General features: G+C 66.7%; 100 protein-coding genes and 1 riboswitch (2 of these 101 running past the window's edge). Of the genes, 58 read left to right on the top strand and 42 right to left on the bottom strand.

All coding sequences use genetic code 11. From position 1 onward, the window contains the following. The 6 genes from IB273_RS24535 to IB273_RS24510 all read left to right on the top strand — a co-directional run. Positions 1–818: the 3' portion of an HDOD domain-containing protein gene (locus IB273_RS24535; RefSeq protein ID WP_225610270.1), read on the top strand. It extends 706 nt beyond the left edge of the window; only the last 818 of its 1,524 coding nucleotides appear in the window; its start codon lies off the left edge, out of view; it ends in the stop codon at positions 816–818. 115 nt (positions 819–933) lie between these two features. Continuing rightward, positions 934–1,746, top strand: coding sequence for a thiosulfate sulfurtransferase (gene rhdA, locus IB273_RS24530; RefSeq protein ID WP_192225226.1), 813 nt, complete (start codon positions 934–936; stop codon positions 1,744–1,746). Positions 1,747–1,749: 3 nt separating this feature from the next. Continuing rightward, positions 1,750–2,619 carry an archaetidylserine decarboxylase gene (asd, locus tag IB273_RS24525; RefSeq protein WP_192225225.1) on the top strand — a complete coding sequence of 290 codons (870 nt, stop codon included), beginning with the start codon at positions 1,750–1,752 and terminating at the stop codon, positions 2,617–2,619. 75 nt (positions 2,620–2,694) lie between these two features. Continuing rightward, the gene (locus IB273_RS24520) at positions 2,695–3,672 is read left to right on the top strand and encodes an HPP family protein (RefSeq protein WP_192225224.1); all 978 of its coding nucleotides are present in this window, start codon (positions 2,695–2,697) and stop codon (positions 3,670–3,672) included. Between the two features lie 128 nt (positions 3,673–3,800). Beyond that, positions 3,801–5,621 (top strand): molecular chaperone, encoded by a 1,821-nt coding sequence (locus IB273_RS24515; protein WP_192225223.1) that lies wholly within the window; start codon positions 3,801–3,803, stop codon positions 5,619–5,621. Positions 5,622–5,686: 65 nt separating this feature from the next. After that, positions 5,687–7,759, top strand: a complete 2,073-nt coding sequence (locus IB273_RS24510; protein ID WP_192225222.1) for an EAL domain-containing protein — start codon at positions 5,687–5,689, stop codon at positions 7,757–7,759. Between the two features lie 70 nt (positions 7,760–7,829). Here IB273_RS24510 and serB read toward each other — a convergent pair whose 3' ends face one another. Continuing rightward, entirely contained in the window at positions 7,830–9,041 is a 1,212-nt protein-coding gene (serB, locus tag IB273_RS24505; RefSeq protein WP_138524114.1) for a phosphoserine phosphatase SerB, read from the bottom strand. A 234-nt stretch (positions 9,042–9,275) separates the two neighbouring features. On the opposite strand from serB, the gene IB273_RS24500 reads away from it, so the two are divergent. Beyond that, on the top strand, positions 9,276–10,841 hold the full coding sequence (locus tag IB273_RS24500; RefSeq protein WP_192225221.1) for an AhpA/YtjB family protein: 1,566 nt from the start codon (positions 9,276–9,278) through the stop codon (positions 10,839–10,841). A gap of 50 nt (positions 10,842–10,891) precedes the next feature. Continuing rightward, a complete protein-coding gene (locus tag IB273_RS24495) occupies positions 10,892–11,428 on the top strand; it encodes a metal-dependent hydrolase (protein WP_151188502.1) in 537 nt (178 codons plus the stop codon). A 1-nt stretch (position 11,429) separates the two neighbouring features. Here IB273_RS24495 and IB273_RS24490 read toward each other — a convergent pair whose 3' ends face one another. The 11 genes from IB273_RS24490 to IB273_RS24440 all read right to left on the bottom strand — a co-directional run bounded on the left by IB273_RS24490 (position 11,430) and on the right by IB273_RS24440 (position 23,846). Continuing rightward, positions 11,430–12,668, bottom strand: a complete 1,239-nt coding sequence (locus IB273_RS24490; protein ID WP_192225220.1) for a calcineurin — start codon at positions 12,666–12,668, stop codon at positions 11,430–11,432. Continuing rightward, complete coding sequence (locus tag IB273_RS24485) at positions 12,668–14,224, bottom strand: glycosyltransferase family 39 protein (protein ID WP_192225399.1); 1,557 nt, start codon at positions 14,222–14,224, stop codon at positions 12,668–12,670. Before IB273_RS24485 ends, IB273_RS24490 begins: the two co-directional genes overlap by 1 nt. Before the next feature lie 245 nt (positions 14,225–14,469). Further along, entirely contained in the window at positions 14,470–15,192 is a 723-nt protein-coding gene (locus IB273_RS24480; protein WP_081515787.1) for a membrane integrity-associated transporter subunit PqiC, read from the bottom strand. Between the two features lie 151 nt (positions 15,193–15,343). Continuing rightward, on the bottom strand, positions 15,344–17,608 hold the full coding sequence (gene parC, locus IB273_RS24475) for a DNA topoisomerase IV subunit A (protein ID WP_081515511.1): 2,265 nt from the start codon (positions 17,606–17,608) through the stop codon (positions 15,344–15,346). Positions 17,609–17,615: 7 nt separating this feature from the next. After that, positions 17,616–18,140, bottom strand: coding sequence for a TIGR02281 family clan AA aspartic protease (locus IB273_RS24470; RefSeq protein ID WP_081515510.1), 525 nt, complete (start codon positions 18,138–18,140; stop codon positions 17,616–17,618). Beyond that, the gene (locus tag IB273_RS24465) at positions 18,137–19,189 is read right to left on the bottom strand and encodes an esterase-like activity of phytase family protein (RefSeq protein ID WP_192225219.1); all 1,053 of its coding nucleotides are present in this window, start codon (positions 19,187–19,189) and stop codon (positions 18,137–18,139) included. Before IB273_RS24465 ends, IB273_RS24470 begins: the two co-directional genes overlap by 4 nt. Next, positions 19,189–21,084, bottom strand: coding sequence for a DNA topoisomerase IV subunit B (gene parE / locus IB273_RS24460; protein ID WP_081515508.1), 1,896 nt, complete (start codon positions 21,082–21,084; stop codon positions 19,189–19,191). The genes IB273_RS24465 and parE overlap by 1 nt, the downstream gene beginning before the upstream one ends. Positions 21,085–21,095: 11 nt before the next feature. Continuing rightward, positions 21,096–21,725, bottom strand: coding sequence for a YqiA/YcfP family alpha/beta fold hydrolase (locus IB273_RS24455; RefSeq protein ID WP_192225218.1), 630 nt, complete (start codon positions 21,723–21,725; stop codon positions 21,096–21,098). 75 nt (positions 21,726–21,800) lie between these two features. Next, positions 21,801–22,610 (bottom strand): 3',5'-cyclic-AMP phosphodiesterase, encoded by an 810-nt coding sequence (gene cpdA, locus IB273_RS24450; RefSeq protein WP_151188506.1) that lies wholly within the window; start codon positions 22,608–22,610, stop codon positions 21,801–21,803. 169 nt (positions 22,611–22,779) lie between these two features. Beyond that, positions 22,780–23,238, bottom strand: a complete 459-nt coding sequence (locus IB273_RS24445) for a DUF1249 domain-containing protein (RefSeq protein ID WP_045216166.1) — start codon at positions 23,236–23,238, stop codon at positions 22,780–22,782. Next, a complete protein-coding gene (locus IB273_RS24440) occupies positions 23,229–23,846 on the bottom strand; it encodes an NUDIX domain-containing protein (RefSeq protein WP_017520423.1) in 618 nt (205 codons plus the stop codon). Before IB273_RS24440 ends, IB273_RS24445 begins: the two co-directional genes overlap by 10 nt. A gap of 228 nt (positions 23,847–24,074) precedes the next feature. On the opposite strand from IB273_RS24440, the gene IB273_RS24435 reads away from it, so the two are divergent. Beyond that, a complete protein-coding gene (locus tag IB273_RS24435) occupies positions 24,075–24,827 on the top strand; it encodes an RsiV family protein (RefSeq protein ID WP_151188507.1) in 753 nt (250 codons plus the stop codon). A 155-nt stretch (positions 24,828–24,982) separates the two neighbouring features. Here IB273_RS24435 and cytX read toward each other — a convergent pair whose 3' ends face one another. Both cytX and thiC read right to left on the bottom strand, forming a co-directional pair. Then, positions 24,983–26,269, bottom strand: a complete 1,287-nt coding sequence (gene cytX, locus IB273_RS24430; RefSeq protein ID WP_192225217.1) for a putative hydroxymethylpyrimidine transporter CytX — start codon at positions 26,267–26,269, stop codon at positions 24,983–24,985. Positions 26,270–26,357: 88 nt separating this feature from the next. Beyond that, on the bottom strand, positions 26,358–28,238 hold the full coding sequence (gene thiC, locus IB273_RS24425) for a phosphomethylpyrimidine synthase ThiC (protein WP_081515502.1): 1,881 nt from the start codon (positions 28,236–28,238) through the stop codon (positions 26,358–26,360). A gap of 113 nt (positions 28,239–28,351) precedes the next feature. After that, a riboswitch (TPP riboswitch) is annotated at positions 28,352–28,459 on the bottom strand. Positions 28,460–28,631: 172 nt separating this feature from the next. On the opposite strand from thiC, the gene IB273_RS24420 reads away from it, so the two are divergent. Continuing rightward, entirely contained in the window at positions 28,632–30,086 is a 1,455-nt protein-coding gene (locus IB273_RS24420) for a TolC family outer membrane protein (RefSeq protein WP_192225216.1), read from the top strand. A 97-nt stretch (positions 30,087–30,183) separates the two neighbouring features. Here the strand turns inward: IB273_RS24420 and IB273_RS24415 are convergent, their stop codons facing one another. Beyond that, positions 30,184–30,978: a class II aldolase/adducin family protein gene (locus IB273_RS24415; protein ID WP_081515500.1), complete on the bottom strand. Its 795-nt coding sequence runs from the start codon at positions 30,976–30,978 to the stop codon at positions 30,184–30,186. A 65-nt stretch (positions 30,979–31,043) separates the two neighbouring features. Beyond that, positions 31,044–32,117: an ABC transporter substrate-binding protein gene (locus tag IB273_RS24410; RefSeq protein ID WP_151188510.1), complete on the bottom strand. Its 1,074-nt coding sequence runs from the start codon at positions 32,115–32,117 to the stop codon at positions 31,044–31,046. 349 nt (positions 32,118–32,466) lie between these two features. On the opposite strand from IB273_RS24410, the gene IB273_RS24405 reads away from it, so the two are divergent. The 4 genes from IB273_RS24405 (at position 32,467) to IB273_RS24390 (ending at position 36,018) form a co-directional block, all read left to right on the top strand. Beyond that, positions 32,467–32,817, top strand: a complete 351-nt coding sequence (locus IB273_RS24405) for a cupin domain-containing protein (protein ID WP_081515498.1) — start codon at positions 32,467–32,469, stop codon at positions 32,815–32,817. A gap of 83 nt (positions 32,818–32,900) precedes the next feature. Then, positions 32,901–34,850 (top strand): FAD-dependent oxidoreductase, encoded by a 1,950-nt coding sequence (locus IB273_RS24400; RefSeq protein ID WP_192225215.1) that lies wholly within the window; start codon positions 32,901–32,903, stop codon positions 34,848–34,850. Between the two features lie 67 nt (positions 34,851–34,917). Further along, positions 34,918–35,370, top strand: a complete 453-nt coding sequence (locus IB273_RS24395; RefSeq protein WP_225610269.1) for a DUF6896 domain-containing protein — start codon at positions 34,918–34,920, stop codon at positions 35,368–35,370. A gap of 54 nt (positions 35,371–35,424) precedes the next feature. After that, the gene (locus tag IB273_RS24390; protein ID WP_192225214.1) at positions 35,425–36,018 is read left to right on the top strand and encodes a helix-turn-helix domain-containing protein; all 594 of its coding nucleotides are present in this window, start codon (positions 35,425–35,427) and stop codon (positions 36,016–36,018) included. Here the strand turns inward: IB273_RS24390 and waaA are convergent. Together waaA and IB273_RS24380 are read right to left on the bottom strand one after the other, a co-directional pair. Continuing rightward, positions 35,999–37,279 (bottom strand): lipid IV(A) 3-deoxy-D-manno-octulosonic acid transferase, encoded by a 1,281-nt coding sequence (gene waaA / locus IB273_RS24385; RefSeq protein ID WP_192225398.1) that lies wholly within the window; start codon positions 37,277–37,279, stop codon positions 35,999–36,001. The two genes, IB273_RS24390 and waaA, sit on opposite strands and share 20 nt — an antisense overlap. Positions 37,280–37,429: 150 nt before the next feature. Further along, the gene (locus tag IB273_RS24380) at positions 37,430–38,314 is read right to left on the bottom strand and encodes a LysR family transcriptional regulator (RefSeq protein ID WP_081515494.1); all 885 of its coding nucleotides are present in this window, start codon (positions 38,312–38,314) and stop codon (positions 37,430–37,432) included. A gap of 135 nt (positions 38,315–38,449) precedes the next feature. Here IB273_RS24380 and IB273_RS24375 point away from each other — a divergent pair, with 135 nt between their 5' ends. From IB273_RS24375 to IB273_RS24360, 4 genes are all read left to right on the top strand, one after another. Continuing rightward, entirely contained in the window at positions 38,450–38,782 is a 333-nt protein-coding gene (locus tag IB273_RS24375) for a DMT family transporter (protein ID WP_151188513.1), read from the top strand. A 78-nt stretch (positions 38,783–38,860) separates the two neighbouring features. Beyond that, positions 38,861–40,036 (top strand): NAD(P)/FAD-dependent oxidoreductase, encoded by a 1,176-nt coding sequence (locus IB273_RS24370; RefSeq protein ID WP_081515492.1) that lies wholly within the window; start codon positions 38,861–38,863, stop codon positions 40,034–40,036. Next, positions 40,033–40,836, top strand: a complete 804-nt coding sequence (locus tag IB273_RS24365) for an aldo/keto reductase (RefSeq protein ID WP_192225213.1) — start codon at positions 40,033–40,035, stop codon at positions 40,834–40,836. The genes IB273_RS24370 and IB273_RS24365 overlap by 4 nt, the downstream gene beginning before the upstream one ends. Positions 40,837–41,177: 341 nt before the next feature. Next, positions 41,178–42,089: a metal ABC transporter ATPase gene (locus IB273_RS24360; protein WP_081515490.1), complete on the top strand. Its 912-nt coding sequence runs from the start codon at positions 41,178–41,180 to the stop codon at positions 42,087–42,089. Between the two features lie 279 nt (positions 42,090–42,368). Here the strand turns inward: IB273_RS24360 and IB273_RS24355 are convergent, their stop codons facing one another. From IB273_RS24355 to msbA, 6 genes are all read right to left on the bottom strand, one after another. Then, complete coding sequence (locus tag IB273_RS24355) at positions 42,369–43,574, bottom strand: acyl-CoA dehydrogenase family protein (RefSeq protein WP_081515489.1); 1,206 nt, start codon at positions 43,572–43,574, stop codon at positions 42,369–42,371. A 10-nt stretch (positions 43,575–43,584) separates the two neighbouring features. After that, a complete protein-coding gene (locus tag IB273_RS24350) occupies positions 43,585–44,868 on the bottom strand; it encodes an acyl-CoA dehydrogenase family protein (protein ID WP_192225212.1) in 1,284 nt (427 codons plus the stop codon). Positions 44,869–45,066: 198 nt separating this feature from the next. Further along, positions 45,067–46,491, bottom strand: a complete 1,425-nt coding sequence (hldE, locus tag IB273_RS24345) for a bifunctional D-glycero-beta-D-manno-heptose-7-phosphate kinase/D-glycero-beta-D-manno-heptose 1-phosphate adenylyltransferase HldE (protein WP_081515487.1) — start codon at positions 46,489–46,491, stop codon at positions 45,067–45,069. An 87-nt stretch (positions 46,492–46,578) separates the two neighbouring features. Continuing rightward, positions 46,579–47,991, bottom strand: coding sequence for a PIG-L deacetylase family protein (locus IB273_RS24340; RefSeq protein ID WP_192225211.1), 1,413 nt, complete (start codon positions 47,989–47,991; stop codon positions 46,579–46,581). Between the two features lie 38 nt (positions 47,992–48,029). Then, positions 48,030–48,926 carry a GNAT family N-acetyltransferase gene (locus IB273_RS24335; RefSeq protein WP_192225210.1) on the bottom strand — a complete coding sequence of 299 codons (897 nt, stop codon included), beginning with the start codon at positions 48,924–48,926 and terminating at the stop codon, positions 48,030–48,032. A gap of 22 nt (positions 48,927–48,948) precedes the next feature. Further along, complete coding sequence (gene msbA / locus IB273_RS24330) at positions 48,949–50,781, bottom strand: lipid A export permease/ATP-binding protein MsbA (protein ID WP_081515484.1); 1,833 nt, start codon at positions 50,779–50,781, stop codon at positions 48,949–48,951. Positions 50,782–50,881: 100 nt separating this feature from the next. Between msbA and IB273_RS24325 the strand changes: the two genes are divergently transcribed. After that, on the top strand, positions 50,882–51,532 hold the full coding sequence (locus IB273_RS24325; RefSeq protein ID WP_192225209.1) for a lipopolysaccharide kinase InaA family protein: 651 nt from the start codon (positions 50,882–50,884) through the stop codon (positions 51,530–51,532). Here IB273_RS24325 and IB273_RS24320 read toward each other — a convergent pair. From IB273_RS24320 to glnE, 15 genes are all read right to left on the bottom strand, one after another. Continuing rightward, complete coding sequence (locus tag IB273_RS24320; protein WP_225610268.1) at positions 51,516–52,736, bottom strand: O-antigen ligase family protein; 1,221 nt, start codon at positions 52,734–52,736, stop codon at positions 51,516–51,518. The two genes, IB273_RS24325 and IB273_RS24320, sit on opposite strands and share 17 nt — an antisense overlap. Before the next feature lie 11 nt (positions 52,737–52,747). Next, positions 52,748–53,614: a glycosyltransferase family 2 protein gene (locus tag IB273_RS24315; protein WP_151189752.1), complete on the bottom strand. Its 867-nt coding sequence runs from the start codon at positions 53,612–53,614 to the stop codon at positions 52,748–52,750. Between the two features lie 35 nt (positions 53,615–53,649). After that, positions 53,650–54,606 carry a glycosyltransferase gene (locus IB273_RS24310; protein WP_192225208.1) on the bottom strand — a complete coding sequence of 319 codons (957 nt, stop codon included), beginning with the start codon at positions 54,604–54,606 and terminating at the stop codon, positions 53,650–53,652. 142 nt (positions 54,607–54,748) lie between these two features. Continuing rightward, positions 54,749–54,997, bottom strand: a complete 249-nt coding sequence (locus tag IB273_RS24305; RefSeq protein ID WP_081515479.1) for a hypothetical protein — start codon at positions 54,995–54,997, stop codon at positions 54,749–54,751. Between the two features lie 33 nt (positions 54,998–55,030). Continuing rightward, positions 55,031–55,927, bottom strand: a complete 897-nt coding sequence (locus IB273_RS24300) for a lipopolysaccharide core biosynthesis protein (protein WP_192225207.1) — start codon at positions 55,925–55,927, stop codon at positions 55,031–55,033. Positions 55,928–56,012: 85 nt separating this feature from the next. Further along, the gene (locus tag IB273_RS24295) at positions 56,013–57,146 is read right to left on the bottom strand and encodes a glycosyltransferase (protein WP_192225206.1); all 1,134 of its coding nucleotides are present in this window, start codon (positions 57,144–57,146) and stop codon (positions 56,013–56,015) included. Beyond that, a complete protein-coding gene (locus IB273_RS24290) occupies positions 57,130–58,887 on the bottom strand; it encodes a carbamoyltransferase (RefSeq protein ID WP_138213989.1) in 1,758 nt (585 codons plus the stop codon). The genes IB273_RS24295 and IB273_RS24290 overlap by 17 nt, the downstream gene beginning before the upstream one ends. A gap of 5 nt (positions 58,888–58,892) precedes the next feature. Beyond that, positions 58,893–60,380: a lipopolysaccharide kinase InaA family protein gene (locus tag IB273_RS24285; RefSeq protein ID WP_192225205.1), complete on the bottom strand. Its 1,488-nt coding sequence runs from the start codon at positions 60,378–60,380 to the stop codon at positions 58,893–58,895. Beyond that, complete coding sequence (locus IB273_RS24280) at positions 60,377–61,132, bottom strand: lipopolysaccharide kinase InaA family protein (RefSeq protein WP_192225204.1); 756 nt, start codon at positions 61,130–61,132, stop codon at positions 60,377–60,379. Before IB273_RS24280 ends, IB273_RS24285 begins: the two co-directional genes overlap by 4 nt. Further along, positions 61,129–61,863 (bottom strand): lipopolysaccharide kinase InaA family protein, encoded by a 735-nt coding sequence (locus IB273_RS24275; RefSeq protein ID WP_081515473.1) that lies wholly within the window; start codon positions 61,861–61,863, stop codon positions 61,129–61,131. The genes IB273_RS24280 and IB273_RS24275 overlap by 4 nt, the downstream gene beginning before the upstream one ends. Further along, positions 61,863–62,669: a lipopolysaccharide core heptose(I) kinase RfaP gene (rfaP, locus tag IB273_RS24270; RefSeq protein ID WP_081515472.1), complete on the bottom strand. Its 807-nt coding sequence runs from the start codon at positions 62,667–62,669 to the stop codon at positions 61,863–61,865. Before rfaP ends, IB273_RS24275 begins: the two co-directional genes overlap by 1 nt. Then, positions 62,666–63,787, bottom strand: coding sequence for a glycosyltransferase family 4 protein (locus tag IB273_RS24265; protein ID WP_081515471.1), 1,122 nt, complete (start codon positions 63,785–63,787; stop codon positions 62,666–62,668). The genes rfaP and IB273_RS24265 overlap by 4 nt, the downstream gene beginning before the upstream one ends. Next, positions 63,784–64,857 (bottom strand): lipopolysaccharide heptosyltransferase I, encoded by a 1,074-nt coding sequence (gene waaC / locus IB273_RS24260; protein ID WP_192225203.1) that lies wholly within the window; start codon positions 64,855–64,857, stop codon positions 63,784–63,786. The genes IB273_RS24265 and waaC overlap by 4 nt, the downstream gene beginning before the upstream one ends. Beyond that, complete coding sequence (gene waaF / locus IB273_RS24255; RefSeq protein WP_081515469.1) at positions 64,854–65,897, bottom strand: lipopolysaccharide heptosyltransferase II; 1,044 nt, start codon at positions 65,895–65,897, stop codon at positions 64,854–64,856. The genes waaC and waaF overlap by 4 nt, the downstream gene beginning before the upstream one ends. Positions 65,898–66,172: 275 nt before the next feature. Then, positions 66,173–69,118 (bottom strand): bifunctional [glutamate--ammonia ligase]-adenylyl-L-tyrosine phosphorylase/[glutamate--ammonia-ligase] adenylyltransferase, encoded by a 2,946-nt coding sequence (glnE, locus tag IB273_RS24250; protein ID WP_151188526.1) that lies wholly within the window; start codon positions 69,116–69,118, stop codon positions 66,173–66,175. A gap of 244 nt (positions 69,119–69,362) precedes the next feature. Here glnE and aceE point away from each other — a divergent pair, with 244 nt between their 5' ends. The 4 genes from aceE to msrA all read left to right on the top strand — a co-directional run bounded on the left by aceE (position 69,363) and on the right by msrA (position 77,403). Then, positions 69,363–72,011, top strand: a complete 2,649-nt coding sequence (gene aceE / locus IB273_RS24245; protein ID WP_081515467.1) for a pyruvate dehydrogenase (acetyl-transferring), homodimeric type — start codon at positions 69,363–69,365, stop codon at positions 72,009–72,011. An 11-nt stretch (positions 72,012–72,022) separates the two neighbouring features. Further along, the gene (gene aceF / locus IB273_RS24240; RefSeq protein WP_192225202.1) at positions 72,023–73,666 is read left to right on the top strand and encodes a dihydrolipoyllysine-residue acetyltransferase; all 1,644 of its coding nucleotides are present in this window, start codon (positions 72,023–72,025) and stop codon (positions 73,664–73,666) included. A gap of 279 nt (positions 73,667–73,945) precedes the next feature. Further along, on the top strand, positions 73,946–76,645 hold the full coding sequence (locus IB273_RS24235; RefSeq protein WP_081515465.1) for a putative bifunctional diguanylate cyclase/phosphodiesterase: 2,700 nt from the start codon (positions 73,946–73,948) through the stop codon (positions 76,643–76,645). Between the two features lie 110 nt (positions 76,646–76,755). After that, positions 76,756–77,403 carry a peptide-methionine (S)-S-oxide reductase MsrA gene (gene msrA / locus IB273_RS24230; RefSeq protein WP_151188528.1) on the top strand — a complete coding sequence of 216 codons (648 nt, stop codon included), beginning with the start codon at positions 76,756–76,758 and terminating at the stop codon, positions 77,401–77,403. Between the two features lie 43 nt (positions 77,404–77,446). On the opposite strand, the gene IB273_RS24225 is transcribed toward msrA, so the two are convergent. Then, positions 77,447–78,283, bottom strand: coding sequence for a 23S rRNA (adenine(2030)-N(6))-methyltransferase RlmJ (locus tag IB273_RS24225; protein ID WP_151188530.1), 837 nt, complete (start codon positions 78,281–78,283; stop codon positions 77,447–77,449). Between the two features lie 178 nt (positions 78,284–78,461). Between IB273_RS24225 and IB273_RS24220 the strand changes: the two genes are divergently transcribed. From IB273_RS24220 to IB273_RS24160, 13 genes are all read left to right on the top strand, one after another. Continuing rightward, a complete protein-coding gene (locus tag IB273_RS24220) occupies positions 78,462–80,264 on the top strand; it encodes an acyl-CoA dehydrogenase (RefSeq protein ID WP_192225201.1) in 1,803 nt (600 codons plus the stop codon). Between the two features lie 165 nt (positions 80,265–80,429). After that, positions 80,430–81,113: a hypothetical protein gene (locus tag IB273_RS24215; protein WP_192225200.1), complete on the top strand. Its 684-nt coding sequence runs from the start codon at positions 80,430–80,432 to the stop codon at positions 81,111–81,113. 100 nt (positions 81,114–81,213) lie between these two features. Further along, positions 81,214–82,956, top strand: a complete 1,743-nt coding sequence (locus tag IB273_RS24210; protein WP_081515459.1) for a potassium/proton antiporter — start codon at positions 81,214–81,216, stop codon at positions 82,954–82,956. Positions 82,957–83,040: 84 nt separating this feature from the next. Continuing rightward, a complete protein-coding gene (mscK, locus tag IB273_RS24205; RefSeq protein ID WP_192225199.1) occupies positions 83,041–86,406 on the top strand; it encodes a mechanosensitive channel MscK in 3,366 nt (1,121 codons plus the stop codon). 58 nt (positions 86,407–86,464) lie between these two features. Continuing rightward, complete coding sequence (gene selO, locus IB273_RS24200) at positions 86,465–87,925, top strand: protein adenylyltransferase SelO (RefSeq protein ID WP_192225198.1); 1,461 nt, start codon at positions 86,465–86,467, stop codon at positions 87,923–87,925. A 122-nt stretch (positions 87,926–88,047) separates the two neighbouring features. After that, complete coding sequence (locus IB273_RS24195) at positions 88,048–89,325, top strand: bifunctional O-acetylhomoserine aminocarboxypropyltransferase/cysteine synthase (RefSeq protein ID WP_151188533.1); 1,278 nt, start codon at positions 88,048–88,050, stop codon at positions 89,323–89,325. Between the two features lie 398 nt (positions 89,326–89,723). Then, positions 89,724–91,643, top strand: a complete 1,920-nt coding sequence (locus tag IB273_RS24190; protein ID WP_151188534.1) for a methyl-accepting chemotaxis protein — start codon at positions 89,724–89,726, stop codon at positions 91,641–91,643. A gap of 387 nt (positions 91,644–92,030) precedes the next feature. Then, on the top strand, positions 92,031–92,351 hold the full coding sequence (locus IB273_RS24185; RefSeq protein WP_192225197.1) for a hypothetical protein: 321 nt from the start codon (positions 92,031–92,033) through the stop codon (positions 92,349–92,351). A gap of 160 nt (positions 92,352–92,511) precedes the next feature. Beyond that, complete coding sequence (locus IB273_RS24180) at positions 92,512–92,790, top strand: BrnT family toxin (protein WP_192225196.1); 279 nt, start codon at positions 92,512–92,514, stop codon at positions 92,788–92,790. Further along, positions 92,768–93,016, top strand: coding sequence for a BrnA antitoxin family protein (locus tag IB273_RS24175; RefSeq protein WP_192225195.1), 249 nt, complete (start codon positions 92,768–92,770; stop codon positions 93,014–93,016). The genes IB273_RS24180 and IB273_RS24175 overlap by 23 nt, the downstream gene beginning before the upstream one ends. Before the next feature lie 74 nt (positions 93,017–93,090). Next, positions 93,091–93,525 carry a thioredoxin TrxC gene (gene trxC, locus IB273_RS24170; RefSeq protein WP_088416110.1) on the top strand — a complete coding sequence of 145 codons (435 nt, stop codon included), beginning with the start codon at positions 93,091–93,093 and terminating at the stop codon, positions 93,523–93,525. A 95-nt stretch (positions 93,526–93,620) separates the two neighbouring features. Next, entirely contained in the window at positions 93,621–94,064 is a 444-nt protein-coding gene (locus IB273_RS24165; protein WP_081515452.1) for a YiiD C-terminal domain-containing protein, read from the top strand. A 77-nt stretch (positions 94,065–94,141) separates the two neighbouring features. Next, positions 94,142–94,951: a universal stress protein gene (locus IB273_RS24160; protein ID WP_192225194.1), complete on the top strand. Its 810-nt coding sequence runs from the start codon at positions 94,142–94,144 to the stop codon at positions 94,949–94,951. A gap of 4 nt (positions 94,952–94,955) precedes the next feature. On the opposite strand, the gene IB273_RS24155 is transcribed toward IB273_RS24160, so the two are convergent. Further along, positions 94,956–95,723, bottom strand: coding sequence for a ParA family protein (locus IB273_RS24155; RefSeq protein ID WP_138523465.1), 768 nt, complete (start codon positions 95,721–95,723; stop codon positions 94,956–94,958). A gap of 322 nt (positions 95,724–96,045) precedes the next feature. Between IB273_RS24155 and IB273_RS24150 the strand changes: the two genes are divergently transcribed. From IB273_RS24150 to IB273_RS24045, 22 genes are read left to right on the top strand one after another with little or no spacing between them, the layout of a single operon-like run. Beyond that, the gene (locus IB273_RS24150; RefSeq protein WP_081515449.1) at positions 96,046–96,762 is read left to right on the top strand and encodes a beta-ketoacyl synthase chain length factor; all 717 of its coding nucleotides are present in this window, start codon (positions 96,046–96,048) and stop codon (positions 96,760–96,762) included. After that, positions 96,738–97,550, top strand: coding sequence for a lysophospholipid acyltransferase family protein (locus tag IB273_RS24145; RefSeq protein WP_192225193.1), 813 nt, complete (start codon positions 96,738–96,740; stop codon positions 97,548–97,550). The genes IB273_RS24150 and IB273_RS24145 overlap by 25 nt, the downstream gene beginning before the upstream one ends. Beyond that, positions 97,525–97,785: a phosphopantetheine-binding protein gene (locus IB273_RS24140; RefSeq protein ID WP_045216036.1), complete on the top strand. Its 261-nt coding sequence runs from the start codon at positions 97,525–97,527 to the stop codon at positions 97,783–97,785. The genes IB273_RS24145 and IB273_RS24140 overlap by 26 nt, the downstream gene beginning before the upstream one ends. Before the next feature lie 11 nt (positions 97,786–97,796). Further along, on the top strand, positions 97,797–98,045 hold the full coding sequence (locus tag IB273_RS24135) for an acyl carrier protein (RefSeq protein ID WP_081515447.1): 249 nt from the start codon (positions 97,797–97,799) through the stop codon (positions 98,043–98,045). Further along, positions 98,042–98,587 (top strand): hypothetical protein, encoded by a 546-nt coding sequence (locus IB273_RS24130; protein WP_081515446.1) that lies wholly within the window; start codon positions 98,042–98,044, stop codon positions 98,585–98,587. The genes IB273_RS24135 and IB273_RS24130 overlap by 4 nt, the downstream gene beginning before the upstream one ends. Further along, on the top strand, positions 98,584–100,275 hold the full coding sequence (locus tag IB273_RS24125) for an AMP-binding protein (RefSeq protein ID WP_192225192.1): 1,692 nt from the start codon (positions 98,584–98,586) through the stop codon (positions 100,273–100,275). The genes IB273_RS24130 and IB273_RS24125 overlap by 4 nt, the downstream gene beginning before the upstream one ends. After that, positions 100,272–101,015 carry a glycosyltransferase family 2 protein gene (locus tag IB273_RS24120; protein ID WP_081515444.1) on the top strand — a complete coding sequence of 248 codons (744 nt, stop codon included), beginning with the start codon at positions 100,272–100,274 and terminating at the stop codon, positions 101,013–101,015. Before IB273_RS24125 ends, IB273_RS24120 begins: the two co-directional genes overlap by 4 nt. A gap of 47 nt (positions 101,016–101,062) precedes the next feature. After that, positions 101,063–101,941 (top strand): glycosyl transferase, encoded by an 879-nt coding sequence (locus tag IB273_RS24115; RefSeq protein ID WP_225610290.1) that lies wholly within the window; start codon positions 101,063–101,065, stop codon positions 101,939–101,941. Next, on the top strand, positions 101,925–103,466 hold the full coding sequence (locus IB273_RS24110) for an HAL/PAL/TAL family ammonia-lyase (protein ID WP_192225190.1): 1,542 nt from the start codon (positions 101,925–101,927) through the stop codon (positions 103,464–103,466). The genes IB273_RS24115 and IB273_RS24110 overlap by 17 nt, the downstream gene beginning before the upstream one ends. Next, entirely contained in the window at positions 103,459–103,896 is a 438-nt protein-coding gene (locus IB273_RS24105) for an acyl-CoA thioesterase (RefSeq protein WP_192225189.1), read from the top strand. Before IB273_RS24110 ends, IB273_RS24105 begins: the two co-directional genes overlap by 8 nt. Further along, a complete protein-coding gene (locus IB273_RS24100) occupies positions 103,890–104,483 on the top strand; it encodes an outer membrane lipoprotein carrier protein LolA (RefSeq protein WP_081515440.1) in 594 nt (197 codons plus the stop codon). Before IB273_RS24105 ends, IB273_RS24100 begins: the two co-directional genes overlap by 7 nt. Continuing rightward, complete coding sequence (locus tag IB273_RS24095) at positions 104,455–106,803, top strand: MMPL family transporter (protein WP_192225188.1); 2,349 nt, start codon at positions 104,455–104,457, stop codon at positions 106,801–106,803. The genes IB273_RS24100 and IB273_RS24095 overlap by 29 nt, the downstream gene beginning before the upstream one ends. Further along, positions 106,797–107,990, top strand: coding sequence for a sodium:proton antiporter (locus IB273_RS24090; RefSeq protein WP_192225187.1), 1,194 nt, complete (start codon positions 106,797–106,799; stop codon positions 107,988–107,990). Before IB273_RS24095 ends, IB273_RS24090 begins: the two co-directional genes overlap by 7 nt. After that, positions 107,977–109,215: an NAD(P)/FAD-dependent oxidoreductase gene (locus tag IB273_RS24085; protein WP_151188545.1), complete on the top strand. Its 1,239-nt coding sequence runs from the start codon at positions 107,977–107,979 to the stop codon at positions 109,213–109,215. The genes IB273_RS24090 and IB273_RS24085 overlap by 14 nt, the downstream gene beginning before the upstream one ends. A 16-nt stretch (positions 109,216–109,231) precedes the next feature. After that, entirely contained in the window at positions 109,232–109,954 is a 723-nt protein-coding gene (locus IB273_RS24080; protein WP_192210579.1) for a class I SAM-dependent methyltransferase, read from the top strand. Positions 109,955–109,956: 2 nt separating this feature from the next. Further along, the gene (locus IB273_RS24075; protein WP_192225186.1) at positions 109,957–110,460 is read left to right on the top strand and encodes a hypothetical protein; all 504 of its coding nucleotides are present in this window, start codon (positions 109,957–109,959) and stop codon (positions 110,458–110,460) included. Then, positions 110,457–111,680 (top strand): beta-ketoacyl-[acyl-carrier-protein] synthase family protein, encoded by a 1,224-nt coding sequence (locus tag IB273_RS24070; protein ID WP_192225185.1) that lies wholly within the window; start codon positions 110,457–110,459, stop codon positions 111,678–111,680. Before IB273_RS24075 ends, IB273_RS24070 begins: the two co-directional genes overlap by 4 nt. Then, positions 111,677–112,174, top strand: a complete 498-nt coding sequence (locus tag IB273_RS24065) for a hotdog family protein (RefSeq protein WP_081515433.1) — start codon at positions 111,677–111,679, stop codon at positions 112,172–112,174. The genes IB273_RS24070 and IB273_RS24065 overlap by 4 nt, the downstream gene beginning before the upstream one ends. Then, complete coding sequence (fabG, locus tag IB273_RS24060) at positions 112,171–112,899, top strand: 3-oxoacyl-ACP reductase FabG (RefSeq protein WP_081515432.1); 729 nt, start codon at positions 112,171–112,173, stop codon at positions 112,897–112,899. Before IB273_RS24065 ends, fabG begins: the two co-directional genes overlap by 4 nt. Further along, a complete protein-coding gene (locus IB273_RS24055; RefSeq protein ID WP_081515431.1) occupies positions 112,899–114,125 on the top strand; it encodes a beta-ketoacyl-ACP synthase in 1,227 nt (408 codons plus the stop codon). The genes fabG and IB273_RS24055 overlap by 1 nt, the downstream gene beginning before the upstream one ends. 47 nt (positions 114,126–114,172) lie before the next feature. Next, the gene (locus IB273_RS24050) at positions 114,173–114,571 is read left to right on the top strand and encodes a hypothetical protein (RefSeq protein ID WP_081515430.1); all 399 of its coding nucleotides are present in this window, start codon (positions 114,173–114,175) and stop codon (positions 114,569–114,571) included. A 27-nt stretch (positions 114,572–114,598) separates the two neighbouring features. Continuing rightward, the gene (locus IB273_RS24045; protein WP_081515429.1) at positions 114,599–115,039 is read left to right on the top strand and encodes an excinuclease; all 441 of its coding nucleotides are present in this window, start codon (positions 114,599–114,601) and stop codon (positions 115,037–115,039) included. Between the two features lie 139 nt (positions 115,040–115,178). Here the strand turns inward: IB273_RS24045 and IB273_RS24040 are convergent, their stop codons facing one another. After that, positions 115,179–115,343 carry the end of a LysR family transcriptional regulator gene (locus IB273_RS24040; protein WP_081515428.1) on the bottom strand. 729 nt of this gene lie beyond the right edge of the window, so only the last 165 of its 894 coding nucleotides appear in the window; the start codon falls outside the window, past its right edge; its stop codon occupies positions 115,179–115,181.

Raw genomic sequence — 115,343 nt, 5'->3', positions numbered from 1 at the left:
AGCGCCTGGACGCCGACCCGGAGCTGCAGCGCTGGCTGACCCGACCGGCCAACACCATTCTCCTCGCCAACAGCATCGCCATGGCCGCGCACCAGTCCTGGGGCGGCGTGCACATGCTGCGCTGGCAGCGCCTGACCAGCCTGTATCTTCAGATGCCGCTGCAAGAGCTGCAGCAGACCGTCCACGGCCTCGCCGCGCAGAGCGCCCGGCGTCACGCCCGGCCCCAGCTCTGGCATCCGGCCGAGGCGCTGCTCTGGCCCTGGGAGGCACGCCGCTGGCTCAACGGCCCGAAAGCCGAAGAGCCGGCCAAGGCGCCGGACACCCTGGCGCAATGGCGACAGCACTGCACCCGCCTGATGCAGACGCCCAGCCCGTTCGGCAACGCCGTGCAACTGCTCGACTGCGCCAGCGACGCGCTACAGGCCTGCGGGCTGCAACGCGGCATGATCCTGCTGGCCGACAAGGGCGGCAGCTGGCTGCAGGCGCGCCGGGACTTCGGCCTGGACGGCGAGATCGGCGACTTCAAGCTGGAAGTCGCCGCCAGCCCGGTACTGCGCAAACTCCTGCAACAACCCGGTCAATTGCGCCTGAGCCCGACCAACATGGCCGAGTTTTCGGCGCTGATTCCCGGCACGCTGAAGGCGCTGATCCCCAGCGAACACCTGCTGCTGCGCTCGCTGGGCAACGGCGCGCGAGTGGTCATGCTGGTCGTCTGCGACCGCCACGGCCAGCCGCTGGCGGACCTGCACGCCCAGGCCTTCGGCCGCACCGTGCAGTGCATCGAGCACGCGGTGAAGCAGATGGCACGGGGCACCTGATCCGCGAAAGGTTTGCGCCCCGCCGCGTCCCCTTTAAACTAACCGCCCTCACGGGGTAGCCCAGGGCGCCTGCTCACGTTGCCTCCCCCCACCGTTCCCGCCGGGAGACCCCGACATGTCCGTCTTCTCCGCCCTGCCCCTGGTGATCGAACCGGCTGACCTCGCCAGCCGCCTCGACGCCCCCGAACTGATCCTGGTCGACCTGACCAGCGCCGCACGCTACGCCCAGGGCCACATCCCCGGCGCCCGCTTCGTGGCTCCGGCTCGCACCCAGCTGGGCGGGCCGGCACCGGGCCTGCTGCCGGCCAAGGCCGACCTGGAAGCACTGTTCGGCGAACTGGGCCACAACCCCGATGCCGTCTACGTGGTGTACGACGACGAAGGCGGCGGCTGGGCCGGCCGCTTCATCTGGCTGCTGGACGTGATCGGCCACCACCACTACCACTACGTCGACGGCGGCCTGCACGCCTGGCTCGCCGACGGCCTGCCGCTCTCCGAGGACGTCCCGGCAGCGGCCGGCGGCCCATTGCCGCTGACCCTGCACGACGAGCCCACGGCCACCCGCGAATACCTGCAGAGCCGCCTGGGCGCCGCCGACCTGGCCGTCTGGGACGCCCGCAATCCCAGCGAGTACAGCGGCCAGAAAGTCCTCGCCGCCAAGGCCGGCCACGTACCCGGCGCCGTCAATTTCGAATGGACCGCCGGCATGGACCCGGCCCGCGCCCTGCGCATCCGTACCGATATGCCGCAGATCCTTGAGGACCTGGGCATCACCAAGGACAAGGAAGTGATCACCCACTGCCAGACCCACCACCGTTCCGGCTTCACCTACCTGGTGGCCAAGGCCCTCGGCTATCCGCGGGTCAAGGGCTATGCCGGTTCCTGGTCGGAATGGGGCAACCATCCCGACACCCCCGTAGAGGTTTAAGGAATGTCGTTCAAAGATCGTCTGTTCATCCTCGCCCAGTACCTGCTGCCGCATCACCTGCTGTCGCGCCTGATCGGCTGCGCCGCGGAGTGCCGCGCGCCCTGGTTCAAGGACCGCCTGATTCCCTGGTTCGCCCGTCGCTACCAGGTGGACATGCGCGAAGCCCAGGTCGAGGACCTGCGTGCCTACGAGCACTTCAACGCTTTCTTCACCCGCGCTCTCAAAGACGGCGCGCGTCCGCTGGACGAAAGCGCAGGCTCCGTGCTTTGCCCCGCTGACGGCGCCATCAGCCAGCTCGGCCCGATCGAGCACGGCCGCGTGTTCCAGGCCAAGGGCCACAGCTACAGCCTGATGGAACTGCTGGGCGGCGACGCCGAGCGCGCCGCGCCCTTTATGGGCGGCGAGTTCGCCACCGTCTACCTGTCGCCCAAGGACTACCACCGCGTGCACATGCCGCTGGCCGGCACCCTGCGCGAGATGGTCTACGTGCCGGGCCGCCTGTTCTCGGTGAACCAACTGACCGCCGAGCAGGTACCGGAACTCTTCGCCCGCAACGAGCGCGTGGTGTGCATCTTCGACACCGAGCGCGGGCCGATGGCCGTGGTTCTGGTCGGGGCGATGATCGTCGCCTCCATCGAGACCGTCTGGGCCGGCCTGGTCACTCCACCCAAGCGCGAGCTGAAGCCCTTCTCCTACGACGAAGCTTCCCGCGCGCCGATCCACCTGGAGAAAGGCGCCGAGCTGGGCCGCTTCAAGCTGGGTTCCACCGCCATCGTGCTGTTCGGTCCGGAGCAGGTCAGCTGGGCGGAAAACCTCGCTGCCAGCACTGCCGTGCGCATGGGCGAGCGCCTGGGTGGCGCGCGCCAGGGCTGACGCCCGCTCCTATAAGGCGGGCGGCCAACGAGTCGCCCGCCAACGCTTTTCGCCTCATCGTGCCAATTCCCTGCCATGAAACGCTTTCTGCACCTGTTCGGCTGGCGGGCAAATGCCACCAGTCATCTGGAAAAATGGCTCTCCGCAATCGGAGCGCTGTGCGGCATCGCCGCCATCTACGCCGTCACCCACTGGGTCCTGCCCGGCGAAGCGGCCATCTGGGTCGTCGCCTCCATGGGCGCCAGCGCCGTGCTGCTGTTCGCCGTGCCCCATGGTGCGCTGTCGCAGCCCTGGGCCGTGCTTGGCGGCCAGGTCCTCTCGGCCATCGTCGGGGTGATCTGCCAGAAACTCTTTCCCGACCAGCCTTTCACCCCCGCCCTGGCCGTGGGCACGGCGATCCTGGTCATGCACTACGCGCGCTGCATCCACCCGCCGGGCGGCGCTACCGCGCTGGCCGCAGTCTCCGGCGGCCCGGCGGTGACCGCGCTGGGCTTCCACTACGTGCTCAGCCCCGTGCTGCTCAACGTGGTGCTGATTCTCCTCGTCGCCATCCTGTTCAACGGGCTGTTCGCCTGGCGCCGCTACCCCGCGCCGCTGGCACGCCTGCCGGACTCGCCCAAGCTGCCGACCGGCCCGTCTCCGGAAGACCTCTACCACGCGCTGCGCAAGATGGATTCCTTCATCGACGTGCAGTTCGACGACCTGCTGAAAATCCTCCAGCTGGCCCAGGAGCACGCCCAGGCGCAGCGCCTGACTCCGGAAGATGTCCTGCTCGGCGCCAGCTACAGCAATGCCCTGAGCGGCGACGCCTGGGCCGTGCGCCAGGTGATCGACGACCATCCGGACAAGCGCGGCCGCCAGGACCAGGTGGTCTACAAGGTGGTGGCCGGCGCCGGCAAGGGCAACACCGGCGTCTGCCGCCGCCAGGACCTGCTCGACTGGGCTGCCCATCCGGTGATCGCCCAGGGCGACGGCTGGGTACGCAGCACGGCGCAGGACTCGGCGAAAAACGCCCTGCAACGGCAGATCAAAGGCGAAACACCGCTGGCGTGACCTGTCCGCGCACCATCCGGGCGATGGGCTGCGGTGGGCGACGGATGCTGCTAGAGTTCGGAAAAAGCCGACAGTTATGACCAACCGGTTCGTACAACGAGCCGGCTTGTGGAGAAACCATTCCCACCATGGACAACAGTCCCCAGCAGTTTCTACGTGTCCCCACCCCGACGCACGAGAGCCTGAGCTTCTGCAACGCCAACACGCGCGAGCTGAAAAACTGGCTGGATCACCTGCCCAAGGCCAACCTCGGCGAAACGGCACGCCAGCTCTACCAGGGGCTGATCGAACTCAACCAGCTCAAGCTGCCGGTCGAGACGCGTCTGCAATTGCTGGAACTGTTCCGCCCGGAAGTGCACTTCGTCTGCCATAACCTGGAACGCCACTTCCTCAACCAGTCCATCGTCCTGGACGAGCGTCCGCGCAAGGTCGCCAACCTCTGCCAGGCCCTGCAGAACCACCTCGCCATCGGCTACAAGCTGATCGTCGTGCGCGAAGCCTCGCGCTTCACCCGCGAACGCGCCCAGGTCATGACCGCCGCCATCCAGCGCGCCATCCGCAGCCTCTGCGGCCCGCTGGTGCGCGCCTCGCAGCTGTACTGCCCGGTGCCGGAGAACCTCTGGCTGGAGCTCCACCAGCTCTACCAGCTGGCCCGCCAGCACGGCCTGCAGAACACCCCGGTACGCGACGCGCTCGCCCGCCAGGCCCAGGGGCTGTCCATCGAACAGTCCTACCTGGTGGCGCTGATGCTCGGTTCGGCGCGCTGCAACCAGATGCGCCAGAACAACATCGCCCGCGTCGCCGAAGTCCTCGAAGGCTGGGCCGCGCAGGTGAAAGTGCAAGCCGCCGATGCGCCCTCCACCCTGTTCGTGGTGGTACCGCAGGTGGATGGCCCGCCGCGCTACCGCACCCTGTTCAAGGAAAGCGACCTCGCCGGCAGCCTGGGCATCGACCCGCAGCCGCTGGTGGACGTGATCCGCGAATACCTGCTGCTGCCGCCGGAAAACCGCGCACAGGCGCGCCTGAAGGTACCCGAGGGCGTCAGCGTCGACCTGCTGCAGCACCTCGCCGCAGCCTGGGGCGACATCGCCGAGCGCACCTTCCACCGCACCCCTGGCCAGGGCCAGCTGACCCTGTGCATTGGCATGAGCGCCCTGCACTACTTCCTCGCCGGCCGCAAGAACTTCAATGACCTGCTGAAAATCCAGGTGCAGGAGCAGATACCGACCTTCAAGGCCGATGTGAAAGACGCCTGGTCCGGCGCCTTCGATGCGCAGAAGGTCAACGACTGGCAGCCCGGCATGCCCCTGGAGGAAATCGAGTACACCGCGCCGCGTCCGGCAGACGACGGCAGCTTGGGGCTTGGCCTGGGAGCGGCAGCGGAAGCTCCGCGCGACGATTACCCGGTGTATACCCTGAGCATCGTCAACCACAGCCCCGGCGGCTACTGCCTGACCTGGCCGAAGGACATACCCAGCCAGTTGCAGGCCGGCGAAGTCCTGGGCATCCAGGACACCCCGGAGCACAGCTGGAGCGTCGCCGTGGTGCGCTGGATCCGTCAGGTCCGTGGCGGCGGCACGCAGATGGGTATCGAGCTGATCGCCCCGCTCGCCCAACCCTGCGGCCTGCAGCTGCTGCGCAAGACCGAGCAGGGCAGCCAGTACCTGCGCGCCCTGCTGCTGCCGGAGATTGCCGCGATCTCTCGCCCGGCCACCGTCATCACCCCGCGCCTGCCCTTCCAGGAAGGCAACCGCGTGCAGCTCAACCTGCATGGGGACGAGCGTCGCGCCACCCTGACGCGCAAGGTCACCGCCACCGCCAGCTTCACCCAGTTCGAATACCAGGCACAGGATGCAACCGGCGCGTCGAGCGATAAGCCCATCACAGCCCCGAACGCTCGTGGCCCCGGCGGGGAGGAAGACTTTGACTCGCTGTGGAAGTCTCTGTAGATTCCGGAGACTTCCCTTTCGTCGCCTTTTTGCTGCCGTCCAGCGCGGTATAAGCAGCCTTCCTAATGGCCAATGAAAAGAAAACCATCCGCCTGCTGATCCTGGAAGACTCGCAGAACGAAGCCGAGCGCCTGGTCAGCCTGTTCCGCAACGCCGGTCGTGCGACCCGCGTCCACCGCATCACCTCCAGTGAAGACCTGACGGACATCCTGCCCCAGGGCTGGGACCTGCTGATCGCAGCTCCGGAAGCCGAGGCCCTGGACCCGAGCGAAGCGCTGAGCGCCATTCGCCGCCAGGCCAAGGACATTCCCTTCATCCAGTTGGTCAGCGGCACTGATTCCGACGCCGTGACCGAAGCCCTGGCCCTCGGCGCGCAGGATGCCCTGCCGCAAGGCGAGGACGAGCGCCTGATCCTGGTGGCCAACCGCGAGCTGGCCAACCTCGAGGAACGCCGTGCCCGCCGCTCCGCCGAAGTCGCCCTGCGCGAAGCGGAGAAGCGTTGCCAGCTGCTGCTGGACAGCTCGGTGGACGCCATCACCTACGTCCATGACGGCATGCACATCTACGCCAACCGCGCCTATGTCGGCCTGTTCGGCTACGAGGACGCCGAGGAACTGGAAGGCATGCCGATGATCGACCTGATCGCCGGCTGCGACCAGGCCAATTTCAAGGACTTCCTCAAGGGCTATCAGACCACCGAGGACAACGCCGACCTCGCCTGCAGCGGTATCCGCAGCGACGGCCAGGCCTTCGCCGCGCGCATGACCTTCTCGCCCGCCACCTACGACGGCGAGCCGTGCATCCAGGTGGTGATCCGCGCCGAGTCCGACAACGCCCAGCTCGAGGAAAAACTCCGCGAAGTCAGCAGCCAGGACCTGGTCACCGGCCTGTACAACCGCGCCCACTTCCTCGACCTGATGGACAGCGCCGTGGAGCGCGCGGTGACCGCCGGCCAGCCGGCCACCTTCGCCTACATGCAGCTCGACCGCGCCCAGGCGCTGCAATTGGACCTGGGCGTCGCCAGCATCGACCTGCTGCTGGCGGACCTGGGCAACCTGTTGCGCGGGCAGTTCCCCGAACCGGCCCAACTGGCGCGCCTGAGCGATGATGTATTCGCCGTGCTGCTGCCCGGCGAAGCCCCGGAGCACTCCGCACCGCGCTTCAACGCGCTGCTGAAGAAAATCGAAGGCCACCTGTTCGACATCCATGGCCGCAGCGCCCAGGTCACCCTGTCCATCGGCACGGCCGGGCTGGACGAGAAGACCACCCGCGCCCAGGAAGTCATCGAACGCGCCCACCGTGGCGCCGACGAGGTCGCGCAGAAGAACGGCAACGGTCTGAAGGTCTTCAACCCGGCCGATGAACTGGCCGCCGCCGCCTACCGTGGCGATATCAGCGCGATCATCCGCCAGGCGCTGGAGCAGAACAGCTTCCGCCTGCTGTTCCAGCCGATCATCAGCCTGCGCGGCGACACCCACGAACACTATGAAGTGCTGCTGCGCCTGCTCAACCCGCAGGGCGAGGAAGTGCCACCAGCTGACTTCCTCAACGCCGCCAAGGCCAGCGGCCTGGCCGAGAAGATCGACCGCTGGGTGCTGCTCAACTCCATCAAGCTGCTCTCCGAGCACCGCGCCAAGGGACACGAGACCAAACTCTTCGTGCACCTCTCCAGCTCCAGCCTGCAGGACCCGGAGCTGCTCCCGTGGCTGAGCGTGGCACTCAAGGCTTCGCGCCTGCCGGCCGACGCCCTGATCATCCAGATCAGCGAACCGGACGCCATCGCCTTCCTGCGCCAGGCCAAGGTGCTGAGCCAGGGCCTGGCCGAGCTGCACTGCCAGATCGCGCTGTGCCAGTTCGGCTGTGCGCTCAACCCGTTCAACACGCTCAAGCACATGAACGTCGACTTCGTGAAGGTCGACGGCTCCTACGTGCAGGACCTGAACGTCCCGGAGAACCAGGAAAACCTGAAGACCCTGATGGCCAGCCTGCACGCCCAGGCCAAGCTGACCATCGTGCCCATGGTGGAAAGCGCCACCGCGCTGGCCACCCTGTGGCAGGCCGGCGCCAACTACATCCAGGGTCGCTACCTGCAGGAGCCGAGCCAGGCGATGGACTACGACTTCGCTTCGGACGAGTGATTCCGACCGGCAGAAACAAGAAAGCCGCCCCAAGGGGCGGCTTTTTCATTCCGACGTCGATCAGCGCAGGTCAGGCGCCTTCGCGGTCACGGAAGCCGAGCAGGTACAGGATGCCATCCAACCCGAGGGTGGAGATCGCCTGCTTGGCCGACTGCTTGACCAGCGGCTTGGCGCGGAACGCCACGCCCAGGCCGGCCAGGCCAAGCATCGGCAGGTCGTTGGCGCCGTCGCCCACGGCAATCGTCTGCTCCAGTTGCAGACCTTCCTTCGCCGCCAGCTCGCGCAGCAGGTCGGCCTTGCGCTGAGCGTCGACGATTGGTTCGATGGCCACGCCGGTCAGCTTGCCGTCGACGATCTGCAGCTCGTTGGCGAATACATAGTCGATGCCCAGCTTCGCCTGCAGCTGCTTGGCGAAGTAGCTGAAGCCACCGGAAAGAATGGCCGTCTTGTAACCCAGGCGCTTGAGTTCGGCGAACAGGGTTTCGGCGCCCTCCGTCAGGCGCAGCGAGGCACCGATCTCTTCCAGCACATCCTCGGAGAGGCCCTGCAGCAGCGCCAGGCGCTCCTTGAAGCTGGCACGGAAGTCCAGCTCGCCGCGCATGGCACGCTCGGTGATCTCGGACACCTGCTCGCCGACACCGGCGGCCTTGGCCAGCTCGTCGATCACTTCGGCCTCGATCAGCGTCGAGTCCATGTCGAACACCGCCAGGCGACGATTGCGGCGGAACACCGAGTCCTGCTGGAAGGCGATGTCGACGTTCAGCTCCTGGGCCACGCTGAGGAACTCGGCGCGCAGGGCAGCCGGATCGGCAGGCTCGCCACGCACGGAGAATTCGATGCAGCCCTTGCCCTCGTCGGCCGGCATATCCAGCGGCATGCGCCCGGACAGGCGATCGATCTGGTCGATGTTCAGGCCGTACTTGGCGGTGATCGAGCTGACCCGCTGCAACTGCTCGGCGGTCACCCGGCGAGTCAGCAGGGTGACGATGTGGCGGGGCTTGCCCTGGCCACCGACCCACTGGCGGTAGTCGTCTTCGGAGACCGGCGTGAAGCGCACCTGCTGGTCGAGCTTGTAGGCCGTGAACAGCACGTCCTTGAGCACCGACGAGGCCCGCTCGTTATCCGGGATTTCCACCAGGATGCCGAAGGACAGGGTGTCGTGGATCACCGCCTGGCCGATATCGAGGATGTTCACGCCACCCTGCGCCAGGACGCCGGTAATGGCCGCGGTGAGGCCGGGGCGGTCTTCCCCGGTGATGTTGATCAGGACGATCTCGCGCAAGGCGCTGTCTCCGCCATGGAAAAAAGGCGGTCATTCTACCTGCTTTCACTGCCTGCGGATGCTCCGCTCGCCCGCCTGCCCACTGATCAGCAGACGGCACCACCGATCGGAATGCACCACAGATCGACGCGCCGCGCCGACTTTCGCCGCCTTGACAGCGCCTGCGGCGCTTTGCCCCCCGGTAGGGCCTCGTTATACTGCCCCGCATCTGCCCTAAAGAAGACCGAGCCCGCTGTGACCCGGCCCACCTCCGTCAAGCCCGACAATTTCTTCCTGCTGCTCTTCCACGCCCTGCGCCAGCGCCGCGTGCCGATTGCCCTGCGCATCGCTGTCCACAGCTTGCTGCTGGTGGCCACGGCCCTGGTGATCTACGCCTGCGTGATGGGCCTGCAGTTCAAGCAGGCCATGCAGCAGCAGGCCGACGCCCTTGGCCAGAGCCTGACCACGCAGACCGCGCAGTCAGCCACCGAGTTGCTGGTGTCCAACGACATCCTCAGCCTCAACGTGCTGCTCAACAACCTGACCAAGAACCCGCTGGTGGCCCACGCGGCCATCTACAGCGTGGACAACCGCATCCTTGCCGAATCCGGCACGCGGCCCAAGCAGGGCCTGCTGGGAGACGCCGAAGGCCTGTACTCCACGCCCATCACCTTCCAGGAAGTGATCGCCGGCCACCTGCGCATCAGCCTCGACATGCACCAGTTCGAGCAGCCGATGACCGTCAGCCTGCAGAGCATGGGGCTGATCAGCCTGATCCTGTTGCTGCTCACCCTGACCTTCGGTCTGCGCCTGGGCCGGCAGATTTCCACACCACTGTTACAACTTCGCGTCTGGCTGCGCGACCCGGACGACAGCGCGCCGGGTGCCGGCCTGCAGAACGAGATCGGCGATCTTGCCCGTCAGCTCCAGGCGCGCCTGGCGCCGGAGAAGCCGCCGGCCCCCGAGCCGGTGGTCAGTGCCCCTGCGCCGCGCCCGAAAGCGCCGGCCAAGGCTGCCAAGCCCGCCGCCAAGGAGCCGTCTCTGGAAGCCGCCGGCACCGCCGAAGAACACGATTTCGACGAGAACATCTTCTCCGACGACGAACTGCTCGCCCCCGCCGCGCGCCGCAAGGCTGACACGGACGAGGACTTCCCCGAGGAAGAGTTCGAGGCGGCGACGGAAGAGGAAGCCGAAGACGAGATCGGCATCGAAGAAGAACCTGAAGCCGAGCCGGAGCCTGTTTCCGCCGGCACCAGCGCCGTGCTGGCCGTGCAACTGGGCGCCCAGGAACAGCTGCGCCGCCTGCCGCGTGCCCGTCTGGTCGACCTGCTGCAGCGCTACCGCGACTGCCTGGAGCAGGCCGCGCGCCTGTACAAGGGCACGCTCTACACCCTCAGCGACGGTGGCAGCCTGATCCTCTTCCACAGCCGCGACCAGGACGAGGAATTCCTCACCAATGCCCTGTGCTGCGGCGAGCTGATGCGCGCCCTGGGCCATGCCCTGCAGATCGAGGTGGCCGACAGCGGCATCACCCTGCAACTGCAACTGGGCCTGGTGCTGGGCGAGGACGTCGCCGACCTGGAACAGTCCGAGCTGCTGCAGGACGCTTCCGCCCAGGATGCCCTGGCCCTGAGCCAGCACAGCCGCAACCTGCTGCTGGTGGAGAAATCCATCGGCGACGATGAAAAAGTCCGCGAGCGCGCACGTATTCGTCCTATCGCCAGTCCGGAAAATGCCTGCTGCGTGGAATGGCTGAAGGAACCTTATCCTTCCATGCTCGAACGCCAGCTGTCGCGCATGCGCGCCCTGCGCACCACCTGACCCCCAATAGAAAGTGAGGGGGCCGCCAGGCCCCTCGTGGAAAGGATTCCATGACCACCCTGATTACCCACCCCCTGCCCGCACTCGCCGTGGGTCTTGCGCTCGGCTCGCGCTTCATCCCGCCGCGCCTGCTGCTGGCCGGCATGCTCGCCGCCTGCCTGCCCGACCTCGATGTGGTCGCCTTCAAGCTGGGCATTGCCTACAACGACGCCTTCGGCCATCGCGGCTTCAGCCATTCCCTGCTGTTCGCGGCGTGCATGGGGGTGCTCGGGGCGCTGTGCTGCCGCCTGCTGGGCAGCGGCCCGCTGAAGGCCGGCCTGTGGGTGGGACTCGCCACCGCGTCGCACAGTGTGCTGGATGCGATGACCGACGGCGGCCTGGGCGTCGCCTGGTTCTGGCCGTGGAGCGATCAGCGCTACTTCCTGCCGCTGCACCCCATCGAAGTCTCGCCCATCGGCCTGTCGCGCTTCCTCAGCCCACGCGGGCTGGAGGTACTGATCTCGGAGGCGCGCTGGGTCTGGCTGCCCTGCCTGGGCGTGGCGCTGGGCGGTATCGGCCTGCGCCACGCCCTGCGGCGCAACGACTGACTCAGCGCTTGCCCAGCTGCACCTGAAGCTGCTCCAGTAACGGCGCCTGCGTGCTCGGCAAAGGCAGCTGCGCGGTGTAGCCCTGGAAGCTGCTGAACCGCGCCTGGTAATCCAGCTCGATGTGGAAGCGGTTGTCCCAACCGGGAGAGTCCTCCGGCATCAGTTGATCGCAATCCTGCAGGGCCTGCGGTGTCGCGCAGGGCTTGTAGGCCTGCGGGTAGACCTGACGCTTCCACAGCACCCAGGGCGACAGCGACAAACCGGCGAGGCTGTTGCGCCGCAGGTCCAGCTCCAGCAGCTGCAGCAGGCCGTTACCGCCCAGGTACTGGTGCTGGTAGTCGACCATCACCATGTCCACGCTGTGCCCCAGGTCGTTGAGCATCCGCGTGTGCGCTGCGCCGTCGGCATGGGCGTTCAGGGTGAGGAAGACCTGATCGTTACGGCGAATCAGCCGGTCCCACAGCAGTGCGCCGCTGGCGTTGTCTTCGCGGGACAGCTCCGCCACGCCTCCGGCGCTGCGCCGCAGGATGCTGTGCGAGGCGAGAATCACCGGCACATGGGGATGCTCGTCGATGACCTTCTGCGCCCACGTCAGGGTGGCCTCGGAGGGGCTCCAGTCCAGCGCCAGCAGCAGGAACGACTGGCCGTAGCGCTGGAACAGGTGCACCTGGCTCAGGCCCTTGGGGTCGCTGCCGACGTAGGTACTCTGCCAGGCGGCGCGCTCGGGGCCGAAGTGATCCGCGAAGCGGTCGAGAAAGGAGCGACGGTCATCCGTGCTGGCCTCTTCGTGTACGTCACGTTCGCCCGTGGCGATGCTATAGGGCACGCCGCGCTCCTCCAGCGTGCGCATGGCGCCGCTGGCGGTCTGCCATTGGGTGGCGACACCGGCGTTTTCCACCACGTCGCCCAGGTGCACCACCAGCGGGACCTGCAGTACCTCGGCGTACTTGGCCAGCCAGAAAGTCTGCGCGAAGAACGCCAGCGCCGGCTGGTACGGCAGGTCGGGGAAGCGCTGTTCGCTGCGGAACAGGTGACGCTTGCGGTGATTGTTCTCCGCGTAGAACTGGGTATCGGGCAACAAGGGCAGCACGAAGCTGCCGCCGCCGGAGGCGATCTCCAGCGCTGGCAAGGGGTGCTGGCGGAAGAACGCCTGGTCCCGCTCGACCACATCCTGGGTATCGGAATCGCCGCAGCCGCCCAGCAACAGGCAGCCGGCAAGCAAAGGTGTCAGTGCTTTCATCACGGCTTGGAGCCCACTCCGGGAAGGCGCAGCAGGCGGAAGGTTTCCTTGTCGAAACTGCCTTCGAACAACAGCTGGGAGGCCGCCGGCAGGGTGGCGGCTACGCGCTCGGCATCGCGCGCCTGGATTATCAGGTAGAACGGGCCGCCCTGTGCCGCCAACTGCTCAGGGCGGTCGAGGAACAGCGGCTTCAGGTCGCGGTCGAGATTGACCATCAGCTTGATCGCCTGCGCGTCCGGCGCCATGCCATAGAGCGCCAGGGGTGCGGGCTGTGCGTCGAGCTGGCGCAGCACCTCGCGGGAAAACGCCTGGCTGTCGTACAGACGGTGCTCCATCGGTTCGAAGACCAGGATGTAGCCGGCCCAAAGCGCGAGCGCGGCACCCAGTGCCAGTGCTGGCGGACGTCGCCAGCGCAGTGCGCCGAATGCCAGCAGCGCGGCGAGCACCACGATGCACGCCGGTACGCGCCATCCCAGCGCGACAAGTTCCTGTGGATAACGCTTCCAGGCCAGCCACAACCCCGCCAGCAACAGGACCGGCAAGGCCAGCCACAGCACTCGCAGCAAGCCGCGCAGCACCTGCGCCAGGCGGCTGCCGGCGACCATGAACGGGTAGCCGGCAATAATGGCGGCCAGCGGCGCCAGCGCGATGATGTAGCGGGCCTTCTTGGCCTGCGGCACCGACAGCCCGACCATGACCACCAGCGCCGCCAGGGCGCAGCCCGCCACCAGGCGGAACGCCGGCTCGTGGCGACGCTGCCAGAGCAGCGCCAGCGCCGGCAGCGCCAACGGGAAGGCCAGTGCGTAGTTGCCCAGGGAACTGCGGAAGTAATACAGCGCATCGCTGGAGCCGGCGGAGCCGTCCAGACGACCGATCACCTGCATCTGCAGGACGTCCTGGACGAAGGCTTCGCCACCCGCCGAGCGCGCCAGGGCAACCAGCGCGAAGACGCAGAGGATCAGCAGCGCCAGCGCGCTCGCCGAGAAGGCGAATAGTGGCTTCCAGCGCCGGTCCAGCAGCAACTGGCTGCACACCATGCCCGCCGGCACCACCAGCCCCAATGGGCCGCGCAACGCGAAACCGGCCAGCAGCAACGGCAGCAGGCGCAGCAGCAGGCCCGGCAGGCCATGGCGCTCGGCATGGAAGGCAACGTAGAAAGCCAGCAGGCCGACGGCAGCCACCATCAGGTCAAGGGACACGGCCCGCGTTTCGCTGACGAAGGTGGCCGTCAGCAGCAGCATCGCCACGCTGACCAGCGCCCAGGAGCGCGAAAACGGAGCCACCAGGCGATACACAATGCCGGTACAGATCGCCCCAGCCAGTGCGGTGGGCAGCCACGCGGTGAATTCGGTGACCCGCCCCAGTGGCAGCGAGAGCAGGTAGGTCAGGAAGGTCGAGGTGGCCGGATAGTCCGGATAGGGCGCGCCGTAGGTGTTCGGGAACCAGCCCGGCCCGTGGCGCAGCATTTCGCGCGCGAACAGCACGAAGCGCGAGTCGAAGCCGACGAAGGCATCGCCCTGCACACCGAGCAGGAACAGCACCAGCGCCGCCAGCATCACGCAAAGCGTCTGACGACTCAGGGCGGATTCCGCCTGAACACCGGAAAGTTGAGGGAGTGACGACACGCGCGAGTCTCTCGCAGGTTCCGCGCGGAAAACGTCCGGGCGCCATTAACCTGCACAAGCGCCCGTAGATACCACAGGGGCCGTCAAGAAGATGTCAAAACCGGCCACGGCAGAAGCAAAACGGCCCGCAAAGCTATGCTCGGCGGGCCGTGAATGCTGCGATCACGAGGATCGACCTAGAAGCGGTAGACCTCGACATCGGTGCGGATCGGTACCACCAGCGGGATCTTCGGACCTTCTTCCTTGGGCTTGGCCGCCTGCTCGGTATTGGCCACTGCCGGCTTGCGCGGCGGCGCGGCCTGCTGCTCGGCAACCGCTGCGGCGACCGGACGCACGTCTCGGGCCAGTTGCACGGACAGCTTGCGCAGCAGGTCGCCCTGCGCGCGCACCTGGTCCTGCACGCTACCCGAGTGCGCCTCTTCCTCGCGGAAGACGCGGCTGTCGCGCAGTTCACCCTTCGGGTCGAGCAGACGCCAGCGCGCCTCCAGCACCGCCGGCTCCTTGGGGCCGGAGTCCAGGCGGCTGATGGTCAGCATGACCTGGACCTGCGGGGTGAAGCCGGGCTTCTCCGGGAACAGCGCCAGGCGGGTGCTGTCCAGCTCGCCCGAGAGCAGGCGCATCAGCTGCTGGCTGACGTTGGTCTCGAGACTGCCGGCCCAGCGGGCTTCGGTAGACAGGTTGAGGATACCGTCGGCCTGACGCTGGACCATGGTCTCGCGCTTCAGGTAATCGGCCAGGGACACCGGACCGAGGAGCACGGCGACACCGTTGTCCCGCTCCGGAACCGGAACGGCACCCGCATCCAGCTGGTACAGCTGGGTCGGTCGATTCACCGTACAACCCGCCAGCCCGAGGAGGCTGACGAGGGAAAGATAGGCCAAGGCGCGCAAAGCGCTCATCTGGATCACCGTCATTCGCCGAATATCGGCGCTACTTCCAACAAAACCAATATTACTTCAGGCAACGCGCCGCGGCGCCGGTTACCCAAAGGGACGTATCATCCCTTAACCGGCGCCTCAGCTCCAGAGGCAGAATGTATCGAGCCGCGTTTCAATCCTGAGACAGCGATTCTACCAGCAAGGCGTCCACTCGCTGGAAACCGCGCGGCAGTTTGTTGCCCCGACGGCCCCTTTCGCCCTTGTAGTGCTCCAGGTCGTCACCCTTGAGCGAGAGCGTCCGCTTGCCGGCCTGCAGCACCAGAGTCGCGCCCGTCGGAAGAACGGCGAGGTCGGTAAGGTACTCCTCGCGGCTGGCCACGCGGTCGCCCGGCACGCTGATGATCTTGTTGCCCTTGCCCTTGGCCAGCTGCGGCAGGTCGGAGACCTTGAACAGCAACAGGCGGCCTTCAGTGGTGACCGCGGCGATCCAGTCCTGTTCCAGGTCATTTACCGGGCGCGGCGCCATGACCTGCGCGCCGTTGGGCAGGCTGAGCAGCGCCTTGCCGGCCTTGTTCTTGGCCTGCATGTCCTCGCCCTTGGCGACGAAGCCGTAGCCAGCATCCGACGCCAGCACGTACAGCGCGCTGTCCTCTGGCAGCAGCACACGGTCGAAGCTGGCACCCGGCGGCGGCGTCAGGCGACCGGTGAGCGGCTCACCCTGGCCACGGGCGGACGGCAGGCTGTGGGCCGCCAGCGAGTAGCTGCGTCCCGTGGAGTCGATGAACACCGCGTACTGGTTCGAGCGGCCCGGCGCGGCCACCTTGAAGCCGTCGCCGGCCTTGTAGGACAGGCCGGTGGCGTCGATGTCGTGGCCCTTGGCGCAACGCACCCAGCCTTTCTCGGACAGCACCACGGTCACCGGCTCGGTCGGCATCAGCTCGGTTTCCGACAGGGCGCGGGCTTCGGCGCGGGCGACAATGGGCGAACGGCGGTTGTCACCGTAGGTCTCGGCGTCGGCCAGCAGTTCGTCGCGCACCAGTTTGCGCAGCTTGGCGTTGGAACCCAGGATCGCCAGCAGCTTGGCGCGCTCCTTGGCCAGCTCGTCCTGCTCGCCGCGGATCTTCATCTCTTCCAGGCGCGCCAGCTGACGCAGGCGAGTGTCGAGGATGTAGTCGGCCTGCAGCTCGGAGAGCTCGAAGCGCTGCATCAGGACCGGCTTGGGCTGGTCCTCGGTACGGATGATGTGGATGACTTCGTCGAGGTTGAGGAAGGCGACCAGCAAGCCTTCCAACAGGTGCAGGCGCTTCTCGACCTTGTCCAGGCGGAACTGCAGGCGGCGGCGCACGGTGTCGGTGCGGTAGGTCAGCCACTCGCTCAGCACCTGGCGCAGGTCCTTGACCTGGGGTTTGCCGTCCAGGCCGATGACGTTCATGTTCACCCGGTACGAGCTTTCCAGGTCGGTGGTGGCGAACAGGTGGGTCATCAGCTCTTCGGCGTCCACGCGATTGGAGCGCGGGATGATGACGATGCGGGTCGGGTTCTCGTGGTCCGACTCGTCGCGCAGGTCGGCCACCATCGGCAGCTTCTTGGCCTGCATCTGCCCTGCGATCTGCTCCAGCACCTTGGCCCCGGAGACCTGGTGCGGCAGCGCGGTAACGACAATATCGCCGTCCTCGACGCGGTATACGGCGCGCATGCGCACCGAGCCACGGCCGGTTTCGTAGATCTTCTGCAGGTCGGCGCGCGGGGTGATGATTTCCGCTTCGGTGGGGAAATCCGGGCCCTGCACGTGTTCCATCAGGTCGACGATGGTCGCTTGCGGCTCATCCAGCAGGCGGATGCAGGCAGCGGCCACTTCGCGCAGGTTGTGCGGCGGAATGTCGGTGGCCATGCCCACGGCGATGCCGGTGGTGCCGTTGAGCAGCAGGTTCGGCAGGCGCGCCGGCAGCACAGCCGGCTCGTCCAGGGTGCCGTCGAAGTTCGGCACCCAGTCCGCGGTGCCCTGGCCCAGCTCGGACAGCAGGGTCTCGGCGTAGCGCGACAGGCGGGCCTCGGTGTAACGCATGGCGGCGAAGGACTTGGGATCGTCCGGCGCACCCCAGTTGCCCTGACCGTCCACCAGCGGGTAGCGGTAGGAGAACGGCTGCGCCATCAGCACCATGGCTTCGTAGCACGCCGAGTCGCCGTGGGGGTGGTATTTACCCAGCACGTCACCGACGGTACGCGCCGACTTCTTGTGCTTGGAGTCGGCGTCCAGGCCCAGTTCGCTCATGGCGTAGACGATACGCCGCTGTACGGGCTTGAGACCGTCGCCGATGTGCGGCAGGGCGCGGTCCATGATCACGTACATGGAGTAGTTCAGGTAAGCCTGTTCGGTGAAGTCGGCCAGTGACCGGCGCTCCACGCCCTCCAGACTCAGATCGAGGGTTTCGCTCATGCGTGCCTCACGGTGTAGATCGCTGGCGCAGCACCAGGGTGCCGTCCTGCTGGGTGAAATCCAGTTGTCTGAGTGCGCTCATGCCGAGCAGCACCTCGTCGCCTTCCATGCCCGGCGCGATCAGCGCCGGCACATCGGTCAGGCGGATGTCGCCAAGCTGCAGGCTGGGCAGGCGCGTGCGCCAGCCCTGACTGCGGCCGTTGGCGGTGTCCAGGGTCACTGGCAGGCCGCGCGGCAGGCCGAGGCGATCGGCCAGGCGCTGCGGCAGGGCCACCTGGGTGGCGCCGGTGTCGAGCATGAAGGTCACCGTCTCGCTGCCGATCCTGCCGTCCACCACATAGTGGCCGGCGCGATTGCCGATCAGACGCACTTCCACGTAGCCGTCGCCGCGGGTCGACTGCGGTTGCGGGTTGGGGTTGTGCTGACGGGTTTCCCAGGCACCGAAATAGCGGGTGGCCAGCAGGATGCCCGCGCCCCAGGCGAGGAACATCATGATCTTGCCGATCCGCTTGCCCGGCGCCGCGTCGTTCATTTGCCACCGAGCCAGCCGCCGGCCGGCGCCGCGAAGCGCAGCACGTAGGGGCGTCCGTCACCGTCGGCGCGGGCGTGCTCGCCGTTGTCCAGGCCGATCCAGGCACCCTGGTCGTCGAGGATCAGCGCTTCGGCCACGCCGTAAGGCAGGTCGTAGCGCCGTTCCGGGGCCAGCGCACCGGCGGCGAAGGACCAGCAAAGCTCCTGCGCGCCGGTCTTGGCATCGCGGCGGCAGATCTGGTGCGCCAGGCGTTCCAGGGTGAACAGCCTGTCCTTGTACAGCGCGAGATCGGAGAAATCGATCGGCAGCGCGCGCTCGGCGCCCAGCTCCAGCGGCGGCAGCGCGGTGCCGCCTTCGCTGAGCATCACGCAGTTGCCATCGCACTTCCAGGTGCCGTTCTCGTTATGCACCTTGAGCAGGCCGCGACGCTGACGCTCGGCGGCCAGCCACAGCTGCTTGCCGTCGGCGCTGATGGCGATGCCTTCGTAGAGCGCATTGAATTCCATCAGCAGGCCACTGGCGCGAGCCTGGCGCAGCAGGTTCTGCGGCAACGGCAGCCAGCTCGGCTCGCCAACGGCGGGCAGCAGCAGGACGGCGGCATAGCCCTCGCTGACCACATAGCGGTTGCCCGCCTGGTCGCAGCTGATGCCTTCGAAGTCCATGGCGCCGCCGCGCAACAGGCCGCCGATGCTGACCCGCGCGCGGGTGCCCCAGGACAGGCCGCTTTCCGGCGTGCCCGGCACCACGAAGGGTTCGGCGGTGGCCTGCCAGGCCTTGCCCGGCGTTTCGTCGATCAACAGGCGATAGAGGCGGTCGTCATCGCGGTCGGAGACCGTCCACATCTCGTTGCCGCACAGCGCGAGCCCGGAGAGGTTGCCGCTGGGCATGCCTTCCACCGGATGTTCCGCGACGAACTGCAGCGACGCCGGCGCCATGGGCGTGGCGAGCGGCGCGGCAGCCTTGGCAGCCTGTTCGGGTGCCTGGGCGGCCACGGCGGGGCCGGCGCAAAGGCCCGCGATCAGACAGGAGCAGGCCAACAACCAGCGCATCAGGCGATGTCCGCCAAGTTGCCCTTGGTTTCCAGCCAGGACTTGCGGTCGCCGGCGCGTTTCTTGGCCAGCAGCATGTCCATCATTTCCACGGTGCCCTCGGTGTCTTCCAGGGTCAGCTGGACCAGGCGACGGGTGTTCGGGTCCATGGTGGTTTCACGCAGCTGCGGCGGGTTCATCTCGCCCAGGCCCTTGAATCGGGTGACCTGCGGCTTGCCACGGCGCTTCTCGGCGGCCAGGCGGTCGAGGATGCCATCGCGCTCGGCTTCGTCCAGGGCGTAGAAGACTTCCTTGCCCAGGTCGATACGGAACAGCGGCGGCATGGCGACGTAGACGTGGCCGGCTTCCACCAGCGGGCGGAAGTGACGGACGAACAGCGCGCACAGCAGGGTCGCGATGTGCAGGCCGTCGGAGTCGGCGTCGGCGAGGATGCAGATCTTGCCGTAGCGCAGCTGGCTCAGGTCGGCCGCACCCGGATCGACGCCGATGGCCACGGCGATGTCGTGGACTTCCTGGCTGGCGAGCACTTCGCCGCCGTCCACTTCCCAGGTGTTCAGGATCTTCCCGCGCAGCGGCATGATCGCCTGGAATTCCTTGTCCCGCGCCTGCTTGGCCGAACCGCCGGCGGAGTCACCCTCCACCAGGAACAGCTCGGAACGCATCGGGTCCTGCCCCGCGCAATCCGCCAGCTTGCCGGGCAGCGCCGGGCCCTGGGTGATCTTCTTGCGCTCGACCTTCTTGCCCGCCTTGAGGCGACGGCCAGCGTTGCTGATGGCCAGTTCGGCCAGCTGCAGGCCCAGCTCGGGGTGGGCGTTGAGCCACAGGCTGAAGGCATCCTTGACCACTCCGGAGACGAACGCGGCGGCCTCGCGGGAGGACAGGCGCTCCTTGGTCTGGCCGGAGAACTGCGGCTCCTGCATCTTCATCGAGAGGACGAAGGCGATACGCTCCCAGACGTCTTCCGGGGCCAGCTTCACGCCGCGCGGCAGCAGGTTGCGGAATTCGCAGAACTCGCGCATCGCGTCCAGCAGGCCCTGGCGCAGGCCGTTGACGTGGGTGCCGCCCTGGGCAGTGGGGATCAGGTTGACGTAGCTTTCCTGCAGCGATTCGCCGCCCTCGGGCAGCCACAGCAGGGCCCAGTCCACCGCTTCCTTGTTGCCGGCCAGCGAGCCGCAGAACGGCTCGTCGGGCAGTCGCAGGTTCTCGGAAACCGAGTCGACCAGGTAGGAGCGCAGGCCGTCCTCGTAGTGCCACTCGATGCGCTCGCCGGTGGACTTGTCCTCGAAGCTGACCAGCAGCCCCGGGCACAGCACGGCCTTGGCCTTGAGCACATGCTTGAGGCGGCTGACGGAGAACTTGTGCGAGTCGAAGTACTTGGCGTCCGGCCAGAAATGCACGCTGGTGCCGGTGTTGCGCTTGCCGACGGTGCCGACGACCTCAAGGTCGCTGGACTTGAAGCCGTCGGCGAAGGTCATGCGGTATTCGTTGCCGTCACGCTTGACCCGCACCTCGACCAGGGTCGACAGCGCGTTCACCACCGAGATGCCCACGCCGTGCAGGCCGCCGGAGAACTGGTAGTTCTTGTTGGAGAACTTGCCGCCGGCGTGCAGCTTGGTGAGGATCAGCTCGACGCCGGGCACGCCCTCTTCAGGGTGGATATCCACCGGCATGCCGCGGCCGTCGTCGATCACTTCCAGCGAGTTGTCCTCGTGGAGGATCACCTGCACGCTCTTGGCGTGGCCGGCGAGGGCTTCGTCGACGCTGTTGTCGATGACTTCCTGGGCCAGATGGTTGGGCCGCGAGGTGTCGGTATACATGCCCGGGCGCTTGCGCACCGGGTCGAGGCCGGAGAGAACCTCGATGGCGTCTGCGTTATAGGCGTTCTGCTGGGCCATGGGGTTCCTGCTTAATCAGTTGAAGAGGTGATGGCTTCAAAGTCGGAGAAATCCACGTCGCGCCACTGGCTGGACGGCACACCGGCAAAGGCCAGGAGCGCCGGCAGATGGCTGACGAAGCGCTGGAAGCCGTGGTCGCCGCCTGACTCGATGCGCAACGCGCCGGCCCGGTAGTAGCGCTCGGCGGCGCGGTAGTCGAGGGTTTCGTCGGCGGTCTGCAGCCACACTTGGTAGCACGAGCCGTCGATGGGTGCGGGGACTTCAAGTTCCGCCAGCGCGGCAACGTGGTCCAGGGTCAGTTCCCAGGTCTCGCCGCTGTAATAGTTGGTCTGCGGGCCGAGCTGGCCGTCGAACAGCCGGTGCGGTGCCACCGCCGGGTTGATCAGCACGGCCTTCAGTCCATGGCGCTCGGCCAGGTACGTCGCGTAGTAACCGCCCAGGGAGCTGCCGATCAGCAGCGGCTGGCCCAGTTCGGCGATGGCGGCTTCCAGTTGCGCCAAAGCCTTGCGCGGATGGTGATGCAGCGCGGGCACGCGCAGTTGCTCGGCCAGGCCCAGGCGCTCCATGGCGGCCGTGAACTGGCGCGCCTTCTGCGAGCCGGGCGAACTGTTGAAGCCGTGGATATAGAGGAATGCGGTCATGGGCCGGGAGGCTACAAGCTGCAAGTGGCATGCCGCAAGTGGGTCAGCGTCGCAAGGCGTTCGAAGCGTGACCGATCAATAGCCCTTGATGCTGTAGTCGACTTCGAACTCGATGTCGGTCACTCGCGAAACGCCGGTCTGCACTTCGCCATCCGCCATCAGCCGCAACCAGCGGTAGCCCGGCGCCGGGCTGTCGACGCAGAAGTCCTCGCTGCCCGGAGTGAACTGCACACAGGTCGACGGCGAGGCCAGCAGGCGCACGTCGCCGCGCATGCGATCGATCTCCTGGTGCACATGCCCCCAGAGCAGGCAGCGCACGTTCGGATAGCGGTCGATGACGGCGAACAACCGTTCCGGGTTGTAGATGCCGATGCGGTCCATCCACTGGCTGCCGATGGACACCGGGTGGTGGTGGAAGCTGATCAGCAGGTGCTTGTCCGGCGCGGCCTGGATGGCGCACTCCAGCAGTTGTATCTGCTCGACGGTCATCTGCCCCGGCACCGCGCCGGGAATGGTGGAGTCCAGCAGGATCACCCGCCAGGCGCCCAGGTCGATCACCGGGTCGAGCAGGTCGGTGCCGGCGGCGGCTTCGCGCATCGGCTCCATTTCGTCGTGATTGCCGGGGAACCAGCGGGTCGCTGCGTCGATCGGCGCGGTGATGTCGCGGAAGCGCTGGTAGGACTCGACCGAGCCATCCTGGGAGAGATCACCCGTGGCCAGCACCAGGTCGATTACCGGTTGCTCCTCGCCCACCAGGCGAACCACCTGGGTCAGGCTGTCGGCGGTATCCATGCCCAGCAGCCGGCCATTCTCCTGCGCGAACAGGTGGCTGTCGGAAAGCTGGACGACCAGGACGGAATCGGAAGCAGTGGGCTGGGTGGGCAAAACGCCTTCTCCTGTGAGGCGGGCGTGCGGGAATTCGTGACGAAGTATGGTGACAGGCGCCCCCCTGAGCAAACCGGGAAAGCGTCACAGATCACAGTTAGGGACACGAGTCTGCGATGGGCGGGCAGGATATCACGCACAGCCATATCACATGGCCATCATCGTGATTTCAGCGTTGCAGCACCGGTTCCAGCTCGTGACCGCAGGACAGGCAGTGGCTCAGCCATTCGCCGAGGAACTGGTTGAGCTGGTTCTTCTCGTCCGGCTGGTGCATCGCCTGGTTCGGGTAGGGGTAGATCGCCAGCAGGCGGCGCGCCTGCTCGGCGCCGACCACTTCGGCCATGCGTGCATCGTGGTACACCCGCACTTCCAGCTTGGGCGCCGGCAGCCAGGGCAGGCCCAGCTCCTGGCGCACCTGCAGCACGGTGGTGTAGGGGCAGGCTTCGATCACGTCCAGCGCCAGCACGCCGAGCAGGCGCTCGCCTTCGCTGAGCGCCACGCGGCGCGAGACCTGGGCCTCGCGCATTTCCGGCAACAGGCGCATCAGGCGCAAGTAGTTCGCCTCGCAGGTCGCCTGCAGACCCGCCAGGTCGACACGATAGCGCTCGCGCAACAGATTCACACCCATAACCCCCTTACCTCGGCGCGATTGAGCGCCAGCCATTGCAGGGCGAGCATGCTCGCCGCGTTGTTGATGCGGCCGTCACGTACGGCCTGCAGTGCTTCCTCGAACGGCATGACATGGACGCGGATGTCCTCGCCCTCTTCCTCCAGCCCGTGGATGCCCGAGGCATTGCTGCTGTCGCAGCGGCCGACGAACAGGTGCACCAGTTCGTTGCTGCCACCGGGCGACGGCAGGTACTGGGCAATCGGCCAGAGCGCGCCGAGGGTCAGGCCAGCCTCTTCCACCGCTTCGCGGCGGGCGACTTCCTCGGGCTCCTCGTCCTTGTCGATCAGCCCTGCCACCAGTTCCATCAGCCAGGGATTGACCCCGGCGTCCATGGCGCCGACGCGGAACTGCTCGATCAGCACCACTTCATCGCGCTGCGGATCGTAGGGCAGCACACACACGGCATCGTGGCGCACGAACAACTCGCGCTTGAGCACCGGGCCCATACCGCCGGCGAACTGGCGATGCCGCAGGTGCAGGCGGTCGACCTTGTAGAAGCCCTTGAAGCACTGCTCGCGCTTCTGGATCTCGATGTCCTGGGGGCCTGGTTTGAACGTTTCCGACATCCCGTTCCTACTCCCGTTCCTACTGACAGTGCATTGAACTTCGCGCCATCCTATCGCGCCGCCGAAGGCGACGCAGCCTCTTTCGCGGGCGGCCGGACGGCCAGATTGGCTGTGACCGCCGCACGCAGCCGGGGTTCGCAAAGTGGTTCATAATCAACCGCCGAACCGGCGGCGCCGATGGCGGTCGAACCACTCCATTGCCGGCGAACGTCCACGACAAGGAATCCCATGCGACTTCTGAAACTAGCAGCCCTGTGCGGCATCAGCCTGTTATTGGGGGCATGCCAGGGTCTGTTCAAGCCCGCGCTCGACGAACCGCTGGCCGCGCAGCACACCGCCTTCGAACACCCCAAACCCGGTTGCCAGGGCGAGCAGTGCCCGCTGTTCAACCTCGATACCCTCAGCTTCGACGACGAGCCGGCGCTCAACGAGGCGATCAACACGCAACTGCTGCAACTGGCCCGCGAAGGCGACGGCGCGGCGCCCGCCAGCCTGGACGTCTACGAGAAGCGCTTCCTCGATTCGGCCCAGCCCGGCTGGAGTTCCTACCTTCAAGCGAAGATCCGCGAACAGCATGACGGTCTGGTGATCATCGAGCTGTCCAGCTATCGCTTCACCGGCGGCGAGTACGGCCAGCCCGGCCGCGCGTTCATCAATTATGATCGACGCATCCACAAGGTGCTCACCCTGCAGGACATTCTTCTGCCCGGCCAGGAGGACAACTTCTGGAAGGTGGCGCGCATGGCGCACCAGGCGTGGATCCTGCAGAACAAGCTGGACGAGCAGGACCCGAACTTCTCGAAGGACTGGCCGTTCCAGCCGACCGAGCACTTCGCCCTGACCTTCGGCGCGATGACGCTCAAGTACGACATCGACCGCATCGCCCCGCATTCGGTCGGGCACCCGGAGCTGAAGATTCCGTATCCGCGCCTGAATGGCATCGTGAAGACCTACTACTTCCCGGGGCGCGGGGCGCAGTAACTCTCGATCAGAGTAGCCTGAGAGCCATCGCGGATTCGCCCGCGATTCACCGGCTGCTCAGGAGCGTTCCAGGTCGCGGGCATGGCCCGCTCCTACAGTTGGCCGCGGAGCAATGGCTCGGCTTTTGTAGGAGCGGGCCATGCCCGCGAACAGCATCACGCCGAAGCCGGCACCCTGGCACCAACGCGCCCCAGCAGCAGCTGCAGCACACCGGCCACGACCAGCGCCGGCAGGGTCGCGCCCAGGTCCGGCTGGTAGTTCGCCAGCAGGTGATACACCACCACGCCACCGCCCCAGGCGACCAGCGAACCCCAGCGCAGGCCATGGGGGATCGCGGCCGGCGCGCGGCGGCGCAGGACGAAGTGGTCGATCAGCACTACGCCGAACAGCGGGGCGAACACCGAGCCGATCAGCAGCAGGAAGTTCTGGTATTGCGCAAGCGGTGCGAACCAGGCGATCAGGGTGCAGATCACGCCGATGGCCAGGGCCAGCAGCTCGACCTTGAGCGGCAGCAGGATGCCGCTGGAAACCGCCGCCGAGTGGATGTCGGCGAAGGCCTTCTCCGACTCGTCCAGCAGGATCAGCAGCAGCGGGATGCCCATGCCGGCGCCGGCCAGCGCCAGCAGCAGCGCATTGGCGTCGCTGCCCTGGGCGAATGCCAGGGTGTAGGCCACGCCCAGTCCCATCAGCCAGAAGCAGCCGATGAAGAAGCCCAGCGCAGCGCCGGTGAAGGTCTGCCCGGCGCGCTTGCCGAAGCGCGAGTAGTCGGCGATCAGCGGTAGCCACGACAGCGGCATGGCGATGGCGATGTCGAAACCCACGGCGAAGGACAGCGAGCCGTCGCCGGCCTTGGCCCAGAGTGCGGCCAGGTCGGCGCGCTGGAACAGGTCGAAGGTCAGCCAGACGCACGCCGCGAGCAGCAGCCAGATGCCCCAGCGGCGCAGCACCTTGCGTACGAAGGCGAGCGGGCCGGCAACCGCCAGCAGGGTCGCCAGCGCACCGAACACCAGCGTCCAGAGGGCCGGATTGGTCCACAGGCTGCCTTCGCCGAAGGCACGGGTCGCCAGCAGGCTGGCGGCGTCGCGCATGACGATGATCTCGAAGGCGCCCCAGCCGATCAGCTGCATCAGGTTCAGCAGCGCTGGCAGCGCGGCGCCGTGGCTGCCCAGGCTGAGCTTGAGCGACGCCATGGCGGACAGGCCGGTGTCGGTGCCGATCACCCCGGCGCTGGCCAGCAGCAGCACGCCGACCAGGGTGCCGAGCAGGATTGCACCGAGTGCGCCGGCCAGGCCCAGGCCCGGCGCCAGCAGGGCGCCGGTCTGCAGCACCATCAGGCCGATGCCCAGGGAGAACCAGAGGGAGAACAGGTCGCGCAGGCCGAGCACGCGCTGGGCGCTGCCCACGGCGGAGGTCGGTGAATAGTCGATGGCGGTAGTGGTCACGATGCGTGCAGGGCTCAGTGGTTGGAGTGGGTCTTGTTCTTGGGATGGAGCGAAAACGCCCGGCTCCGCGAAGAGCCGGGCGCGGGTGTCACACCTGTTTGTAGATCACCGAACCTTCGTCCTTGAAGCGCGCGGCCTGTTCCTGGAAGCCGGCCTCGATGGCTTTCTGCTCATCGGTGAGGCCGTTTTCCTTGGCGTAGTCGCGGACTTCCTGGGTGATCTTCATGGAGCAGAACTTCGGCCCGCACATGGAGCAGAAGTGCGCCACCTTGGCCGAGTCCTTGGGCAGGGTCTCGTCGTGGAAGGCGCGGGCAGTGTCCGGGTCCAGGCCGAGGTTGAACTGGTCCTCCCAGCGGAACTCGAAGCGCGCCTTGGACAGCGCGTTGTCGCGGATCTGCGCGCCCGGATGGCCCTTGGCAAGGTCGGCGGCGTGCGCGGCGATCTTGTAGGTGATGATGCCGGTCTTCACGTCATCCTTGTTCGGCAGGCCCAGGTGCTCCTTGGGCGTGACGTAGCAGAGCATGGCGCAGCCGAACCAGCCGATCATCGCCGCACCGATGCCCGAGGTGATGTGGTCGTAGCCCGGCGCGATGTCGGTGGTCAGCGGGCCTAGGGTGTAGAACGGCGCCTCGTCGCAGCACTCCAGCTGCTTGTCCATGTTCTCCTTGATCAGGTGCATCGGCACGTGGCCGGGGCCCTCGATCAGCACCTGGACGTCATGCTTCCAGGCGATCCGGGTCAGCTCGCCCAAGGTCTCCAGCTCGCCGAACTGCGCGGCGTCGTTGGCATCGGCCACCGAGCCCGGACGCAGGCCGTCGCCCAGCGAGAAGCTGACGTCGTAGGCCTTCATGATCTGGCAGATTTCCTCGAAGTGGGTGTAGAGGAAATTCTCCTGGTGATGGGCCAGGCACCACTTGGCCATGATCGAGCCGCCACGGGAGACGATGCCGGTGACGCGCTTGGCGGTCAGCGGCACGTAGCGCAGCAGCACGCCGGCGTGAATGGTGAAATAGTCCACGCCCTGCTCGGCCTGTTCGATCAGGGTGTCGCGGAAGATTTCCCAGGTCAGGTCCTCGGCGACGCCGTTGACCTTCTCCAGCGCCTGGTAGATCGGCACGGTGCCGATGGGTACCGGGCTGTTGCGCAGGATCCACTCGCGGGTCTCGTGGATGTGCTTGCCGGTGGACAGGTCCATCACCGTGTCGGCGCCCCAGCGGATACCCCAGGTGAGCTTCTCCACTTCTTCCTCGATGGAGGAACCCAGCGCGCTGTTGCCGATGTTGCCGTTGATCTTCACCAGGAAGTTGCGGCCGATGATCATCGGTTCCAGTTCGATGTGGTTGATGTTCGCCGGGATGATCGCGCGGCCGCGGGCCACTTCCTCGCGGACGAACTCGGGGGTGATTTCCTTGGGAATGCTCGCCCCGAAGCTCTGCCCCGGATGCTGGGCGTCCAGCAGGCCGGCGGCGCGGGCTTCCTGCAGCTTCATGTTCTCGCGGATGGCGATGTATTCCATCTCCGGCGTGATGATGCCCTGACGCGCGTAGTGCATCTGCGTGACGTTGCCGCCGGCCTTGGCGCGGCGCGGGGTGCGCACGTGGGCGAAGCGCAGGGCGTCGAGGCTGGCATCGGCCAGGCGCGACTGGCCGAACTCGGAGGTCAGGCCGGGAAGGATTTCAGTGTCGCCGCGCTCGTCGATCCAGCGCGAGCGCACATCCGGCAGGCCCTTGCGCAGGTCGATGCGTACGTCCGGGTCGGTGTAGGGACCGGAGGTGTCGTAGACCATCACCGGGGCGTTCTTCTCGCCACCGAAGGCGGTCGGAGTGTCGGCGAGGGAGATTTCCCGCACCGGGACGCGGATGTCCGGGCGCGAGCCGGTCAGGTAGACCTTCTTCGAATTCGGAAAGGGCTGGGTCGACTGGCGGTCCAGCTGTTCAAGGCGGGTGACGTTGTTTTTCTGGGTGCTCATCCTGGCTCTCCTGGGGTTGATTGCCGGGGGAGAACCTGGGACGAGAGGAGCTGCTAGCTGCAGCGAAGGGACGCATCCCGAAGAGGGCTGGGGCCGGGGCGGAATGCGCCGCGGGATGCGTACTTCTTGTTCCCTACGCGGGTGCTAACCCGATCAGGTTCAACGGGATCCGGAACTATCCGATCTCAGCCCCTCGCAATGGGGCACCCCGACAAGAACGCCCGCAGTCTAATCAAGTGCGCACGGATAAGCCAACGCCGCCCGGCCGAAAACGCGCGATTGCCTACACGCGGCTACACTCCTGCCTCGGAAGGCTCGTACGAACGTGCCTTGACCGCCACCGGCGGCGACCGTAGCCTTGCCCCACCTCGCATCACTTTCCAGGATGAACGAATGCTGCGCAGACTCTCTCTGGCTGTCGCTGTAGCCGCAACGACAGGCTTTGCCTGGGCTGCACAGCCCGCTCCGGCCGCTCCCTCGCTGCCCACCAAGACGGACCTGATCAACGTCTACAAGGATGCCGTCGACAACAACGCCGATCTCGCCGCCGCCCAGGCCGACTACCTGGCGCGCAAGGAAGCCGTGCCCCAGGCACGCTCCGGCCTGCTGCCACAGATCAATGCCGGCGCCAGCACGGGCAGCACCCGCACTTCGCTGGACACCCCCAGCGCTAAGCTGAACCGCAACACCCAGCTGGTCCAGGCGAGCCTGAGCCAGCCGCTGTTCCGCGCGGACCGCTGGTTCCAGCTCAAGGCCGCGGAAAACACCACCGAACAGGCCCAGCTGGAATTCTCCGCGACCCAGCAGCAACTGATCCTGCAGACCGCCCAGACCTACTTCGGCGTACTCCGCGCCCAGGACAACCTGGCCGCCAGCAAGGCCGAGGAAGCGGCGTTCAAGCGCCAGCTCGACCAGTCCAACGAACGCTTCGACGTCGGCCTCTCCGACAAGACCGACGTGCTCGAATCCCAAGCCAGCTACGACACCGCGCGGGCCAACCGCCTGGTGGCCGAGCAGCAGGTGGATGACGCGTTCCAGGCCCTGGTGACCCTGACCAACCGCGAGTACAGCTCCATCGAGGGCATCCTCCACTCGCTGCCGGTCGTCGCACCGATCCCCAACGACGCCAAGGCCTGGGTGGACACCTCGGTCCAGCAGAACCTGCGCCTGCAGGCCAGCAACTACGCGGTCGACGCCGCCGAAGAGACCCTGCGCCAGCGCAAGGCCGGCCACCTGCCGACCGTGGACGCCGTGGCCCAGTACCAGAAGGGCGACAACGATGCCCTGGGCTTCTCCAACTCCGGTTTGCCGGGTGAGCCGCACTACGGCAAGTATGTCGACCAGAGCAGCATCGGCCTGCAGCTCAACGTGCCGATCTACAGCGGCGGCCTGACCAGCTCCCAGGTCCGCGAGGCCTACCAGCGCCTGAACCAGAGCGAACAGCTGCGCGAAAGCCAGCGCCGCCAGGTCGTTCAGGACGCCCGCAACCAGCACCGCGCGGTGAACACCGACGTGGAGCAGGTGAAGGCGCGTCGCCAGGCGATCATCTCCAACCAGAGCTCGCTGGAAGCCACCGAGATCGGTTACCAGGTCGGTACCCGCAACATCGTCGACGTACTGGACGCCCAGCGTTCGCTGTACAACTCGGTGCGCGACTACAACAACACCCGCTACGACTACATCCTCGACAACCTGAGCCTCAAGCAGACCGCCGGCACCCTCGCGCCGAGCGACCTGGAGGCACTGGGCGCGTACCTGAAGCCGGACTACAACCCGGACAAGGACTTCCTGCCGCCGGACCTGGCCAAGGCTGCCGAGGCGCAGCTCAAGGCCGGCGCGAAGTACTGATCCGCCCCCATGAAAAAGCCCCGCATCGCGGGGCTTTTTCTTGCCGGACAATCGCCCTGGCATTGATCGCAGAAGCGGACTGAAACGACGGCGCCGGTCAGTCGCGATACCCCGGCGACACCCGGTCCAGCATGCGCAGCAATGCCGACCACGCCAGATCGTAGCCATCCGGGTCGCTCAACTCCCCTTCCGCCAGCGGCCGCGCCGGGGCGTTGAATTGCTGCTCGGTGTGACGGCACACCTCCTCCGGCGGGATCACCAGCTCACCGCCCGCCTGGGCCGCCAGCTGGATGTCGCAGGCTTTCTCCAGGTAGTACATGCGCAGGAACGCCTGCTGCACCGTCTGCCCTACGGTCAGCAGGCCGTGGTTGCGCAGCATCAGGCCGTAGTGGTCGCCCAGGTCGCGCACCAGGCGCTCCTGCTCGTCCATCGACAGGGCGATGCCCTCGTAGTCGTGGTAGCCGAGGCGTCCGTAGAACTCCAGGGATATCTGGTTCAGCGGCAGCAAACCGCAGGCCTGTGCCGCCACCGCGCAGCCGGCGCGGGTGTGGGTATGCAGCACGCACTGCGCGTCTTCGCGGGCGCCATGGATGGCGCTGTGGATCACGAAGCCGGCCGGGTTGACCTTGTACGGCGACGGCTCCACCGCATGGCCGGACAGGTCGATCTTCACCAGGCTGGAGGCGGTGATCTCGTCGAACATCAGGCCATAGGGGTTGATCAGGAAATGGTGTTCGGGACCGGGGATGCGCACCGAGATGTGGGTGAAGATCAGGTCGGTCATGCGGTAGTGCGCGATCAGGCGGTAGCAGGCCGCCAGCTCCTCACGCAGTGTCCATTCTTCGGGCGAACAGGTGGCGCGGCTCGGGGCCGGCGCCTGCAGCGACGTCATGGTGCTCTCCTCCTCAAGGCAAAAGGCGCCGGGGCGATTGCCCCGGCGTCACGGTCACGATCTGGTCATTGCGCGGCCCAGGCGTTGAAGCGTTCTTCCAGCTCCTCGCCATGGTCAACCCAGAACTCGTCGTCCATCGCCAGGCCCACGGGCAGGTTCTGCTTCGAGGTCGGCACCCAGCCAGCGAGGTCGGCCGGCAGGCGTTCGGCGGCCTGCGTGTTGGTCGGACCATACGCAATGTGCTTCACGTAGTCGACTTGCGCATCGGCGCCGTTGGCGAAGGCGATGAAGCGCTTGGCCGCATCGACGTGCGTGGAGCCCTTGATGATCGCCCAGTAGTCCATGCCGTACAGGCTGCCCGGCCAGACCAGTTGCAGGTTGCGCCCGGCCTTGAAGGCATCGGCGATACGCCCTGTGTAGGTGGTGGTCATCACCACATCACCGGCGGCCAGCCACTGCGGCGGTTGCGCGCCAGCCTCCCACCACTGCACGTAGGGCTTGATCTGGTCGAGCTTGGCGAAGGCACGGTCGACGCCGGCCTTGGTGCCCAGTTCCTTGTAGACGTCCGCGGGCTTCACGCCGTCGGCCATCAGGGCGAACTCCAGGTTGTAGATAGCGCGCTTGCGCAGGCCACGCTTGCCGGGGAATTTCTTAACGTCCCAGAAATCCGCCCAGGACTGCGGCGCCGGCTTGAGCTTGTCGGCGTCGTAGGCGATGGCCACGCCCCAGACCAGCGCAGCGGAACCACAGTCCTTCGCGGCATTGGAAATCAGCTGGTCCTTGCCGCCGATCTGCTGCCAGTCCAGCGGCACGAACAGGCCTTCGTCGCAGCCCCGGGCCAGGTCCGGCCCTTCGATCTGCACCACATCCCAGTCGGCATGGCCGGTGTCGGCCATCACCTTGATGCGCGCCATCTCGCCGTTGTACTCGGTCTGGGTCACGCCGACCCCGGACTGCTTGCTGAAGGGCTGGAAGAAGGCTGCGTCCTGGGCCTTCTGCCCGGCGCCGCCGTAGCCCACTACCACCATGTTCTCGGCGGCCTGGGCGGCGCCGCAGCAGAGCCCGAGTGCAAGCAGCAGCGGCGAGACGGCGGTCTTGAGGAAGGAGCGCTTGTGGCAGGTGTTGCGGTGGAAAGTCATCGAGCATACCCCCAGTCGTAGGTGGCAATGGGCGCAGCCGGGATGGCCGCGCACACGCTGGACGGGCGCGCCGAAACAACGTTGCAGGAAAGGCAGGGCAGTGAGAAATCGATTGCCAGCGGGTGGGCCCGCCATGCGAGGGGGGACCGTACGGGACGGTTCATGCGCCTCTCCTCTTGTAGTTGTTGTGGAGCACGTCGCGGTGACCCCGGAGGCGTCCGGGGCGAGATTGAAACTACCCAGTCACTTCTAAAAAAACAAGTTGATTTTTTACTGGCGGTAAATTTCCATAGATACAACTTAAATAACACTTGCCTAGACAACATTGTCCGTTCGAGGAGAAGCCGCCGTGTCCCAGGTCCGTCACTTCCAGCAGTCCGCCCTGCAATTCCAACCCTACGGTGGGCAAGACATCGAACGCGCCGCCATCTGCCGGCTGATCGGCCCGGCGGACAGCGAAACCATGGGCGCGGGCCTGGCGCGTTTCGACGGCGTGTCCATCGAGTGGACGGTGCTCTACGACGAGCTGATCGTGGTGCTGGAAGGCAATTTCCGCCTGCGCCTGGCCGACCAGGTGATCGACGCCAAACCGGGCGACGTGATCTGGGTCCCCGAACGCACGCCGCTGGCCTACGAAGGCGAGAAAGCCTGCGTGTTCTACGCGCTCTATCCGGTTGACTGGCAGGCGCGCAACGCCTGAGCCCGCTCACCGGCCGCCCGACGCGGCCGGCGTTTCAACGCTGCCCCCCAAGCTGCACCACAACAAGAATCCGGAGTTGCCCGATGAGCCAGTTTCCCCACCTGTTCAGCCCGCTGCGCATCCGCGGCAAGGAGCTGAAGAACCGCATCATGTCCACCGGGCACGACACCTCGATGCCCACCGACAACCTGGTCAATGACCAGTTGGTGGCCTACCACACCGCCCGCGCCAAGGGCGGCGTCGGCCTGATCGTGCTGCAGGTCGCCGGCGTGCACGACAGCGCCCGCTACACCTCCCACGTGCTGATGGCCACCGATGACGAGTGCATCCCCGGCTACCGGCGCATCGCCGATGCCTGCCACGCCGAGGGCACCGTGGTGCTGTCGCAGGTGTTCCACCCTGGCCGCGAGATCATGGAATCCAGCGACGGCCTGCTGGCCGTGGCCTACGCGCCGTCCGCCTCGCCCAACGAACGCTTCCGGGTGATGCCCCGCGAGCTGAGCCAGGCGATGATCGACGAGATCGTCCAGGGCTACGCCGACGCCGCTCGCCGCCTGCATGCCGCCGGCATCGACGGCGTGGAAGTGGTCGCCAGCCACGGCTACCTGCCGGCGCAGTTCCTCAACCCACGGGTGAACCGCCGCAGCGACGGCTACAACGGCGACCTCGACGCACGCCTGCGCTTCACCCGCGAAGTGATCGCCGCCGTGCGCGCCGCCACCGACCCGGAGTTCATCATCGGCCTGCGCATCTCCGCCGACGAGCGCGACCCGGAAGGCCTCACCGAAGACGAATCGCTGCAGGGCGTGAAGGGCCTGCAGGACTCGCTGGACTACGTGCACATAGTCGCTGGCACCTCCGCCTCGCTGGGCGGTGCCATCCATATCGTTCCGCCGATGGCCGTCGAAGCGGCTTACCTGGCGAACGAAGCCGGCACCTTCAAGCGCAACCTGGAGATCCCGCTGTTCGTCACCGGGCGCATCAACCAGCCGCAGGAAGCCGAGCTGATCCTCGCCCGCGGCCAGGCCGACGTCTGCGGCATGACCCGCGCGCTGATCTGCGACCCGCAGATGCCGGGCAAGACCGAAAGCGGCCACGTCGAGGACGTGCGCGCCTGCATCGCCTGCAACCAGGCGTGCATCGGCCACTTCCACCGCGGCTACCCGATCTCCTGCATCCAGCACCCGGAAACCGGCCGCGAGCTGATCTACGCCGAACGCAAGATGGCCGCCCAGCGCAAGCGCGTGCTGGTGGTCGGCGGCGGGCCGGCCGGCATGAAGGCCGCCGCCGTCGCGGCACAGCGCGGCCATCAGGTCACCCTCTGCGAAGCCACCGGCCAGCTCGGCGGGCAGGTCAATCTCGCCCAGTTGCTGCCACGCCGTGCGGAGTTCGGCGGCGCCTCCACCAACCTGCAACGCGAGATGCAGCTGGCCGGCGTCGAAGTGCGCCGCAACACCCGCGTCGACCGTGCATTGGTCGAACAGGAACGCCCCGACGTGGTCATCGTCGCCACCGGCGCCACACCCTATCGCCCGCCCTACGAGGAAGCCGGCGAACTGCAGGTGGTGGACGCCTGGCAGGTACTGCGTGGCGAAGTGAAGCTGGGCCGCTCGGTGCTGGTCACCGACTGGCGCGCCGACTGGATCGCTCCCGGCATCGCCGAGCGCCTGGTGCGCGACGGCCACCAGGTCCACCTGGCGGTGAACGGCACCCACGCCGGCGAAAGCCTGCCGCTCTACGTGCGCGACCACATGGCCGGCGAGCTGCACCGCCTGGGCATCACCATCACCCCTTATGCGCGCCTGTACGGCGTCGACGACAGCACCGTGTACCTGCAACACACCGCCAGCGGCGAGCCGATGCTGGTGGAAAACATCGACACCCTGGTGCTCTGCCAGGGCCACCAGCCGGTGGACGAACTGGCCGACGCAATCGCCGACCTCACCGAGGTTCGCCGCATCGGCGACTGCCTGGCGCCACGCACGGCGGAGGAAGCGATCTACGAGGGGCTGAAAGCGGGGTGGGCGATCTGAGCCTGCTTGAGCCCTGGGGACGGATCAATCCGTCCCCAGGGCCAATCGACCAGGATTGCGTTCTAGAATGGCCGCTCCGCAGCCAATCGTTGAAGCCATGAACGCAGGTCTCGCCAAACTCGTCGCCGACTACCAGCGCGCCGTACGCCAGGCAGTGGCGCTACTCGAACAATCGGCCATCGCTCGCCCCGCCAGTAATCGCGAATGGGCATTTCTCGACATTCCCCACCGGGGAACACTCAAAGACGGTGTGCACTACTTCAAGCATGGCTACGGCTGCGCCGTGCACCTGCCTGATGGAACCGTGGACTTCGACTTTGGCGCCAAGGGTGAAATCGACGGGTTCGATTTCTGGCGTCTGGCCGGCTTCGCGGAAGCGAAGCTACCTGACTATGGTTTTGCCGACGAAGATGCCCTCAAGAAGTGCTTCAGCCAGGAAATCGAAGCTGGAACGCTGCGGTACTCCGGCTACATCCTCTACTACCTTGTGCGTTTTGAGCCGAACTGCGCGCAACGATGAATCGGCGCATTGTTTAGAATGCCCCACGACGCCAATCGCCAGGACCACCGCCGCATGAGCCGCAAAGCCCCGCAGGAAGCCCCCGCCAACGCCGAAGCGCAGTTCCTCGGCACCCGCATCCGCGGCCTGCGCAAGCGGCGCGGCATGACGCTGGCGGAGCTGGCCGAGCAGAGCGGGCTGACCGCCGGCTACATCAGCCAGCTGGAACGCAACCTGGCCTACCCATCGATCCCGGCGCTGTTCAACATCGCCCGCAGCCTGGGGGTGACCATCCAGTGGTTCTTCGCCAGCGAAGTGCAGGTCGACCCGGCCGACGCCGGCTACGTGGTACGGCGCAACGCCCGCACCAGCGTGCATTACGAAGACGGCATCGTCGACGAACTGCTCAGCCCGCAGCCCAGCCGCCAGCTGGAAATCCTCCACTCGAAGTTTCCGCCCGGCACCTACAGCCAGCAGAGCTACAGCCACGACGGCGAGGAAGCCGGCTACCTGCTCAGCGGCACCTTCGAGCTCTGGGTGGGCGAGCGGCATTTCGTGCTCAACGAAGGCGACAGCTTCAGCTATTCCAGCCAGGAGCCACACCGCTACGGCAACCCCGGCGATGTGGATGCCGTGGTGCTCTGGGTGATTACGCCGCCGACTTTCTGATCAGTCGCCCGAGGCCATCCAGCAACCGCCCCAGCGCCCCCTGGTTGGCCTTCATCACGCCCAATCCCGCTTCGGCCATGCGCTCAGCCGAAGTCGGCTCGTCCCACAGGGCCGCTACGGCGACGGCCAGCGAAGGCGCATCGACCACTTCGCGCAGCGCGCCGACTTCGCGCAGTTGCGCAGCGATTTCCAGGAAGTTGAACAGGTGCGGGCCGGACAGTACCGGCTTGCCCAGCGCCGCCGGCTCCAGCAGGTTATGTCCGCCATTGGGCACCAGGCTGCCGCCGACGAAGGCGACATCGGCCAGCGCATAGAGGAACAGCAGCTCGCCCATGGTGTCGCCCAGCAGCACCTGGGTGTCCGCCGTGACCTGCTCACCGATGGAGCGGCGCAGGGTGCGCAAGCCTTCGCGGCTGCACAGCTCGAACATCGGGTTGAAGCGTTCCGGGTGACGCGGCACCAGGATCAGCAATGCGTCCGGGTGTTTCTCCAGCAGCTGGCGGTGCGCAGCGAGGATGATTTCGTCTTCCCCGGCATGGGTGCTGGCGGCAATCCAGACCGGCCGCTGCTGCGCCTGCCACTGGCCGCGCAGGTCACTGGCGCGCGCCAGCAGCTCGGGATCGATGGTCAGGTCGAACTTGATCGAACCGGTCACGCTCACGCAGTCCGGGCGCGCACCAAGCTGGCGGAAGCGTTCGGCTTCGGTCTCGGTCTGCACGGCGATCCAGCTCATCTCTTCCAGCATCGGCCGGGTCAGCCCGGCGAAGCGCGCATAACCGCGCGCAGAGCGCTCAGACAGCCGCGCATTGGCCAGAGCCACCGGAATACCGCGCTTGGCGCACTGGTGGATATGGTTTGGCCACAGCTCGGTTTCCATGATCACGCCCAGCACCGGCTGCGCACGGTCGAGGAAGCGCGCCGCCGCCCAGGGCAAATCGTAGGGCAGGTAGCAGTGCTGCACCTGGTCGCCGAACAGCGCGCGGATGCGCTCGGAGCCGGTGGGCGTCATGCAGGTGACGGTGATCGGCAGGCCAGGGTGGCGCTGCATCAGCGCGCGGATCATCGGCGCAGCGGCGATGCTCTCGCCCACCGACACCGCATGCACCCAGATGCCGCCGGGCTTGAGCGCCGGCAGGCCGAGGGCGAAGCGCTCGCCGACGCGCTGGGCATAGGCCGGCGCCTTGCGCGAGCGCAGGAACAGGCGCAGCGCAACCAGCGGCAGGCCCAGGTGGAACAGCAGGGTATAGAGGGTCCGGTTCATGGCGGCGGAGAGTAGCAAATTCCCCTCATCCCCCGCCGCAGAATCCATCAGAGCCGCGCCAGTCGTGGGGCGCATAACGCGCCAGCGTTATCCGCCGAGCAAGAGCCGGCGGATAACCTGCTCCAGGTTATCCGCCCTACGAAAAGCTCTTCAGACCGGCGAAGCGAGGTGCTCGGCAAAGCACTCGCCCAACCACTGCGCCGCCGGCCCCAGCGGCTCGTCGCGGCGCCAGACCAGCTCCACCACCAGCGGTGGTGGCGTCCAGTCGCTGGCCAGTTCCACCAGCAGCGGCTGGTAAGCCGGGTACTGCGCCACGTGGGTCGGCAGCCAGGCCCAGCCGAGGTCGCGCATCAGCAGTTCGGCCATGGCGTAGAAGCTGTCGGCGCGCCAGACCAGCGGGCTGATCTGCTCGCCGCCGGGGTAGTGGCTGTCCTGCGGGGCCATCAGCAACTGGCGATGCCGCGCCAGCTCACGGCGGTCGGCGTAGTCCAGCCTGGCCAGCTCATGCCCGGCGCCGCACACGGTGACCATTTCGATGGTGCCCAGCCGCTGCCGCTCCAGTTGCTCGGGCATGCCCTCATGATGAAACAGCAGGCCGAGGTCGGCGCGGCGCTCCAGCAGCTTGCGCGCCACGTCGCCCTGGGCGCCGCTGGCCAGCTGCACCTCCAGGGTAGGGAATTCCTGCGCCAGCGCCTGCAGCCCGGAAAGCACCGGCTGGTAGGGCATCGCCTCGTCCTGCGCGAGGCGCAGCAACGGCTCGGTACCGCGCACCAGCGCCAGCGCCCGGCTCTCCAGGCGCTCGCACTGGCGCAGCACTTCGCGGGCTTCATCCAGCAGCGCCCTGCCCTCGCCGGTCAGCACCGGCTGGCGGCCGCTGCTGCGTTCGAACAGGGTGACACCCAGGTCGCTCTCCAGCAGCGCGATGGACGAACTCACCGCCGACTGTACGCGCTGCAGCTGCCGCGCCGCCGCCGAGAAGGACGACTGATCGGCGACGCTGACGAAGAGTCGCAACTGGTCCAGGTTCCACTGCATCGTCGCCACCTATCTCCAATCCAGATAGGTAATGACTTTATCCCATCATCCGGGGGACTAGAATGCCCGGCAGATTCGAACGTCAGCTGCGTGTCGCTCATACCGAGCGGCGTGTCGTTCCGGGGAGCACCCACCATGCCCGGCTATCTCTACCTCGCCATCGCCATCGTCGCCGAAGTCATCGCCACCGCTTCGCTGAAATCAGTGAAGGGCTTCTCCACGCCCCTGCCGCTGGTGCTGGTGATCGTCGGCTACGCCATTTCCTTCTGGATGCTCACCCTGGTGGTGCGCAGCATTCCGGTCGGCATCGCCTACGCCATCTGGGCGGGCCTGGGCATCGTGCTGGTCAGCATCGCGGCGCTGGTGCTCTACCAGCAGAAGCTCGATACCGCCGCCCTGCTCGGCATGGGCCTGATCGTCAGCGGCGTGGTGGTGATCCAGCTGTTCTCCGGCAACGCCGGTCACTGATGAGGCCATGGTGCGCGGCCTGTCGCCGCGCGCTATCGGGTTATACTGCGCGCTTCGTTTTTCCCTCGAGGCGCTTTCATGTCCGAATCCCTGAGCACCGACATCCTTATCGTCGGCGGCGGCATCGCCGGTCTCTGGCTCAATGCCCGCCTGCGGCGCGCCGGCTTTTCCAGCGTGCTGGTGGAGAACACTGCGCTGGGCGGCGTGCAGAGCATGCGCTCGCAGGGGATCATCCATGGCGGCACCAAGTACGCCCTGCACGGCGCGCTGACTGGCGCCTCCGAAGCCATCGCCGACATGCCGGCGCTATGGCGCGATTGCCTGGCCGGCACCGGCGAGGTAGACCTGCGCGGCGTGCGCCTGCTCTCCGACGCCCATTACCTGTGGTCGCCCGGCGGCCTGGCCGGCAACCTCACCAGCTTCTTCGCCAGCAAGGCAGTGCGCAGCCGCGTAGCCCAGGTGAAGGGCAGCGACCTGCCGCCAGCCCTGCAGGACAAGGCCTTCAAGGGCAAGGCCTACCGCCTCACCGAACTGGTACTGGACGTGCCCAGCCTGGTCGCCCGCCTCGCCGAACTGGCCGGTGACAGCCTGCTGGCCGGCGAACGCATCGAAGCCCTGCGCGACGGCGACAAGCTGGCAGGCCTGCGTGTGGACGGCCGCGAAATCCGCGCCCAGCGCGTCGTGCTCAGCGCCGGCGCCGGCAACGAGGCGCTGCTGCGCGAGCTGGGCCTGGAGCGCCCGGAGATGCAGCGTCGCCCGCTGCACATGGTGCTGGTCACCGCACCCACCCTGAAGCCGCTGTACGCCCACTGCCTCGGCGGCGGGCCAAAACCGCGCGTCACTGTCACCACCCACCCGCTGAGCAATGGCGACTGGGTCTGGTACCTGGGCGGCGACATCGCCGAAGCCGGTGGCGTGGCGCGCAACGAGGCCGAGCAGATCGCCGAGGCGCAGCGCGAGCTGCACAAGCTGGTGCCGTGGATCGACCTCTCCGCCGCTCGCTGGGCGACCCTGCGCGTGGACCGCGCCGAACCCTCGCAGAACAACCTGCTGCGCCCGGACAGCGCCTTCCTCGCCGAGGACGGCGCCCTGCTGGTCGGCTGGCCGACCAAGCTGGCCCTGGCGCCGAACTTCGCCGACCGCGTACTGGAGTCGCTGGAGAAAAGCGGCATCCGCCCGCAGGCCAACGCCGCCCTGCCGGACCTGCCGCGCCCGGCCATGGCCCGCCCGGTATGGGAGGAACTGCTCGGATGAAGACCCTGCATCACCTGCATCGCCCGCTGGGCAGCACCGGCCTGAACGTCTCGCCACTGGGCCTGGGTACCGTGAAGCTCGGCCGCGACCAGGGCGTGAAGTACCCCGAAGGCTTCCGCATCCCCGATGACCGCGAGGCCGCCGACCTGATCGCACTGGCCCGCGAACTGGGCATCAACCTGATCGACACCGCGCCGGCCTACGGCCGCAGCGAAGAGCGCCTCGGCCCGCTGCTGCGCGGCCAGCGCCACCAGTGGGTGATCGTCAGCAAGACCGGCGAGGAATTCGTCGGCGGCCAGTCGCAGTTCGACTTCAGCGCCGCCCACACGCGCCGCTCGGTGGAACGCAGCCTGCAGCGTCTGGAGACCGACTACATCGACCTGGTGCTGGTGCATTCCGACGGCAATGACCTGGACATCCTGCGCGGCACCGAGGTCTACGCGACCCTTGAGCGCCTGAAGGACGAAGGGCTGATCCGCGGCTTCGGCTTCTCCGGCAAGACTGCCGACGGCGGCCTGCTGGCCCTGGAGCGCGGTGACTGCGCGATGGTCACCTACAACCTCAACGAGCAGGCGGAAAAGCCGGTGATCGACCATGCCCAGGCCCATGGCCGCGGCATCCTGATCAAGAAGGCCCTGGCCAGCGGCCACGCCACCCTCGCCCCCGGCGTCGACCCGGTGCGCGCCAGCTTCGAACTGGTGCTGGGCCATCCCGGCGTCGCCAGCGCCATCGTCGGCACCATCAATCCACTGCATCTCGCGCACAACGTGGACATTGCCGCCGAGGTCCTCGACCGCTGATCGGCGGTCATGTGGATTACGCATTCCTGTGCCATGCTCCAACTCCCCCGGCGAAAACCGCGGGCACAGAAACTGTCGCCAACCAGCGATTCCCACGCAAAAGCCTCGGAATCGCCAAGCCTTTCAGGGAAAAATCCGGAAATCCTTTGGATTTTCGATGACACCAGGAGCGGTGTCAGGCTGTCTAGGTTGTAGCGACCCCGTAATTGAACGATCGGCCGGACCGTCCCCAGCAGACGGTCAGCGTTCGCGTCGGCGTCGCCTGCCAGTTATCACTGGAAGAGGATCCGTCAGCGCAACCCGGCGCCCTGTACGACGCCCTGTACGAGAAGGAAGACCCTATGCCCCGTACGCTCGCCCGCAAGGACCCGACCGCCTTCAAGACCCTGCCGCTGCTGGTGGAAGCCAGCCCGGAAGGTCTCATCTACCAGACCCTCGGCAAGCCCCTGAACTTCGCCCAGGTCCTGGAAAAACGCCGCCCCATCGAGATCAACGAGACCGAGCGCTTCGTCACTGAACTGGCCAACCTCGGCGTTTCGGTGCGCCTGACCCTGAACTACCAGGGACGCGACCACTGGATCCTGGTGCGCCAGCGCCGCCTGGACCGTGGTGACACGGTGCTCAAGCTGATTTCCGGCTACGTGCCGGCCCACGAATTGAACCTGCCGCTGCTCACCGCGATCCAGGAAGTCGCCGAGGAATGCCTGGTGGAAACCGCCGACGGCTGGCTGGGCGGGCGCTTCGGCGACACCTGGCTGCCGACGCCCTACGAGGGCATCCTGCGCTACCGCGAAACCAGCCACTTCTCCCTGACCCCGCTATCCGGCGCCTCGCGCCCGGTTCAGGCCGGTGCGCTGCGCTTGCTGGAGCGCCCGCAGGCCTATGTGCACCTGCCGACGGCCTCACTGCAGTTGGTTTATGACCTGCGCATGGAGCTGCCCAAGGATGCCCGCGAGGTGAGCCTGTTCCACGTCGACGAGAAACTCGAAAGCGGCCCGCTGGTGGCGCGGCTGGACCGCCGTCGCCCGGATATCTACCTGCTGCCGCTGGAGCATGGGCAGCCGACCGGCGAGCTGCTTACCCTGAGCAAGGGCGAGCTGTGCAAGGCCAGCACTCGCGGCCTTTGGCTGTCGGAGAGTTTCGCCGAGCAGGATGGCTGGCTGGTGCGCGAGGAACGCATCCGCTTCCGCGAATGGATGGAGCAGTGGCCGCCCGCCGCCGGCAATGCCGGCAGCGGGCGGCGCACGGCCTGATTCCGCCGACATGATCACTCCGACCTGACGGCCGGTTCGCGGGCATGGCCCGCTCCTACAGGAGAAGTCGCTTTTGTAGGAGCAACTGTCTGATTCAGGAAATAGTGTGCCTGGGCATTCCCTCACCCCTGCCCTCTCCCAGAGGGAGAGGGAGCTGTCCATACCGGCTGACGCCACGGTTTGATCCTGCACCGAACGGTCCCCTCTCCTCCTGGGAGAGGGTTAGGGTGAGGGCCGATCCGAGCGCAGAGATATCCAGTAGCAGCGGTCGAAGACCGTTCACTTCAACTGACTGGAACTCTTGCCCAGCAGCCGCCGCGCCACGATCAATAACTGGATCTGCTGGGTGCCCTCGAAGATGTCGAGGATCTTCGAATCCCGCGCCCACTTCTCCAGCAACTCCTCTTCCCCGTAGCCCAGCGCGCCGGCCAGCTCGACGCATTTAAGCGTCACCTCGTTGGCCACTCGCCCGGCCTTGGCCTTCGCGATGGAAGCCTCCCTGGAGTTGGGCAGGCGGTTGTCAGCCATCCAGGCGGCCTTCAGGGTCAACAGGCGTGCGGCCTCCCATTCTGCTTCCAGGCGATATAGCGTCGCCTCGGCGTGGCTGGCGCTGAGCAGCGGCTGGCGATAGTCGAAGCGGCAACCGGCCTTCTTCAGCAGCTCGCGGGTGCGATCCAGCGAGGCCTTGGCCACGCCGATGGCCATGGCAGCCACCAGCGGACGGGTGTTGTCGAATGTTTCCATCACCCCGGCAAAACCTTTCTGCACGTCGATCTCGGCGTTACCCAGCAGGTTGGCGGCCGGCACCCGGCAGTCGCTGAAGCTGATGGACGCGGTGTCCGATGCCTTGATGCCGAGCTTCTTCTCCAGGCGGGTGACGGTCATGCCCGGCGTACCCTTCTCCACCACGAAGGACTTGATCGCCGCGCGGCCGAGGCTCTTGTCCAGGGTCGCCCAGACCACCACCGCGTCGGCGCGGGCGCCGGAAGTGACGAAGATCTTCTCGCCGTTGAGCAGGTAGTCATCACCATCGCGGGTGGCGGTGGTGCGGATCGCCGCCGAGTCCGAGCCGCAGCCCGGCTCGGTGATGGCCATGGCCGCCCAGGTCCCGGAGAAGCGCTTGAGCTGCTCCTCGTTGGCCACCGCAGCGATGGCGGCGTTGCCCAGCCCCTGGCGCGGCATGGCCAGCAGCAGGCCGGTGTCGCCCCAGCACATCTCCATCACGCCCAGGCAGGCGGACAGGTTGCCGCCGTTCTTCACGCCCTCCTCCGCCCCGGCCTTGCGCTTGCTGGCCGAGGTGGCGCCGACGGCGTCCGGCGAGCCGGCGTTCATGCCGTCCAGCAGCGCGGCCAGCAGGTCCAGCTCCTTGGGGTAGGCGTGCTCGGCCTTGTCATACTTGCGTGAGATCGGTCGCAGGTAGTTCTCTGCCACCTGGCGGGCCTGGTTCTGCAAGGTGCGGAATTTCTTCGGCGTCTCGAGGTACATGCAAAGCTCCTTACAGGTGCAGGCCGCCAGCCATCAGGCTGACGGCGCGCAGGTCGCGGTACCAGCGCTCGGCCGGGTGTTCCTGGGTGAAACCGTGGCCGCCGAGCAGTTGCACCGCGTCGGTGCCGATCTTCATCGCCTTCTCGGCGCAGAGCAGCTTCGCGAGGTAAGCCTCGCGGTGGAACGCCTGGCCGCGCTCAGCCAGTGCGCAGGCGCGCCAGACCATCAGGCGCATGGCATCCAGCTCGACAGCGATGTCGGCGACCATGAAGGCCACGCCCTGGCGATGGCTGATCGGTTCACCGAAGGCCTCGCGCTCATTGCAGTAGGTGATCACGTAGTCCAGCGCGGCCTGCCCGGTGCCCACGGCCAGCGCACACCAGGCCAGCGCGGTGTGATCGAGGAAGGCCTGGTAGTCGAAGCGCTCCGCCGCCAGCCGCTGCTCGGCCGGGACCTTCACGCCCTTCAAGCGAACTCGCGCGGTGCCGGTGGCCTTCAGGCCCATAGCCGGTTCGGCACGCACTTCGACGCCCTTGGCGCGGGTGTCGATGAGGAACAGCGCCGGGCCGTCGCCGGCATCCGCCGCCACGATCAGCTTCTGCGCATCCACGCCGCGCACGACCAGGCATTTTTCGCCGGTCAGCGTGTAGCTCGAACCCCGCTTGCGCGCCTTGGTGGACAAGCGCAGCGGATCGGCCAGCAACTGCGGTTCGTTCACCGCGATGGCGATCAGCGGCGCGGCCTCTTCGCCAACGAACGCCGGCAGCCAGCGCGCCTGTTGTTGCGGCGAAGCCCAGCGGCGAATGCAGTTGGCCGCCGACAGCGGCACCAGCAGCGCAGCAGCCAGGCTCAGGTCGCCACGGGCAAGGGACTCGGCGATCAGCGCGTTGGTCACCACGGTGCGCTCGCCGGCCATGCCGCCGTGCACCTCGCTGACGCCGTAATGGGTCAGGCCCAGTTCCTGCGCCTGGGCAAGCAACTCCAGGCTCAGGCTGGCCTTGGCGTCGGCCCCATGGGCGGCCGGGCGCAGCACTTCGGCGGCGAAGCCTTCGAGCATCTCCACAAGCATCTGCTGCTCGTCGGACAGGGACAGGTCGAACAGCCCGTCCGGGTCGGCCTTGCGTGGGGTCTTGGGCTGTTTGGCGGCACGTTCGCTGGCCAGCCGGAAGCCGGTGCGGCTGCCGCTGTAGAGGAGTCTTTCAAAGGGCTTGCGCAGCTTCAGTCGGTCCGGCCAGTCGGCCTGGGCGACACGGTTCAGCACGGCCAGGGCGCGGCCCTGCACGTCGGTGGTCATGGCATCTCGCTCCGCGGAGGGTGGATGCCCCGATCATGCGCTGCAAAATGCCGCAGGGACCATGACCGCTTTGCCGCCGGTGACTGGCAGAGCGGTCAAAGAAAAACCGGCCTGACGGCCGGTTGGTGCACACCTGTAGGAGCGGGCCATGCCCGCGAACGCCGGCAAGGCCGGCGCCCCACGCAGTCGTGAACGAGATCAGCCCTGGTGACGAATCTTCTCGACGATGGCGGTGGTGGAGCTGTTCTCCACCAGACCCAGCACGCGCACTTCGCCGCCGTAGGCCTTGACGATGTCGGCACCGACCACCTGCTCGACGCCGTAGTCGCCGCCCTTCACCAGCACGTCCGGGCGGACTTCGGTGAGCAGGCGCTCGGGGGTGTCCTCGGCAAAGCTGACAACCCAATCTACGGCGCCGAGGCCCGCAAGCACGGCCATGCGACGGTCGACGCTGTTGATCGGGCGGCCCGGGCCTTTCAGGCGGGTCACCGAGGCGTCGTCGTTGGTGGCAACGATCAGGCGGTCGCCCTGCGCGCGCGCCTGCTCCAGGTAGGTCACGTGGCCGGCATGGAGGATGTCGAAGCAGCCATTGGTGAAGACGATCTTCTCGCCATGGGCGCGGGCGTCCTCGATGGCCAGCAGCAGTTGCTCGAGGCTCAGTACGCCACGCTCGGAGCCCTGCTCGCGCTGCACGGCGCGGCGCAGTTCCGGGGCGCTGATGGCGGCGGTGCCGAGCTTGCCGACGACGATACCGGCCGCGAGGTTGGCCAGGGCCACGGCCTGCGGCAGGTCTTCACCGGCGGCGATGGCGCCGGCCAGCGTGGAAATCACCGTGTCGCCGGCGCCAGTGACGTCGAACACTTCGCGGGCACGGGCCGGCAGGTGCAGGGCGCTGTGGCCCGGGCGCAGCAGGGTCATGCCGTGTTCGCCGCGGGTGACCAGCAGCGCGCCGAGCTCCAGCTCGGTCATCAGTTTCTGGCCCTTGGCGACCAGATCGGCCTCATCCGTGCAGCGACCGACGATGGCTTCGAATTCGGAGAGGTTCGGAGTGATCAGGCTGGCGCCACGGTAGATGGCGAAGTCCTTGCCCTTGGGATCGGCCAGCACCGGGATGCCGCGCTGGCGGGCAGCCTGGATCAGTTGCTGGTGGTTCTTCAGCGCACCCTTGCCGTAGTCGGAGAGCACCAGCACGCGAACCTGGTCCAGCAGCGCCTCGACGTCGGCGGACAGGGCCACGGCGTCGGTACGGAAGGCTTCCTCGAAGTCCACGCGCAGCAGTTGCTGGTGGCGGCTCATGACCCGCAGCTTGACGATGGTCGGCTGGCCGGCGATGCGCTGGAAGCGGGTGGTCACGCCCACTGCCTGCAGGCTGTCGCTCAGGCTGTCGGCCGCTTCGTCGACGCCGGTGACGCCGACCAGGAAAGCCGGGGCACCGAGGGCGGCAAGGTTCAGCGCGACGTTGGCGGCGCCGCCGGGGCGGTCCTCATGCTGCTCGACCCGCACCACGGGCACCGGCGCCTCGGGCGAGATGCGCGAGGTCGCGCCGTGCCAGTAGCGGTCGAGCATCACGTCGCCTACCACCAGCACGGGGGCCTGATCGAATCGGGGCATGGTCAATTTCATGGGAACTCCGCAGGTCGAAATCGCCGCGGATAATACCATAGCCGCCCAGTGCGACTTGCGCCGAACACCGGGCGGTCACGGCAATGCCTAGGGGACTTTGCGAACCCAGAACAGCTCGTGGCGACGCACCGCCTTGCGGAAGAACTCGTCGTCACCAGTGGCCGGCCACCGACGGCCGGCGAGCACGCGCTGGATCAGCCGGCGCAGGCGTTTCTTGCCGGTGAGCGGAGTCTGCAGGTCGTGCTGCAGGGCCAGGGCCTGAGCCTTGTCGATGCGGGTCGCGGCGTCCAGCACCGGGCTCCACAGCGGGTCGGCCGGCAATGCCTCGATACAAGGCGGCAGGGCAATGCCACCGTCGGCCGGGCCCATGGGCCAGCGGTCGTTGTCGTGCAGGTGGTTGGCGTAGAGCAGCAGCGTCTGCGGTTTCCAGCTGCTGCGCGAAATCGCCTCCAGCGTCGCCTGGGTGGCGTGAACGTGGTCGGCGTGGGGGTCCAGTTCCGGGTGCGCGGTGAGGATCACTTCCGGGCGGATGTGCTCGATCAGCGCGGTGAGGTCGGCCACCAGGTTGAGCCAGGTCGGTGCGCCGTCGCTGTCACCCGGCAGCGCGAAGGGGTTGAAGCCGCGCACGCTGCGGATGTCGATCTCGCCGGACTCCCGCGAGGCGAACGCCTGGCTCGGCTCGGCGGCCATGGCCGGCAATTGCAGGCAGTAGTAGCCCAGTTGCACGCAGCGCTCGGCCGGCACGCCACCCCAGAGCGGTGCGGCAATGCTGTCCCAGGTGCGCAGGCGGCCCTTGAGCCGGGCGGCCTCGGCCTTGCCCAGCCCGAGACGCTGGTAGTGTTCGGCCTCGATCTCGCCTTGCGTCAGGGTGACGATCCAGGCTTCCGGGCAACGGCTGTACTGGCCGAAGGCGGCCAGTTCGGCATCGTCCGCGTGGGGCGCGATGATCAGCAGGCGCTGTCGGGCGTAGTCCGGATTGTCGAAGGCGTGCAGCACGCCCTGCTGCGCCAGTCGGCAATGGCGGCTGCGGATGCGCAGATGCCCGGAACGCAGTGCTTCGCCCTGGCCGGAGAGGTTGATGTAGCGCTTGCCGCTGACGCCACGCTCGAAGTCCTGGCGATCGGGCTCGACGCCTTCGATCAGCACCTGCGGGTCGAGCCAGCGGCCGAGCAGCGAGGCTTTGACCTCGATCTCCAGCACCAGCGTCTCCTCGCCCGCCGGCAGCGCACCGGTGGCGACGTGCAGGCCGTGCGGGCCGAGGGATACCGGCAGGGCGATGGAGCCCTCGGGGAAGTCGTAGCGGTAGTCGTCGCGCGGCGAATAGAACAGGTGATCGGCGAACCACGCTTCATGGGCGACCCAGCCGAGCAACACGGCCAGCGGCACGCTCCACCAGGGCGCGAAGATGCCCAGCAGGATCAGCGCCAGCAGGGCGACGAGCAGGACCGCGCGCTTCTTGCGGCGGTGCTGTTTGAGCAGGTGCTGCTTGCGGGCGCTCATGGCGACTCTCCATCAAGCCCGCTGTCGCGGGCGGGGCGTCAGACCTGGAACACCGGCACGCGGTGGCACCAGCGGTCCTTGTACTCGCGGTCGGCGCGGCCGAAGGAATAGCGCAGCGGCTTGCCCAGCGCCTCGGCCTCGGCCCAGGCCTCTTGCGTATTGACGAAGCTGAGCACGCTACCGGGGCTGAACTCGCGGTTCTCCGGAGCGACGCCGCCGTTGATGTACTCGACGCTGACCCATCTGGGCGCTTCGACCCGGTAGAGAATCTGGATCGCCACCGGCTCGCCGTCCAGGCGCACCAGCGAACCCCGCATGAAGTCGCGCATCAGGCCGAAGACTTCGGCCAGCCGTGCCTTGCCCGGCACTTCGAACTCCCAGCGACGCTGGAACAGGTCGGCATAGATGCTCGCCTGCTCGTCGGAGCTCAGCTCGCTCATCGGCTGCAGCACGCCGCCCGCCTCTTCCAGCAGGCGCTGTTCGCGGCGCTGGTTGTAGCGGAATTTCTTCGAGAAGTCGGCCGGCGCGCGGTTCATCGCCAGTTGCTCGGGCTGCTCGCGGGCGTCGCTGACCTGCTCGCGGTTGAGCTCGGAGAGATAGCGCACCTGATGGCGCAGCTCGATGCGCGCACCTTCGGCGATGGGCAGGATGATCTCGGCGTTGCCCAGGTCGAACAGCGCCTTCTTGCCCTCGCGCTTGAGCACATCCTTGGACAACGCCAGGCTGCGCCCCCAGGTCGGCACGGCGGCGCGCAGTTCATCGCCCTCGAACCAGCCCAGGTAACGCACCGGAATGCCGGCCAGATGGGCGAGACGCTCAACCACATCCGGATGGGTGGCGACGCTGCCGCCGAAGCGCTGCCAGGCGGCGGCATAGTCGGCCGCCGCGATGGGCGTCCAGCCGCGTTCGCGGAAGACTCGCAGACGGTTCAGCATGCCAGGGGATTCCGCACCTGCATCATACCGGCTGCTCGACGGGCGCTTCTTCGCTGCCACCGACCGGGTCGTCGGCGAACTGGCGGGCGTGCAGGCGGGCGTAGTAGCCGTTCTGGGCGATCAGCTGGTCGTGGGTGCCACGCTCGACGATGTGGCCCTGGTCCATCACCAGGATCAGGTCCGCCGCCTCGATGGTGCTCAGGCGGTGGGCGATGACCAGGGTGGTGCGGCCTTCCATGACCTTCTCCAGGGCGGCCTGGATGTGCCGCTCGGACTCGGTGTCCAGCGCCGAGGTGGCCTCGTCGAGGATCAGCACCGGAGCGTCCTTGAGCAGCGCGCGGGCAATCGCCAGGCGCTGGCGCTGGCCACCGGAAAGCATCACGCCGTTCTCGCCGACCTCGGTCTCGAAACCTTCGGGCAGGCGGTCGATGAACTCGCGGGCGAAGGCGTCGTCGGCAGCCTTCTCAACGGCCTCGCGCGGTTTGCTGGCGAGGTCGCCGTAGGCGATGTTGTTGAGCACGCTGTCGTTGAAGAGGTTGACCTGCTGGGTCACCAGCGCGATGTGCCGGCGCAGGTTGCTCAGTTTGTAGTCTTCGACATCGGTACCGTCGAGCAGGATCTGCCCGTCGCTGTGGTCGTAGAAGCGCGGGATCAGGTTGGCCAGGGTCGACTTGCCGCTGCCGGAGCGGCCGACCAGCGCCACCATCTGGCCTGGCTCGACGCTGAAGTTCAGATCGTTGAGGACCGTCTTCTGGGTGCCCGGGTAGGTGAAGCTGAGGTTCTTCACTTCGAGGCGGCCCTGTACGCGTTCACGCTCGACTGTGCCGTTGTCCACCTCGGGCTGCTCGTCGAGCTGCTCGAAGATGCTTTCCGCGCCGGCCACGCCCTTCTGGATGGTCGAGCTGACTTCGGACAGCTGGCGGATCGGCTTGGGCAGCAGGCCGGCCATGGAGATGTAGGCCACCAGGTCGCCTACGGTGGCATCGCCACGCAGCAGCAGCACGAGGTACAGCAGCACCGCCATGGCGCTGTAGATCACCAGCTGCAGCATCGGCGTGTAGATCGCCGAGGTCTTGTTCATGCGCAGGTTCTTGCTGGTGTTCTCGTTGGTCACGTGGCGGAAGCGTGCGCGCTCATAGGGCTCGCCGCCGAAGCTGCGAACCACGCGATAGCCCTGGATGGTCTCGGACGACACATGGGTCACATCGCCCATGGCCACCTGGATCTTCTTGCTCTGCTTGCGGAACTTGCGGCTGGCGGTCGTCACCATCACCGCGATGATCGGCAGGATCGCCAGCATCACCAGGGTCAGTTTCCAGTTCATCCACAGCAGCGAGAGGAACAGGAAAACCACAGTCATGCCTTCGCGGATCACCACCTTGATGGCGTCGGTGGCGGCGCCGGTGACCATGGTCACGTTGAAGGTGATGCGCGAGATCAGGTGGCCGGAGTTGTTGCTGTCGAAATAGCGGTTGGGCAGGGTCAGCAGGTTGTTGAACAGCGCGATACGCAGGTCCTGCACCAGCCCCAGGGAAACCTTGGCGATGAAGTAGTTGCCAAGGAAGGAGCCGACGCCTTGCCAGACGGCGATCAGCACCACCAGCAGCGGCACTGCGTAGAGCAGCGACAGGTCACGGAGCCAGGCCACGGAGGAGTTGGGGAACAGCTTGGCATCCGGATGGGCCAGGCCATCGACGAAATACTTGAGGATGCCCGCCAGCATCGGCTGGGTCGCGGCGAAGATCAGGAAACCGATGATGCTGAGCAGGAACATCCCGATGTACGGACGCACATAGGACAGCAGTCGGAAGTAGATCTTCAGGCTCGAAGGAGCCTGGGGTTCTTTACCGGACATGTAGGAATCGCACGCTTAAAAGGTCGGCGATTATAACACAGCGCTCTCGTTTGCCCGGCGGCTGGGCTACTATAGCCGGCTATCGATTCAGGGACCCGTTATGCAAGACCTCGCTCTCTCCGCCTACGAAGCGCTGCGCGCCGGCGCCCAGGTGCTGGAAGCCGACAAGCATGGCGACAAGGTCCTGCGCCTGGCCGATGGCAACTTCCTGAAACTGTTCCGACGCAAGCGGCTGATTTCCTCGGCGGCGCTCTATCCCTATGCGCAGCGTTTCGCCGACAACACCCAGACGCTGCAGCGCCTGGCTGTGCCCTGCCCGCAGATCATCGCGGTGTACCGCATTGCCGATATCGCCCGCGACGCGGTGCACTACCGCCCCCTGCCAGGCGACACGCTGCGCCAGGTGATCGAAGCCGGCGAGGCGGACACGCAACTGGCGGCGCAACTGGGCGAACTGATCGCCGGGCTGCATGACCAGGGCGTGTACTTCCGCTCACTGCACCTGGGCAACGTGGTGAAGACCCCCGAAGGCACCCTGGGCCTGATCGACCTCGCGGACATGAAGAAGCAGCGCCGGGCACTGTCGCGCCAGCAGCGCAAACGCAACTTCGCCCACATGCTGCGCTATCCCCAGGATCGCCAGTGGCTGCTGGCCGGCAATACCGACAGCCTTTCACAAGCCTACCTTTCCCACAGCCCGGTACGCTGGCCGCTGGCCGAGCTGAGACAGTTCCTCAGTTCGGCTCCATGACCGCCGGCCGCACCTGAGGCCAGCGCTCCAGGCTGAGCCCCAGCAGGATCACCACCCAGGGCATCAGCCACATTGCGCGCGTGCGCTCCCACAGGCTGAACACATCGAACTGCATGGCGACGCTGGAGAACACCCACAGCAGCATCACCGACAGGCCCAGCGCCCGCGAGCGGCTTCGCCAGGCGTTGTAGCCAATCGTGCCCCACAGCACCAGGAACGCCAGCAAGGCTGGCACGCCATACTGGATCGCCGTGTGCACGGGGAAGTTGTGCGCCCCGTTCTCGTATACGGAACGCCCGCTGGTCACCGAATAATCGCCCCCCAGCCCAACGCCGAACCAGAAATGCTGCTGGATCTGCGGCCAGGCATTGCGCAGCAGCTCGAAACGCTCGGCGTCGCCGCGTTCCATAAGCCCCGGCTCGACGACAACCAGCGTTGCGCCACCGACCAGAAGCAACAGAGGCAGCAGCTTGGCGATCCGGCCCGGCACCAGACTCAAGCTGAAGATGGCGGTAACCATCAGCGCCAGCAATGCCCCCCGGCTTCCGCAGAGCACCACGTAGATCAGCGATGCGGCCAGCAGGAGTACCCAGGGCAGTTGCGACCAGCCGCGGCGCGGCAGCAACGGCACGCACAACACCGTGACGAAGGCGATCGAGTAAGCCGCCGCGTTGGGGTTATCCAGGAAGCCGCCAAACCCGTTCAGGCGCCCCATCCCATAAGCAGGGGCAAACAGGAGCGCCGCCACGCTGTAGAGGCCGACCACCAGAGCCAGCGACAGCATCGTCAGGCGCAGCCGACGCTCATCCGCGCGGGCCCAGAGCACCCAGCCGAAGATGAACAGCATGAACAACGAAACACTCTTGAGGTTGCCCGCCGGCTTGCCCGTCTTGGACCACAGCAGAGAAAGCACCGCCCAGCCGAACAGCGCCAGCAGAAGCCACAACTCCCGGTGAGCCCGAAGCAGGTGGCCGAGCTCCTGCCGGCGGGTGATGCACAACCACAACGATGGCAGGTAGACGAACAGCGCGACCATCTGGAAATAGAACTTCATGCTGGGTGTCAGCATCACCCCGGCGATGCTCCACAGCACGCCAATGCCCAGCATCGCCTCGGCTATCCGGCTTCCCCGGCGCTGCGACACGCCAGTGGGGGTCACCGTGGGGCACCAGGACTTCCAGGCGGAAGCAATTACATCTTTCATCGGCAAACGTCTTATTCCCGCCCGAACTTGAACAGCAGATGGCGAATCCGCCGCAGGGTGATGCGATTCCACCGCCATGGCGGAAGCTGCAGGAGCAGCGACCAGGCGTAGCCCTTGTCACCGACCACGGATTGCTTGAGCGCCTTGTTGAGGATACAGGTCATGCCAGCGCCGTACGCCGGGTGGTCACGGTAAGGAGCGACCGCCATCCGATCATAATTCAGCTGGTTCTTGTAGGCCGTCCGCGACAGGTTGCCTTCGTGGCGGCGGTAGCCGCTGACTACTTCCGGCAGGACTTCGACCCGGTAGCCCAGGTGGGCGATCTTCAGGGTCATCTGGAAGTCCTGGATACGGATCTGCGGATCGTAGCCGCCAACCCGGTCCATGGCCTCGCGCCGGTACATCGCGACGGTCGCGCCGACGGCGATGGCCTGCCCCAGCAACTCGTCGAAGCTGTACTGGCGCACGGCATTGCCCGGCCCGCCCTTCAGGTGTTTGCCGTCGGCGTCGATATAGACGGCGCGCCCGCCGAGGCAACCGACCTCCGGGTGCTCGCGCAGGTAGTTCGCCTGCAGGCGCAGACGCCCCGGCATCATGATGTCGTCGGAGTCCGGCGTGGCCACCAGTTCGCCCCGCGCATGGCTCAACGCCGTGTTGAGCGCGGCACTGACGCCCTGGTTGGCCTGGCGGTAGAACTGGAAGCCATGCTCCTGCTGGAGCGCCTGGATCTTCTCCGCACTACGATCCTGGGACCCGTCATCCACCACGATCAACTCGAAGTTGGGATAGTCCTGCCCAAGAATGCTCAGCAGTGTCTCTTCGATATAACGCTCTCGGTTATAGCAAGGCACCAGCACGGAAATCAGCGGGTTTTCCACAGACACCTCAATAACCGGCAGATAGTGGCCACAGGTCAGAACCCCAAAGCCAGTCGCCAGCGCTCCAGCATACCGGGCTGCGGCCTCTCACGCAGCGGGACAGCCATGGCCTGGACGATCCGTGCCCCGATCTGGCTGAACCCGAAACCTTCCACGGCCAGCATCCGGCCGGCCTCGGCAATGCGCGACGCGCGCTGCGGGTCATCCCGCAACTGCTGCAGTTTGCTGCGCAGTTGGGCGACATCGCGGTAAAGCACCACGTTGTGCATGTCCTGCAACCCCAGCGCGCGATTCTCCGCCTCACCCTGGTCATAGGCCAGCAGCACGCAGCCGCAGGCCATGGCCTCGAAATTCTTGATCATGTACTCGCCCATGCCAACATCGGCACTGACGAAGAAGCGGATACGGTTGAGCGTATTCAGGTAGTCCTCGCCCGAATTGGTCTTGGTCACCAGCAGGTTTTCCACCCGTCCCAGTTCATCCAGCAGCGCCTTGCGGCCGCTGTAGGCCACGCTACCGGTGCTGCCGACGAAGGCCAGTTCGATATCCCGCTCCCGCCCCAGGTCATGCAGCAGGTTCTGGTCATAGCCCTTGGGCACGAAGACCGCATCGAAGCCTTCCTGGCGCAGGCGCTCGCTGACCATGTAGCCCGAGCTGATCACCCGCGCCCAGGGCAGGCGACGATAATGCGCGCTGAACTTCCCGGTGTACTTGCAGGAAATATAGTTCTGGTAGGCGTCGTGCTCGAGAATGACCAGGTTGGGCACGCTGCGGATGAAGGCTGCCTGGCGCATTTCCTTCTTGAAGCGCAGGAAGAACAGGATGCGATCGTACTTCGACACATCCACGTGCTCACGGAAGTAACGGCGCAGGTTGGCCTGCTCGTCACTGGACAGCCAGCGCAGGTCACACTCGCAATGCTCGGCGATTCCGTCGTACAGGCGATCGAGGATGGCGCGTTGTTCTTTCTGGACCAGGAACAGAACTTTCAAGACTCACCTTTTGCATCGCAGAGTGCGGGCAATCGAATTAACGTGCATCCTGGGCCGGATACGGCAATCGCCCAGCTTCCATGCGCCCCGCCCCGTCACCCTCCACAAGGAGAGCGGCGACAAGGACAATGCGCCGCGAAGATTAGGGGACGCTGAACAACCCGGTCAAGACGATGGCCGTCTCAGGATGCAGAAGCAGGAGTTGGCTCTGACGGACGTTGTAATAGGTGCAACCCGCGGGGAGGTCCTTGATGACCAACGGCATCGCCCCAATGGTGACACCACTGCCAATCTCGAGTTCATCGGCGATGTTGCAGCTGTGCGCACCAAGGCTCAAATCGTCACCGATCACCAGCGAATAACGCGACAGCCCCAATGTCTTGATACCCACCGTGGAGCTCTGCCGGATGTTGCGGCAGAGCCATCACGAGCTCACTCGCAGGTGTTTGCCACCCGTCGCTGCCATTTCTGCTTCGAGCAATGCATCGAGTTGGGTAGGTTCGACTTTTGGCACCACACTGGCCGGCAACCGACTGTCTGGCGACAGATTGAACAGCCTCAGCGGGAAACGCGGCGAAACCTTCTCGGCGACGATCCGGAAGCTGGGCAGGATGTAATCCTCGAAATCTTCGTCGAGGCTGCTGGGCAGAGCAGCCGTCCCTGTTTCGTAGAAGCGCCCGATACTCTTGTTCAGGTCCATCCCGATGATGAACACCTGGCTGAAGCCCAGGTGACAGGCCAGTTGCGTCGCGGCGTAGGGGATGGTGCGCCCACCGAAATAGCCCTTGCTCATGTTGCGACTGAAGCCGATCCGATTGGTCTTCCTGCGCAACAGCGAGAACCCGCAGATCAGGTCGGGATCACGGCGGACGGACCAGGCATAGGAACGATCCGACAGCACCGCCATGCCATGCCGGCGGTTGACCCTCTCCAGCAGAAAGACATTCGCCCTGCCCGGCAGCAAGGCCGGGTCATGACGATGCAGCGCCTGGAAGCAGTTCAGGCTCATTGCCAGGTGCGTGGCGCTGCGCGCGCCGAGACAGGCGAGGTCAGGGCGATCACGCACGAACCCGGGGTCATCGCAGATATAGAAGAACGGCGTGATCTTCTGGTCGACGCAGCGAACGATGGAGCCGTTCATCGCGATGACCGGCCAGTCCGCATAGCGCGCCAGCGGGAACTCCCCGGCGGAAGGTCCGGAAGCGAGCAGGAACACACTCCCCTGGTATCGCCCACGGCACTCCCCGAACTCGGCCAGGGGAACCTGCATGCTCCCATCGCCCAGCCAGCGTCGACCACCTTCCTGTTTGAGTTCCAGCATTTGCAATCGCGCGCTCGTCAATGAATCGCCCAAGGGCGCATCCAGCGTCCAGGCCAGTAAAAATGAAGGGAGAAACGCAGGGCCGTCAGCGGGATGGGGCGAGTAACGCCTTCACCAGCGGCAGACTCCAGAACTCCCGGCGCACCGCCTCATCGCAGAAGCGCGTCTGCAGACGCTGCTCCATCCGCTGCGCGCACATCACCCGCTGCTCGCGGTCCAGCACCGACAGATGGCGCAGCCCTTCGGCCAGCGCGGCATCGTCGCCCAGCGGGAAGAGAATGCCCAACCCCTCGACAATTTCCCCGGCACCACCGCCAGAAGTCGAGATCAGCGGCACACCCGCCACCATCGCTTCCAGCAGGACCATGCCGAATGGCTCGTGGTCGGAAGTCAGGGCGAATACGTCGAACGCCTTGAAGTAGCGCCTGGCGTCCGGGACCTGGCCGAGGAACAGCACGCGGTCGGCGATGCCCAGTTCGCGCGCGAGGTCCTTGAGGTCCTCCTCCAGCCGCCCCTTGCCGAGGATCGCCAGCAGGCTGTTGTGCGGCAGACGCGGCAGAGCGCGGGCGAAGCCGCGCAGCAAGGTGGCCTGGTCCTTGTCCGGATGCAGGCGACCGACGTTGCCGACCACCCAGGCGTTGTCCGCCAGCCCCAGGTGCTGGCGGGCCGGATAGCGCTCGACCTGCTGGTCCCTGAGGGCGTCGACGTCGACCCGGTTGTACAGCGTCTCGATGCGATCCTGCGGCCAGACCGGCAGGCAGGCACGGATTTCGTCGCGCACCGCGTTGGAAACGCCCAGCAGGCTCAGGCGTTCGGCGAAGAAGCGCGCGAACAGCTTGCGCCCCAGGCGCTGGAAGTCACCGAAGCCATGGTGCACACCGATGATCGGCAGCCTGGTGCCGAGCATGGCTATCCAGGTCGGCTTGAAACGGTGCGCGATGCAGAAGCGGAAATCGCGGGAACGGGCGATCTCGCGCAGGTCGCGGATTGCCTTGAGCTTCAGCCCGCGGATGTCCCGCGAGCTGTAGTCGAGGAAAAGCACCTCGTCGCTGGCGCAACCGGCCACGACTTCCGGATCGGGCGCACCGGTGAGGAACACCGTGGTAACCCGGTAACCGGTGCCGGCGAACAGGCTGGCGTACTGACGGGCACAGTCGAGGAACGGCCCGTCATAGCCGTGGCAGAACTGCAGGACGCGCGGTTCAGCCGAGCGAGTCATAGGGCTCCGCGCCATCCTTGACCACCAGGATGTCCTGCATGATCAGGTACTGCAGGTCCGAGCCGTAGAACATGTTCAGGGCATCGGTCGGCGAGCACACCATCGGCTCGCCACGGCGGTTCAGCGAGGTGTTGAGCGCCACGCCGTTACCGGTGAGCCGCTCCAGCTCCTTCATCATGTCGTAGTAGCGCGGGTTGAATTCGCGCTTGAGCACCTGGGCACGGGAGGTACCGTCTTCATGGACGACTTCCGGCACGCGGGTCTTCCACTCTTCGTTGACCTCGAAGGTGAAGGTCATGAAAGGCGCCGGATGGTCGATCTTGAACATCTGCGGGCCGACGGTATCGAGCATCGACGGGCAGAAGGGCCTCCAGCGCTCGCGGAACTTGATCTGCGCGTTGATGCGGTCAGCCACGCCGGGAACGCTCGGGCAGCCGATGATCGAACGGCCACCGAGTGCGCGCGGGCCGAACTCCAGGCGCCCCTGGAACCAGGCCACCGGGTTGCCGTCCACCAGCACCTTGGCGATCAGTTCGGACAGGTTGTCGATCTTGCGCCAGGTCGGCTTGGCCTCGTGGCGGGCGCAGGCGGCGATGACGTCTTCGTTGCTGTATTCCGGGCCGAGGTAGACGTGTTCCATCTTCTCGACCGGCACGCCACGTTCCCAGGACACGTACGCGGCGGCGCCAACAGCGGTGCCGGCGTCGCTGGCCGCGGGCTGCACGTACAGCTCCTTGACCTCGGGGCGAGCGATGATCTTCTGGTTGAGCTTGACGTTCAGCGCGCAGCCGCCGGCGAAGGCGATCTTGCCGGTCTCGCGGATGATGTCGCCCAGGTAGTAATCCATCATCTCCAGCGACAGCTTCTCGAACAGGGCCTGGATGCTGGCGGCGTAGTGGATATACGGATCGTCGGCGATGTCGCCTTCACGCTTCGGACCGAGCCACTCGATCAGCTTGGGCGAGAAGTAGTAGCCCTTGCCCTTTTCCTTGTAGCGACGGAAGCCGATGACGTTGGCGTACTCGGTGTTGATGATCAGCTCGCCGTTCTCGAACTTGGCCAGACGGGAGAAATCGTACTTGCTGGCATCGCCGTAAGGCGCCATGCCCATGACCTTGAACTCGCCGTCGAGCATGTCGAAGCCGAGGTACTCGGTCAGCGCCCCGTACAGGCCGCCCAGGGAGTCCGGATCGTAGAACTCCTTGATCTTGTGGATCTTGCCGTTCTCACCGTAGCCGAAGAAGGTGGTGGCGTACTCGCCCTTGCCGTCGATCCCGAGGATCGCCGTCTTCTCCTTGAAGCCCGAGCAGTGGTAGGCGCTGGAGGCGTGGGCCAGGTGGTGCTCGACCGGCTGGATCTTGGTCTTCTTCAGGTCGAAGCCCAGCTGCTGCAGGCACCACTCGATGCGCTTGTAGTAGCGCTTGTAGCGGCGGTTGCCGAGCAGGATGGCGTCCAGCGCGCGGTCCGGTGCGTAGGCGTAGCGCTTGGCGTAGTGCCAGCGGGCCTTGTCGAAGATGCTGATGGGGGCGAAGGGAATGGCCACCACGTCAACGTCCGACGGCTTGATCCCGGCCTGCTCCAGGCAGAACTTGGCCGACTCGTAGGGCATGCGGTTCTTCGCGTGCTTGTCGCGGACGAAGCGCTCTTCTTCGACGGCCGCGACCAGCTTGCCGTCGATGTACAGGGCGGCGGAAGGGTCATGGCTTACGGCGCCGGACAGGCCGAGGATGGTCAATGCCACAGGGTCTAGCCTCTTTCATCTGGGCGGGTGCCAGGCACCCGCGGTAAACGTTCGTCGAGCAGCCGGTGCAGTGCGCTGCCCTCTGGCCAGTTGCGCAGGAAGCGCGCACGGTCGCGGGCATAGGCGCGGGCGAAGCTCGCTTCTCGCGAGTGGCGCTGCATGGCATCCAGGTCGATCAACGACCACTGCCCGCCTTCGCCCTGCTCCTGCCAGAACAGGTTGTGCCCTTTCAGGTCGCCGTGGCTGATGCGCTCGCGCACCAGCGCCGCGAACAGTCTGTCCAGGGCCACAAGATCCGATTCCGGCGGCAGGCCGCCCCCCTCCGGATGGTCCAGGTAGGGTTTGAAACGGGCGATTATATCCTGACCCGCCAGGTAATCGGTAATCAGGAAGGCCGGGCCGCGCAGCCACAGCCAGCGCCGCTCGATCACCGCCAGCGGCTTGGGCGTGGCGATGCCGAGGAAGTCCAGGCGGTTGCCTTCGCGCCAGGAAGCCCAGGCGCGACTGGGGCGCCAGAAGCGCTTGAACCAGTGCAGCAGGTTCTTGATGTTGTAGCGCTTGACCACCAGAGGCCGGCCATTCAGCTCTACGCGGGCGACAGTCGCGGCGCCGCCGGTCTTGTAGAGGTGTCCGCGATTTATGTAGGAATCCGGATCGGTCAGCAGTGGCTGCAGGCCCTCTTCCTCCTCGCGGCGCACCGCGCGCAGGCCGAACGGTCCCTTGAACACGCTGAACAGGCTGCAGTCGCGAGCGATCTTCTTCATCAGGTCGCCGACCCGCCAGCGTCGAACCCTGGCGATTTCCTTCTGCAGGGCCTCCAGCGGCAGTGCGTGCTCGCCGTTGGCCAGCAGGTAGTGGATCAGCAGCTCTTCCAGATACGGATCGAGGCTCGCTGGCAACTGAGCGAAGAACACCCCGAGGTTTTCCAGCACGTGCTTGCGCGACAGCGGCTGACCGGCGGTTTCCGCACGGATGCCGGCGCCGTCGATCAGGTACAGCTGGCCGGCGTGGCGCAGCAGGTTGTCCAGGTGCAGGTCTTCCTGCCACAGGCCCTTGGCGTGCATCCGGGCGATGGCCGTCAGCGCCTCGGCGATGACAGCGGTCTGGCCGTCGGAGAGCAGCGGCTCGCCCTCCACGGCGCGCCAGACATCCCAAAGGCTCTCGGCGTTGTCGAGGAACTCGAAGAGCAGCCAGCCACCCTCGCCGTCCTTCAGGCCGTCGGCCAGCAGCTGCGGCGTGGTCAGGCCCTGTTCGGCGAGCAGTCGCACACCGTCGCGTTCGCGCTGGAACTGCTTTGCCGCACGACCGCCCACCAGCAGCTTGGCCAGCACCGGGCGGCCGCGCCAATTGGCCGCACCGACGTAGCGCTGGCCGGGCAGGACGCGCAGCAGACTGTCCAGACGCAGCTCGGCCGGGCCGGCGCCGTCTTCCAGCTCGATGCGCAGGGGCAGCGCCGGAGCGCGGCCGGCATCGCGCAGGGCAGACAGCCTCATGCGCGGTTTTCCTTCTTCTTGCGGCGCGCACCCAGGCGGCGATACCAGTCGTCGACCTCCGGGCCGCCGGAAGCGGTGCCCAGGTAGGCCGCCAGCAGGTTGCGCACGTCGGTTTCGTTCCAGTCCGGCGCGCGGCGCAGCAGCGGCTCCAGGTCGCGCACGCGGTCGCGCTGGCCGAACCACAGCGGGCGGGTCTTCTCCAGGTCGATCAGGGTCGCCTCGAAGGCGTCGTCGGTTTCGCGCAGGAAGATGTGCTTGGGATAGAAGCAGCCATGCATCTGCCCGGCCTCGTGCAGGCGACGGGCGAGCATGCCGCACGCGCGCAGGATGGCCTGGCGGCGCTCGGCGGGCAGGTTCGACCAGCCCTGCAGCAGGCTGTCGAGGTCACGCCAGCCGTCCAGGGCGCGGGTCATCAGGATCGCCCGGCGCTCGCCGCCGACCTGCCGCGCGCCGAAGAAGGCCGCCTGCATCGACGGAATGCCGAGCTGGTGGTAGCGCTGGATGTTGCGGAACTCGCGACTGAAGGTCGGCTCGCCGAGTGGACGCTTCAGGCTGCGGGTCAGGTGGTTGCTCTGGCGCTTGAGGTAGTAGGCGGTGCCGTTCAGCTCCAGGCGGTACACGCTGCTCCAGCCGCCACGCTCGGTGTTGGGCTCGTCCACGGCTTCCAGCTGCAGGGCCCAGAGGGCGTCGAAATCGGCCAGGGCGTTGTTTTCCAGCAGGGCCTGGTCGCCCTCGGCAATGAAATCCTTCACTCGCGTCCCTCGAAGAAATGGACGATCTGCCGGACACGCTTCTTGTCCGACGCGTTCAGTCGCTCGCGGCGACGGTACAGCAGGTAGAACTGCAGGCGCTGCGTGTAGGAGAGGTGGTACTTGGCGACCTTGTCGAGGGTGGCCAGGTCCTTGGTGATGCGGTAGCGCAGCATGAAGCTGACCCAGAAATCACCGATCGGGCAGTCGATGAAGTACACCGTACCCTCGCCGTCCACCAGGATGTTGCGCCACTTCAGGTCGTTGTGGGTGAAGTGGTGGTCATGCATGGTCCGCGTGTAGCCGGCCAACTGGCGCATGACGTGCTCGACCCAGGCGCGATCCTTCAGACGCGGATCGTCCTGCTTGGCCAGGGCGTGCAGGTCTTCGGTGCCGACCAGCTCGCGGGTGATGATCGCGCCACGGGCAAAGGCGCCGTTGACGCGCTCCAGGCCGTAGGCCACCACCTTCGCGGTCGGTATGCCCCACTTGGCGAACTGCTTGAGGTTCTGCCACTCGGCCTTCACCCGCGGGCGCGGCAGGTAGCGGCGAAAGCCCTTGCCCGGCTTGCGGTAGCGCTTGACGTAGTAGCGCACGCCGTCGCGCTCGATGCGCACGACGTCGGACATCGCATCCTTGGTGATGCGCTCGCCTTCGAGGGCGAACACGGCATCCAGGCTGCCGAAATCGGCGGCGAGATGCTGGTAGTCGGCTTCGAGTACCCAGCCGGCCATCAGAGCAGGTCTCCGTATCGTTGTTTGCGGTCGTAGAGCTTGGCCGCCTTGCGCTCCATCCACGCCAGCAGCGCGGCTTCCTCGCGGAGGATGTCACGCAGCGGACGCAGGAAGTAACCGCGCAGGAAGCGCAATTTGTCACGGCGCGTAAGGCCGATGTCCAGCGCGGAGAAGTACAGCGCCGCCAGGTCCTTGTCGCGCCAGCGGCGCGGGGTGGCGGCCCGGGTCTGGGCGCGGTGCAGGTCGATCACCGACAGGCGCAGGTCATCGGCGCTGATCGGGCGGTCGGTATGCAGCAGGAAATGGCAGATGTAGCAGTCGCGATGATTGACCCCGGCGCGATGCATGGTGCCGACCATCTTCGCCACTTCGGCGATCAGCGCGCGCTTCAGGCGCGGCTCGGGCGGTGTCTGCAGCCAGTCCAGCGAGAGCACTTCCAGGTCGGTGGTCGGCGCCAGTTCCTCGGTGATGATGAAGGAATGCTGCGCGGCCGGATTGCCGCCGCGCTCGCCATAGGCCACCGAGGTCATGGTCGCCACGCCGGCCTGGTGCAGGCGCTCCAGCGCGCGCTGCTCCTGGCCCGCACCGAGTACCGGAAGCTTGGCGCTGAACAGGTTCTTGACGATCTCGCCCCAGCCGATGCCGCGGTGGATCTTCACGAAATAGCCGCGACCTTCGACTTCGGTGCGCAGCGTGCGGCGGCCTTCCAGCTCGCGGTAGACCTTGCCCTGCAGGCGCTCGACTTCGGCGAACGGGTCCTTGCCGGCCCACAGGCGCTTGAATGGCTCGTGCAGTTCGAGCTTCATGCGCGCTCCCGCAGGATCAGGTCGGCGGCGTGCTGCGGCATGCTGTAGAGATCGGCACTGTCGGCGAAGGCCAGGCCGTTGCGCCCCCACTCCGCCCGCGCTGCATCGTCCTCCAGCATCTGCTGAAGCATCGTGTTCAAACGGTCCTGCTCGAACGGCGACGGCACCACACGGCCGGCTTTCGCCTCGTCGATGTAGTGCGCATAGCCGCAGACGTCGGTGACCAGCACCGGCAGTCCCGCGACCAGCGCCTCCAGCAGCACGGTGCCGGTGTTCTCGTTGTATGCCGGGTGGATCAGCAGGTCGGCGCCGAGCAGGAAGCGCGGAATGTCGCTGCGCCCCTTGAGAATCTGCACATTGTCCGACAGGCCCAGCGCCTTCACCTGCAGCAGGAACGGCTTGGGATCGTCCTGGCCGATGGCGATCAGGCGGGTGCGCTTGCGCAGCGAACGCGGCAGCGCGGCCAGTGCCTTGAGGCTGCGGTCCAGGCCCTTGGTCTTGAAGCCGGAGCCGATCTGCACCAGCAGCAGGTCGTCGTCGCCCAGCTTGAACTCGCGGCGGAACTCCGCGCGGATTTCCCCGGCATTGGCCGGTGCGCGGCGGTCCTGGGCAATGCCCGGCGGCAGCAGGTGGAAGCGTGCCTCGGGGGTGCGGTAATGCTTGATGAACAGCGGCTGCTGGACTTCGGAGATCATCAGGATCTCGGTCTTCGACTCCGGCGCGAACACCGCGCGCTCGTAGTCGGCAAAGTGCTTGTAGCGACCCCAGCGACGGTAGAAGGAGTTGCGCAGGGTCTGCGCCTTGTCCTCGAAGCAGCCGTCGGCGGCGTAGTAGACATCCAGGCCCGGCATCTTGTTGAAGCCGATCACCCGGTCCACCGGCGAACGCGCGAGGTCCGCGGCCAGCCAGGCGCTGAATTTCTCGTTGCGGCGATGGTTGAACAGCGACTTCACCGGCGCCACGCGCACGTCGAAGCCCGGCGGCACTTCGCCTTCCCAGATAGGCGTGTAGACGCGGATCGAATGGCCGCGCTGCTGGCATTCCAGGGCGATGCGCATGAAATCGCGCTGCAGCCCGCCGAACGGGAAGTATTTGTAGAGAACGAAAGCCAGGGTCATCGAAGCGTCTCCGGGGCCAGCAGCAGTGCCTCCAGCTGGTTCGCCACGCGCTGGGGATTCAGGCGCGTGAAGCACAGAGGCTGTTCATGCCGCAGGTCGAACTGGCGCTTGTCTTCGGCCGTCGGCTGGTAGGTGCAGGTCTTCTGCAGGCAGGGCGCGCACGACGGCCAGTCGGCGGCCAGGTGCACTTGCGAGCGCCCGTAGGCGCCGGTCAGACCGGGGTTGGTCGGGCCGAACAGCGACAGCGTCGGCACGTCCAGGGCGGCGGCCAGGTGTCCGAGCCCGGTGTCGACCGCCACGCAGGCGGAAGCGCCGGCCAGGACCTTGGCCATGCCCGCGAGGCTTAACTTGGGGAGTACCGAGACGTTTTCCAAGCCTTCGGCGAGCCGTTCGGCGCGTTGCCGCTCGGCGTCGTTGCCCCACGGCAGGCGGACTTGCCAGCCGCGCTCGCCCATGCGCTGGGCCAGTTCGCGCCAGTAGACCTCGGGCCAGTGCTTGGTCACCCAGGTGGTGCCGTGGAGGAATACCAGGTAGGGCTCGGTCTCCACCGAATCCAGCAGGCGATTGCGGTCCAGGCCGTAGTCGCCGGTACCAGTGGGCAGCGGGTAGTCCAGCGCCTGGGCGAACAACTGGCGCACGCGTTCGACGGCGTGCTGGCCCCAGGCAACGGGGTAGGTACGGTTATAGAAGCGGCTGGCTGCCGGCTCGCGGGCCGACTCCTTGTCCAACCCCGCAACCGGCGTGCGGCGGCGCGCGTAGCGGGTCAGCCAGGCGCTTTTCAGCAGGCCCTGGGCGTCGATCACCAGGTCGTAGTCGACTTCCTTCAGGCGGCGCTTGAAGCGCCCCCATTCGCCACTCCTGAACGTCTGCCAGAGGTTCTTGCGCCAGCGGCGGATCGCCACCGGGATCACCTGGGCCACGGCGGGATGCCAGGCGGGAATCTCGGCGAAGCCCTCCTCCACCACCCAGTCGAACTGGATGCCGGGAATGGCGCGGGCAGCGTCGGTCAACGCCGGCAGGGTGTGGATGACATCGCCCAGGGACGAGGTCTTGATCAACAGGACCCTCATTCAGCGCTTTCCACATCCACCGGGTCGGCGACCAGTCGGTCCAGCGCTTCGATCACCGGGCGCGGCTTCAGCTCGCGCAGGCAGTTGTAGTGGCCGAAACGGCACACGCGATCGAAGCAGGGGCTGCATTCCAGGCCGAGGCGGACGATCTCCACGGCATCGGCCAGCGGCGGGGTGAACTGCGGCGACGTGGAGCCGTAGACCGCCACCAGCGGGCGGTTCAGCGCGGCCGCCACGTGCATCAGGCCGGAATCGTTGGTGACCACGGCGCCAGCGCAGGACATCAGGTCGATGGCCTCGGCCAGGGCGGTCTCGCCGGCCAGGTTCACCGACTCTTCGCGCAAGCCGGGAATCAGGCGCATGCGGATGTCTTCGCCGCCGGGATGGTCGTTCTTCGAGCCGAATATCCACACCTGCCAGCCGGCGCGGATCTTCACCTCGGCGACCTTGGCGTAGTACTCGGCCGGCCAGCGCTTGGCCTCGCCGAACTCGGCACCGGGGCACAGCGCCAGCACCGGGCGATCCAGGCTCAGGCCGAACTTGGCCAGCGCGGCCTCGCGGCTCTGCGGGTCGATGGACAGGCGCGGCTGCGGATAAGGTTGCGGCAGCTCGGCGCCCGGCTCATAGGCCAGGGCCATGAAGCGCTCGATCATCAGCGGGTAGCGCTCTTTATCCAGCGCGCGGATGTCGTTGAGCAGGCCGTAGCGCATCTCGCCCTTCCAGCCAGTGCGCTTGGGAATGCCGGCGAAATACGGCACCAGCGCCGACTTGAGCGAGTTGGGCAGGAGGATCGCCTGGTCGTACTGACCCTTGAGGGTCTTGCCGATGCGCCGGCGCGAGGCGATATCCAGCACGCCGTGGCCAAGCGGGAAGCTCAGGGCCTGGCGCACTTCGGGCATGCGCTCGAGGATCGGCCGGCTCCAGTCGGGCGCCAGCACGTCGATCACGCAGTCCGGATGCTGCCGCTTCAGACACTGGAAGAGCGTCTGCGCCATCACCATGTCGCCCACCCAGGAGGGGCCTACGATCAGAATTCTCATGCCTTTTCCGAAAACAAGCGGGGAGGCTCTCGCCTCCCCGTACTCCATTCATCCAGCCGCAAGGCGCGGGCCTCTACGGTCGGGTGCCGAGCAGCGAATGCCGGCAGTCTAGCCCAGCCACTCTTCGGGCCGGGCGGTTTTCGTCACTCCCTGTGACCTGGCGCAATGGCATTACGCGCCTTGTTCCTGCTGCCAGCCCAGCACTGACAGCGCGATCCGCTCCGGCGAGCATCATCTCGCCGGATGCTATCTGTTTCATGGGAAATCGCAGCGAATCAGGTCAGCTCGAAGGCCTTCCACATCTGCATCACCATGCGACGTTCCGCATGGAAGTGATCGCCGCTCACCACGCCCGGCTGCTTCTGCAGGGACAATCGGTGCGCCGCCGCCCGGTAGGCCTTGTAGGCGTCCTGCAGCTTCAGGACATCCTCGCCGGACATCAACCCGACCCGCTCCAGGGCTTCCAGAATGCGGATATTGTCGGTGAACTCCACCAGCTCCGGGTGTTGCCACGACCAGGCCAGGGCCGCGTATTGCACCATAAATTCGATATCGACGATACCACCGGCATCCTGCTTGAGATCGAACGGGGCCGCGGCCTCGAAGGCATTCGTCGCGGTGCCGGCGGCCGTGCTCGGGGTACCGAGGTTGTCGCGCATCTTCGCGCGCATCTCGCTGACTTCCTTGCGCAGCTCGGCCAGGTCGCGCTGCTGGCCCAGCACTTTCGCGCGGATCGCTTCGAACGCCACGGCTACCCGCTTGCAGCCGGCCAGCACACGGGCGCGCACCAGCGCCTGGTGTTCCCAGGTCCAGGCCTCGCCCAACTGGTAGGCCTCGAAGGCGCGCAGCGAGCTGACCAGCAGACCGGAAGCGCCGCTCGGGCGCAGGCGCATGTCCACCTCGTAGAGCATGCCTGAGGGCGTCTGCGCGGTGAGGAAGTGGATGATCTTCTGCCCCAGGCGCGTATAGAACTGCGCCCCGTCGATGGGCTTGGCGCCGTCGGTCTCGCTCTGCGGATCGCCGTCGTGGATGAACACCAGGTCCAGGTCCGAGCCGTGGCCCAGCTCCAGGCCGCCGGACTTGCCGTAGCCGATGATGATGAAGTCCGGGTCGCAGGGCGTGCCGTCCACTCGGGTCGGCCGGCCGTGACGCTGCACCAGCTGGTCCCAGGTCAGGCTCAGCACCTGTTCGAGGATCGCTTCGGCCAGCCAGGTCAGGTAGTCGCTGACCTTCATCAGCGGCAAGGTGCCAGCGATCTCCGAAGCCACCACGCGCAGGGCGTGGGCCAGCTTGAAGTGGCGCAGGGTTTCCATCTGCTGCTCGAGGTCATCCTCGGGGATGCGCATCAGCCGCTCGCGCAGCTCCGCGCCCAGCTCGGCAGCCTGTGGCGGACGGAACAGCCGCCCTTCATTCAATAGCTCGTCGAGCAGGATCGGGAAGCGGGCGATCTGCTCGGCCACCATCGGGCTGGCCGCGCAGAGCGTCAGCAGGCGCTCCAGTGCACCGGGGTTCTCGGTGAGCAGCACCAGATAAGCCGAACGCCGCGCCACTGCCTCGATCAACGGCAATACGCGCTCCAGCAACACGTCCGCCGGGCCGCGCTCGGCGATCATGTTCAGCAGGCGCGGCATGAAGGCATCCAGCCGCTCGCGGCCCAGGCGCTGCATGGCGCGCACCTGCGGACCATTGCGCAGGTCGGTCAGGCGCTTCCAGGCCGCCGCCGGCTGGGCGAAACCGGCGTCGGCGAACTGCCGGCAGGCGGACTCTTCATCCACCGCCTCTTCCCACAGCGGAATCCACTCGCCGCCAATGGTGGTATCCACCTGGCCTTCTTCATCTTCATCCGGGTCGGCGATGACCTGGCGGAAATGCCAGTCGATGCGCTCGCGCCACTGGTTGGTGGCCTGGTGGAACGCCGACCAGTTGGCGAAGCCCATGATGAAGGCAACGCGGATACGCTCGAATTCGTCCTCCGGCAGCATCTGCGTCTGGCGGTCGGCGATGGCTTGCAGGGCGTGCTCGGCGTAGCGCAGGAACTCGTAGCCCTCGCGCAGCTCGCTGACCACCTGCGGCGGCAGGTAGCCCTGCCCTTCAAGGATCGCCAGCACGCGCAGCAGCGGTCGCTGCTGCAGACTGAGGTCACGGCCGCCATGGATCAGCTGGAAGGCCTGGGCGATGAACTCCACTTCGCGGATGCCGCCGGCGCCCAGCTTGATGTTCTCGCTCATGCCCTTGCGCCGGACTTCCTGCTGGATCAGCTGCTTCATGGTGCGCAGCGCCTCGATGGCGGAGAAGTCCAGGTAGCGCCGGTAGACGAACGGACGCAGCAACTCCAGCAGGCGCTGGCCGGCCTCCTGGTCGCCGCCGACCACGCGGGCCTTGATCATCGCGTAGCGTTCCCAGTCGCGCCCCTGGTCCTGGTAGTACTGCTCCAGCGCGGCGAAGCTGTGCACCAGCGGGCCGCTGGAGCCGTAGGGTCGCAGGCGCATGTCGACGCGGAAGGCGAAGCCTTCGACAGTGATGGCATCCAGCGACTTGATCAGCTTCTGCCCCAGGCGGGTGAAGAACTCCTGGTTATCCAGCGCGCGCTTGGCGCCCTGGGTCTCGCCGCCCTCGGGGTAGCCGAAGATCAGGTCGATGTCGGAGGACAGGTTCAGCTCGCCCGCGCCCAGCTTGCCCATGCCCAGCACGATCATCTTCTGCGGCAGGCCCGAACGGTTGCCGATGGGCACGCCGAACTGCTGGCAGTGGCGCTGGTAGAGCCACGCCAGGGACTGGTCGATGCTGGCGTCGGCGAGGTCCGACAGGTCGCGACAGGTGCCGGCCAGGTCGCTGCGGCGGGTCAGGTCGCGCCAGATGATGCGCATCTGCTGGCGCCGACGGAAGCGGCGCAGGCGGCGGCCCAGCTCGTCCTCATCGGCACAGTCGGCCAGCAGCGCTTCCAGCTGCGCGCCCATCTCGCCGGGCTGCAGGGCACGCTCCAGCTCGCCGGTCGCGGCCAGCGCCAATAGAAAGGCAGGATCGCGCTGGACCTGCTCGGCGACGAAATCGCTGCCGGCGGTGACGCGGGCGAAATCAGCATGCCGCTCGTCGGACCAGCTGTCGAAACTGGCGATCTGCTCGGCGGAAAGCGCGGCGATGGCGGTGCGGAAATTCTGCTCAGCGCGCTCGGCGAGAGGCTTGAGAGTAGCCGGCAAAGCGGCCAGGGACGGCAGGCTCATGGTCTATCCTGAGTGGTCGGCGAGGCGCCGGCATTCCTGTCTTTTCGCGCCCCTGTAGTTTTACTACTAACTTTTTCAGGGGGAGGGATGTATCCGCTGGCGATTTGTAGTAAAACTACAACCCGCCGGGCGTACCCCCGGAGCACTTCCAAGAATTCGCCGCGTCGCCCACGAGGTTGGCGCAGCTGTCGGCAACGATCTACTGGCTTCCGATTCTGGAAGCCTTTCCGCCCTGGAGCAAGCCATGCAAGACCTCGATCCCGTCGAAACCCAGGAATGGCTGGACGCCCTGGAATCGGTCCTGGACCGTGAAGGTGAAGACCGCGCCCATTACCTGATGACCCGTATGGGCGAGCTGGCCAGCCGGTCCGGCACCCAACTGCCCTACGCGATCACCACGCCGTACCGCAACAGCATCCCGGTCACCCACGAAGCCCGCATGCCCGGCGACCTGTTCATGGAACGCCGCATCCGCTCCCTGGTGCGCTGGAACGCCCTGGCGATGGTGATGAAGGCCAACAAGGCCGACCCGGATCTGGGTGGTCACATCTCCTCCTTCGCCTCCTCGGCGACCCTGTATGACGTTGGCTTCAACTACTTCTTCCAGGCCCCGACCGACGAACACGGCGGCGACCTGGTGTTCTTCCAGGGCCACGCCTCCCCCGGCGTCTACGCCCGCGCCTTCCTCGAAGGCCGCATCAGCGAAGACCAGCTGAACAACTTCCGCCAGGAAGTGGACGGCAACGGCCTGTCTTCCTACCCGCACCCCTGGCTGATGCCGGACTTCTGGCAGTTCCCGACCGTTTCCATGGGTCTGGGCCCGATCCAGGCGATCTACCAGGCGCGCTTCATGAAGTACCTGGAAAGCCGCGGCTTCATCCCCGCCGGCAAGCAGAAGGTCTGGTGCTTCATGGGCGACGGCGAGTGCGACGAGCCCGAATCCCTGGGCGCGATCTCCCTGGCTGGCCGCGAGAAGCTGGACAACCTGATCTTCGTCATCAACTGCAACCTGCAGCGCCTCGACGGCCCGGTTCGCGGCAACGGCAAGATCATCCAGGAACTCGAAGGCGTGTTCCGTGGCGCCGAGTGGAACGTCAACAAGGTGGTCTGGGGTCGCTTCTGGGACCCGCTGTTCGCCAAGGACACCGCCGGCCTGCTGCAGCAGCGCATGGACGAGGTCATCGACGGCGAGTACCAGAACTACAAGGCCAAAGACGGCGCCTACGTGCGTGAGCACTTCTTCGGTGCGCGTCCGGAGCTGCTGGAGATGGTCAAGGACCTCTCCGACGAGGAAGTCTGGAAACTCAACCGTGGCGGCCACGACCCCTACAAGGTCTATGCGGCCTACCACCAGGCGGTCAACCACAAGGGCCAGCCGACCGTCATCCTGGCCAAGACCATCAAGGGCTACGGTACCGGTTCGGGCGAAGCGAAGAACATCGCGCACAACGTCAAGAAGGTCGACGTCGAGTCCCTGAAGTCTTTCCGCGACAAGTTCGACATCCCGATCAAGGATGCCGACCTGGAAAACCTGCCGTTCTACCGCCCCGAGGAAGGCAGCGCCGAGGCCAAGTACCTGGCCTCCCGCCGTGCTGCGCTGGGCGGCGTGATGCCGGTTCGCCGCGAGAAGAGCTTCCAGGTCCCGGTTCCCCCGCTGGAAACCCTCAAGGCCATGCTCGACGGCTCGGGCGACCGCGAAATCTCCACCACCATGGCCTTCGTGCGGATCATCTCGCAGCTGGTAAAGGACAAGGAACTCGGCCCGCGCATCGTCCCGATCGTACCGGACGAAGCCCGTACCTTCGGTATGGAAGGCATGTTCCGCCAGCTGGGTATCTACTCTTCCGTCGGCCAGCTGTACGAGCCGGTGGATAAAGACCAGGTGATGTTCTACCGCGAGGACAAGAAAGGTCAGATCCTCGAGGAAGGCATCAACGAAGCCGGCGCCATGTCCAGCTGGATCGCCGCGGGTACCTCGTACTCCACGCACAACCAGCCGATGCTGCCGTTCTACATCTTCTACTCGATGTTCGGTTTCCAGCGTATCGGCGACCTGGCCTGGGCCGCTGGCGACAGCCGCGCACACGGCTTCCTGATCGGCGGCACCGCCGGCCGTACCACCCTCAACGGTGAAGGCCTGCAGCACGAAGACGGTCACAGCCACCTCCTGGCGGCGACCATCCCGAACTGCCGCACCTACGATCCGACCTATGCGTACGAGCTGGCGGTGATCATCCGCGAAGGCTCGCGCCAGATGATCGAAGAGCAGCAGGACATCTTCTATTACATCACCGTGATGAACGAGAACTACGTCCAGCCGGCCATGCCCAAGGGCGCAGAGGAAGGCATCATCAAGGGCATGTACCTGCTCGATGAGGACAAGAAGGACGCCGCGCATCACGTGCAGCTGCTGGGCTCGGGCACCATCCTGCGCGAAGTCGAAGCCGCCGCGAAGATCCTGCGCGAAGACTTCGGCATCGGCGCCGACGTCTGGTCGGTACCGAGCTTCAACGAACTGCGCCGCGACGGCCTGGCTGTCGAGCGCTGGAACCGCCTGCACCCGGGTCAGAAGCCCAAGCAGAGCTACGTCGAAGAGTGCCTCGCCGGCCGCAAGGGCCCGGTGATCGCCTCCACCGACTACATGAAGCTCTACGCCGAGCAGATCCGTCAGTGGGTGCCGAGCAAGGAGTTCAAGGTCCTGGGCACCGACGGCTTCGGCCGCAGCGACAGCCGCCGCAAGCTGCGCGACTTCTTCGAAGTCGACCGCCACTGGGTCGTGCTGGCCGCGCTGGAAGCCCTGGCCGATCGCGGTGATATCGAACCCAAGGTCGTGGCGGAAGCCATCGCCAAGTTCGGCATCAACCCCGAAAAACGCAACCCGCTGGACTGCTGAGGAGAGGCACGATGAGCGAACTGATTCGTGTACCCGACATCGGCAATGGTCAGGGTGAAGTCATTGAACTGCTGGTCAAGGTCGGCGACACCGTCGAGGCCGACCAGAGCCTGCTGACCCTGGAATCCGACAAGGCCAGCATGGAAATCCCCTCGCCGAAAGCCGGCGTGGTGAAGAGCCTGAAGGTCAAGGTGGGCGACACCCTGAAGGAAGGCGACGAGATCCTCGAGCTGGAAGTCGAGGGTGGTTCGGCTACCGCCGAAGCGCCCAAGGCCGAAGCTCCGGCGCAGGCCCCGGAAGCACCGAAGGCAGAGGCTCCGGCCGCTGCCCCGGCGCCGGCTGCCGCGCCCGCCGCTGCCAGCGTCCAGGACATCCACGTCCCGGACATCGGCTCGGCCGGCAAGGCCAACGTCATCGAAGTCATGGTGAAAGCCGGCGACACGGTCGAAGCCGACCAGTCGCTGATCACCCTGGAGTCGGACAAGGCCAGCATGGAAATCCCCTCGCCGGCCTCCGGCGTGGTGGAGAGCGTATCAATCAAGATCGGTGACGAAGTCGGCACCGGCGACCTGATCCTCAAGCTCAAGGTCGCGGGCGCTGCTGCTCCGGCCGCCGCAGAAGCTCCGGCTGCTGCACCGGCTCCGGCCGCTGCCGCTCCGGCCGCAGCTCCCGCACCGGCTGCCGCGGCTCAGGCCAAGGCTCCGGAAGCTGCTCCGGTGGGCGCGCCCAGCCGTGACGGCACCAAGGTTCACGCAGGCCCCGCGGTGCGCATGGTCGCCCGCGAGTTCGGCGTCGAGCTGGGTGAAGTCAAAGGCACCGGTCCCAAGGGCCGTATCCTCAAGGAAGACGTGCAGGCGTTCGTCAAGGAACAGCTGCAACGCGCCAAATCCGGCGCACCGGCTGGCGCTACCGGCGGCGCGGGCATCCCGCCGATTCCGGAAGTCGACTTCAGCAAGTTCGGCGAAGTGGAAGAAGTGGCCATGACCCGCCTGATGCAGGTCGGCGCCGCCAACCTGCATCGCAGCTGGCTGAACGTGCCGCACGTGACCCAGTTCGACTCGGCCGACATCACCGAGATGGAAGCCTTCCGCGTGGCCCAGAAAGCCGTCGCGGAGAAGGCCGGCGTCAAGCTGACCGTGCTGCCGATCCTGCTCAAGGCCTGCGCTCACCTGCTCAAGGAAATGCCGGACTTCAACAGCTCGCTGGCCCCCAGCGGCAAGGCGCTGATCCGCAAGAAGTACGTGAACATCGGCTTCGCCGTGGACACGCCGGACGGTCTGCTGGTCCCGGTGATCAAGAACGTCGACCAGAAGAGCCTCCTGCAGCTCGCCGCCGAAGCCGCCGAACTGGCCGAGAAAGCGCGCACCAAGAAGCTCTCCGCCGACGCCATGCAGGGCGCCTGCTTCACCATCTCCAGCCTCGGCCACATTGGCGGCACCGGCTTCACGCCGATCGTCAACGCGCCGGAAGTGGCGATTCTGGGTGTCAGCAAGGCGACCATGCAGCCGGTGTGGGACGGCAAGGCCTTCCAGCCGCGCCTGATGCTGCCGCTGTCGCTGTCCTACGATCACCGCGTGATCAACGGGGCGGCCGCCGCGCGCTACACCAAGCGCCTGTCCGACCTGCTGGGTGATATCCGCACCCTGCTGCTGTAAGTGTCGCGGTTGTAAGTGTTGTAAAAGGCCGGCCCTGTGCCGGCCTTCCTCTCGACGAGCACGCCACGCTCGTACTCTCCAGCCCTGCCGGATGGCGGGGCTTCTTTTTGTCCGGACCGGCGGTCACGCCTGGCGCCCGGCACTGCCTCAACTTCGCTCTGTGACGGCCGATACAGTCTTGGCTTGTCATGGCCCCGTGCCTCATGCAAATCTTGCCAACGCCCATAGAAGTCGGGCGAGGCCATGTACCTCGTCCAGCACCCTGGAAATCCACCGCGCATGAAGAGTCATCCCGATGCCGCCAGCCGTCAGGCGGCCGAGGTTGTCACGCAGCTTCCCGTCCCTTCGAGGCTCGGGATGCTGCGCTTCGAGCGCCTGAATGAACCCAGCTGGACCCTGCTGTTCCTCGACCCCGGCTGTGAGCGCCAGATCGGCGTGCCGGCCCAGGACCTCTGCGGCATCCTCGACGCCCCCTACGCCAGCCTGATGGAGCCCGAAGCGCGCCATCGCCTGCATGAGCAGGTGCAGCAGCAACTGCTCAAGGACGGCCGTTACCGGGTGCGCTACCTGCTCCACTCGCCGCGCGGCACGCTGAACGTGCTGGAGGTCGGCGAAAGCTTCCAGCAACACGGCCGCCAGCTGCTCCACGGCTATCTGCTGCAGACCGAGGCGGACGAGCACGAAACCGAACTGGACCCGCGCCTGCTGGACCTGGAAGCGCAGAACATCCGCCTGAAGATGTCCCTGGAGATGTACCAGCGCTCCCAGGACGAACACCTGCAGCACCTGGTGCGCTCGCGCACCCAGCAGAACCTGATCGTGCGCCTGGCGCGCCACCGCTATCTGTCCAGCGACCCGCTGCTCGAGGCTGCCCAGCTGATCGCCCAGGCCGCCTGCGAGGCCTACGACGTGGCCCGCGCGGGCATCTGGCGCCTGCACACCGACCATCGCCTGGAAGCGGTGACCATCTACCGCCGCGACACCGACCAGTACGAAAAGCCGCAGGACATCGACGCCAGCAACTTCCCCAATTACCTCGACGCGGTCCACAGCGGCCGCGCCATCGACGCCCACAACGCCCAGCAGGACCCGCGCACCCAGGAACTGGCCCAGCGCTACCTGCGCCCGCAGGGCATCAGCGCCATGCTCGACGCCACCATTCGCGTCGGCGGCGAAGTGGTCGGCGTGCTCTGCCTGGAACACGTCGGCGAAGTGCGCATGTGGCAGAGTGACGAGATCGCCTTTGCCGGCGAACTGGCCGACCAGTACGCCCAGGTGCTGATGAATCACGAGCGGCGCAACGTCTCCAGCGCCCTGCACCTGTTCCAGCGCGCCGTCGAGCAGAGCGCCAGCGCCTTCCTGCTGATCGACCGCGACGGACTGGTGGAATACGTCAACCCGAGCTTCACCGCGATCACCCAGTACGGCGCCGACGAAGTGCGCGGCCGCCGCCTGCCTGAGCTGCCGGCACTGGCGAACCTCAGCGAGCTGCTGTTCGACGCGCGCTCCACCCTGGTCACGCAGAACAGCTGGCAGGGCGAGTTCCGCAGCCGGCGCAAGAACCTCGAGCCGTACTGGGGTCAGCTGTCGCTGTCCAAGGTCTACGACGACAAGGGCGAGCTGACGCACTACATCGGCATCTACGAAGACATCACCCAGAGCAAGCTGGCCCAGCAGCACATCGAGAAGCTCGCCTACCGCGACAACCTCACGGGCCTGGCCAACCGGCACTTCTTCATCAACGCCCTGGAAGAACGCCTGCAGGTGGGCAGCGAACATTCGCTGAGCCTGCTGCTGGTGGACATCGACAACTTCAAGCGGATCAACGACAGCCTCGGCCACCAGACCGGCGACAAGCTGCTGGCCAACCTCGCCCGCCGCCTGCGCAGCAGCCTGAGCGACAGCGCCACCCTGGCGCGCTTCGCCAGCAACGAGTTCGCCGTGCTGCTGGAGGAGTCCGTGGCCGGCCGTGGCGAGAAGGTCGCTGCGCAGATCCTCGACGTGCTCGACAAGCCGCTGTTCGTCGACAACCAGCTGATCAGCATCACCGGCTCCGTGGGCATCGCCTACGCGCCGCAGCACGGGCAGGACCCGCAGACCCTGATGAAGCACGCGGGCCTGGCGCTGCACAAGGCCAAGGCCAACGGCAAGCACCAGGTACAGACCTTCACCGAAGCGATGACCGCCGAGGCCAGCTACAAGCTGTTCGTCGAGAGCAACCTGCGCCGCGCGCTGGTGCAGGACGAACTGGCCGTGCACTACCAGCCCAAGCTGTGCCTGCGCAGTGGCGCGCTGCTCGGCCTGGAAGCGCTGCTGCGCTGGCAGCACCCGGAGAAGGGCATGATCCGCCCGGACCAGTTCATCAGCGTCGCCGAAGAAACCGGTCTGATCATCCCCATCGGCAAGTGGGTGATCCGCCAGGCCTGCCGCCAGGTGCGCGAGCTGGCCGCCAAGGGCCTGGGCGAGCTGCACATGGCGATCAACCTGTCGCCCAAGCAGTTCAGCGACCCGGACCTGGTCGGCTCCATCGCCGCGATCCTCCACGAGGAAAGCATCCCGGCCTGCCAGCTCGAGCTTGAACTCACTGAAAGCCTGCTGCTGGATGCCACCGACGACACCCGCCAGCAGTTGGAGCGCCTGAAGAGCCTCGGCCTGACCCTGGCCATGGACGACTTCGGCACCGGCTACTCGTCGCTGAGCTACCTGAAGAAGTTCCCCATCGACGTGATCAAGATCGATCGCAGCTTCATCAAGGACATCCCCGACAACCAGGACGACATGGAAATCACCTCGGCGGTGATCGCCATGGCCCACAACCTCAAGCTGCAGGTGGTCGCCGAAGGCGTCGAGACCGCCGCCCAGCTGGCCTTCCTGCGGCGCAACCGCTGCGACATCGGCCAGGGCTACCTGTTCGACAAGCCCATCCCCAGCCACGACCTCTCCTCCAGCCTGCAGCGCTACCCCTGCCGCCCGCACTGAGCCCCACAGGCACGGCGTGCCCGCAGCCATCCCCGCTCCCGGAAAAAACGCTGTAATCTTCGGCGAGTACCCGAGTCTATTGCCGCCCCTATTCAGAGGAGACGAATGCCATGACCCTGCGCTCGCAAATACTTGCCCACAAGCTGGAACTGCCCAGCTCCGCCCAGGCCCTGCCGGGGCGTGAAAGCCCGATGCCGGTGCCCGAAGCGCATTACGTCAATGGCCGCCCGCTGTCCGCGCCCTACCCGGCCGGCGTGCAGCAGATCGTGGTTGGCCTGGGTTGCTTCTGGGGCGCCGAGCGGCGCTTCTGGCAACAGCCAGGCGTTTGGGTCACCGCGGTGGGCTATGCCGGCGGCTTCACGCCGAACCCGACCTACGACGAAGTCTGCTCCGGCCTGACCGGCCACAGCGAAGTGGTGCTGGTGGCGTATGACCCGCGTGAAACCAGCATCGAGGCGCTGCTGAAGGTGTTCTGGGAATCCCACGATCCGACCCAGGGCATGCGCCAGGGCAACGACACCGGCACCCAGTACCGCTCGGTGATCTACTGGTTCGACCAGGCGCAGAAAGCCGCCATTGACGCCAGCCGCGCGGCCTTCCAGAAGGAACTCGACGCCAAGGGTTACGGCGCGATCACCACGGAAATCCGCGAAGTGCCGCCGTTCTACTACGCCGAGGCCTACCACCAGCAGTACCTGGCGAAGAACCCCAACGGCTACTGCGGCCTGGGTGGCACGGGCGTCTGCCTGCCGGCGTGAAGCTTCGCCGGCCACAAAAAGCCCCGGCACTGCCGGGGCTTTTTCATTCGGCGATCAGCCAGTCCACCTGACTGCTGCCTTCGCTCTGCGCCAGTGTCTCGGCCAACCACGGCAGCAGGCCGCGCAGCTCCTCGTCCAGCGGCCACGGCGGGTTCACGATCACCAGTCCGGAGCCGTTCAAACGATCGGCCGTCTCGGCCGGATGCACGCACAGCTCCACGCGCAGCATCTTCGGCGCCGAGCTCTTCTCCAGGCGCTGGTAGAAACGCTTGAGCTGGCGGCGGTCCTTGATCGGGTACCAGATGGCGACCACGGTCTGGCGCATGCGGCCGATGGCCTCGTCCAGCGCGGTCACGCAGCGCTCCAGGTCGTCCGGCTGCTCGAAGGGCGGGTCGATCAGCAGCACGCCGCGCTTCTCGGAAACGGGCAGGAAGGCACGGGGCAGCAGCCAGCCGTCGCCCTGGTGTACCGAGATGCGGCGCTCGCCGGCCATGTTGGCCTTGAGCAGGCGACCGTCTTCCGGGTGCAATTCGTTGAGCATCACCCGGTCCTGCGGGCGGGTCAGGCGACGCGCCAGCTCCGGCGAGCCGGGGTAGAACTCCAGGCCACCGTCGGGATTCAGCGCACTCACGACGCCCAGGTAATCCTCCAGCAGCTCCGGCAGGTCATCGCGCTCGACCAGGCGACCGATGCCCGATTCCCACTCGCCGGTGCGGCTGGCTTCATCGCCCAGCAGGTCGTAGAGGCCGATGCCGGAATGGCTGTCGAGGTAGGCAAACGGCGTGTCCTTGCGCGCCATCAGCGCGAAGATGCGGGCGAGGACGATGTGTTTCAGCACGTCGGCGTGGTTACCGGCGTGGTAGGCGTGGCGGTAGTTCATGGATAGCGGACTCCTCAAGGCGCGCAGTTTAGGCCCTGGGGCGGGTGCGGTGCGAGCCCGCCGTCGCCGGGGCCCGCCGGGAGGCCGGGCGTTTTAGCCCTTTATCACGCTCATGGATGATTCTGTGCGCGCTTCATTCACCAGACTAGACTGCGCAGATTCCCACGGAGGTCGATCCATGTCCGAGACCCTGCTCAGCTCCCGCAACCTCGCTTTCGAACTCTACGAAGTGCTCGACGCAGAGGCTCTGACCCGGCGCGAACGCTTCGCCGAGCACAACCGCGAGACGTTCGACGCCGCCCTGGGCACCGCCCGCGGCATCGCCGAGGAGCTGTTCGCCCCACACAACCGCAAGAACGACGAGAACGAACCGCAGTACGTCGACGGCGGCGCGGTGCTCATCCCGGAAGTGAAGCCGGCGGTGGACGCCTTCAACGAGGCCGGTTTCCAGAACGCCTCGCGCAGCTTCGAACAGGGTGGCATGCAGCTGCCGCACCTGCTGGCGCGCGCCTGCTTCGCGCACTTCCAGTCGGCCAACATTGCCACCTCGTCCTACCCGATGCTCAGCATGGGCTCCAGCCACCTGATCGAAACCTTCGGCAGCGAAGAACAGAAACGCCTGTTCCTGCAGCCGATGATCGAAGGCCGCTGGTTCGGCACCATGGCCCTGACCGAGCCCCATGCCGGCTCGTCCCTGGCCGACATCCGCACCCGCGCGGAACCGGCCGCCGACGGCAGCTACCGGATCAAGGGCAACAAGATCTTCATCTCCGGCGGCGACCACCCGCTGTCGGACAACATCGTGCACATGGTGCTGGCCAAGCTGCCCGACGCGCCGCCCGGCGTGAAGGGCATCAGCCTGTTCATCGTGCCCAAGTTCCTGGTCAACGAAGACGGCTCGCTCGGCGCGCGCAACGACGTGACCCTGGCCGGCCTGTTCCACAAGATGGGCTGGCGCGGCACCACCTCCACTGCCCTCAACTTCGGTGACAAGGGCGAGTGTGTCGGCTATCTGGTCGGCAAGCCGCACCACGGCCTGGCCTACATGTTCCAGATGATGAACGAGGCGCGCATCGGCGTCGGCATGGGCGCCATCATGCTCGGCTACGCCGGCTACCTGTACTCCCTGGAGTACGCCCGCGAACGCCCGCAGGGCCGCCCGGTGGACGCCAAGGACCCGACCTCCGCGCCGGTGTCGATCATCGAGCACACCGACGTGCGGCGCATGCTGCTGACCCAGAAGGCCTACGTCGAAGGCGCCTTCGACCTCGGCCTGTACGCCGCGCGCCTGGTGGATGACTGCGAGACGCTGGCCACCGAAGAAGAACGCAAGCAGGCCCACGAGCTGCTCGACCTGCTCACCCCGATCGTCAAATCCTGGCCCTCGGAGTTCTGCCTGAAGGCCAACGAGCTGGCGATCCAGATCCTCGGCGGCCACGGCTACACCCGTGAATACCCGGTGGAGCAGTACTACCGCGACAACCGCCTGAACCCGATCCACGAAGGCACCCACGGCATCCAGTCGCTGGATCTGCTCGGCCGCAAGCTGGCGCAGAACAACGGCGCCGGCCTCAAGCAACTGACCCGCCTGATCAGCCAGTGCTGCGAGCGTGCCAGCGCGTATCAGTCGCTGGACAAGCTGCGCGAGCCGCTGGAGCAACTGATGGCCCGCCTGTCCGCGACCACCCTGAGCCTGCTCGGTGACCTGATGCAGGGCCGCGTGGCCCAGGGCCTGGCCAACTCCGCGCTGTACCTGAAGGTCTTCGGCCACGCCGTGATCGGCTGGCGCTGGCTGGAGCAGGCCATTCGCGCCGAGGAAGGGCTGGCGCGTGGCGATGCGTCGGACACTGACTTCTACCGCGGCAAGCTGCAGGCCGCGCGCTACTTCCTGACCTGGGAAGTGCCGTCCTGCCACCACGACCTGGCGCTGCTCGAAGGCCGCGACGATACCTGTTCCACCATGCAGGACGCCTGGTTCTAGGCCCCCGCATGTCCCTTTCGCCCCGGTCACGTCCGGGGCTTTTTTATGCCTGTGGAAAAGTGCCGTTTCGACAGGGATGCGGAAGTAAGCCGAATGAACTGAACGAAGATTCCGACAACAACAGCTGACCAGGCCGACAGCGAAGCCAGGGGCAATTGCCGTTGAATGGCGCCCGCGCAACTTTTCGCCTTCACGACCCTGGCCATGCATCCCTCCTTACTCGCTACCACCTCACGCCGCTGCCTGCAGCTTTTCCCGCTCATCGCCGTCATTGCCGCGCTGGGCTGCGTGCTCGCGCTGTTCAATACCGGCCCTGCCGATGCGCTGCCCCAGAGCGACCCGCAAAGCAGCCTGGCGTCCCCACTGAATTCTGCGCCGATCTTCACCGAGCCCAGCACGGAAGCCTTGCAGCATGCCGACGACTATCTGCAGAGCATCGACAAGGCCATGTCCAATGGCCTCGAAGTCCTGCGCGGCGGCGACGGCAAGTCGATCGCCGCGCAGAGCCGCTACTTCAATGCCCTGGTCAACGCCGGCTACGCCCAGTTCGGCTCGTCCTACTACGATCCGCTGGGCAGTTGCGGCGTCGCCGGCAGCTCGGCCCGCCATCTGTGGCATACGCAGGTCCGCACCATCGGCGGCGAGGCGAACATCGCCGGCGAAATGCGCAGGGCTCGCACCACCTTGCAGCGCGACCGCCAGGCCTGCCTCGATGCCGTCCGGCTGCCCCTGGACGAGGCCGTCGCCTGGGCGCCCACCCAAGTGACCTCACCAAGTCTGGTACCCACCTGGGCCACCGCCGGGGCGTGGCCGGAAAGCGCCGCCGAACGGTCCTCAACAAACCTTTGACAGCCTTGTAAATCCGCAGGTTAGAATCGATTGGCATGCGGCCTGCATCCTGATCCCCAAGTAGCGTCGCCACTCCCCTACTCCCCAGGAGGTCGACACCTTGGATGCCGTGGCCATCAACAGCTATTTCCTGATCGCTGCTGTGCTGATCGGCATGAGTATCCTGGTCAGCTCGCTGTCCTCGCGGCTGGGCATCCCGATCCTGGTCATCTTCCTCGCCGTGGGCATGATCGCGGGCACCGACGGCCCCGGCGGCATCGGCTTCTCCAACTACCCCATGGCCTACCTGGTGGGCAACCTGGCGCTGGCGGTGATCCTGCTGGACGGCGGTTTGCGCACACGGGTGTCGAGCTTCCGTGTAGCACTCTGGCCAGCCCTGTCACTGGCCACCGCCGGGGTGCTGATCACCGCCGGGTTGACCGGCATCGCTGCCGCCTGGCTGTTCAAGCTGAGCTGGATGGAAGGGCTGCTGATCGGCGCCATCGTCGGCTCCACCGACGCCGCAGCGGTGTTCTCGCTGCTCGGCGGCAAGGGCCTGAACGAGCGGGTCACCGCTACCCTGGAAATCGAATCGGGCAGCAACGACCCCATGGCGGTGTTCCTCACCGTCACCCTGATCGATATGCTCGCCCACGGCGAAAGCGGCCTGTCCTGGAGCTTCCTCTGGCACTTCCTGCGCGAGTTCGGCATCGGCTCGGTGCTCGGCCTCGCCGGCGGCTGGCTGCTGCTGCAGGTGATCAACCGCATCCACCTGGCCAACGGCCTCTACCCGTTGCTGGCGATCAGCGGCGGCCTGCTGATCTTCGCCCTGGCCAACGCGGTGCACGGCAGCGGCATCCTCGCCATCTACCTGTGCGGCCTGGTGCTGGGCAACCAGCCGATCCGATCGCGCCACGGCATCATGCACATGCTCGACGGCATGGCGTGGCTGGCGCAGATCGGCATGTTCCTGGTGCTGGGCCTGCTGGTCACGCCCCACGACCTCTGGCCCATCGCCCTGCCCGCCCTGGGCCTGGCACTGTGGATGATCCTCTTCGCCCGCCCGTTGTCGGTGCTGGTCGGCCTGTTTCCGTTCCGCGCCTTCCATGGCCGCGAGAAGGCCTTCATCGCCTGGGTCGGCCTGCGCGGCGCGGTGCCGATCATCCTCGCGGTGTTCCCGCTGATGGCGGGCCTGCCCAACGCCCAGCTGTTCTTCAACGTGGCCTTCTTCATCGTGCTGGTTTCGCTGCTGGTGCAGGGAACCAGCCTGCCCTGGGCCGCCAAGCTGCTGCGCGTGGTGGTGCCGCCGGACCCGGCGCCGATCTCCCGCGCCGGCCTGGAAGTCCACCCGACCAGCGAGTGGGAGCTGTTCGTCTACCACCTGAGCAAGGAAAAGTGGTGCATCGGCGCCGCCCTGCGCGAACTGAAGATGCCCGAGGGCACGCGTATCGCCGCGCTGTTCCGTGGCACCCAACTGCTGCACCCGTCCGGCAGCACCATCCTCGAAGCCGACGACATCCTCTGCGTGATCGGCCACGAGCACGATCTCTCGCCGCTGGGCAAGCTGTTCAGCCAGGCGCCGGATCGCGGCCTCAGCGCACGCTTCTTCGGCGACTTCGTCCTCGAGGGCGACGCCCAGCTCTCCGCCGTGGCCTCGCTCTATGGCCTGAAGCTCGAAGGCGTCGACGGCGAGCAGAACCTGGGCCGCTTCATCGCCCACGAAATCGGTGGCCAGGCGATCATCGGCGACCAGGTGGAATGGAACGGCCTGACCTGGACCGTGGCCGCCCTGGACGGGAACAAGATCCGCAAGGTCGGGGTCAAATTCCCGGAAGGCCGTCCCGGCCCCGGTCTGTTCCTCTGACCGCCCACCGGCGCCCGCTTGCGGGTGCCGGCCAGCCAGCACTACCCTCACTCCACTTTTTCGCACGAGCCGCTGAACGCGACCATGTCATTCCTGCTGCGTACTCTCCTGACTGCTGTCCTCCTGGGCAGCTCGCTCACCGGCCTGCCCGCGCTGGCCGCCGATACCACCGTCCCCAGCGCCGAGAAGGTGCAGCAGAGCCTCGACGGCCTGGCCGACCGCAAGCTCAGCGATGCCGAAGCCAAGCCGGTCAAGGCCAGCCTGGAGAACACCCTCAGGCTGCTGGCAGCCAAGGAAGACAGCGAGAAGCAGCTCAGCGAGCTCAACGGCCGCCTGGCCGATGCGCCCAAGCTGATCAGCGAGAACCAGAAGGCCCTCAGTCGCCTCAAGGGCAGTGCCGACAAGCCCGCGGCCCAGCGCTACGGCGGCTATAGCGCCACCCAACTGGAAATGCTCCTCAACGAGCAATCCACCCAGTTGGCCGCCTGGCAGAAGGAGATGATCGACGCCAAGAGCGAGATCCTCACCGCGCAGACCCGCCCCGAGCGCGCCCAGGCCGACCTGAGCAAGAACCAGACGCGCCTGCTGGACATCAACACCGCCCTCAAGGCCGGCAAGGAAGGCGCCAAGCCCCTGACCGACGAACGCCGCAACGAGCTGCTCGCCGAACAGGCCGCGCTGACCGCGCAGAACCTGCTGCTGCGCAAGCAACTGGCCGGCAACAACCTGCTGCTCGACCTCGCCTCCAGCCAGCGCGACCTGCTGGCCGAACGTATCGGTCGCGAAGAGCGCGAAACCCTCGAACTGCAGGCGATGATCAGCGACAAGCGCCGCGAGCAGTCGGAGAAGACCGTCGCCGAGCTGTCCAAGGACGCCGACCAGGCCGCTGGCACCGACAGCCTGCTGAGCCACGAGAACGCCGCCAACCTCAAGCTCTCCGACTACCTGCTGCGCACCACCGACCGCCTCAACACCCTGACCCGACGCAACCTGGAAGCCAAGCAGCAGCTGGACAACCTGACCCAGGGCGAGCAGGCCCTCGACGAGCAGATCAACGTGCTGCGCGGCAGCCTGCTGCTGTCGAAGATCCTCTACCAGCAGAAGCAGTCGCTGCCGGTGATCAAGACCGACCAGGACCTCGCCGACGAGATCGCCGACCTGCGCCTGTACCAGTTCGAGCTGAACCAGAAGCGCGACGAGATCAACAACACCCAGGTCTACATCGACAACCTGCTGGCCCAGCAATCCCAGGAAAGCGTCACCGCGCAGCTGCGCCACGACCTGTCCGAGCTGGTGGACACCCGCCTGGAACTGATGGAGCGCCTCAACCACGAGCTGAACGCGCTGCTCAATGAGGCCATCACCCTGCAGCTGAATCAGAAGCAGCTCAAGGAAACCAGCAGCAGCCTGCGCGCCACCCTCGACGAGCAGATGTTCTGGATTCCCAGCAACCGCCCGCTGGACCTGTCGTGGTTCAAGATGACCCCGGCCCTGCTGCACCACCAACTGGCCGAAGTGCCCTGGGGCTCGGGCGTCAAGGAGCTGGGCGAGGGCCTGATCGACCGGCCCTTCCTGTTCCTGCCGCTGCTCCTGCTGGTTGCCGCCCTGCTGTGGAAGCGCAAGTTCCTCTACGACAAGCTGGAATCGCTGAACGACGATATCGGCCACTTCAAGCGCGACAGCCAGGCCCACACCCCACTGGCCCTGCTGCTCGCCGTGCTGCTGGCACTGCCCGGCACCCTGGCCCTGGCCATCGCCGGCCTCGCCCTGCTGCTCGACGCCCGCGGACAGAACGCCACCCTGGGCAGCGCGCTGCTGGAGATGGCGCAGGTCTGGCTGGTGTTCTACACCGCGCACCGCATCCTGCGCCCGGGCGGCATCGCCGAGCGGCACTTCCACTGGAGCCAGCCGCAGGTGCAGTTCCTCGGCAAGCTGATGCGCCGACTGGGCCTGGTGGTGATGTCGCTGGTCGCCGTGGTCACCGTCGCCGAGCACTCGCCGGCCTCGCTGGCCGATGACGTGATCGGCATTGCCGTGGTGCTGTTCGGCTACGGCGCAATGACCTGGCTGCTCGCCCAGCTGCTGTTCAACAGCCCGTCCAGCGAACGCCCGTCGATGATCAAGATGATTGTCGGCCTGGGCTTCACCGCCCTGCCGGTAGCGCTGTTCCTGGCCGTGGGCTTCGGCTACTACTACACCGCGCTCAAGCTCACCGACCGGCTGATCGATACCCTGTTCCTGCTGATGTTCTGGATGGTGGTGGAAGCCACCTTCGTCCGCGGCATGGGCGTTGCCGCCCGCCGCCTGGCCTACCAGCGCGCCCTGAAGAACCGCCAGAACGCGCCCAAGGAAGGCATCGAGGGCACCGAGGTGGTCGAAGAACCGACCCTGGGCATCGAGCAGATCAACGAACAGTCCATGCGCCTGATCCGCCTGGGCCTGCTGATCGGCTTCGTGGTCACCCTGTACTGGGTCTGGGCCGACCTGATCAGCGTCGTCTCCTACCTCGACAACGTGACCCTCTACCAGTACACCAGCGGCACCGGAGATGCAGCGTCCACAACGCCGATCAGCCTGAGCGACTTCCTCATGGCGCTGGTCATCGCCGCCGTGACCGTCGCCCTGGCGCGCAACCTGCCCGGCCTGCTCGAAGTGCTGGTGCTGCAACGCCTGACCCTGGCCCAGGGCAGCGCCTACGCCATCACCACCCTGCTGTCCTACACCATCAGCGGCATCGGCTTCGTCAGCGCGCTGTCCACCCTCGGGGTGAGCTGGGACAAGCTGCAATGGCTGGTGGCCGCGCTGTCGGTCGGCCTCGGCTTCGGCCTGCAGGCGATCTTCTCCAACTTCGTCTCCGGCCTGATCATCCTTTTCGAGCGCCCGGTGCGGATCGGCGACGTGGTGACCATCGGCACGCTGTCCGGCACCGTCAGCCGCATCCGCATCCGCGCCACCACCATCACCGACTTCGACCGCAAGGAAATCATCGTCCCCAACCAGACCTTCATCACCGGCCAGCTGGTGAACTGGTCGCTGAGCGATACCGTCACGCGCGTCACCATCAAGATCGGCCTGGCCTACGAGAGCGACCTGCCGCTGGCGCGCAAGATCATGCTCGACGCCGCCCACGCCAACACCCGCATCCTGCGCGACCCGGAGCCGGTGGTGTACTTCACCCTGATCAGCGCCAGCACCTTCGACTACGAGCTGCGCTTCCACGTCCGCGAACTGGGCGACCGTAACCCGGCGGTGGACGAGACCCTCACGCGCATCGCCCTGGCCTTCCGCGAAGCCGGCATCGACATGGCCTTCAACCAGGTCGACGTGTTCCTGAAGAACTTCCAGGGCCAGGAAGCCCAGGTCATCGTCGGCCAGCAGCAACCCGCTGCCGCACCCGTGAAGATCGGCGGCCCCCAGGGCACCGACAAGCCTGGCGGCGACAAGGCCTGAGGGTGGACGCCTTCGGACAAGTCCGAGCACAATGCTCGGACTTGTACCGGAGATGCGCGTGAAAAAGCTCGACGAACTGACCTTCGATAACCGCTTCGCCCGCCTGGGCGATGTGTTTTCCACCCAGGTCCTGCCCGATCCCATCGCCGACCCGCGCCTGGTCGTCGCCAGCCCCGCCGCCATGGCCCTGCTCGACCTCGACCCGAGCGAGGCGGCAAGCCCGCTGTTCGCGGAAATCTTCGCCGGCCACAAGCTCTGGGAAGAAGCCGATCCGCGCGCGATGGTCTATTCCGGGCACCAGTTCGGCTCCTACAACCCGCGGCTGGGCGACGGCCGCGGCCTGTTGCTGGGCGAAGTGGTGAACGAGGCCGGCGAGCACTGGGACCTGCACCTCAAGGGCGCCGGACAGACGCCCTACTCGCGCATGGGCGATGGCCGCGCCGTGCTGCGCTCGTCGATCCGCGAATTCCTCGCCAGCGAATACCTCGCCGCCCTGGGCATCCCCAGCAGCCGCGCACTGTGCGTGATCGGCTCCAGCACCACGGTGTGGCGCGAGTCGAAGGAAACCGGTGCCATGCTGCTGCGCCTGGCGCCCAGCCACGTGCGCTTCGGCCACTTCGAATACTTCTACTACACCAAGCAGGAAGACCAGCAGCGCACCCTCGGCGAGTTCGTCCTGCAGTCGTACTACCCACAGTGCCTGGATGACGAAAAGCCCTACCTCGCATTCTTCCGCGAAGTGGTCGAGCGCAACGCCGAGATGATTGCCTACTGGCAGGCGTACGGCTTCTGCCACGGGGTGATGAACACCGACAACATGTCGATTCTCGGCATCACCTTCGACTACGGCCCCTACGCCTTCCTCGACGACTTTGACGCCAACCACATCTGCAACCACTCCGACGACAGCGGCCGCTACTCCTTCAGCAACCAGGTGCCCATCGCCCACTGGAACCTCGCGGCCCTCGGCCAGGCACTGACGCCCTTCGTCGAGGTGGACGACCTGCGCGCCACGCTGGACCTGTTCCTGCCGCTCTACCAGGCCAGCTACCTGGACCTGATGCGCCGCCGCCTCGGCCTGACCACGGCCGAAGAGGGCGACCTGGAGCTGGTGCAGCGCCTGCTGCAGACCATGCAGAAGGGCGCCGTGGACTACTCGCTGTTCTTCCGCCGCCTCGGCGATCAGGCACCGGAGCAGGCGCTGGCCGTGGTGCGGGAAGACTTCGTCGACCTCGCCGGTTTCGACGCCTGGGCCGCCGACTATCAGGCCCGCACCGAGTGCGAAGGCGGCAGCCAGGACGAGCGCCGCGCCCGCATGCACGCGGTCAACCCGCTCTACGTGCTGCGCAACTACCTCGCCCAGGAAGCCATCAGCGCCGCCGAGCAAGGCGATTTCAGCGTGGTGCGTCGCCTGCACGAAGTGCTCGGCAAACCCTTCGAAGAGCAACCCGACGCCGAGGTCTTCACCCGGCGGCCGCCGGACTGGGGCCGTCACCTGGAGATCAGTTGCTCATCCTGAGACGGTTATAAGCTCAGCAATAAGCGATCTAGCGGCGCCCGCTCTGCATTGCTCCCGGTCATTGACCGGGGCCGGGCACCGCTCGCATCCTCGGGGCTTTCTGCCACAAGGACGCTCGAGCAATGAAACCGGAAACCCTGGCCATCCACGCCGGCTACAGCCCCGACCCGACCACCAAGGCCGTGGCCGTACCGATCTACCAGACCAGCTCCTACGCGTTCGACGACACCCAGCACGGTGCCGACCTGTTCGACCTGAAGGTCGCCGGCAACATCTACACGCGCATCATGAACCCCACCAACGCGGTGCTGGAGGAGCGCGTGGCCGCACTGGAAGGCGGCGTCGCCGCTCTGGCCGTGGCTTCCGGCATGGCCGCCATCACCTACGCCATCCAGACCGTCGCCGAAGCCGGCGACAACATCGTCTCGGTGGCCAAGCTCTATGGCGGCACCTACAACCTGTTCGCCCACACCCTGCCGCGCTTCGGCATCCAGACCCGCTTTGCGCCGCACGATGACATCGCCGCCCTCGAAGCACTGATCGACGAACGCACCAAGGCGGTGTTCTGCGAATCCATCGGCAACCCGGCGGGCAACATCGTCGATCTCCAGGCCCTGGCCGATGCCGCGCACCGCCACGGCGTGCCGCTGATCGTCGACAACACCGTCGCCACGCCGATCCTCTGCCGCCCGTTTGAGCACGGCGCGGACATCGTCGTGCACTCGCTGACCAAGTACATCGGCGGCCACGGCACCAGCATCGGCGGCATCGTCGTCGACTCCGGCAAATTCCCCTGGGCCGAGAACAAGGCGCGCTTCCCGCTGCTCAACACGCCGGATGCGTCCTACCACGGCGTCACCTACACCGAAGCCTTCGGCCCCGCCGCCTTCATCGGCCGCTGCCGCGTGGTGCCACTGCGCAACACCGGCGCCGCGCTCTCGCCGTTCAACGCCTTCCTCATCCTGCAGGGCCTGGAAACCCTCGCCCTGCGCATGGAGCGCCACTGCGAGAACGCGGTGAAAGTCGCGCAATACCTGCAGGACCACCCGCAAGTCAGCTGGGTGAAATACGCCGGCCTCGCCGACCACCCCGAGCAGGAACTGGCACTGCGCTACATGGGCGGCAAGCCCGCGTCGATCCTCTCGTTCGGCATCAAGGGCGGGCAGGAAGCGGGCGCGCGCTTCATCGACGCACTCAAGCTGGTGGTGCGCCTGGTGAACATCGGCGACGCCAAGTCCCTGGCCTGCCACCCGGCCTCCACCACCCACCGTCAGCTCAACGACGAGGAACTGGAGAAGGCCGGCGTGCCGCGCGACATGGTGCGCCTGTCCATCGGCATCGAGCACATCGACGACATCCTCGCCGACCTGGCCCAGGCGCTGGACGCCGCCAGGGCCTGACGGCCAGCCCCGCACGAGGCGCCAGGCGGTGCCTCGTGCGGGGCCTCATGAATAAGCTGACGCATCACCGTCATATCCAGATGCCATCATCGGGCAGACGATGGCCTCACCATTCCGTACAATGCCGTCGCTGCCTGCACCCCAGGCAACCGCGCGACCGCGCCACCTGATACGCCAGCGAAAAGGGAATTGCGCGGCCGTCCACCGTCTCCCTTCCCCCGTCATCCGCACCCCGACCCGCCTCCCGGCGCCGGCCGGCGGATAACTTTTTTCGCTCGCCACCATCGGGTTCCGTCCCGGCCTGCCGATAGTGCAGGGACGTGGTTCGCCACCCTGGCCCCCAATAACAACAATCTCCGAACGGCCTGACTTCACACAACCTTTCCTGGAGATCGTCAATGAACAGCTGGATTTCCAACCTGAGCGTGAATCTCAAGTTGGCCCTGGGCTTCGGCCTGGTCCTCGCCTTCACCGCCATCCTCGCCATCGTCAGCTGGGTCGGCCTGGGCTCGCTGATCGACCGCAGCAACTGGATGAGCGACATCACCGAGCTGAACTCGCGCCTCACCAAGCTGCGCATCACTCGCCTGCAGTACATGATCGCCGACGGCGCCGAGCAGGAAGCCGCCAACGTCATGAGCACCCTGGCCGACTTCAAGGCGCAGCAGCAGAAACTGCGCGCGTCCTTCGTCAGCCCGGAGAACGTGCGCATGCTCGACCAGCTCGGCGGCATCATCGGTGACTATGAGAAATCCCTGGCCGCCATGCGCGCCGGCTACCAGAGCGCCGGCCTCACCCGCCGCACCCTGCAGGACAACGCTGCCCGCGCCAACGAGCTGACCGCGCAGATCCAGCAGGACATCCTCAAGGCCCCGGCCGACGAAGAGCGCGCCACCCGCTTCCAGGCCATCACCGGCACCCGCGAAGACCTGCTGCAGGCCCGCTACGACGTGCGCGACTACCTCGCCACCGCCCTCACCAGCAACGGTGACGGGGTGACCCGCGGCCTCGACGAAAGCATCGCCGGCCTGCCAGCCCTGGAAAGCGTGCTCGGCGTCGCCGAAGCGCAGTACGTCCAGCAACTCGGCACCGCCCTGCGCACCTACCGCGACGCCGTCGTCACGCTGCGCCAGAACATGGCCGCGATCGTCCAGGCGCGCAAGGAAATGACCGCCCAGGGCCAGGACATCGTCAAGATCAGCGAAAACCTCTACCAACTGCAGCTCGATCGCCGCGACGTCGAAAGCGCCAAGGCCCGCAGCCTGCAAACCCTGGTCACCCTGCTCGCGCTGGTGCTGGGCAGCATCGCCGCGCTGATCATCACCCGCCAGATCACACGCCCGCTGCACGACACCATGGCGGTGGTCGACCGCATCGCCGCCGGCGACCTGTCGCAGACCATCCAGGTCAGCCGCCGCGACGAACTCGGCCGCCTGCAGCAGAGCATGCAGCGCATGAGCCAGAGCCTGCGCGAGCTGATCGGTGGCATCCGCGATGGCGTCACCCAGATCGCCAGCGCCGCCGAGGAACTCTCCGCCGTCACCGAGCAGACCAGCGCCGGCGCCAACACCCAGAAGGTCGAGACCGACCAGGTCGCCACCGCCATGCACGAGATGTCCGCCACCGTGCAGGAAGTCGCGCGCAACGCCGAGCAAGCCTCCCAGGCCGCCTCCGCTGCCGACCACCAGGCCCAGGACGGCGACCGCGTGGTGAACAAGGCGGTCGAGCAGATCGAGCGCCTGGCCGAGGAAGTCGAACGCTCCGCCGAAGCCATGCAGCGCCTGGAACAGGAAAGCGAGAAGATCGGCAAGGTCATGGACGTGATCAAGTCGGTGGCCGAGCAGACCAACCTGCTGGCCCTCAACGCCGCCATCGAAGCCGCCCGCGCGGGCGAGGCCGGGCGTGGATTCGCCGTGGTCGCCGACGAAGTGCGCGGCCTGGCCCAGCGCACCCAGCAGTCCACCGAAGAGATCGAAGCCCTGGTTGCCGGCCTGCAGAGCGGCACCCGCCAGGTTTCCAGCGTCATGCTCGGCAGCCGCGAACTCACCGCCAGCAGCGTCGCCCTGAGCCGCCAGGCCGGCGAATCCCTCGGCGAGATCACCCGCACCGTCTCCAATATCCAGGCGATGAACCAGCAGATCGCCACCGCCGCCGAAGAGCAGAGCGCCGTGGCCGAGGAAATCAGCCGCAGCGTGGTGAATGTGCGCGACGTTTCCGAACAGACCGCCTCGGCCAACGAAGAAGTCGCCGCCTCCAGCGTCGAACTCGCCCGCCTGGGTGGGCAGTTGCAGACGCTGGTCAGCCATTTCCGCGTATGACCCGAATGGCCGCCGGCACCATCGGCGGCCTGATTGGGCCGCACCGTTTTTCGTAGGAGCGAGCTTGCTCGCGAACCCGCCCGGCACAAAACCAGGCGGGACTACATCAAATTCCCGCCGTCCTACCCCGCCCAAAGCCGCCTTTTCGCAAGCTCCTGCCAGACACGGTGGATTCCCCTTCCCGCCGGGTTCTGGCTTATCTCAAATCCGTAGAATGACGGCATCTTCTCGCGCACATATAGCACGATGCAGGAATTTTACTGCATGTTCCACGCGGCGGGAGATTGCGATCCAGAACTGCCGAACGGCACGGATCAAAAGACGCGAGCCCCCGGTGCGACAACACCGAAGGCCCGCTAACCACAATCAGTTAACAGGCAACTCATCATGGCTAAAACCGATGGTAATGCACCCGCACCCCCCGAAAAAGACCGTTTCCTCCCCCTGGGAACCGACTCACAACACCACGCCCATCCCCGCAACGCCACCCTCTACCTGCGCACCGACGCCCCGACCGACGAACTCTACAACGCCGCCGAAGACCGCCTGAGCGCCGTCATCGACCTGCTCGGCATCCTCTCCCTCTCCACCCTCGACGCCCAGCCGCTGCGCAACGTCCTGCAAATCAACCGCGCCCTCCTGCTGCTGGCCTCCGACGCCCACTCGCTGTACGAGGCAGACCACGCACAGCGCGTCAGCCACAGCTAGCCCCTGACGCGCACGGCCCGCCCGCTGTAGGAGCGGGCCATGCCCGCGATCCGTCGGCGGCAGCCGACGCCAGCGACAGAGCAAGCCAGCCCATGCATTTCGTCACGTAATACGACCGCCATGGACATTTGTATGTACAAACGTCAATACGGAGAGCAGCATGCTGTTCGAATGGGACGAAGCCAAGAACCTGGCAAACATCCGCAAGCACGGGATCGACTTCAACGACGCGATGGAGCTGTTCCAGCAGCCCTACCTCGCACAACGCGATGACCGCGAGAATTACGCCGAGGAGCGCTGGATCAATCTCGGCCGAATACGGTCGTTGATTGGAGTGGTCGTGAGCACCGAACGAGAAGGAGATGTCATCCGCATCATCTCCGCCCGGAAAGCCACCAGAAGGGAGGCCAGACACTATGTCCAAGCCATCGAGAACTGACTTCAAGCGCCTGAGCAAACTGAAGGACAAGGACATCGACACCAGCGATATCCCCGAGCTGGGCGAAGACTTCTTCAAGAACGCCGAACTCCACATACCAGCCAAACAGGCCGTTACCATTCGCCTGGACGCGGATGTACTGGAGTGGTTCAAGAGCCAGGGGGCCGGCTACCAGACTCGCATCAACCAGCTTCTGCGGCAGTACATGCAGGCTCATCGAAACTGAGCTTCGCCACCGGGTACAGTTGATAATCTCCGGATCGCCACCACCTAGCTCCCCATAGCCCGAGGAGCCCCGTCATGTCCGATTCCCTGATCATCCCCTGCCCCAACTGCAACGGCCTGAACCGCGTGCCCGCCGCGCGGCTGGGCGACTCGCCCAGTTGCGGGCGCTGCCAGTCGCCGATCGTGCTGGATACGCCGTTCGACCTCGACGAGGCCGGCTTCGCCGCCCAGGCCAAGGGCGACCTGCCGTTGCTGGTAGACGTGTGGGCCGACTGGTGCGGGCCGTGCAAGGGCTTTGCGCCGGTGTTCGAGCAGGCCGCCGCGCGGCTGTCGGGCAAGGTGCGCCTGGCCAAGCTCGACAGCGATGCCAACCCGAACCTCTCCACGCGCCTGGGGATTCGTTCGATCCCGAGCCTGATCCTGCTGCGCAACGGCCAGGAAGTGGCGCGCCAGAGCGGCGCAATGCCGCTGCCGCAGTTGCTCGACTGGCTGTCGCGCCAGGGCATCTGAGGGCGAGCGTTTCGGTCAATCCACGCGGTCATTGCCAGGCCGCGTGGTGCGGCTAGGCTTGGGGACAAACCCCGCCGGCGAATCGGAGCGCGCCCATGCGTCATAACCTGGAATTCATCCGCCAACTCACCGAAGAGCACATCGCCTTCGTCAAGCGCACCGGCCTCAAGGCCGAGGTGCTGGAACCGGGCCTCGTGCGCCTGCGCATGCCGCTCAAGGACAACGAGAACCACCTGCGCAACATGTACGCCGGCGCATTGTTCACCGTGGCCGAGCTGCCCGGGGGCGTGCTGATGCTGACCAGTTTCGACGCCCGGCGCTTCTATCCCATCGTCAAGGAAGCCGGCCTGCGCTTCCTGCGCCCCGCCGCCAGCGACGTGACGGTCGAGGCACGGCTCAGTGAAGAGGACATCCAGCGTATCGGCGAAGAAGCCACGAACCTCGGCAAGGCCGAATTCGTCCTCGACCTGCAGCTGAAGGACGAAGAAGGCAACGTCGTCGCCGAAAGCCACGCCATCTATCAGCTGCGTAGCCGCTGAATCCGGGCCATTGCCCTGCATCAAGGTGAAATTTCCTACGTGGCGCGACAGTGGAAGCGCCACAGAGGGAGCCCACCATGTACAGGAACCTGCTCGTCGCCCACGACCTCAGCGTCGAGGCGGATATCGCCGTACGCCGCGCCGCCCAGCTGGCCCGCCAGCACGGCGCCAGCGTCACGCTGCTGCACGTCATCGAGGAATTCTTCCCCGACCGCATGATGGCTACGGTGCGCGAAGCCGCCGAGGTGGCGCTGCGTGATGCGGCCCGCACCAGTGACATCACCGATTACCAGCTGGTGATCCGCCAGGGCCGCGCGGCGAATACGGTCACCCAGGCCGTGCAGGAACTGAACGCCGACCTGCTGGTGATCGGCGCGCACCACCAGCAGTTGCTGGAGCACTTCGACGGCACCACCCTGGAGCGCATCGCCCGGCATTGCCGCACGCCGATCCTGCTGGCCGTGGACGAGTCCGCCAGACCTTACGCGAAGGCCCTTGCCGGTCTGGACCTGTCGCACTGCTCCTGCCAGGCCTGGCGCGCCGGTTACCGGCTGCTCGCGGCCGACGCCGAATTGCTCGCGCTCAACGCCTACCAGCCGGGCAAAAAGGCCGGTCGCGCCGACAGCCACCTGGACACCCAGCGCGAACTGCTGCGCCAGGCGCTGCAGGATGAGCGCACACAGGTGCCGGCCGCCGGGCCGCAATTGCTTTGCGCAGTGCAGCAGGGCACACCCCAGCAGGCGCTGGAAACGGCATTACGCGAATGGACACCGGACCTGCTGGTGCTCGGCAGCCGCAGCCGCGGCGCCATCGAGCAGGCCATGTTGGGCGGCTCGACGCGCTATTTCCTGCGCCGGCCGCCCTGCGATGTGCTGATCAGCCAGTAAGCGTTCAGGCTTCCAGCAGGTTGTGCAGCTCGACGAACTGCTGGGTCAGCTTGTGCCGCGGCTCGAGGAAGATCAGCGGGGTGCAGGCCTGGTGCGACTCGCGCATCTTCACCGAGCTCATCAGGTACACCGGCAGCACCGGCAGTTCCTCTTCCACCAGCTCATCCAGCAGTTGCTGCGGCAGGGTCGCGCGCGGCTGGAACTGGTTGACCACGATGCCTTCGACTTCCAGCTCCTCGTTGTGGTCTTCCTTCAGCTCTTCGATCTCCTGCAGCAGGCCGTACAGCGCCTGGCGGGAGAAACTGTCGCAATCGAAGGGGATCAGGCAGCGATCAGCGGCGATCAGTGCGGAAACCGTGTAGAAGTTCAGCGCCGGCGGCGTATCCAGGTAAATTCGGTCGTAGTCTTCGGACAGCTCGTCCAGCAGTTTGCGCAGCTTGTTGATCTTGTGCTTCTGCTCGAGCTTGGGCTGCAGGTCCGCCAGCTCCGGGCTGGCCGTGACGATGTGCAGGTTGTCGAAGGGCGTCTCGTAGATGTCGACCTTGCCCTTGCGGCTGAAAGGCCCGGACGACAACGTCTGCTTGAAGAAGTCGGCGATGCCCACCGGCAGGTCCTCGCCGGTCAGGCCGGTGAGGTAATGCGTGGAATTGGCCTGGGCATCCAGGTCCACCAGCAAGGTGCGATAGCCCTCCGCTGCGCTCACTGCCGCCAGGTTGCAGGCGATGCTGGACTTGCCGACCCCGCCCTTCTGATTGAACACCACGCGCCGCATGAGCCATCCCTCCAGAACCATTCAAGACCCCGGGATTCTATGCAAAGCCCATGACAAGGGCGAGCATCCTCGCACCGAGGCTCCGCTACCGCTCGGCGGCTGACCGGATTTCATACAGTGGTTCGTCATAAAGTCGGCATTCAATCGAGAATTGCCCTATTTCCTGCGTCAGCCCTTTTGTAAGCAAAGGTTTGCTTGACAGCAGCATGACCGGGATAATACCGGCCCTGCGCCATGGCACGTGTCGACGAAGCTCTTGGTGGATCAAGGAAGACCCATTAGCCGACCGGAATGCCCCGAAGGGCCCACAAGAGCTCGCAGCGTGATTCAATTCAATATCGACCAGTGGAGCGCCTGGGCCCCGGGTCTGTCCACGATTGCCGACTGGCAGAGCTGGGTACGGGAAGAACGTCTTCCTGACACTGCCGCCCAACCGGATGTCGCCTTTCTCCCCGCCATGCAACGCCGACGCCTCAGCCCCCTGGCGCGGATGGTGTTCAGTGTCGCCTGGCCGCTGGCCGACGGGCGGCCACCGATGCCACTGATCTTCGTTTCCCGCCACGGCGAAACCGGCCGGAGCCTGGAACTGCTGCGCGAGCTGGCCGTCGAACAACCACTGTCGCCGACCCAGTTCAGCCTTTCCGTGCACAACGCGGTCATTGGCCTGTGGTCGATCCTGCGGCAGGACTCCAGCGAAATGACGGCGATCGCCGGCGAACGTGACGGCTTCGAGCACGGCCTGCTGGAGGCCGCCGCACTGCTGGCCGAGGGTACCCCGGAGGTACTGCTGGTGGTAACCGAAGAGCCGCTGCCGGAGCTGTATGCCCCCTGGGTCGACGACGTGCCCTTCCCCTACGCCGTGGCCCTGCGCCTGAAGGCTGGCAGCGAATGGTCGCTGGAACTCGCGGAAAACGGCACGGCCCTTGCTCCGCCGTCCCACCCCAATGCCCTGAACCTGGTGCGCGCGCTGATCGAGCGCACCGGCCTGATCCACCACCCCTGGAAGAAGCGTCTATGGACCTGGCAACGCAACCACTGAGCAAGCGCGCCGACGCTTGGCTGTGGCGCCTGTTCGCCACCGGCCTGTGCTTCGCCCTCTTCGGTATCGGCGGTCTGCTGCTGCGGGTGCTGGTCTTCCCGCTGCTGGCCTTGCTGCCCGGCGACGCCTTGCGCCGCCGCACCCGCGCGCGCCAGACGGTCAGCCGGCTGTTCTGGCTGTTCGTGCGGATCATGCAGCGCAGCGGCGTGCTGACGTACGAAGTGGAAGGCATCGAGCGCCTGGGCCGCCCAGGGCAGATGGTGATCGCCAACCATCCCTCGCTGATCGACGTAGTCTTCCTCATCGGCCTGATCCGCGACGCCAACTGCGTGGTCAAGCAGAGCCTGTTCGCCAACCCCTTCACCCGCGGTCCGGTGACGGCGGCGCAGTACATCAGCAACAACGGCAGCATGGACATGTTCGATGAGGCCGTGGACGCGTTGCAGCAGGGCCAGACCCTGATCGTCTTCCCCGAGGGCACCCGCACCACGCCGGGCGCGGCTCCGCAATTCCATCGTGGCGCGGCGTCCATCGCCCTGCGCGGCGCCAGCGTCATCACCCCGGTGACCATCACCGTGACCCCGACCACCCTGACCAAGGCCGAGCCCTGGTACAGCATTCCCGCCCGCCGCGTGCATTTCCGGCTGCGCGTCGGCGACGACCTGGACCCGCAGGTCTTTGCCAGCCAGGGCCCCGCCCCGGCAGCCTCGCGCCGGCTCAATGCCTTCCTGCACCAGCATTTCATCAAGGAGCTCGCAAGAGATGAGCGATCTGCAACTGGAGATTAAACAGCTGATCATCGACGCCCTCGGCCTCGAAGATATCGGCCCTGACGACATCGGCGCCGAAGACGCGTTGTTCGGCGACGGCCTCGGCCTGGATTCGGTCGACGCCCTGGAACTGGGCCTGGCCATCCAGAAACGCTACGGCATCAAGATCGACGCCGATGCCAAGGACACCCGCCAGCATTTCGCCAATGTGGCGAGCCTGGCGGCCTTCGTGACCGCCCAGAAAGCCGCCTGAGACCGCTGACCATGCAAACCCGTGAGGACATTTTCAACACCCTGCGCGACGCCCTGGTCGAGCTGTTCGAACTGGAGCCGGAGCAGATCAGCCTCGACGCCAACCTGTACCAGGACCTGGAGATCGACAGCATCGACGCCGTCGACCTGATCGACCACCTCAAGCGCCAGACCGGCAAGAAGATCGCCGCCGAGGAATTCAAGTCGGTGCGTACCGTCGGCGACGTGGTCGAAGCGGTCTATCGCCTGGCCAACCCATGACACGCCTGGTCGGGCTCGGCCTGCTGCTGGCCGGGCTGCTCTACCCGTTCGCGATCTACTTCGGCATCGATCACCTGTCGCCGAAATTCTTCGCGCTGCTGCTGGGCGGGTTGTGGTTCGCCCGCAGCCTGGGCAGCGGGCAACGCCCCGGGCAACGCTGGATGGCGCTGGCGGCCGTGGCCTTCTGCATGCTGCTGTGGTTCCTCAACGAGCCGCACCTGCTGCGCTGGTACCCGGTGCTGATCAGCGCAGGCCTGCTGAGCCTGTTCGCCCTCAGCCTGAAATTCGGTCCGCCGCTGGTCGAGCGCCTGGCGCGCCTGCGCGAGCCGGAGCTGCCGCCCCACGCGGTGCGCTACACCCGCCGGGTGACCCAGGCCTGGGTGCTGTTCTTCCTGGGCAACGGCCTGATTGCCGCGGCCCTCACACTGTGGGCACCGCTGGCCTGGTGGACGCTGTACAACGGCCTGATTTCCTACCTGCTGATGGGCGTGCTGTTCGCCGTCGAGTGGCTGGTACGGCAGCGGGTCAGAGGTCAAGGATGAAATCGATTTCCCTCGCCCGGCTGCTGCTGGAGCTGCCCGCCGGGCGCCCATTGGCGCTGGAGCCGACGCTGCTCGCCAGCGACTTCCTGCAGCGCGTCTGCGCAGCCGCCGGCGCCCTGCGCCAGCGCAATGCCCGGCGCGTGGCGATCCACCTGGAAGACGCCGCCGAACTGGCAATTGCCCTCTACGCGGCGTGGCTGGCCGGTGCCGAAGCGGTGCTGCCGGCCGACAACCTCGCCCACAGCCGCGAGCGACTGGCCTCGCGGATCGACGCCTGGATCGGCGATCAGCCCGGTGACCTGCTGCTGGCCGAGCTGAACGGCCCGGCACTGCCTCCGGCCCCTCTTGCACCTGAAGAACTGGACCTCGACGCCTGCCGCCTGGTGCTCAGCACCTCCGGCTCCACCGGCGAGCCCAAGCTGATCGGCAAGTCCCTGCGCCAGCTGAGCAACGAAGTGCAGGTGCTGGAAGCCCTCTGGGGCGAACAACTGGGCGATGCGTGCATCCTCGGCAGCGTCGCCGCGCAGCACATCTACGGCCTGCTGTTCCGCGTGCTCTGGCCGCTGTCCGCCGGCCGCGCCTTCCTGCGTCGGCAGATCGCCTTCCCCGAAGACCTGCAACGCCTGAGCCTCGACCAACCGCGCTTCGCCTGGGTCGGCAGCCCGGCGCTGCTCAAGCGCATGGGCGACAACCTCGACTGGCCGGCGCTACGCCCGGTGGTGCGGGTGTTCTCCTCCGGCGGCCCGCTGCCGGCCGAAGCCGGCGAGCAGTTGCACGAACGCCTCGGCCAGGCTCCCACGGAAATCTACGGCAGCTCCGAGACCGGCGGCATCGCCTGGCGCCAGGGCGGCCAGCTGTGGCAGCCGTTCCAAGGCGTGGCGCTGAGCCAGGACGAGCACGGCGCACTGCGCATCGAATCGACCTACCTGCCGCCCGGCGAAACCGAACAGACCGCCGACGCCGCACGAATTTGCGCCGACGGCCGCTTCGAGTTGCTCGGCCGGCTCGACCGCATCGTCAAGCTGGAAGAAAAACGCATCTCCCTGCCGCAACTGGAAGCGGCGCTGATGAAGCATCCCTTCGTCAGCGAAGCGCGCCTGGGCGTGGTGCAGGAGAACCGCGCCAGCCTCGGCGCACTGGTCGCCCTGAGCGACGCCGGCCTGCATGAGCTGCGCAATGGCAGCCGCCGCGCGCTGACCCAGCGCCTGCGCGAACACCTCGCCGACCACTGCGAAGCCCTCGCCCTGCCGCGCCGCTGGCGCCTGCTGCGACGCCTGCCGGGCAATGCCCAGGGCAAGCTGCCGCAAAGCCTGGTGGACGAACTGCTGCACGCGCCGCGCAGCCGCGATCCCGACGTACTGACGCACAACGCGGTGGACGGCGAACAGCACTTCCAGCTGGAAATCCCCCTGGACCTCGCCTACTTCCCCGGCCACTTCCCCAAGGCTCCCGTGCTGCCGGGCGTGGTGCAGGTGCAATGGGCGCAGCAACTGGGCCGCCAGGTCTTCGACCTGCCGCCACGCTTCGGCGGCATGGAAGTGCTGAAGTTCCAGCAACTGCTGCGGCCGGGCGATCTCTGCCAGCTGGCCCTGCGCTGGGACGCCGAGCGCGGCAAGCTGTACTTCGCCTTCACCCGTGGCGAGGCCGCCTGCTCCTCCGGGCGCATCCTGCTGGGGGCGGACGAATGAGCACCAAACCGTGTGCCGTGATTCCGGTGTACAACCACGAGCACGCGCTGCCCCAGGTGGTCGCCGAACTGCTCGCCGCCGGCCTGCCCTGCGTGCTGGTCGACGACGCCTCCAGCCGCGAGTGCGCGGCGGTGATGGACCAGCTCGCCGCAGGCCGCGACACGTACCTGGTGCGCCTGCCGGTGAACCAGGGCAAGGGCGGCGCGGTGATGGCCGGCCTGCGCGAAGCCGCGCGCCTGGGCTTCACCCACGCGCTGCAGGTGGACGCCGACGGCCAGCACGACCTGGGCGACGTGCAGCGCTTCCTCGGCACCTCCCGCGAGCACCCCGAGGCGCTGGTCTGCGGCTATCCGCAGTACGACGAAAGCGTGCCCAAGGGTCGTCTCTACGCGCGCTACCTGACCCACATCTGGGTATGGATCAACAGCCTGTCGCTGTCGATCCGCGACGGCATGTGCGGCTTCCGGGTCTACCCGCTGGCATCCACGCTCAAGCTGATCGACAGCACCACGCTGGGCAAGCGCATGGATTTCGACCCGGAAATCCTCGTCCGTCTGGCCTGGCGTAACCAACCGATGCAGTGGCTGCCGACGAAGGTGCATTACCCGCTGGACGGCCTCTCGCACTTCCGCCTGTTCCACGACAACGCACTGATCTCCTCCATGCACGCGCGGCTGTTCTTCGGCATGCTCTGGCGCTCGCCGGCCATCCTCTGGCGCCGCCTGCGGAGCGCCGCGTGAGCGCGCAGCACTGGGCGCAACAGCGCGAGCGCGGCAGCCTGCTGCTGATGCGCTTCACCGCCTGGGCGGCGCGCACCCTCGGCCGCCGCCTGTTGTCGCCGCTGCTGCACCTGATCGTGCTGTACTTCTTCCTCTTCGGCTCCCGTGCGCGCGGCGCCATCCGCGAGTACCAGCAGCGCCTGGCGCAGCACAGCGGTGACGCCTCGCTGAGCCCGACCACCGGCCGCGTGTTCGGCCAGTTCATGGCCTTCGCAGACGCCATCCTCGACAAGCTCGATGTCTGGGCCGGCCGCCTGGACCTCGCCAGCATCCAGCTCAATGACCCGCACAACCTGCGCGCGCAGTTGCGCAGCGGCCGTGGCCAGCTGCTGGTGGGCGCGCACCTGGGCAACCTCGAAGTCTGCCGCGCGCTGGCGGAACTGGGCGAGAAGGTGCGCATGAACGTGCTGGTGCACACCCGCCACGCCGAGCAGTTCAACAAGCTGCTGGGCGAGTCCGGCGCCAGCCACCTGCGGCTGATCCAGGTGAGCGAGCTGGACCCGGCGATCATGCTGCAGTTGTCCCAGCGCCTGGACGCCGGCGAATGGCTGGCGATTGCCGGCGACCGCATTCCGCTGCACGGCGGGCGCAACGTCGAGGTCGATTTCCTCGGCGCCCCGGCCGCGCTCCCGCAGGGCCCCTGGCTGCTCGCCGGGCTGCTGCAGTGCCCGGCCAACCTCATGTTCTGCCTGAAGGAAGAGGGCCGCTACCGCGTGCACCTGGAGCCCTTCGCCGAACGCATCCAGTGGCGCCGCAGCGACCGCGCGGAGGTCCTGAAACACTGGACCCAGCGCTACGCCCAGCGCCTGGAACACTACTGCCTGCGCGCACCGCAGCAGTGGTTCAACTTCTACCCGTTCTGGAAAGCCCATGACGACAGCCACTGAAACGCCGGTTTTCGGCCAAGGCCACCTGAGCATCGAACAGATCGTCGCCCTCGCCGAGCGCCGCGTCGAAAGCCGCCTGGACGACGACGCCGACTTCCGCGCACGGATCGCCCGCGGCGCGCAGTTCCTCGACACCCTGCTGGACAAGGAAGGCGTGATCTACGGCGTCACCACCGGCTATGGCGATTCCTGCGTGGTGGCTGTGCCGCTGGAGCACGTCGAGGCACTGCCGCAGCACCTGTACACCTTCCACGGCTGCGGCCTGGGCAAGCTGCTGGAACCGGCCGCCGTGCGCGCCGTGCTCGCCGCGCGCCTGCGCTCGCTGAGCCACGGGGTTTCCGGCGTACGCCTGGAACTGCTGGAGCGCCTGCATGCTTTCCTCGCCCTGGACATCCTGCCGCTGATCCCGGAAGAGGGTTCGGTGGGCGCCAGCGGTGATCTCACGCCACTGTCCTATGTCGCCGCCACCCTCGCCGGCGAGCGTGAAGTGCTGTGGCGCGGCGAGCACCGCAGCGCCGCCGACGTCCATGCCGAGCTGGGCTGGCAGCCGCTGGTGCTGCGGCCCAAGGAAGCGCTGGCGCTGATGAACGGCACGGCGGTGATGACCGGCCTGGCCTGCCTCGCCTATTCGCGCGCGGACTACCTGCTCAAGCTGGCCACGCGCATTACCGCGCTGAACGTCATCGCCCTGCAAGGCAACCCGGAGCACTTCGACGAGCGCCTGTTCGCCGCCAAGCCGCATCCGGGGCAGATGCAGGTCGCCGCGTGGATTCGCCAGGACCTCGCCATCGACGCACCGACGCCGCCGCTGCACCGCCTGCAGGACCGCTACTCGCTGCGCTGCGCCCCCCACGTGCTGGGCGTGCTGGCCGACAGCCTGGGCCTGCTGCGGCAGTTCATCGAGATCGAACTGAACAGCGCCAACGACAACCCGATCATCGACGCCGAGGACGAGCGCGTGCTCCACGGCGGGCACTTCTACGGCGGGCACATCGCCTTCGCCATGGACAGCCTGAAGAACCTCGTGGCCAACGTCGCCGACCTGCTCGACCGGCAGCTCGCGCTGCTGGTGGACACCCGCTACAACCATGGCCTGCCGAGCAACCTCTCGGGTGCTCCGGCGGACCGCGCGATGATCAACCACGGCTTCAAGGCCGTGCAGATCGGCGCCAGCGCCTGGACCGCCGAGGCGCTGAAGAACACCCTGCCGGCCAGCGTGTTCTCGCGTTCCACCGAGTGCCACAACCAGGACAAGGTGAGCATGGGCACCATCGCCGCGCGCGATGCTCTGCGCACCCTGGAGCTGACCGAACAGGTCGCCGCCGCCACCCTGCTGGCCGCGCAACAGGGCGTCTGGCTGCGCTGCGGCGAAGCCGGTGCGCGCCCGCTGCCGGCGCCGCTGGGCGGCATGCACGAGCAGCTCGGCCAGGACTTCCCGCCGCTGATCGAGGACCGCGCCCTGGAAGGCGAACTGCGCCTGTGCCTGGAGCGCATCCGCGCGCGCCACTGGGGGCTCTATGCGTAAGGCCGGCGTGCTGCAGGCCGAGGTGGAAATCCTCGTGCCGTTCTTTGACGTCGACATGATGGAAGTGGTCTGGCACGGCCACTACGTCAAGTACCTGGAAGTCGCGCGCTGCGCCCTGCTCGACAGGCTCGACCACAACTACTCGCAGATGCGCGAGGCGGGCTACGCCTGGCCGGTGATCGACCTGCAGCTGCGCTACGTACGCGGCGCGCGTTTCGGCCAGCGCATCAGCGTGCGCGCCGACCTGGTGGAGTGGGAGAACCGCCTGAAGATCAACTACCTGATCAGCGACGCCGAGACCGGCGAGCGCCTGACCCGCGCCAGCAGCACCCAGGTGGCGGTGGAGATCGCCAGCCGCGAGATGCAGATGGTTTCGCCCCCCGTGTTCATCGACGCCGTGCAGCGCGCGCTGGAGGCCGAAGCATGCTGAAGCGCGCCCTGCTCGTCTGCGGCCTTCTGCTCGCTCCGCTGGCCCACGCCTTCGACCTGCCGCAACTGGCCGCGCAGCTCGGCAAACCGGCGGTGGTACGCGGCGAGTTCGTCCAGGAGAAACACCTGCGTTCGCTGCCGCAGCCGCTGGTGAGCAAGGGCCACTTCATCCTCGCCAAGCAGCACGGCCTCCTCTGGCTGCTGCAGACGCCGCTGAAGCAGGACTACCGCATCGACGACCAGGGCATCGCCCGGCGCGACGCCAGTGGCTGGCAGCAACTGCCGCAACGCAGCGCCAGCGCGCAACAGAACCGCCTGTTCCTCGCCGTACTGGAAGGCGACAGCAGCGGCCTGCAGCGCGACTTCGACCTCGCCCTGAGCGGCGAAGCGAACGACTGGATACTCACCCTGACGCCGCGCGCCGTGCTGCTCAAGCAGATCTTCGACAGCATCGAGATTGCCGGCGGCGAACTGGTGCAGCGCATCGAGCTGCACGAAGCCCAGGGCGACCGCACCGTGCTGCGCATGAGCAGCAGCCAGCCCGGCGACAGCCTGACCGATGCGGAGCGCAGTGACTTTGCCCGCTGAGCGGCCGCAGTGGCTGCCACGCCTGGTGATCGCCGGGCTGTTGGCGCTGCTCGCCCTCGCCGCCTGGCAATGGCGCGGTGCCGCGCCGCTGAGCACCGACCTGCTGGAACTGGTGCCCGGCAGCAGCCGTGATGCCCTGCAGAAGCAGGCCGAGCAGCGCATGCAGGAGCCGCTCAACCGCGAACTGCTGGTGCTGGTCGGCTACCCCGAGCGCGACACCGCCATCGCCCACGCCCGCGAGCTGGCCGAGCGCTGGCAAGCCAGCGGCCTCTACGAGAAGGTGCAGTGGGGCGTACAGGCCGACCTGCCGGCCCTGCGCGAGCAACTGCGCGCCGGCCGCCTCGCGCTGCTCAATGCCGATGACCGCCGCCAGCTCTCCGATGACCCCGCCGCCTTCATCCAGCAGCGCGTCGAACAACTCTTCGATCCCCTCTCCGGCTTCGGCCTGCTGCCCAATGACCAGGACTGGTTCGGCCTGGCCTTGCGCATCCAGCACCACCAGCCGTTGACGGCGAAGGTGCAGCTGGACATCGGCAGCGGCGCGCTGCTCGCCGAAGACGACGGGCGCAACTGGGTGCTGCTGCGCGCACGCACCCGCGCCGATGCCTTCGACATGAACCTGCCGCGCGCCGTGGCCGCGCAGATCGCCGAGGCGCGCCAGCAACTGGCGGCCGACGGCGGGCAGATCGTCGCCGCCAGCGGCCTGCTGTATGCGGCCGACGGCCAGCGCCAGGCCAGCCGCGAAATGACCTGGGTTGGCGGCGGCGCCGCGCTGGGCACCCTGCTCCTGTTGCTGCTCGCCTTCCGTCGCGGGCGCGCATTGCTGGCCTTCCTGCCGGTGCTGGTCGGCGTGCTGGCGGGCGCCACCGCGTGCATCGCGCTGTTCGGCAAGATCAACCTGCTCACCCTGATGCTGGGTGCCAGCTTGATCGGCGTGGCCTCGGATTACCCGCTGCACTATCTGTCGAAAGCCTGGACTGTCGCTCCTTGGCAGCCCTGGCATGCTTTGAAGCTGAGCCAGCGCGGGCTGTTTCTCAGCCTCGCCACCAACCTGATCGGCTACCTCGCCCTGGCCTGCACGCCCTTCCCGGCGCTGACCCAGGTGGCGACCTTCTCGGTGGCCGGCCTGCTCGCCGCCTACCTGTGCGTGATCGGCCTGCTGCCGCTGCTGTTGCGCGGCAACGCCATCGCTCCACAACCTCTGCTGCTCTCGCTGGGCGAGCGCCTGATCGGCCTGCGTCAGGCCCTGCTCCAGCGCACCGGCAGTTGGCCGCTGCTCGCGGTGGTTGTGCTGTTCTGCGCCGGCGGGCTGTGGCAACTGCAGGTAAAGAACGACCTGCGCCAGTGGCTGGGCGCCAAGCCGCAATTGCTCAGCGAGGCCCAGGCCGCCGCGCGCATCACCGGCTACCAGCCCACCAGCCAGTTCTTCCTGGTCCGCGCCGGCGATGAAACCCAGCTGCTGCAACGCCAGGCCGAACTGGCTGCGCGACTGGACAAGCTGGTCGCCTCTGGTCAGCTCAAGGGCTACCTCGCGCTCAACCAGTTGCTTGCCACCGCGCAGCAACAACAGCAGGCCCGCGAAGCGCTGCGCCAGTTGCCGCAACACTGGCAGGCACTGATCGACCTGGGCATTGCGCAGGCCGCGCTGCAAGCCGAGCTGGATCAGCTGGAACAGCTTCCGCCACAGTCCCTGGACCAGGCCCTGAAGGGTCCGCTCGGCGAGCCGTGGCGGCCGCTATGGCTGGGCACGGTGGACGGCGGCGTGGCCGGGCTGGTGAGCCTGCAGGGGCTGTCCGACGCCGGCGTGCTGGCCAAACAGGCCAAGGGGCTGGAGGGCGTGCAGCTGGTGGATCGCCTCGGCGAGCTGAACCGCCTGTTCGCCGCCACCCAGGTCAGCGCCACCGAACTCAAGCTGCTCTCCTGCGTGCTGATCTTCGCCCTGCTGCTCAAACCCTTCGGTCCGCGCGGCGCCCTGCGCATCGTCCTGCTGCCGCTGCTGGCAGCGCTGTGCAGCCTCGCCAGCCTCGGCTGGCTGGGCCAGCCGCTGACGCTGTTCAGCCTGTTCGGCCTGCTGCTGGTGACCGCCATCGGCGTGGATTACACCATCCTCATGCGCGAACGCGTCGGCGGCGCGGCGGTGAGCCTGGTCGGCGTGCTGCTGGCGGCCATCACCACCTGGCTGTCGTTCGGCCTGCTGGCGCTGTCGGCCACGCCGGTGATCAGCAATTTCGGCCTGGCCGTGGGCCTGGGCCTGGGGTTCTGCTTCCTGTTCTGCCCCTGGGCACAAGCCAGCACCCGAGAAGGAGCTCCGGCATGCTGACGATCCTCTTCTGGCTGGCCATGCCGCCGCTGTTCGCCCTGGCCGTGATCGGCGGGCGACGCCTGCGCCTGCTGCCCATCGTCAGCCAGCTGCTGGTGGCCGGCCTGCTGCTGCCGTTGTTGTTCATCGTGCTGCAGGGCCAGGGTTTCGAGGTGCGCACGCTGGTCGCCGCGCCCTGGCTCAAGCCACTCTACGACATCGGCTTCGCGCTGCTGCTGGGGCACATCCTCAGTGACGTGATCGACCTCGACGTCAGCCGCCAGAGCCTGAAGATCGCCCTGCCCAGCTTCGCCGTGCCGCTGGCCTGCGGCATGGCCAGCGCCTGGTGGCTGCTGGGCGTGCGCGAAGGCATGAGCGTGCTGGGCATCGGCCTGCTGTTCTCGATCACCGCGATCCCGGTGCTCTACCTGTTCCTGCGCAACATCGATTACCCCGAGGACGCCACCCGCCGCCTAATGCACGCGGCGGTGCTGATGGACCTGTGGTGCTGGAGCCTGTTCGGCCTGGCCCAGGGCAGCAGCGATCCGTCCCAACTGGTGTGGCCACTGCTGGCCGGCGCGGGGCCTCTGTTGCTGAGGCTGATCGGCGTGCGCCAGCACCTGGCCTACAGCCTGCCCTTCTTCGGCCTGATGATCGCCTGCCAGCACTGGCACCTGAACACCCTGGTGTTCGCCATCACCTGGCTGATGGCCCAGGCCGCGGTGCGCCAATCGTTCCGCCTGCCGGTGTCGCCGCGGGCGGCGCAGGCGCTGCAGAACTATCTGCTGGTACCGCTGGTGCTGGCCTTCGGCATCCTCCAGATCGATTTCCACCACGCCCTCGCCGGCTACTCCTGGCTCTACCTCGGCGCGCTGCTGGCGCTGCCGGTACTCAGCAAGCTGGCCGGCAGCTGGCTCGGCCTGCGCTGGGCGCTGCCGCGCGCGAGCCTGGGTGAGTTGTGGAAGGAAAGCCTGCTGCTGAACATCCGCGGGCTGACCGAGATCGTTTTCCTCAACCTGTTGTTCCAGCAGGGCCACATCGACTCGCTGCTGTATTTCAGCCTGCTGCTGATGAGCCTGTTCGCCACCCTGCTGCCCGCCCTCTGCGGCGTGCGCCGCCCGCGCGCCGCCACCGCTACCCCGCCTGATTCCCTGTCTTTGTCCCAGGATCAGGCACCGGCAAGGAGCCCTTCAGATGTCCGCCCCTGAACTGCAACAACGCACCGTCGTCGTCATCGGCGCCGGCCCGTCCGGCGCCATCGCCGCCGCCCTGCTCAAGCGCAAGGGCCACGATGTGCTGGTGCTGGAACGCCAGCGCTTCCCGCGCTTCTCCATCGGCGAGAGCCTGCTGTCGCACTGCCTGGACTTCGTCGAGGAAGCGGGGATGCTCGACGCCGTGCTCGCCGCCGGCTTCCAGGTGAAGCACGGCGCCGCCTTCGGCTGGGGCGAGCGCTACACCGCGTTCGACTTCCGCGACAAGTTCACCCAGGGCAAGGGGTCGACCTTCCAGGTCCAGCGCGCGCGCTTCGACCAATTGCTGGCCGACCAGGCCGAGCTGCAGGGCGTGGAAATTCGCTACGAAGAAGAAATCATCGCTGCCGATTTCGCCGGCGACTGCCCGCGCCTGCGGGTGCGTCGCCTGGACGGCAGCGAGTACGAAGTGGAGTGCGCCTTCGTCCTCGACGCCAGTGGCTACGGCCGTGTGCTGCCGCGCCTGCTGGACCTTGAGGCGCCGTCCGGCTTCCCGGTGCGCCGCGCCGTGTTCACGCATATCGAGGACCGGATCGACGCGCCGGAATTCGACCGCGAGAAGATCCTCATCAGCATCCACCCGCAAGAGCGCGGCATCTGGTACTGGACCATCCCCTTCAGCGATGGCCGCACCTCGGTCGGCGTGGTTGCCGAGGACCGTCACTTCGAAGGCAAGCTGGATGACCTGGACGCCTGCCTGAAGGGCTTCTTCGACGCTGCGCCGAACCTGCGCCCGCTGCTGGAGAATGCCGTGTGGGACACCCCCGCGCGCACCCTCGGCGGCTACTCGGCGAACGTCAAGCGCCTGGCCGGGCCAGGCTTCGCCCTGCTCGGCAATGCAGCGGAATTCCTCGACCCGGTATTCTCCTCCGGCGTCACCATCGCCATGCGCTCCTCCAGCATGGCGGCCAACCTGCTCGACCGTCAGCTCAAGGGCGAGACCGTGGACTGGGAAGGCGATTTCGCCCAGCCACTCAAGCGCGGCGTGGACACCTTCCGCGCCTACGTCGAGGGCTGGTACGACGGCAGCTTCCAGGACGTGATCTTCTACGAGAAGGCCACCCCGGAAATCCGCCGGATGATCTGCTCCATTCTCGCCGGCTACGCCTGGGATACTCGCAATCCCTTCGTCGCCGAACCGCAGCGTCGCCTGCGGGTACTCTCCGAAATCTGTGCAAGCTGAAAGGACAAGGACTGTCATGACCCGCCCCGCCTCCACCTACGTCGAAGAAACCCGTTTCGGTTTCTGGTTCCTGCAGAGCCACACCTGGCAGCACCACGTGCTGCGCGTGGCGATCAACGACCTCAAGCGCCTGGTCAGCTGGGACATCCCGGCAAACCCGGTGCTGCTGGACGCCGGCTGCGGCCAGGGCCGCTCGTTCCGCCTGCTGAGCGAGGCCTTCAAACCCGGCCGCATGATCGGTCTCGACGCCGACCCGCACAGTCTCGACTGCTCGGCCGTGGAAGCGGCGCGGGAGAACATCGAGGTGGAGCTGAACTGCGCCGACTGCGCCGACCTGATGCTGCCTTCGGCCAGCGTCGATATCCTGTTCTGCCACCAGACCTTCCACCACCTGGTGGAGCAGGAGCAGGCGCTGCAGGAGTTCTGGCGGGTGCTCAAGCCGGGCGGCCTGCTGCTGTTCGCCGAGTCCACCGAGGCGTACATCGATACCTGGGTGATCCGCTGGTTCTTCCGCCACCCGATGCATGTGCAGAAGAGCGCCGCGCAGTACCTGCAGATGCTCCGCGAGCAGGGCTTCGAATTCAGCGAGAAGAACGTTTCCTACCCCTACCTGTGGTGGAGCCGCGCCAAGGACTTCGGCCTGCTGGAACGCTGGGGCCTGCGCAAGCCGAAACCGTTCGGCCAGCGCGAGGAGACCCTGGTCAACGCCGTGGTGCGCAAACCCCTGGAGAGCCGCTGAGCATGATCCGCTGGCTGAGTCTCGCCTTCGTCCTGCTGCTGGCCGGCTGTGCCCAGCATGCGCCGCTGCCGTCCGTGTTGCCGCCGCTGGCGACGCCGTTGCAGCTGCACATCCAGCGCGAACAAGGCCAGGCCAGCCAACCCTCGACACAGGACTGGCTGCTGGTGATCCAGCAGGAAGGCACAGCGCTGCGCTGGTCGCTGATCGATCCGCTGGGCATCCCGCTGTCGCGCCAGCTGCTGCGTGAGGGAGAATGGAGCAACGACGGCCTGCTGCCGCCCAACCCCGAGGCGCGCGAACTCTTCGCCGTGCTGCTGTTCGCGCTGACGCCCGAGGGTGATCTCGCCTCGCGCTACCAGACCACGGACTACCGGGCGGACGAGCACGGTCGCCACCTGCAGCAACGCTGGAAGATCACCTACCGGTCGGTGCAGGAGTTCACCCTCGAATCCGCCGACCTTCGCTACCGGGTGACGCCCCTGAACGCCGAGAGCGCCGCACCATGACCGCCACGCACCTCAACGTGAGCTACCTCAACGAGCTGGGCCTGATCTGCGCGCTGGGCAACGACCGCCGCGAAGTGGCCGCCGCGCTGCTGGCGGGCGAGTCCGCCGGCATGCAGGTGCAGGCCGGCTGGGTGCCAGGCAGGAGCATTCCCGTCGGCACGGTGAAGGCGCGCCTGGCAGCCATCCCGGACAAGCGCCACGACACCCGCAACAATCGCCTGTTGCTGGCCGCCGCCACGCAGATCGACCCGGCCATCCGCGCCGCTATCCAGCGCTACGGCGCCGCACGCGTGGCAGTGGTGCTGGGCACCAGCACGTCGGGCATCCAGGAAACCACCCAGGGCGTGCGCCACCACAGGCTGCACGGGCAGTTGCCCGAAGGCTTCCACTACTCCCACCAGGAGCTTTCGGACCCGGCCGTGTACCTCGCGGATCACTACCAACTGGCCGGCCCGAGCTACGTGATTTCCACCGCCTGCACCTCCAGCGGCCGCGCCCTGCAGAGCGCGCGCCGGCTGCTGAAGCTGGGGCTGTGCGATGCCGTGCTGTGCGGCGGCGTGGACAGCCTGTGCGAGCTGACGCTCAACGGCTTCAGCGCGCTGGAAGCGGTGTCGGATGAGCTGTGCAAACCCTTCTCGGCGAACCGCAAGGGCATCAATATCGGCGAAGGTGCCGCGCTGTTCCTGATGACCCGCGAGCCCGGTACAGTCGCCCTGTTCGGCACCGGTGCCAGCTCCGATGCACACCACATCTCCGCCCCCGAACCCGAAGGGCGTGGCGCCCGCGCAGCGATGCGCAAGGCGCTGGCCGAGGCGCGGCTGGAGGCCGGGCAGATCGCCTACCTGAACCTGCACGGCACCGCGACCACGCACAACGACGCCATGGAGAGCCTTGCCGTCAGCGCGGAATTCCCCGCCGGCGTGCCCTGCTCCTCGACCAAGCCGCTGTCCGGGCATACCCTCGGCGCCGCCGGCGCGCTGGAAGCGGCGTTCTGCTGGCTGCTGCTGGGCGAGCACAACCCCGAGCGGCGCCTGCCACCGCAACGCTGGGACGGCATCGCCGACCCGCAGTTGCCGGCGCTGCAACTGGTGGGCGACGACACGCCGCGACTGCCGGCCGAAGGCCCGCGCTACCTGATGAGCAACTCGTTCGCCTTCGGCGGCAACAACATCTGCCTGATCCTGGGCGAGATGAGCAAGGATTCTGGAGTGACCCGATGATCGACTGGCCGATCGCCTCCCTGCTGCCCCACGCGGGCGACATGATCCTCATCGACGAAGTGCTCGACTTCGGCGACGAGGATATCCGCACGCGCCTGACAGTGCGCCCGGGCGGCCTGTTCAACGAAGCCGACGGCAGCCTGCCGGCCTGGGTCGGCGTGGAGCTGATGGCGCAGAGCGTCGCCGCCTACGCCGGTTGCCAGGCACGCTCGCGCGGCGAGCCGGTGGAGCTGGGCTTCCTGCTCGGCACCCGCCAGTACCAGTGCGACGTGGCGAGCTTTCCGGCCGGCGCGCAGCTCACTATCCATGCCATCCGCACCCTGCAGGACGACAATGGCATGGGCGTCTTCGAATGCCATCTGGAAGGACCGGGGATCAAGGCGCTGGCGCGCCTCACCGTGTTCCGCCCGCCAGAGGTTGCCAGCTATCTACAAGAACCCGCTCTCGCTGATCAAAAAACCGAGAACCGAGAGCCGAAAGAGCCAAGCGTATGACTGATTCCATCCTCGTAACCGGCTCCAGCCGTGGCATCGGCCGCGCCATCGCCCTGCGTCTGGCGCGGGCCGGCTTCGATCTGGTGCTGCACTGCCGAAGCGGCCGCGCCGAAGCCGATGCCGTGCAGGCCGAAGTCCAGGCACTGGGGCGCAGCGCCCGCGTGCTGCAGTTCGACGTGGCCGACCGCGAAGCCGCGCGCAACATCCTCGAGGCCGACGTGGAAACCCACGGCGCCTACTACGGCGTGGTGTGCAACGCCGGCCTGACCCGCGACGGCGCCTTCCCCGCGCTCACCGAGGAAGACTGGGACCAGGTGCTGCGGACCAACCTCGACGGTTTCTACAACGTCCTGCACCCGGTGATCATGCCGATGATCCGCCGCCGCCAACCGGGGCGCATCGTCTGCATCACCTCGGTGTCCGGGCTGATCGGCAACCGCGGCCAGGTCAACTACAGCGCCTCCAAGGCCGGCGTGATCGGCGCCGCCAAGGCTCTGGCCATCGAGCTGGGCAAGCGGAAAATCACCGTGAACTGCGTGGCACCGGGGCTGATCGATACCGCGATGCTCGACGAGCAGGTGCCGGTGGAGGAAATCCTCAAGATGATCCCCGCCCAGCGCATGGGCACCCCGGAAGAAGTCGCCGGCGCAGTGAATTTCCTGATGTCGGCCGAGGCCGGCTACATCACCCGCCAGGTGCTGGCGGTCAACGGAGGGCTGTGCTGATGAAGCGCGTCGTCATCACCGGCATGTCCGGCATCACCTCCCTGGGTTCGGACTGGGCGAGCATCGAGGCGCACTTCAGCGCCAACCAGAGCGGCATCCGCCGCATGGACGAGTGGGATCGCTTCACCGAGCTGAACACCCGCCTGGCCGGCCCGGTACTGGATTTCGTGGTGCCCAGGCACTGGACCCGCAAGCAGCTGCGCAGCATGGGCCGCGTCTCGCGGCTGTCGGTGGGCGCCGCCGAGCGCGCGCTGGCCGACGCCGGGCTGCTGGGCGACGAATCCATCCGCGACGGCCGCATGGGCGTCGCCTGCGGCTCGTCCACCGGCAGCACCGACGAGATCAAGGCGTTCGGCAACATGCTGCTGAACTCGGTGGCCGACGGCCTCAACGCCAACTCCTACGTGCGCATGATGCCGCACACCACGGCGGCGAATATCAGCATCTTCTTCGGCCTCACCGGCCGGGTGATCCCCACCTCCAGCGCCTGCACCAGCGGCAGCCAGGGCATCGGCTACGCCTACGAGGCGATCCGCTTCGGCCGCCTGCCGCTGATGCTCGCCGGCGGCGCCGAGGAGCTGTGCCCGACCGAGGCCATGGTGTTCGATGCGCTCTACGCCACCAGCCTGAAGAACGACACCCCGCAGCAGACACCGCGCCCCTACGACAGCGGCCGCGATGGCCTGGTGATCGGCGAAGGCGCCGGCATGCTGGTACTGGAAGACCTGGACCACGCCCTCGCCCGCGGTGCGCGCATCCACGCCGAGATCGTCGGCTTCGGCAGCAACGCCGACGGCCAGCACACCACCCGCCCGGAACAGTCGACCATGCGCCGCGCGATGGAGTTGGCGCTGGAAGATGCCGGCCTGCCGACCGAGGCCATCGGTTACGTGAACGGCCACGGCACCGCCACCGAGCAGGGCGATATCGCCGAAACCCTGGCGACCAGCGAACTCTTCGGAAATCGCATGCCGATCAGCTCGCAGAAGAGTTTCCTGGGCCACACTCTGGGAGCGTGCGGCGCGCTGGAGTCCTGGTTCAGCATCGAGATGATGAACAGCGACCGCTACGTGCACACCCTCAACCTGGACGAGATCGACCCGCGCTGCGGCGACCTCGACTACCTGCGGGGCGAGCCGCGCGCGATGAGCCACGAGTACGTGATGAACAACAACTTCGCCTTCGGCGGGATCAACACCTCGCTGATCTTCCGCCGCTGGCGCTGAGCCTTTCTCACCGTTACCGCCCAACGACACTGCAAGGAGAGCAAACCATGTCCCGACTGATCCGCAGCCTGCTGCTCTGCGTGGCCACCGCGATGGCCGTCGGTTGCACCACCAAGCCCGTGGAAAACATCGACCAGAGCCTGCCGCCGGACAGCAACCGCACCTCGGTGCAGGTGCAGGCGGCGATCCACGATGCGCTGGAAGAGCAGAAATGGACCGTGCAGCAGGACTCCGGCAACGTGATCTACGCCGAGATAACCGTGCGCGAGCGGCACCACGCCGAGGTCAGCATTCCCTACAGCAGCCAGCAGTACTCCATCAAGCTGCGCAGCAGCCGCGGCCTGGACGAGAAGGACGGGCAGATCCACCGCAACTACAACAAGTGGGTCGCCATCCTCAACAACAAGATCCTGCAGAACCTGCACCTCGCCCCGCCGAGCAACTGATCCCCCTCATCGACAAGGAGTCGATCCATGCAACGCAAGACCCTCGGGCTGTTCGCCCTCGCGCTCTGCGCGTCCATCCCTGGCATCAGCCAGGCTCGCGACACCACTCTGCACCTGCCCTTCGACGAAGTCGTCGCCGAGGCGGTGAAGGCCGGTCGTCTGGACGGCAGCGTGAAGTTCTACCTGGCGGGCAACCCGGCGGGTGACAAGCTGAACGTGGTCCAGTCCGGCGCCATCACCAACAAGAAGACCAACGCCTTCAACAAGAGCGACGAGGAAGCCTGCCGCTGGGCCCTGCAATCGGCACTGATTACCCTGCAGGACTCGGCGAAGAAGGCCGGCGCCACCGCCGTGACCAACATCGTCAGCTACTACAAGCGCAACGAGTACAAGGACGCCAAGCAGTTCGAGTGCCACGCCGGCGCAGTCATCGCCGGCGTCGCGCTGAAGGCCGACTACGCCAAGTAAGCCGCTGTCCCGCAGCGCTGTCCGCCGTGCCCGGCTTTGGGTATCGGCGGATAAAGCGTTCCGCTTTATGCGCCCTACGTTATCTGGCCCACCCGTAGGGCGCATAACGCCCCAGGCGTTATCCGCCGATGTGCCTGAGTCAGGCCTGGATTTGCTGGGTCACCAGGTCGAAGAACGACTGCGCCAGGCGTGACGTCTCGTTGCGCCGCCGCACCAGCCACACCGAACTGGTTGCGCCCGGATCGCTTAGGGTGCGATAGACCACGCCATCCACCCGCGTCCGGCGGAACGACGCCGGCAGCAT

It is taken from the genome of Pseudomonas sp. PDM19 (assembly GCF_014852215.1).
Taxonomy (GTDB): Bacteria; Pseudomonadota; Gammaproteobacteria; order Pseudomonadales; family Pseudomonadaceae; genus Pseudomonas.
This window is presented reverse-complemented; position numbering and strand designations above follow the sequence as displayed.

Bases quoted from the DNA above. Each gene is read 5' to 3' on its own strand.
- IB273_RS24190 (WP_151188534.1), top strand. From the start codon at position 89,724: ATGAACAGCTGGATTTCCAACCTGAGCGTGAATCTCAAGTTGGCCCTG.
- IB273_RS24350 (WP_192225212.1), bottom strand. From the start codon at position 44,868: ATGACCACCGACGTGCAGGGCCGCGCCCTGGCCGTGCTGAACCGTGTC.
- IB273_RS24510 (WP_192225222.1), top strand. From the start codon at position 5,687: ATGGCCAATGAAAAGAAAACCATCCGCCTGCTGATCCTGGAAGACTCG.
- parC (WP_081515511.1), bottom strand. From the start codon at position 17,608: ATGAGCGAAACCCTCGATCTGAGTCTGGAGGGCGTGGAGCGCCGGTCA.
- IB273_RS24095 (WP_192225188.1), top strand. From the start codon at position 104,455: ATGCGGAGCGCAGTGACTTTGCCCGCTGAGCGGCCGCAGTGGCTGCCA.
- IB273_RS24110 (WP_192225190.1), top strand. From the start codon at position 101,925: ATGACGACAGCCACTGAAACGCCGGTTTTCGGCCAAGGCCACCTGAGC.
- fabG (WP_081515432.1), top strand. From the start codon at position 112,171: ATGACTGATTCCATCCTCGTAACCGGCTCCAGCCGTGGCATCGGCCGC.
- trxC (WP_088416110.1), top strand. From the start codon at position 93,091: ATGTCCGATTCCCTGATCATCCCCTGCCCCAACTGCAACGGCCTGAAC.
- IB273_RS24120 (WP_081515444.1), top strand. From the start codon at position 100,272: ATGAGCACCAAACCGTGTGCCGTGATTCCGGTGTACAACCACGAGCAC.
- IB273_RS24355 (WP_081515489.1), bottom strand. From the start codon at position 43,574: ATGTACCTCGAGACGCCGAAGAAATTCCGCACCTTGCAGAACCAGGCC.
- IB273_RS24285 (WP_192225205.1), bottom strand. From the start codon at position 60,380: ATGAGGCTGTCTGCCCTGCGCGATGCCGGCCGCGCTCCGGCGCTGCCC.
- IB273_RS24420 (WP_192225216.1), top strand. From the start codon at position 28,632: ATGCTGCGCAGACTCTCTCTGGCTGTCGCTGTAGCCGCAACGACAGGC.
- IB273_RS24105 (WP_192225189.1), top strand. From the start codon at position 103,459: ATGCGTAAGGCCGGCGTGCTGCAGGCCGAGGTGGAAATCCTCGTGCCG.
- msrA (WP_151188528.1), top strand. From the start codon at position 76,756: ATGACCCTGCGCTCGCAAATACTTGCCCACAAGCTGGAACTGCCCAGC.
- IB273_RS24415 (WP_081515500.1), bottom strand. From the start codon at position 30,978: ATGACGTCGCTGCAGGCGCCGGCCCCGAGCCGCGCCACCTGTTCGCCC.
- IB273_RS24085 (WP_151188545.1), top strand. From the start codon at position 107,977: ATGTCCGCCCCTGAACTGCAACAACGCACCGTCGTCGTCATCGGCGCC.
- IB273_RS24465 (WP_192225219.1), bottom strand. From the start codon at position 19,189: ATGCGCTGGTTGTTGGCCTGCTCCTGTCTGATCGCGGGCCTTTGCGCC.
- IB273_RS24155 (WP_138523465.1), bottom strand. From the start codon at position 95,723: ATGCGGCGCGTGGTGTTCAATCAGAAGGGCGGGGTCGGCAAGTCCAGC.
- mscK (WP_192225199.1), top strand. From the start codon at position 83,041: ATGTCATTCCTGCTGCGTACTCTCCTGACTGCTGTCCTCCTGGGCAGC.
- waaF (WP_081515469.1), bottom strand. From the start codon at position 65,897: ATGAGAATTCTGATCGTAGGCCCCTCCTGGGTGGGCGACATGGTGATG.
- IB273_RS24235 (WP_081515465.1), top strand. From the start codon at position 73,946: ATGAAGAGTCATCCCGATGCCGCCAGCCGTCAGGCGGCCGAGGTTGTC.
- thiC (WP_081515502.1), bottom strand. From the start codon at position 28,238: ATGAGCACCCAGAAAAACAACGTCACCCGCCTTGAACAGCTGGACCGC.
- msbA (WP_081515484.1), bottom strand. From the start codon at position 50,781: ATGTCCGGTAAAGAACCCCAGGCTCCTTCGAGCCTGAAGATCTACTTC.
- IB273_RS24515 (WP_192225223.1), top strand. From the start codon at position 3,801: ATGGACAACAGTCCCCAGCAGTTTCTACGTGTCCCCACCCCGACGCAC.
- parE (WP_081515508.1), bottom strand. From the start codon at position 21,084: ATGGCCCAGCAGAACGCCTATAACGCAGACGCCATCGAGGTTCTCTCC.
- IB273_RS24140 (WP_045216036.1), top strand. From the start codon at position 97,525: ATGAGCGATCTGCAACTGGAGATTAAACAGCTGATCATCGACGCCCTC.
- IB273_RS24395 (WP_225610269.1), top strand. From the start codon at position 34,918: ATGGCCGCTCCGCAGCCAATCGTTGAAGCCATGAACGCAGGTCTCGCC.
- IB273_RS24375 (WP_151188513.1), top strand. From the start codon at position 38,450: ATGCCCGGCTATCTCTACCTCGCCATCGCCATCGTCGCCGAAGTCATC.
- IB273_RS24135 (WP_081515447.1), top strand. From the start codon at position 97,797: ATGCAAACCCGTGAGGACATTTTCAACACCCTGCGCGACGCCCTGGTC.
- IB273_RS24115 (WP_225610290.1), top strand. From the start codon at position 101,063: ATGCGCTTCACCGCCTGGGCGGCGCGCACCCTCGGCCGCCGCCTGTTG.
- IB273_RS24130 (WP_081515446.1), top strand. From the start codon at position 98,042: ATGACACGCCTGGTCGGGCTCGGCCTGCTGCTGGCCGGGCTGCTCTAC.
- IB273_RS24390 (WP_192225214.1), top strand. From the start codon at position 35,425: ATGAGCCGCAAAGCCCCGCAGGAAGCCCCCGCCAACGCCGAAGCGCAG.
- IB273_RS24340 (WP_192225211.1), bottom strand. From the start codon at position 47,991: ATGAGCGCCCGCAAGCAGCACCTGCTCAAACAGCACCGCCGCAAGAAG.
- IB273_RS24320 (WP_225610268.1), bottom strand. From the start codon at position 52,736: ATGAAAGATGTAATTGCTTCCGCCTGGAAGTCCTGGTGCCCCACGGTG.
- aceE (WP_081515467.1), top strand. From the start codon at position 69,363: ATGCAAGACCTCGATCCCGTCGAAACCCAGGAATGGCTGGACGCCCTG.
- IB273_RS24180 (WP_192225196.1), top strand. From the start codon at position 92,512: ATGCTGTTCGAATGGGACGAAGCCAAGAACCTGGCAAACATCCGCAAG.
- IB273_RS24410 (WP_151188510.1), bottom strand. From the start codon at position 32,117: ATGACTTTCCACCGCAACACCTGCCACAAGCGCTCCTTCCTCAAGACC.
- IB273_RS24480 (WP_081515787.1), bottom strand. From the start codon at position 15,192: ATGAGCGCTTTGCGCGCCTTGGCCTATCTTTCCCTCGTCAGCCTCCTC.
- hldE (WP_081515487.1), bottom strand. From the start codon at position 46,491: ATGAAATTGACCATGCCCCGATTCGATCAGGCCCCCGTGCTGGTGGTA.
- aceF (WP_192225202.1), top strand. From the start codon at position 72,023: ATGAGCGAACTGATTCGTGTACCCGACATCGGCAATGGTCAGGGTGAA.
- IB273_RS24125 (WP_192225192.1), top strand. From the start codon at position 98,584: ATGAAATCGATTTCCCTCGCCCGGCTGCTGCTGGAGCTGCCCGCCGGG.
- glnE (WP_151188526.1), bottom strand. From the start codon at position 69,118: ATGAGCCTGCCGTCCCTGGCCGCTTTGCCGGCTACTCTCAAGCCTCTC.
- waaC (WP_192225203.1), bottom strand. From the start codon at position 64,857: ATGAGGGTCCTGTTGATCAAGACCTCGTCCCTGGGCGATGTCATCCAC.
- IB273_RS24265 (WP_081515471.1), bottom strand. From the start codon at position 63,787: ATGACCCTGGCTTTCGTTCTCTACAAATACTTCCCGTTCGGCGGGCTG.
- IB273_RS24445 (WP_045216166.1), bottom strand. From the start codon at position 23,238: ATGGGTGTGAATCTGTTGCGCGAGCGCTATCGTGTCGACCTGGCGGGT.
- IB273_RS24490 (WP_192225220.1), bottom strand. From the start codon at position 12,668: ATGAAAGCACTGACACCTTTGCTTGCCGGCTGCCTGTTGCTGGGCGGC.
- IB273_RS24160 (WP_192225194.1), top strand. From the start codon at position 94,142: ATGTACAGGAACCTGCTCGTCGCCCACGACCTCAGCGTCGAGGCGGAT.
- IB273_RS24325 (WP_192225209.1), top strand. From the start codon at position 50,882: ATGCAAGACCTCGCTCTCTCCGCCTACGAAGCGCTGCGCGCCGGCGCC.
- IB273_RS24455 (WP_192225218.1), bottom strand. From the start codon at position 21,725: ATGACCGCATTCCTCTATATCCACGGCTTCAACAGTTCGCCCGGCTCG.
- IB273_RS24295 (WP_192225206.1), bottom strand. From the start codon at position 57,146: ATGACTCGCTCGGCTGAACCGCGCGTCCTGCAGTTCTGCCACGGCTAT.
- IB273_RS24300 (WP_192225207.1), bottom strand. From the start codon at position 55,927: ATGCTGGAACTCAAACAGGAAGGTGGTCGACGCTGGCTGGGCGATGGG.
- IB273_RS24045 (WP_081515429.1), top strand. From the start codon at position 114,599: ATGCAACGCAAGACCCTCGGGCTGTTCGCCCTCGCGCTCTGCGCGTCC.
- IB273_RS24520 (WP_192225224.1), top strand. From the start codon at position 2,695: ATGAAACGCTTTCTGCACCTGTTCGGCTGGCGGGCAAATGCCACCAGT.
- IB273_RS24145 (WP_192225193.1), top strand. From the start codon at position 96,738: ATGGACCTGGCAACGCAACCACTGAGCAAGCGCGCCGACGCTTGGCTG.
- IB273_RS24165 (WP_081515452.1), top strand. From the start codon at position 93,621: ATGCGTCATAACCTGGAATTCATCCGCCAACTCACCGAAGAGCACATC.
- asd (WP_192225225.1), top strand. From the start codon at position 1,750: ATGTCGTTCAAAGATCGTCTGTTCATCCTCGCCCAGTACCTGCTGCCG.
- IB273_RS24495 (WP_151188502.1), top strand. From the start codon at position 10,892: ATGACCACCCTGATTACCCACCCCCTGCCCGCACTCGCCGTGGGTCTT.
- IB273_RS24485 (WP_192225399.1), bottom strand. From the start codon at position 14,224: ATGCTGGCGGCGCTGGTGCTGTTCCTGCTCGGTGTGCAGGGCGATGCC.
- rhdA (WP_192225226.1), top strand. From the start codon at position 934: ATGTCCGTCTTCTCCGCCCTGCCCCTGGTGATCGAACCGGCTGACCTC.
- IB273_RS24065 (WP_081515433.1), top strand. From the start codon at position 111,677: ATGATCGACTGGCCGATCGCCTCCCTGCTGCCCCACGCGGGCGACATG.
- IB273_RS24470 (WP_081515510.1), bottom strand. From the start codon at position 18,140: ATGAACGACGCGGCGCCGGGCAAGCGGATCGGCAAGATCATGATGTTC.
- IB273_RS24335 (WP_192225210.1), bottom strand. From the start codon at position 48,926: ATGCTGAACCGTCTGCGAGTCTTCCGCGAACGCGGCTGGACGCCCATC.
- IB273_RS24215 (WP_192225200.1), top strand. From the start codon at position 80,430: ATGGCGCCCGCGCAACTTTTCGCCTTCACGACCCTGGCCATGCATCCC.
- IB273_RS24075 (WP_192225186.1), top strand. From the start codon at position 109,957: ATGATCCGCTGGCTGAGTCTCGCCTTCGTCCTGCTGCTGGCCGGCTGT.
- rfaP (WP_081515472.1), bottom strand. From the start codon at position 62,669: ATGAAGCTCGAACTGCACGAGCCATTCAAGCGCCTGTGGGCCGGCAAG.
- IB273_RS24365 (WP_192225213.1), top strand. From the start codon at position 40,033: ATGAAGACCCTGCATCACCTGCATCGCCCGCTGGGCAGCACCGGCCTG.
- IB273_RS24275 (WP_081515473.1), bottom strand. From the start codon at position 61,863: ATGGCCGGCTGGGTACTCGAAGCCGACTACCAGCATCTCGCCGCCGAT.
- IB273_RS24360 (WP_081515490.1), top strand. From the start codon at position 41,178: ATGCCCCGTACGCTCGCCCGCAAGGACCCGACCGCCTTCAAGACCCTG.
- IB273_RS24400 (WP_192225215.1), top strand. From the start codon at position 32,901: ATGAGCCAGTTTCCCCACCTGTTCAGCCCGCTGCGCATCCGCGGCAAG.
- IB273_RS24435 (WP_151188507.1), top strand. From the start codon at position 24,075: ATGCGACTTCTGAAACTAGCAGCCCTGTGCGGCATCAGCCTGTTATTG.
- IB273_RS24050 (WP_081515430.1), top strand. From the start codon at position 114,173: ATGTCCCGACTGATCCGCAGCCTGCTGCTCTGCGTGGCCACCGCGATG.
- IB273_RS24195 (WP_151188533.1), top strand. From the start codon at position 88,048: ATGAAACCGGAAACCCTGGCCATCCACGCCGGCTACAGCCCCGACCCG.
- IB273_RS24100 (WP_081515440.1), top strand. From the start codon at position 103,890: ATGCTGAAGCGCGCCCTGCTCGTCTGCGGCCTTCTGCTCGCTCCGCTG.
- IB273_RS24380 (WP_081515494.1), bottom strand. From the start codon at position 38,314: ATGCAGTGGAACCTGGACCAGTTGCGACTCTTCGTCAGCGTCGCCGAT.
- IB273_RS24225 (WP_151188530.1), bottom strand. From the start codon at position 78,283: ATGAACTACCGCCACGCCTACCACGCCGGTAACCACGCCGACGTGCTG.
- IB273_RS24440 (WP_017520423.1), bottom strand. From the start codon at position 23,846: ATGTCGGAAACGTTCAAACCAGGCCCCCAGGACATCGAGATCCAGAAG.
- IB273_RS24090 (WP_192225187.1), top strand. From the start codon at position 106,797: ATGCTGACGATCCTCTTCTGGCTGGCCATGCCGCCGCTGTTCGCCCTG.
- IB273_RS24220 (WP_192225201.1), top strand. From the start codon at position 78,462: ATGTCCGAGACCCTGCTCAGCTCCCGCAACCTCGCTTTCGAACTCTAC.
- IB273_RS24080 (WP_192210579.1), top strand. From the start codon at position 109,232: ATGACCCGCCCCGCCTCCACCTACGTCGAAGAAACCCGTTTCGGTTTC.
- IB273_RS24055 (WP_081515431.1), top strand. From the start codon at position 112,899: ATGAAGCGCGTCGTCATCACCGGCATGTCCGGCATCACCTCCCTGGGT.
- IB273_RS24370 (WP_081515492.1), top strand. From the start codon at position 38,861: ATGTCCGAATCCCTGAGCACCGACATCCTTATCGTCGGCGGCGGCATC.
- waaA (WP_192225398.1), bottom strand. From the start codon at position 37,279: ATGAACCGGACCCTCTATACCCTGCTGTTCCACCTGGGCCTGCCGCTG.
- IB273_RS24185 (WP_192225197.1), top strand. From the start codon at position 92,031: ATGGCTAAAACCGATGGTAATGCACCCGCACCCCCCGAAAAAGACCGT.
- IB273_RS24070 (WP_192225185.1), top strand. From the start codon at position 110,457: ATGACCGCCACGCACCTCAACGTGAGCTACCTCAACGAGCTGGGCCTG.
- IB273_RS24175 (WP_192225195.1), top strand. From the start codon at position 92,768: ATGTCCAAGCCATCGAGAACTGACTTCAAGCGCCTGAGCAAACTGAAG.